Source organism: Longimicrobium sp., from assembly GCA_036387335.1.
GTDB lineage: Bacteria > Gemmatimonadota > Gemmatimonadetes > Longimicrobiales > Longimicrobiaceae > Longimicrobium.
In genome coordinates, this window is the sequence record DASVTZ010000105.1 from 1 (window position 1) to 113807 (window position 113807).

Sequence of the window (113807 nt, forward strand, 5' to 3'; positions counted from 1 at the left end):
CCAGAGATCCCGGTAGCCGAGGACCAGCTCTTCGGCCGGCAGGCCGAGCTCGTTGGTGACCAGCACGTACTTGCCGTCGTGCCGGGCCGCGGCTCGGACGCGGGCGGGGTCGATCCGCAGCTTTCCATCCGCGCCCTTCGCCAGGTAGCGTGCGTAGCCGGGCTTGGTGAGTAGCGATCGGCCGGCGCGCGTGGTTCCGGATGCAGCGCCCTTCCTCCGGTCGGCGAGCGCCGCCCCGAGCCGCTCCAGGATCGTGGTGCGAGTGCGGGCGTCCCGCTCCGCCCGCGCCTCGCTGCGGCAGAGCAGGTAGCGCAGGGTGCGGGCTCCGTCCTCGATCTGCGTATCCTTGACGCCGAGCCCCTCGCGCACCGGGCGGTAGCGGCCGCGCAGCGAGAGCAGGCGCGCCTCCAGCGCGGGATCGGTCCGCAGCGGAAAGCCGAGAAGGTACTTGAGGCGGCGCGATTCGAGGAAGTCGAGGTTCGCCTGGCTCACCATCCCCCGGTCCCCCACGAACAGGAAGTGCCGGGGCCGCAGGCCCAGGAGGTCTCGCGTGACCTCTTCCACCGTGCTCACGTCGATGCGGTTGCCCGGATAGATCCAGTGACGCACCGGGATGCCGTCGCGGTTGATCGCCAGCGCGACCACGATCTGCGGCAGGTCCGGACGCTTCTTCTTCGAGTACCCGTGGCGCCGGAGCCCTCCCTCGGGGTCCGCCTGTTCGAGGTGGAAGCTGACGCTGGTCGTGTCGTAGAAGAGGACCGAGACGTCGGCGCTGAGCAGGTCCGTCACCTGGAAGTACAGGTGCTCCTGCAGCTCGGGCATCCCGGCGTGGAGGAAGTCCATGGCGCGATACAGGTGCTGCACCTCGATCTCGGCGCCGCCGCGGTCGAGCCCTGGAATCCAGGCGCTGGCGCCGGCCCAGCGGGAGCAGGCGAGCTTCGAGGCCGGAGCGAGCGCACGGTGCGCGACGAGGGCGAAGAGCGCCCGCTCCACCGGCTGCGCGAACGCGCGCGCTTCGAGCGCGTGGGTAAAGAACCGGTCCAGCCCCAGCTCCCTCCAGAGCGAATCGAGGAGGTGCGTGCCCCCGAACGTCCACGTGCGGGTCACTTCCAGGCCCGGGGCAGCCGGCGGCGCAGCGGGATCGAGATACCCGCCGAGCTGGTCTACCAGACGCTGGATCTGCTCGAGGTCGAGCTGGTCCGTGCGTCCAAAGGAGTGGAGGATGCGGGTTTGCACACGGCCCTGCGCGTCCCGCTCGCCTTCGACGAGCTGGAGGTAGCGGGTGTCAGGGCCGCGCTTGCGCGGTGAGACGACTTCGCGGAGGTACATGTGCAACAGGATAGATGATATCCTGATGCGGAGTCAAGGTGGATTATAAATCCATGTACAACAAGTTTTCGGCAAATCCAACGATTTCGGGTATAAAAGTCCAGCATTGGCGCCAATTCGGTCTGCCGCGTGTAGCTTTAACTGTCGAACACCTGCTGTACGCATCCCGCGATAAGAGGTAGACTCAAATCTCCCTCTCTCCTCTACCGCACGAGAACCTATGTCCGTGAGTGCCAAGCAGCTGCTCCGCGAGGCGGTGGAGCGGCTCCCGGAGGATGCGACCGTGGAGGATGCCATGGATCGGCTGTACTTCGTCTCGAAAGTCGCTCGCGGGCTGCAGGCCGCCCATCGCGGTGACGTGGTGACGCACGAGGAAGCTCGCCGTATCCTGCTGGAGGACCGGCGGGGCTGAACGAACGCCTGCCTTTACGCAGTAACGGGTGTGCCGGGGGTGGCGGCGAGGAGGCGTTCGGCGTCGGCGGGGGTGAGGGGGCGGGCGAAGAGGAAGCCCTGGCCGAAGCGGCACCCCATCCGCAGCAGCGCGCTCGCCTCCTCCTCCGTCTCCACGCCCTCGGCGACCGTTTCCAGGTGCAGGATCTCCGACAGCGAGAGGAGCGTGCGGATCACCGCCTCCAGCGCGGGGTCGGAGCGCATCTGGTGCACGAAGGAGCGGTCGATCTTGAGCGTGTCCAGCGGAAGCCGGTGGAGGTAGGCCAGCGAGGAGTACCCCGTGCCGAAGTCGTCGATGGCCACGCGCACGCCCGACGCCCGCAGCCGGTGCAGGAGCGGCCCGACGGCGGCCGGGTCGTCCATGATAACGCTCTCGGTGATCTCCAGGTGCAGGCGGTCCGGCGCGAAGCCCGTCTCGCCGAGCAGATCCTGGATTTCCTGCGCGAGGGCGGGACGCAGGAAGTGGCGGGTGGACAGGTTCACCGAGAGCCAGAGCTCCTCCATCCATGGGTGCGAGCCGCGCCACGCCTGCATCTGCCTGCACCCCTCGCGCAGCGCCCACCGCTCCAGCGCCGTCACGATCCCCGTCTGCTCGGCCAGGGGGATGAAGTCGGCGGGAGAGCAGAGGCCCAGGGTCGGGTGCTCCCAGCGCATCAGCGCCTCGAAGCCCACCAGCTCGCGCGTGTCCAGGCGGACAACGGGCTGGTAGTGCAGCCGCAGCTCGCCGCGCCCGGTCGCGTGGCGCAGCTCGCCCTCCATGGCGACCTGGGCCAGCGAGTGGGCGTGCAGCTCGTCGTCGGCCACCTCGAAGCGCGACCGGCCCCGGGCCTTGGCGCGGTACATGGCCGCGTCGGCGTCGCGCAGCGCGTCCTCGGGGCGTGCGAAGCCGGTGGAGCTGACGGCGATCCCCATCGACACCGTGACCACCACCGGCTCCCCGCCTGCGTCGATGGGCGCCACGAGCGCGTGCTGGATGCGCTGCGCCACCAGCGAGGGCTCGTCCACGTCCTCCACCAGCAGCGCGAACTCGTCGCCGCCCAGCCGCGCCACGCTGTCGCCGTGGCGAAGGCACTGCTCCAGCCTGCGCGCCACCACCGTCAGCACCGCGTCGGCCGCAACGTGGCCCACGCGGTCGTTGATGACCTTGAAGCGGTCCAGGTCCAGAAAGATGACGGCGAAGTGGAACGCCGGCTGGCGGTGCGTGCGGGCGATGGCGCGCTCCAGGCGGTCCAGGAAGAGGGCGCGGTTGGGGAGGCCGGTGAGCGAGTCGTGGAGCGCGTCGTGGACGAGCTGCTCCTCGAAGCGCTTCCGCTCGGAGATGTCGGACTGCGATCCCACCATCCGCACGATCGAGCCGTCCGGGCCCACCACGCGCACGCCGCGCACCAGCACCCATCGCCAGCTCCCGTCGCTGTGGGAGATGCGGTGCTCGGACTCGAAGTGCGTGCCGACCGGGCCGCCTGCCGGGAAGAGCTCCGCGTCCACCCGCGCGCGGTCGGCGGGGTGGATGCGGCCGAGCCAGGCTTCGGGGCCCTCCTCGTCATCCGGCGCGCCGGCGATCTCGCGCCAGCGCGGCGAGAGGTAGAGGGTGCCCGCGGCCACGTCCCAGTCCCACAGCCCGTCGTTGGCGCCGAGGGCGGCGAGCGCGTAGCGTTCCTCGCTGGCGGCGATCTCGAGCTCGGCGCGCAGGCGGTTGCGCACCACCACCCAGAACAGCCCCAGGATCGCCACCAGGTAGCTGGCGAAGAGGAGGGGGCTCATCCGCGGCTCGGCTACGCGTGACGCGACCACCGTAACCGCCGCCAGCGTGGCGAGCCCGTAGATCGTCAGCGAGATGGTGCCGCGGAAGAGCATGCTGATGACCGCCACGATCACCATCAACCCGAGCGCGTACTCGGGCGCGAAGTCGTTGAGGTCCATCAGCAGCACGACCCAGCCGGTCACCGTCGCGAACGTCACGTGCATGACGAAGACGAAGCCCGGCCGGCCCGGTACGTACGAGGCGATGTACAGCGCGGCGCACACCGCGGCGACCACGAAGCGGTACGACCACGGGTCGTTCGCCCCCGGCATGGCCACGCGGTACACGCCCCCGAATCCCAGGATGCAGGCGACCGCCAGCAACGCGATCAGCCGGAGGGTGAGCGCTTCTTTTTCAGGAAGACCGGCGGCCACGTGGGACGCCGGACGAACCGGGAGGGCCATGCTTACGGCGGTGAGGGGAGCCGTGGACGGGGCGGTTCAGCCCGGGCGGTCTGGCCGGGGCTGTCCATCCTGCGTGGGAAACAGGTGCAGGACCGGAGGAGGATACCCGCGTTTCCCTACAGTCGCAACCAACTCGTTGTTCCCAACGTTGGACATCCGCGGCGCCGGCGTCCATAATGGCCGGGGCACCGCCGGCGACTTCGGCAGCTTGGCCCGCACGTTACCTCGTCCGAGCTTCCGATACGAACCGCTCGGAATGGAAAAGGAATGGCGCCGCTCTTGATGAATCCCCGCGCGTGACCGTCTACGTCCTGGACCTGCTCGGGGTGGCCGTGTTCGCCATCAGCGGCGCACTCTCGGCCGGGCGAAAGGGCCTGGACCTGCTGGGCGTGCTCGTCATCGCGGTCGTCACGGCCATCGGCGGCGGCACCACGCGCGACCTCCTCCTGGACCGGCACCCCATCTTCTGGATCGCCGATCCCACCTACCTGGTCGTCATCACCGTCGCGGCGCTGCTCACCATCGTCTACGTGCGGCTGTGGCCGGCGCCGCTCAACTCGCTTCTCATCGCGGATGCCCTGGGCCTGGCGCTGTTCTCCATCATGGGCGCCCAGGTGGCGGAGGCCGCGGGGCTGCCGGGGATCATCGTGGTGCTGATGGGGACCATTACCGGGGTGGCGGGCGGCGTGCTCCGCGACGTGCTCAGCGCCGAGGTCCCGCTGATCCTGCGCCGCGACATCTACGCGACGGCCGCCATCGCCGGTGCCACGCTCTACCTGCTGGTGCAGGAGGCGGGGGTCGGCCGGCCCGCCGCGGCGGTGCTGGGGATGTTGGCGGTCGCGGTGCTCCGGCTGCTGGCGATCTTGCGCGGTCTTCGCCTGCCGGTCTTCCGCCTGCCGGAGGAACCGCGATAGCTTTGAGCGCCCGCATGTCTCCTGAGCTCCGCGCGCGGGCCGCGTACGCCGCGGTTGCGATCGCCACCATCGTAGCCGGACTGGCGGTGCACCTCGGCGGCCTCCCCTTGTCGCCCGCCGTGCGCGACGTGGCGGGGGATGCGCTGTGGGCGGCGATGCTCACCTGGTGGATCAGCGCCCTCGTGCCGCGGATGGCGCTCGGCGCGCGGGCCGCGGTTGCCCTGGCCGTGTGCGTCGCGGTGGAGGCGAGCCAGCTGTATCATGCACCCGCGCTGGATGCAGTCCGCGCCACCGGGCTGGGGCACCTGGTGCTGGGGAGCGGCTTCGACCCGCGCGACTTCGCGGCGTATGCGCTCGGGGTGCTCGGGGCGGCCGCACTCGAGCGCGCGTGGCGCGGGCGTACCACCGCGGCCAGATGTCTGACGCGCCATCTCAGGACCACCAGCCACCCGACCATCGCCATGCCAGATCTTCAAACCGCGCTCCAGGCGAATCACGAAGCAGTGCAGGCATTTCTCGCGTCGGCGCGGGCGCTGCCGCCGGACCGGTGGGATCGGCCGCGCGCGGAGGGCAAGTGGTCGCCGGGGCAGATCGTCGAGCATCTCGCGCTGGCGTACGAGACCGGCGGCGAAGTTCTCCATGGCCGCTCGCCAGGCAAGGCCCCGCCACGGTTTCTGCGGCCGCTGATCCGCACGCTGCTGCTAAAACCCGTGCTGTGGCTCGGGCGTTTCCCGACGGCCAGCAAAGCGCCTTCGGTGATGCGGCCAGGTACCTCCCCCGGGCCCGCGCCCGTGCTCCTGGATCGCTTCGAGACCGCTGTGGCGGCGTTTGAAAGCGCCGCGAGAAACCTGCGTAGCCCCACCGTCGACCACCCGGCGTTCGGCCGCCTTCCCGTCGTCGATCTCGTGCGGCTGCAGGAGATCCACACGCGGCATCACCACCTGCAGCTGCCGTACGACGCCGCCTGACCCGCTGCTGCGCACTTGACGCACGCGGGACACCTATGCTAGTTATCGAGCAAGGTGCTGCTTTTCCACCACCATGGTGAAAAACCAGCATCCCCGCCCCCGAGGAGATCCCTCCATGTCCACCCAGCTCCGCTTTCGCATCCTGGCTCGTCTGTGCTGTGTGGCCGTCGCGCTGAGCACGGGGTGCGCGCATGCTCGCGCGAGACCGGTGGGCGACTTCCACCAGCACCTGTTCGGGCCGGGGACGCAGGCGCTCTCGCCTACCCTGGAGCGGGTGACGGCACCGCGGCTGGTCGCGCTGCTCGATTCGGCGGGGATCCGGTACGCGGCCGTGTTCTCCATCGCGTACCAGTTCTCCAACCCGAACCGGCCTCCCGTGGCCGACGAGTACGCGCGGGTGCGTGCCGAGAACGACTGGACGGCGGAGCAGGTGGCGCTCTTTCCGGGGCGCCTCCGCGCCTTCTGCGCGGTGAATCCGCTCAGCGACTACGCACCCGTCGAGATCGAGCGGTGCGCGGCGGATGCGCGGCTGCGGACGGGGCTGAAGCTCCACTTCGGGAACTCGGACGTGCAGCTGGACCTGCCGGAGCAAGTCGAGCGCGTGCGGCGCGTCTTCCGGCTGGCCAACGAGCGGCGGATGGCGATCGTGGTGCACATGCGCCCTTCGGTCACGCGGCAGCGCCCGTACGGCGCGGCGTACGCGGGGACGTTCCTCACCGAGATCCTTCCCGCGGCGCCGGACGTCGTGGTGCAGATCGCGCACCTCGCGGGGGCCGGCCGGCTGGACGATGCACCGGTGGAGGCGGCGCTCGAGGTCTTCGTGCGGGCCGCCGCCGAGCGGGACCCGCGAATGAAGAACGTGTGGTTCGACGTCTCCGGGCTGGGCGGGCTCGGCGAATCGGCGGAGGTGTCGCGGCGCCTCGCGGCGAGCATCCGGCAGCTCGGCGTACAGCGCGTGCTGTTCGGGTCCGATGGAGCCGTGGGCGGCAACTCGCCGCTCGCTACCTGGAACGCCCTCCAGAAGCTGCCGCTCACCGAGAGGGAGTTCGCCACGATCAAGCGGAATGTGCCGCCGTACATGCGATAGCTCCATCGAGGGCCTTGCCACGCACCGCGCCGCGAACGACTCTTCCCCGGACGCGGAAACCGGGGGCACGATGCGAGTGGTGAGGCTGGGCGAGGGCGACCGCGACGTCGCGAGGCGTTTGTTCACGCTGATGGCGGAGGTGTTCGACGAGGGATGCGAGCCGCTGGGCGATGCATACCTCGACCGCCTTCTCGCCCGAGAGGAGTTCTGGGCGGTCGCGGCCTTCGACGACGACGAGCTGGTGGGAGGGCTGACCGCGCACACGCTGCCCATGACGCGGTCGGAATCGGCGGAGATCTTCATCTTCGACATCGCCGTGCATGCGGACCACCAGCGCAGGGGCGTCGGACGGCGGCTGGTGACGATGCTGCGTGAAGACGCCGCGCGCGCGGGTATCGAGACCATCTTCGTACCGGCGGACAACGACGACGAGCACGCGCTCGACTTCTACCACGCGCTTGGAGGAGACCCCGCGCCGGTCACCATCTTCACGTTCTCGTCCACGGACGATTCCCCACACGCCTGACTCCCTCCACGGCATCCATGCAAGCCTCCGCGCCCCAGACCATCGACGAGATCATCGCGGCCCTCAACGCCATTCTGGACAGGGCGTTGCGCGAGGGGGAGCGCATCGGCTACTTCGCCGCGCTGTACGAGCGCGTCACCACCAACGTGCGGCGTGCGCTGGTGGCCGGCAACGTGTTCCAGGACAACGCGCGCATGGAGCGGCTGGACGTGGTGTTCGCGAGCCGCTTCCTCCATGCGTGGGAGCAGCACTGCGCGGGAGCCCAGCCCAGCCGGAGCTGGCAGGTGGCGTTCGGCGCGCTGAACGATCCCACTCCGCTCGTCGTGCAGCACCTGCTCCTGGGGATGAACGCGCACATCAACCTGGACCTGGGGATCGCCGCGGCCACGGTAGCGCCGAACCCCGCCGAGCTGGAAGCGCTGTGGCCCGACTTCAAAAAGATCAACGAGGTGCTCTCCCGCCTGGTGCGCGTCGTGGAGGATGAGCTCGCCGAGATCTCGCCCCGCCTGGCCCGCATCGAGGAGATCGCGCCCTCGCTGGAGGACCGCATCTTCGACTTCGGCATCGACGTGGCGCGCGACTTCGCCTGGGCGCTGGCCAGGGATCTCGCGCAGTCGCCGGCCGACCAGTGGCCACGCGTGATCGCGCAGCGGGACGCGACGGTCGCGGAGCTCGGGGGCGCGCTCTACCCGCTGCACGGCCTGGCCGGCTTCGCGGAGAAGTGGATCCGCGAAGGGGAGTCGAACGACATCCGCTACAACATCCAGGTCGTCGCCGAATGAGCGTATCGGCGGCGGGGCGGCATGGCTGAGTTCGCGGACCACTTCTCTGGCGCCGCCGCCGAGTACGCGCGCTTCCGCCCGCGCTACCCGGCGGCGCTCTTCGCGTACCTGGTCTCGCTGGTGCCGAACCCGGCGCTCACCTGGGATTGCGCCACCGGGAGCGGGCAGGCCGCCGTCGCGCTCGCAGAGCATCTTCCGCGGGTGGTCGCCACCGATGCGAGCGCGGAGCAGATCGCGCACGCGGAGCCGCATCCGCGCGTCGAGTACCGGGTTGCGCCGGCAGAGCGGAGCGGACTGGAAGCGGCTTCGGCGGATCTGGTCACGGTCGCGCAGGCGCTGCACTGGTTCGACCTGCCCGCCTTCTACGCGGAGGCGGCGCGGGTGCTGCGGCCCGGCGGCGTGATCGCGGTCTGGTGCTACGGGCACATGGTGATGCCAGACACGGCGTTACAGCAGACGCTCGACCGCTTCTATTCGGAGACGGTCGGCCCTTACTGGCCCCCGGAGCGCCGGTTGGTCGAGGAAGGATATGGCGGGCTGCACTTCCCCTTCATCGAGATCCCGGCTCCTTCCTTTGCGATGGAGATGCGAACGAGCCTGGACGGACTGCTCGGCTACCTCGGCACATGGTCCGCGACGCAGCGATACGTCCAGGCAACCGGCCGCGATCCGCTCCCGGAGCTGAGGCCCGAGCTGGAGAAGCATTGGGGCGATCCCCAGGCGCAGATCACGGTGCGCTGGCCTCTGTCGTTGCGCGTCGGGCGCACGCGCGGCTGATTAAGGTGCATTCACGCTGAACCTTCTTGTTCCGCTCAGCTCGTCCAGGTACATCGACACCAATGCGAGCAGTCTCACTCGAATCGCTGCACACCCTGCGCGACCGGATCGCGTCGCTCCAGGTGACGCGATGCCGCATGTTCCACGAGCGCGTCCGCATCGAAAACGGAGCCGTTCTGCGGGTGTCGCGCGGCGAGCCGGAGCCGGCCCTGGTGCGCATCGGTCTGTGCAGCCCCGAGGTGCGGGCGCGCAACCTGGCCTGCGGGCACACCATGGCGCGCTACGTCCTGCTCGATGCCGTGCAGGCGCTCCATGCGGCGGGCATGCTGCCGGAAGATGTACGGGCCCGTCTGCAGCGGGAGGTGGAGAGCGTCTCCGATGGCATACACCTGCTCGATCACCAGAAAGGACACGCCGAGCGGCATCTCGCCCTCTCAACCGAGGCGAAGCAGGAGCCGTCTCAAGGAGCCGCGGAGGTCAGGCGCCTGGAAGAGCAGCACGACGCATACGCCGAGCAGATCCGCGCCCTGCGGCGCACGGTGTTGGCGCACCTGGAGGCTGCTCTCGATGGCGGTCGTGTCCCTGAGCTCACGGCTACCCGGTGACTGCAAGGGAGCCGGTCGTCCTCAGCTGGAGCGGCGGGAAGGACAGCGCGCTCGCCCTGGCCCGGCTGCGTGCCGATCCGCGCATCGAGGTGGCCGGGCTGCTCACGACCGTGACGGCGGAGTACGACCGGGTGAGCATCCACGGGGTGCGCCGCACGCTCCTCCACGCGCAGGCCGATGCGCTGGGGCTGCCGCTCCAGGAGGTCACCCTCGCGCCCCAGAGCACCAACGAGGCGTACGATGCCGCACTCGCCAGCGCGTTCGGGGAGCTGCGCGATCGCATGCCCGACGTGAAGCAGCTGGCGTTCGGAGACATCTTCCTGGAGGACGTGCGGCGGTATCGAGAGGAGCGAGTGGAGGCCCTCGGCTTCGGCGCAACCTTCCCGCTCTGGGGCGAGCCGACGAGCGATCTGGCGCGGGAGGTGTTCGCGAGCGGCATCGTGGCGCGGCTGGTCTGCGTGGACACGCAGGTGCTGTCCGCGACGTTCGCGGGGCGCCCGTACGATGCGGTGCTCCTCGCGGAGCTCCCCGCCGATGTGGACCCGTGTGGCGAAAGGGGCGAGTTCCACACCTTTGTGTCCGCGGGGCCGGGGTTCCGGCGGCCGGTGCCCTACACGGTGGGCGAGGTGGTGCTGCGCGACGGGCGGTTCGCGTTCTGCGACCTCGTGCCCAGCAGCCGCAATCAGGGTCCCTGATGATCGCGATTGGGAGCTCGTCGTTGCCCCGTAAGACCGCGCTCTGGCTCGTTCCCCTCCTCCTGCTGGTGCACAACCTGGAGGAGGCTCTGCTCATGCCGCGCTTCCTCCCGCTCGATCCGGCCCGCTTCCCCGCCGCGCTGCGGCCGCTGGTGCCCGAGGTCAGATACGCGCAGTTCCTCCCCGCCCTGGTGATCTTTACGCTGCTCCCCTTCATCGTCGCGGCGCTGGGGAAGCTGGAGGCTCGCGGCGCCCGAAGCGTCTTCATCCTGCTGGTGGTGCAGGCGGTGATGCTGGTGAACGTCGCGTCGCATATCGGTTCCGCATTCCTGCTGGGCGGCTACTCCCCCGGCCTCGTAACCGCGCTCCTGCTCAACCTCCCCTTCTCCATCTACCTGCTCCGCCGGGCGGCCCGGGAGGAGTGGATCAGCCGCCGCGCGCTGCTGAGCCTGCCCCTGGCGGCGGTGCTGGTCCACGGACCGCTCCTGATCGGGCTCTTCGTGCTGAGTGGCTGGCTCGCGAACGCGGGGTGACGGCGGTGCTCGAGTACGCCACTCTTGCGCTTCGTGCCCCCTGCGGCTGAGGTTGGAGGCGTTCGGCGATCGCGGAGCTGGTCGAGTTCCCGGAGAATAGGAATAGCGTGCATATGAGCTTCGCGTACGCCTCGCCCGCGCTGTTCTGGCTTCCAATCATCATCCTCGGATTTCCGCTGATCCTATGGATCGGTTTCGCGAGCACTCTGGCCAGGAGGGACGCCGTGGACCGGCCGAATCGAATCCCGCAGTGGTACGGATACTCCGTCTGCCTGGTGTGCGTCGTCACGCTGCTGTTCGCCAGCATCGCGGTGGTGAACAGCTTCTTCACGCTCGCGAACCCGGTCCAGGGCGAGAACGACTTCGGGCCGTCGCTCTCGTCGTTCGAGGCGTATCGGGCCACCTACCACCAGTCTCCCTTCCTGGACGAGTCCGAGCGGGAGTCGCTGCGAAAGGCGCCGCCGGGCGAGGCCGAGCTGCGCCGGCGCTTCGAGGCGCTCAGGCTCGATCGCACCGAGCGGAACCGCTACCAGGCGCAGCGCTCCCTGGTGACCAGCGGGCTGCTGAGCCTGATCGCGGCCGGGCTCTTTCTGCTGCACTGGCGATGGCTGCGGCGGCTGGATGACGGGTTCGCCCCGCCTCCGGCTTGAACGCCTGACGAGCGCGTCGAGTCCGCCCATGCGCACCGTCGTCGCCGCGATCGTGGCCATGGTGTGGATGGCGCCCGCCGCGGCGCAGACCCCCGCGGCGTCGCAGAACCCGTCGCCGATGGTGGAGGAGACGCGCGCGCACGAACGCCTCGTCCAGCGGGAGATCGCGGGCACCAGGCGCTCGTTCACGGGTCCGGGCGGGAGGCCCGTGGAGCTCCTGGTGCCGGACGGCGCGCGGAGGCGCGAGGCCATCGACGTCGTCATCCACTTTCACGGCGCGGCGTGGCTTCCGCAGCAGGCCGCGGACGGACGCGCGGTGGTGGCGGTCGTGAACCTGGGCGCGGGGTCGGGGATCTACCACCGCACCTACGCCGAGCCGGCCGCCTTCGACTCGCTCCTCGCCGGCATCGCCGCGGAGGTGTCGGCGGTCGGCGGAAGGACGGTGCGGCTGCGGCGCGTGACGCTGTCGGGGTTCTCCGCCGGGCACGGGGCCGTGCGCGCCATCCTGCGCGAGCCCCGCCACTTCGCGCGGGTGGACGCGGTGCTCCTGCTCGATGGCATGCACACGTCGTACGTCCCCGAGGGCACGCCGCTGGCCGCGGGAGGCACGCTGGACACCACCAACCTCGCGGCGTTCGCGGCATTCGCGCGCGCGGCCATGCGCGGCGAGAAGCGGTTCCTCGTCACGCACTCCGAGATCTTTCCCGGCACCTACGCCAGCACCACCGAGACGGCCGACTGGCTGCTGCGCGAGCTGGGCCTGCGCCGCACGCGCCGCCTGCGCTGGGGCCCTCGCGGGATGCAGCAGCTCAGCGAGGCGCGCGCCGGCCGCTTCCAGGTCATCGGCTACGCGGGCAACGCGGCGCCGGACCACGTCGACCACTTCCACGCGATGCCGGAGCTCCTCGCGCGCGTGCTCGGGCGATGACCGGCGCCACGCCGCCCCGCATCCGCCGCCTCACGCTGCTCGTGTTCGTGGGCTACGCCGCGAGCGTTCTGCTCTGGCTGGCCGACCTTTCGGCGGGATTGTATCGGCCCCTGGTGACGTGGTGGGCGCTCTGCGGCTTCCTCGGCATCCTGATCACCGGCTTCCTGATCTTCCTGTGGGTGCTCCGGTCCCCGGGATCGTGGCGCCGGTGGGGGGCCGCGGCGTCCGCGCTGGTGCTGGGGGTACTGATCCTCGAGTTCGTTCCGCCGCCGCTGATCCGCCTGAACGACTCGCGCTTTCTGCGGAGGCGGGACGTCAACGAGTTCGCCACGCAGGTGCACGAGTACGGAAGGATCCGCAAGATGTGGGAGTGGTCGGAGGGTTACACCCATTCCCTCAACGGAACGGTCGTGAGAAGGACGCGCGCCGGGCTCGATTCCATCGGGACCAGGTGGGGGAGCAGTCGGGCACTGCTCGCGGACGTGCTCGCGCGCGACAGCATCGACCCCGCCGTCTACGAGGACTTCCGGCGCAAGCTGCGGCGCTTCCACCTGGAGACGATCTCCATAGAAGGGGATTACGTGCTCTTCGCCCGCACACGCGACTGGGGCCTGGTGCACGCCAGGAAAGGCGCACCGCCGCTCCGGAATGGGATGGAGGTTCCTGGAACGAATGCCGTGGTGGAACGCGCGGAGGGCCAGTGGTATTACTACTCCTGGTGATCGCGTACCGTCCAACTCCAGTGGACTGAGGCACGGAATGCAGCTTCTCGTACTCGTCGGCCTCACGCTGATCCTCTGCGCGATCGCATGGCGCTACCTTCGCCCGGCGCCGGGCCGCGTTGAGGGGTCCACGGCCGCGCCCTCCACCCTCGCCGAGTACCGCAATCACCTGAACGGAGCGACGGGAGCGGAGCCGGACGCGCAATGGACCGACTGCCCTTGCTGCGGATGTCCCACCATCGACGCCGCCTCGCCGGTTGCCGATTGCGCGGTGTGCGACTGGCTGCACGACCCATCCGCCACGCCCCAGGCGATCGAGCGCGCCCGGGAGAACTTCGCGCAGCACGGAACGGTGGACCCGCAGCAGTACACCGAGGAATGGTTCGGCCCTCCCCCCGGCGCGCGCGAGATCGCCGCGCGCCGCGCCGTCGTCGCGGCCTCGGATGCCGCTCGGGCCGGGACGATGGAGCTGCCCGACGCGTGGAGAACGATCCTCGAACATCTCCACATGATGCACGGGGAGGCCGGAAAGCGCATCGACGCACTCGAGCGCAGGTTCGCCGAGGAGTGAGAGCGGCCGAAACCCCATCCACGTACATCCCGATGCCCGCACGCTGGCTCCTCCCCCTCCTCGCCGCCTCCGCCTGCCTGGCGCCCGCCACGCCCGCGCCGGCTCTCGCGCAGTCGAAATGCCGCACCGCGGCCTCGCTTCCGGCGGCGGTGCGGCCGTTCGTCAGGCGGGGGACGTGCGCCATCGAGCTCGAGAGCAAGGATCTCGACCTCGATGGGCGCGGCGACTACCTCCTCGTGCTGGAGCGGCTCCAGGCGGGGCCGGACCCGGACTTCGGGCGCCGCCGCTCGCTCGTGGTGCTGACGGCCTCGCCCGCCGGGAGGCTCAGGGAGGCGGCGCGCAGCGAGAACGCGGTCATGTGCTCGCGGTGCGGCGGCGTGTGGGGCGACCCCTTCGAAGGCGTGACCGCGGAGCCGGGGCGGTTCACGGTGGAGCACTACGGCGGCTCGGCGTGGCGGTGGCGGGTGGACTTCACCTTTGCGTACTCGCGCCGCGACCGCGCCTGGCAGCTCGTGCGCGTGCACCAGCTCAACTACCACACCAGCGACCCGGAAGCGACGACGAAGCGGCGCGAGCTGCGTCCTCCGCGCGACTACGGCAAGATCGACCTGCGCTCCTTCGATCCCGACAGCCTGCTGAAGCGGGAGTGGTGAGGAGTGTTCCGATCGATCCGCACACGCCGACGACAACTTTCCGGGGGGAGACCCGTGCGCTCCATCTTCCGTGCCGCCTGCCTGGCGCTCGCACTGCCGATCGCTTCCTGCGGATACGAGGGCTCCAAGCCCGGGCCCTCCTCGAAACCCCAGCTGAACCTTCCGCGCGACCTCGTCGGCTGCTACGCGCTGTTCGACCGCCGGGGGCGACCCGCGTCGGACAGCCTTTACTTCGCGCCGTCGCACGTGCGGCTCGACTCCGCTGCGCTCGGGAAGGTGGAGCGGGGGAACCCCACCGGCCTCCGATGGGCGCTCACCAAACTCGACGCGAACCTCCGGCCGCTTCATGGCGAGCACGATGTGCCGCCGTCGCTCTACTGGTCGGCGGAGTCGAACCCGGTGAGGGTGCGGATGATGTTCCACACCGGGTTCAGCGGCTCCGAGCTGATCTTCGATGCTCCGCGTACGCGCGACACGCTCCGCGGCCGAGCGTTGGAGTATTGGGATTTTGGCCCGCCGTTCACGACGAAGGCAGGCCGCGTCACCGCTGTCCGCGTACCATGCTCCGATTCCACCTCCGACGAAGCATCGCCCCTGGCACTCGCCCGCGCTCGCGTGAGCCTCGGCCGCTGAGTCTTTCTTTGCGCCTTCGCGCCTTTGCGTGAGACCATCTCCTCCCCGCCGGATCACCTGATGCCTCTCTTCCGGTACTTGTGGTTTTTTTGCGCAGCCGTGATGCTGGCGAACGTCCTGCTGTGGCGGCGGCGTTTGCGCAGGCTCGTGGACGCCGGAACGATGACGAAGCGGGAGCTGGATGGCTTCCTCAAGGGCGCGGCGCTCCTGCTGGTCGGCGCGCCCGTTCTGCTGGGCGTTATCGGGCTGGTGGCGGGATGGTCCGACCCGTTCTGCGCCGGCGCGTTTTCCTTTGATGGCCCCGCACGTGCCGCCAACTCCCTGGTGACCCTCGGAACCTGGGCGGCCGGCCTCTGGTGGGTGTGGATGGGGAACGGCGCGGACGTGCTTGGGCGCGTCGCTCCGGCTCTGAGCAGCCGTCCGAGGTACGACCGGCGCTACTCGCCGCGCCTCGTGAAGCTGGCGACGACCGGCCTGGTACTGTTATGCGGCATCGGCTTCGCGATGGGGTATCGGGACGTGCCCAGGACTGCTGACGGATGCCTGCTGATTGAGCAGCCTCGCCCACCCAGCGGACCGTAGACGCACCCGCGCTTCCGGCCCAACGAGGGACGGCCGCGCCTCGTGCGAGTGGCGGCGATGCCTTATACTTCGCGGCGCTGGCTCCCCTAGCTTCACGCTCGCCGCGGCTCCGAGTAGTCCCTCCCCCACAGGTTGCTGGTGCTGATGAATCGCCTCTCGCCCGTGCGCCCGGTATCGGCGGTTTGCCTGGCCGTGCTCCTGGGTGCATGTCACCTGTCGCCACCGCGATCCACCCCCTCGCGCGCCGGAAAGCCACAGCCGGACGTGCTCGCCGCGTCCTCTCGTCCGCGCTCGGCGCGCGACGTACTTACCGAAGCGGAGATCAGGGCCGCGAACGCCAGCGACGCCTTCGACCTCGTCCAGCGGCTGCGTCCGGCCTGGCTGCGGCAAAAGGGCGATGCATCGCAGATGGATGCGGACGGGTCGCGCGAGATCCGGGTGTGGGTGAACGGGCGCGATGCAGGGGGGCTCGGCGCGCTGCGGGATTACGACTCCAACCAGATCGTATCCATGCGCTGGGTCGACTCCATCAGCGCGCGCGCCACGTATGGCCGGGGGTACGGCCGCGGCGTCATCACCATCGAGACGCGATGAAGCCGTTCCCCACCCCGCGCTCAGCGCCGGCACCGCGATGAACCTGAACCAGGTCACCCTTCCCGCGCTCGACGTGGCGACATCGGCGGCGTTCTACCGGTCGATGGGCTTCCGGCAGATCGTGGCGACGCCCGCCTACGCGCGCTTCGAGTGCAGCGACGGCGGGGCCACCTTTTCGGTTCACGCGGTGAAAGCCGTGCCCGCGGACACCGGCGTCGTCGTCTACTTCGAGCACGAGGAGCTGGACGCCCTGGTGAACGAGCTGAAGGCCAAAGGTATCGAGTTCACGCAGGACCCCACGGACCAGCGCTGGCTCTGGCGCGAGGCGCGGCTCCTCGACCCCGCCGGCAACGTGATCTGCCTCTACTGGGCCGGCGGAAACCGCCGCAACCCGCCCTGGCGCATCGGCGATCCCACCTTCCGGCCCGCCCGGCGGGGCGCGGCGCGGTAGGGTCTTCAGTGGAATCGCGAATGGAGTGCCCGGTGTGCGGGGGCGAAGCGCGTCTGGTGAGTGAGCCCAGGAGGGTGGCCGGCGCGCCGCTCGGCACGGTCGCACAGGATGATTTCTATCGTTGCGAGCAGTGCGGAGAGACGTTCTACACGCCGGGGATGATGGACGCGAGCCTCCGCGCGGAGGCAGACGCCCTCCGCAACGCGAACCAGTTCCTGTCTCCGGCGGAGGTGAAGGAGATCCGGGGGCGGCTCGGCCTTACGCAGCCCGAGTTCGAGCGCCTCCTCGGGGTCGGGAAGAACACGGTCGTCCGGTGGGAGCGCGGCACGGTTGCGCAGGGCGCCGCCGCGGATTCGCTCCTGCGCCTCGTCGCGCGCAGCGTGGATAATGCTCGCTATCTAGCGGAGCTGCACGGGGTTGAGCTGGCGGGTTCCTATTGAGCGCACCCGGTATGTGACTGCTCCGCCTAATCCGCACGGAGCGCCGCCGCGGGGGTGACGGCGAGGGCGCGGCGGGCGGGGAGCAGCATCGCCGCGCCGGCCACGAGGGCGAAGCATGCGATGGCCGCCGCCAGCGCGCGCAGCTCGATCACGGCGCCGACGGGGAGCGAAGTGGCGATCACCCTACCCATGAGCAGGCTCAGCGCGACGCCGGCCACACCGCCGATGGCGGTGAGGCGGATGCCCTGCCGCAGCACCAGACCCACGATGCTGGAGCGTCCGGCTCCGAGCGCCGCGCGGATGCCGATCTCGCGGCTGCGCTGCGCCGTCACGAACGCCACCAGCCCCGACAGCCCGGCGACGGCAAGCACCATCTGCAGCAGCGCGAGGACGCCGGACGCGCGCGCCGCGATGCGCTGCGGCAGGAAGGCGCGGTCCATGTAGCTGCTCATGGTGGTGACCTCCGGGGCCACCATCTGCGCGTTGTAGCGGCGCAGCTCGCGCGCAACGGGGGCGGCCAGCGCGCTCGCCGACCCGCCCGCGCGAAGGTGCAGCACCAGCGAGCCGCCGCCCGCCTGGAGCGGCAGGTAGAGCAGCCCCTCGCCCGGCGACTCCTTCCCCATCTCACCCACGAGCCCCACGACCTCCACGTCGGCGCCGGCGGCATCGACTTGCAGCCGCTTGCCGATGGGGTCGCTTCCGGGCCAGAGCCGCTCCGCCAGTGCCGTGCTGACGATGGCCACGCGCGCGCTTCCGCCCATCTCCCCCTCGCTGAAGTCGCGGCCGCGCACCAGCGGCAGCCCCACTACTTCGAAGAAGCGCGGGCGCACCAGGTTCATGTCCACGGAGCGGCTGCCGCCCGCCTCACGCGTGTCGCGCGGTACGACGCTGGTGGTGGAACGCGAGCCTGAAAGCGGTACCATCATGGCCGCGCTCGCCGCCTCGATGCCGGGAATCCCGTCGAGTTGGGCGATGACGTCGCGGACGAGCGCCGACGCGCGTACCGAGTCGCCCGCCGCCTGCAGCAGCGTGGCGGGCGCCACCAGGACGCCGGAAGCGTCGACGCGCCGGTCCTCCGCCAGACGCCTGAACGCGGAGGCGATCAGCACCGATCCGGCCGTGAACATCAGCGACAGGGCGACCTGCGTCACGACGAGCCCGCCCCGCACCCGCCCTGTCTGGATGCCGAGGCTCCCCGCGTAGCCGCCGTCCTTGAGGTACGACAGCACGTCCGTGCGCGCGCTCTGGATGGCCGGGACGAGCCCGAACACCAGCAGCGCGACCAGCGTCCCTCCCGCGGTGAAGAGCAGCGCGCGGCCGTCAAGCGAGAGGTCCACGTTGGGGAACCCGTCCGGCCGGTAGCGCCCGACGGCCACCGAGGTCGCGTAGGCGAGCGCGATGCCGAGCAGCGCGCCCGGGACCGCCACCACCGCGCCCTCGGTGAGAAGCTGGCGGATCAGCCGACCCCTTCCCGCGCCGAGCGCCAGCCGCGTCGCGATCTCCCGCCGGCGGGCGAGGGCGCGCGCCATGTACAGGCTCGCAAGGTTGGCGCTTGCAACTAATAGGAAACCGAGCCCCAGTGCGGTCACGCCGCCCACCATCATCAGGAGCTGGCCTGGCGCGATCCCGGCTACGCGTGATTCGCGCTCCAGCATCACGGTCACGCGGCGGCCGTGCCCCGCCTCCTCGCGCCAGCTCGCAGGGTCATCCTGGTACAGCCGCGCCGCGACGGTGGCGAGCCTCGCCCGCAGCTCCGCCATCGACGCGCCCTCGCGCAGCCGCCCGACGATCTGGAAGCGCCGGTTGCCGCGCTGGTCCAGCACGGGCTCGCCGGGAAGGAGCATCGGTGCAAAGGCAGCGTCGACCCAGAACTCGTTCGCGAACTCGCGCGTGATCCCCAGGAATTCGCGCGGGGCCACGGCGGCGACGCGGTAGAAGTGGCCGTTGACGCTCACCGTCTTGCCGACCACCGAAGGATCCGCACCGAAGGCGCGCTGCCACACGGTGTAGCCGAGCACGATCGCCGGCTCGTCGGCGCGCGCGCCCGCGGGGAAGCGCCCCAGCGCCGGCTTCACGCGCAACGCGGCGAAGTACCCGGAGCTCACCAGCGCGCCTCGCCGCATCGCCGTGTCGTCGCCGCTGCCGACCGCGGCTGCCACGCCCGACTCGCCCGCGAGCTCCGCGATGCCGCTCGTGCCCGCCGCGAAGTTGAGCAGGTCCGCGTGCGAGCTGCCACCGAGCAGCTCGCCGCCGTAGTCGCTCGTGTACACCGCCACCAGGTCCCGGCCGCCCGGCACGGGGAGCGGCCGGTAGAAGAAGCCATCCACCGCCGAGAAGAGCGACGTCCCCACTCCGATGGCAATCCCCAGCGTCACCACGCAGACCGCCACGAATCCGGGCGTCCGCGCCAGCGAGCGCGCGGCGTAGCGCACGTCGATCAGCGCGTCCTCCACTAAGCGTGTGCCGCGCGCGTCGCGGTGATCCTCGCTGATCCGGTCCACGCCTCCGAAGACGAGCCGCGCCGCCCGCCGCGCCTCGTCGGGCGACATTCCGGCGCGGATGTTCTTCTCCGTCTCCATCTCGAGGTGGAACTGGATCTCTTCGCTGAGGCGCGCCTCCACCTCACCGCGGCGGAAGAGGGCACGGTACCGGCCGCGCAGCAGGGCGAGCAGGGCCTTGGAATGCATGGGGCGCCTCTCAGGTGGTTCGGAGGATCAGCTCGACGGCGCGGGCGTAGCTGCGCCACCCCGCCATCTCCACTTCGAGCTGCTCGTGGCCGAGCGGGGTCAGGCTGTAGTACCGGGCGCGGCGGTTGTTCTCCGTCACCCCCCACTCGCTCGAGATCAGCCCCCGGTCTTCCAGCCGCAGCAGCGCGGGGTACACGGATCCCTGCCCCACGTCGAGGGCGTTGCGCGACATCTCCTGGATGCGCTGCGCGATCCCCCAGCCGTGCATCGGCTGCAGCGCCAGCGTCTTTAGCACCAGGAGATCGAGCGTCCCCTGCAGGATGTCAGCCGAGCTGTTTCGCGGCATCTGGACGGTTTGCGGAGTGTCTTTCCTTCCGAGTGTCGTAAGGAAGTGATACTTCCACTCCTTCCGAATGTCAATAGGAGTAGCCCGACATGCGCACCGTCGCCCCGCGTATTGTGCTTCCGGCTTCGGAGCACCGAAGCTACCTTCCGGGTTGGACCCATGCAGAGGAACTCGATGGCCCAGGCACTCGTCATCAGCGGAGGATCGATCTTCCTGCTGCTGGGCGTGCTGCACGGCATCCTGACGCTCAGAGATCTTAGAAACCCGCGCACGTTCACGCCGCGAGATCCCGAGCTTCGGCGAGCGATGCAGCGGTCGAGCATCGCGATCCATCCCGCGACCAACCTTTGGAAAGCGTGGATGGGGTTCAACTTCAGCCACAGTCTCGGTCTGATGCTGTTCGGCGGCGCCTTCCTGTACGTCGGCGTCTTCGTGCCTGCGGCGTTCGCGGAGTCGCCGCTGCTGCAGGGGTGCGCGGTAGGTGTTTCGGCGATCTACCTGGTGCTGTCGCTCCTGTTCTGGTTCTCCAAGCCGGCTGTTGGTTCGGGGCTCGCCCTGGCCTGCTTCATCCTCGCGGCGATCCAGGCGTACGCCTGACGAGGCGTTCGAGACTACCATCACGAATCTCTGCTCGCCGTGCCGACTATAGTGTCGGAAGCGAGTGTCCGGCATAATGAGTTTCCATCAGCACAGGGCGCCATTCATGAACGAGGTACACAGCCGGAGCGCAGGCAGGATGTCCATCGTGGCCGGAGCACTAGCGCTCCCGCTCCTCATGGTGCTGGCGGCGTGCGACCCCGAGCCGGTATCTCAGCCGGCCTCCCTCCTCTCTGCACCGCTGCCCATCGAGCACGACACGTCGGCCTTCGTGCTGATGGACAGCGACCCGCAGCCGACCAGCACCCCCGCGCCCGATCCAGACGCGAGCGTCGCCTCCGAACCGGAACCGGAGCCGGAGGAAGAAGAAGTCGAGGACAGCAGCCCCTACGCTTATCCCGCATGGAACGGCCACGACCTGGACTGCGCCGACGTAGGGCACAGGGTGAAGGTGACCGGCGACGATCCGCACCGGCTGGATCGGGACGGCGACGGCTGGGGATGCGAGTCGTACTAAGTTCTGTGCAATCTCGAAGGGTCAAGAATGTCACGCGAAGGCGCGAAGACGCGAAGGAAAGACACGGAAATCCTTTCTTTGCGCCTTTGCGGCTTTGCGTGAGACCATTTCCCCCGATGCACGCGAAAAAGGAGGCACGGAGAATCTCTCCGTGCCTCCACCCAAATGCGGATCGAGCGCTTTTCTCAGCGCCTCCGCGTCTCCGCGTGAGCCCCGCCGTTACGCCGACTCCGCCACGGGCATCCCCGCCATCGAAATGTCCACCACCGGCGGCCCGATGCAGCGGCGCACCGCGGCCAGGAAGTCGGACGGGTAGCACGGCTTGGGGATGTAGCCGTCGGTCACCTCGCGCAGGAGCCGCATCTGTGCGGGGGTTACGGCGCTGGCGGTGAAGGCGAGCACGGGGATGGGCGCCGTGCGCGGGTCCATCTTGAGGACGCGCGCCGCATCCCACCCGCCCAGCCGCGGCATCTTGCCGTCCATCACCACCATGTCCGGCAGTGCCTCACGCGCCATCGCCACCCCTTCCTCGCCGTCGCAGGCGCGCAGGACGTGGTAGCCGGCATAGTCCAGCGCGAGCGAGCAGATCTCGCGCACGTCGGGGTTGTCGTCGACGATGAGCACCGTTTTGCGGGCGGCGTAGGAGGACATGCGAGGAAACCGATGGGGGAGGTGTTGGTGCGGAGTGTACTACTCTAAACGTGCGACTCACCTTAGACAAGTGTTTTGTTCGCGGCACCCCCGGCACGTCCCGTGCGCTTGGATTCGGGTTTCGCACACAGTGGCCGGAGGGGTGATGAGGCCCGCAACGACGCCTCACACAGAGACACAGAGGGGTACGAAAAGGAGGAAAGAAAGGATCTCTGTGCCTTGCTGTTCTCGCGACCTCTGCGTACCACCCGCCCTGGAACGAGGAGAGCCTTGCCGCCAGCCGACCCCCTGCCCCACTCACGTTTTCGCGCCGCACTCCGCGTGGCGGCGGGCATACTCGGCTTCTGCGTGCTCGCTGCATTCGGCGCGACCGTGCTCGCCGCGACCCGGGAGCCGAACCGAACCGGCATGGTGGTCGCGTTGGCCGCGATCTTCGCCGCATACGCGTCGCTTCACTGGGGTCTGGTGGCGGTGATGAATCGCCCCGCCACAGATCCGCAGGCGCGGCTGCGCAGGCACCTGCGCGCGTGCCGCGTTACGCTCGGGATCGCGGCTTTCGTGGAGATCTTCCTGCTCTCCGGACTCCCCGTGCCCCGCAGCTTCAGCGACCTGGGCGCACACCTGCCTCACCTCGCCTTGCTTGCCGCGACCGTGGGCGCCGCGGTCCTGCTGCGGCGCTCGCCGCGTGCCGCACATGCCCTCCTCCTGGCTGCATCCGCGTGGTGCTTTTTCGTCGTGGCGCGGCTCGTGTGGGCGCTTGGCCACAGCGAGGTGATCGGTCCCGCGTATGCCGTCGTCTCCCTGTTGATCTTCTCCATGGTTGCGGGGATCTGGTTCGCGCTCTGGGCGTTCCGGCGCGTGCGGCCGCTCCTCGACACCGCCCGCTAGCCGCGGCCACGGTTGCGGGAGTGCGGCGCGGAGCGGACTTTGATGGTGTTCGGCTGCTCCGCCCGGCGCACGCCACGGCCCCTCGCAGGGAGACGCAACGATGTCGTTCGGAAGGGAAGACCACGAGCAGGAGCTGAGCTACGGCTCGTACCTCCGCGTGCAGGAGATGCTGGGGATGCAGCAGCTGCGCTCCGACCCCGCGCAGCACGACGAGCTCCTCTTCATCGTCATCCACCAGGTGTACGAGCTCTGGTTCAAGCAGATCCTGCACGAGATCGACGGCGTGGTGGCGCGGCTGCAGCGCGACGACGTGCTAGGCGCCACGCGGCTCCTGCGGCGCTGCATCGAGATCCAGCGCGTGCTCGTCAGCCAGATCACGGTGCTGGAGACGATGAGCCCCACCGACTTCCTGACGTTCCGCGACCACATCATGCCGGCGAGCGGCTTCCAGTCCGCCCAGTTCCGGGAGATCGAGTTCGTGTCGGGGAGCAAGGACCCGGGGATGCTCGTGCACGCGCGCCCCACGGACGAGGAGCGCGAGCGGCTCCAGGCGCGGCTGGACAACCCGAGCGTGCGCGACGCCTTCTACGAGGTGTGCCGCCGGCGCGGGTTCGACATCCCGGAGCCGGGGGACGACGCTCCGGAGCAGGCGCGGCAGGAGGCGCGCGACCGGCGCGTCACGCAGCTCTCCACCATCTACTGCGACCAGCAGAGCCACTTCGACCTCTTCCTGCTCTGCGAGGCGCTGGTGGAGTACGACGAGATGTTCACGCTCTGGCGACTCCGCCACGTGCAGATGGTGGAGCGCGTGATCGGTTGGAAGCCCGGCACCGGCGGCAGCTCCGGCGCGGCGTATCTGCGCACGACGGTCGAGCGGCGCTTCTTTCCAGACCTGTGGGACCTGCGCACGCATCTTGGAATGCCCGTGGTCTGAACAGCAGGGTCTCACGCGGAGGCGCGGAGACGCGAAGAGAGAAAAACCGTGAGGAGGAGTGTGGCGTACCTGACGCTGGACCACGTGCAGATCGCGATGCCGGCGGGGGAGGAGGACACGGCGCGCGCCTTCTACGGCGGCGTGCTGGGGCTGGAGGAGGTGCCCAAGCCCGAGCCGATGATGGCGAACGGCGGCGCGTGGTTCCGATCCGGCGGCGTGGAGCTGCACCTGGGGGTGGAGGCGGATTTCGAGCCGGCGCGGAAGGCGCATCCCGCGCTGCGCGTGGACGACGTGGACGCGGTGGCGGCGCGATGCGATGCGGCGGGCCATCCGGCGCGGTGGGACGAGCGGTATCCCGGGATGCGGCGCTTCTACGTGCACGACCCGTTCGACAATCGCGTCGAGGTCATGCAGCTCGTCGATCCGCGCGGCGTGCACGCGCCTCCGCAAACCGAGCACACCTTTCGGCTCGAAACCGAGCGCGCCTTCGATGCGCCACCCGCCGCGCTCTACCGCGCGTTCACCGATCGCTTCGACGCCTGGTTCGCCGCGCCGGGGACGGCGAGGATGCGGGCGGAGGAGGGCGAGCCGTTCGTCTTCGAGGTGCACGCCGGCGGCAAGGTCTACCCGCACTACGGCCGCTTCCTGCGCCTGGAGCGCGACCGGCTCGTGGAGCTGACCTGGGTCACCGGCACGGGGGGAACGCGCGGCGTCGAGACGGTGCTGACGATCGGTCTCGCGCCCGAGGGCGCCGGAGCCCGGCTGCGCCTGACCCACGCCGGCTTTCCCGACGAGCCCTCACGCGACGCCCACGCGCAGGCCTGGCCCATGGTGCTGGACCAGCTCGCCGCCCGTCTGGCCGAGACAACGCCATGACCGACCCGCAGCCGCAGGCCAAGAACCCGCTCCACGGCGTCACGCTGGAGCGCATGCTGAACGAACTGGTGGAGCACTTCGGATGGGCGGCGATGGGGGAGCGCATCCGCATCCGCTGCTTCACCGACGATCCCAGCGTGGGCTCCAGCCTAAAGTTCCTGCGCAAGACGCCGTGGGCGCGCGAAAAGGTGGAATCGATGTACCTCTTCATGCTGCGCGACAAGGCACGCCGGGCGCGCGGCTGATTCAACAACAACAAGCCTCACACCGAGACACAGAGCCACAGAGAGAACCGCCAAAGGTTTTCTCTGTGGCTTTCTGTTCCCTCTGTGCCCTCTGTGTGAGGCTGTTCTTCTGTTGTTCTCTCTGCGTCTCCGCGCCTCCGCGTGAGACCCGCTGTTATCGCGTGCCCGCCGTGCGCGGCATCGCCTGCCCGCGCTTGCCGGCCCACCGCTCGTACCAGCTCATCATGTACAGCTGCGTGCGCATCCAATTGGACGGCCGCGAGCTGGTGCCGTGGAACTCGCCCTCGAAGCGCAGCAGCGCCGTCGGCACGCCGCGGGTCTTGAGCGCGGCGTAGTACTCCTCGCTCTGCGACATGGGCGTGCGCAGGTCCAGCTCGCCCGTCATCAGCAGCACCGGCGTCTTCACGTTGCCCACGTACATCAGCGGCGACTGCTTGAGCCACGGCTGCGGGTCTTCCCAGAACGGCTTGTCGAAGAAGTTGGCCGTGAAGAGCGGCACGTCGGTGGCGCCCGCGAAGCTCATCCAGTTGATGACGGGGCAGCGCACGGCCGCCGCGGAGAAGCGGTCGGTGTGCCCCACCGTCCAGCTGGAGAGCACCCCGCCGCCGCTGCACCCGCCCACGAACATCCGCTCCGCGTCCACGTAGCCGCGGGCCAGGACGGTGTCCACGCCCACCATCAGGTCCTCGTAGTCCACGCTGGGATACGCGCGCTCGATGGCGTTGCCGAAGGAGCTGCCGTAGCCCGTGCTCCCCCGCGGATTCGTGTACAGAACCACGTAGCCGTTCGCCGCGAAGTTCTGATACATGGGGCTGAAGCCGACGTCGTACATGGCGTGCGGCCCGCCGTGGATCTCCATGATCAGCGGATACTTCTTCGTCGGGGTGAAGTCGGGCGGCTTCACGATCCACCCCTGCACGCGCGCGCCGCCGGTGGAGGTGTACCACACTTCCTCCACCGCGCCGAGGCGCATGCCGGCCAGCAGGTCCTCGTTGACGCGGGTGAGCTGCACCGGCTCGCCGCCGCGCCGCAGGTCCACGCGCACCACGTCCGGCGGGGATTGGGGAGCGGTGCGCACCGCCGCGCCGATGCCGCCGCGCGAGATGGAGGCGAGCCCCAGCACGTGCGTGCCGCGCGTGAGCTGGCGCGCCGCACCGCCGCGCGCGGAGGCGAAGTGGACGTTGCGCGTGCCGCGGTCGGCGGTGGTGAAGTAGACCCCGCTCCCGTCCGGAGCCCAGGTGATCCCGTTCGGGTCGCGGTCCAACCCGTCGGCCAGGCGCCGCATCCCGCTGCCGTCCGCGTTCATCACGTACAGGTCCTGGGCGCGGTAGCTCTGGCGGTTGTACGCGTGGCCGGAGAAGGCGATCGTCCGTCCGTCCGGCGACACCACCGGCTGCGTCCAGGTGCCGCGCTCCGGGGTCAGACGGCGGATGGTGCCGCCGGCCACGTCCACGGCGTACAGGTTGGCGTCGCGGTAGCTCAGGTCCGCGTCGGGCTCGTTGAGGCCTTCCACGATGACGGTGCGCCCGTCCGGCATCCACGACCAGCTCACCTCGCCGGGGATCTGGTCGAAACGGAAGCCCACGCTCCAGTCGCCCGAGGTGACGGCGCGCGGCGTGCCGCCCTCCGCCGGGACGACGAAGAGGTGCACGAAGCCCGGCTCGGTGAGGCCGCGCCGGTCCGCGCGGTAGTGCAGGCGCTCCACCACCCGCGGCGCGCGCGTCCAGGTGGCGCCGGTGGGGGCGGAGGGCATGCCGATCTTCCAGTCGCCGGGCTTGGCCACGAACTGCGTGAAGCCCAGCGTGCGCCCGTCCGGCGACCAGCGCACGTTCCCCGGCGCCTCGGTACCGCGCGTCACCTGCGTGCCGGCGCCCTCCACGTCCAGGTAGCGCACCCACAGCTGCGGCCCCTTCGGCTCCCCTTCCGCCACGTAGGCGATGCGGGTGCCGTCCGGCGACCAGACGGGGCTGGAGCCCTTGGTGAGGAAGCGGTTGCGCGACCCGTCCGCCTCCACGATCCAGAGGGCGCTCTCCCAGCGGTCGGCCATGCGGTCCACCCAGCGGCGGGTGTACACGATGCGCCTGCCGTCCGGCGAGATCTGCGGGTCGCTGACGGTCTCGTAGTCCAGGTACTTCTCGACGGAGAAGGTGCCGGGCACGGTGCGCGGGGCCTGCGCGGCGGCGGGGGCGGCCAGCGCGGCGGTCCAGAGCACCAGCGCCGCGGCCATACGGGGGCGAAGCATGCGACCTCCTGGGTGGTTTGCGATGGGGGATCGCTGCACCCTACCGCTCCGGCCGTGCCGCTGCAAGACCGCGCGGGTTGCACGAGCGGCGCGGCGCGCCGAAATTCGTCGTCGGACATCCGCGCGCTCCCCGTCCCCTCGACCCGCGCATGAGCTTTCTCGGCTGGCTTCCCTGGTATTGGGCCCTCGCCATGCTGGCGGTGCAGGTGTTCTTCGCCGTGCACGCCGTCCGCCAGGGGAAGACGTGGTGGCTCTTCATCCTCTTCTTCTTTCCCGGGGTGGGCGTCCTGGTGTACTTCTTCGCGGAGTACCTTCCGGACGTGCGCACGGGCGGCCTGCGCTCGGCGGGCAAGCGGCTGGCCCGGCGCCTGAACCCCGCGGCCGAGGTGAAGCGCCTGGAAGACGAGGTGGCGCTCAGCAACACCGTCAACAACCGCCTCGCCCTGGCCGAGGCCTACCTGGAAGCCGGCCGCGCCGGCGACGCGGTGGCCCTGGTGCGCACCTGCCTGAGCGGGATCCACGAAGACGACCCGCGCGTACTGGGCGCCCTGGCGCGCGCCTGCCACGCGGCGGGGCAGATGGACGAGGCGCGCGACGCCATGGAGCGCCTCAAGCGGACGGGCACCATGCTCACCGCCTCCATCCAGCTCCTGGACGCCCGCATCGCCGAGGACGCAGGCGACGTGGAGGGCGCCCTGCGCGCGTACGCCGTCCTTTCCCGCGGCGCCGCCGGCGAGGAGGCCCGCTGCCGCTACGCCCTCCTGCTGAAGCGCGTCGGCCGCGTGGACGAGGCGTACGCCGTCTTCGAGGAGATGCTGCGCCACGCCCGCGTCTCCAGCGGCCACTACCGCCGCGAGGAGAAGAAGTGGCTGGACGTCGCCCGCCGCGAGCTCAAGGAGCGCACGCGGTAGCGCGCCGGGGTGCGACCGCCGCAGCACCGATCTTGCTCCGGCGGGCGCGCTCACCGCGAGAACGGAGCGAAACGTTGGAGACTCACGCCGAAGGGCCGGCCCCCGTCACGCAGCGGCAGATCTGGGTGATCTTCAGCGGGCTGCTGCTGGCCATGCTGCTGGCCGCGCTCGACTCCACCATCGTGGCCACCGCCCTCCCCACCATCGTCGGCGAGCTGGGAGGGCTGGAGCGGCTGGCCTGGGTGGTGACGGCCTACCTGCTGGCGCAGACCATCGTCACCCCGCTGTACGGCAAGCTGGGCGACCTGTACGGCCGCAAGCCCGTGCTGCAGGCGGGGATCGTCATCTTCCTCGCCGGCTCCGTGCTGTGCGGGATGAGCCGGTCGATGGAGCAGTTGATCCTCTTCCGCTTCATCCAGGGGCTGGGCGGCGGCGGGCTGATGGTGACCACCCAGGCCGTGGTGGGCGACATCATCCCTCCGCGCGAGCGGGGGCGCTACCAGGGGATCTTCGGCGCCGTGTTCGGGGTGAGCAGCGTGGCGGGGCCGCTGCTGGGCGGCTTCTTCACCACCCACCTGTCGTGGCGCTGGATCTTTTACATCAACCTGCCGCTGGGCGTGGCCGCCATCGCGGTGCTCGCCGCCACGCTGCCCGCGCGCGGCGCGCGGGTGAGCCGCTCGATCGACTACGCGGGTGCCGGGCTGCTGGCGGTGGTGCTCAGCTCCATCGTCCTGTACACGGACCTCGGCGGCTCGGCGTACGCGTGGGGGTCGCCCACGATGCTCGCGCTGGGCGCCGTGGCCCTGGTGGCGCTGGTGCTCTTTCTGCTGGCCGAGCGGCGCGCCGCGGAGCCCGTGCTCCCCCTCCCCCTGTTCCGCAACCGCGCCTTCTCCACCACCAGCGCGGTGGGGCTGATCGTGGGCTTCGCGCTCTTTGGATCGGTCACCTACATCCCGCTCTTCCTGCAGGTGGTGAAGGGGTCCACGCCCACCGGGTCGGGGCTGCAGATGCTCCCCATGATGGGCGGGATGCTGGTGACGTCCATCGTCTCGGGCCAGGTGATCAGCCGCACGGGGCGCTACAAGATCTTCCCCGTGATGGGGACGGGGGTGATGACGCTGGGGCTCTTTCTCCTCTCCCGCATGAGCACGCACACCAGCCTGGCCGGCGCGTTGGGGATCATGCTGCTGCTGGGGCTGGGGCTCGGGATGGTGATGCAGGTGCTGGTGATCACGGTGCAGAACGCGGTGGACTACCGCGACCTGGGGGTGGCGACCTCGGGTGCGACGCTCTTCCGCCTGATCGGCGGCTCGCTGGGCACGGCGATGCTGGGGGCGATCTTCGCGCAGCGGCTGGCCGCCAACGTGGCGCGATTGGTTCCCGATGCGCCCGGCGGCGGTGCCGGCCTCAGCCCCCAGTCGCTGGCGACCCTCCCCCCGGCGCTGCGCGCGGCCTACGCGGAGGCGTTCACCGCCTCGCTCGGCACCGTCTTCCTGGTGGCGACGGCCATCGCGGCGGTGGGCTTCCTCCTCACCTGGTTCCTTCCGGAGCGGCCGCTGCGTGCCACCGTGGCCGCCGCCGCCGCGGAGCCCGGCCAGGAAGCCGGCGAGGCGTTCGCCATGCCCGCCGACCCCGAATCCGCGCAGCACCTCTTGCGGGGCCTGGCGGTGCTCGCCGACCGCGACGTGCAGCGCAGCTACATCCAGGCTGTGATCGACCGCGCGGGGCTGTCGCTGAGCCCGGCCGCGGCGTGGCTCCTGATCCGCCTGGAAGAAGACGCCGCCCTCGACCCCGTGGAGCTGGGCCGCACCCGCCAGATCCCGCCGGAGCGCATGGCCGCCGCGCTGGACGAGCTGGCGGGCCGCGGCCTGGTGGAGCGGTCGGAGAACGGGAATCCGGTGACGGACGAGGGGTGCGAAGCGGTCAACCGCCTGGTCGCCGCGCGCCGCGCGCACCTCTCCGAGCTGATCTCGGACTGGGAGCCGGAGCGGCACGAGGAGCTGGCCGGCGTTCTCCGCCGCATCGCCGCCGACCTGGTGCCGGAGGCGCGCACCCCGCGATGAGCGAACGGACGCGGGTTTGGCTGTAGGCTTGTACGATGATCGGCATGATGCTAGTGTTCGGAAAATTACGAACACTCCGCAATAACCGAACATGAGTACGGGCGAGAGCGCGCTGGCCAGCCAGATCGAGGCCCTTCTGCGGGAGCGCCTCGACTTGCCGGTTTGGTCAGCGGAAGACGTGAGATGTGACGGCCTGCTCCGCCTGGACGTAGGCGGGAAGCCGCGCGAGCTGTGCCTGGAGGTCCACGGGAGCATCAGCAGTGCCCAACTCGACGCCCTCAGCAACGGAGCCAAGCGTCGGAACCGGCGAGCCCGCCTTCTCGCTGCACCCGTGCTTTCGGTCCGCGTTCGAGCGGAACTGCGGGAGCGCATGATCAACCACGCCGACCTGAGCGGCAACGTCTTCATCCGCGAGCCCGGGTGGTACGTCTGGCTGGATGCGGATCGAGAGCCGCCGCCGCGGCGTCAATGGGAAGCGCGCCCCCTCAACCCGTTCTCGAAAAAGGCATCGCTGGTGCTGCGCGCGCTCCTGGAGGAGCCCGCGCGTGCCTGGGGAATCCGCGAGATCGCCGCGGAGACGAGGCTCTCCATCGGCCACGCCTCGGACGTCGCGCGCGAGCTTGTGCGGCGGGGATACGCGCGCGATGAGGAGGGGAGGATTCTACTCGGGAACGGGATCGCGGCACTCCGCGACTGGCTCGGCGCCTACCACTGGTCGAAGAACCGGTTGAGCTCCTTTGTCGTCCCGTTCGAACACCAGGAACTTAGCCTCGAGCTCAGGAGCGCGATGGACGCGGCGGGAGTCCGCTTCGCGCTGACCATGCTCGCCGGAGCGGACCGGATCGCCCCGCACGTGCAGCACGCGCAAATGCACCTGTACGTGCCGGATGAGCAGGCCGCGCACGCACGCGACGTCGTACAGCGCGCGCTGTACGGGGAGCGGGTCCACACAGGAGGCAACCTCCACGTGATGACGCCCTACTATGGCGACGCCGTCTTCCAGGGCGCGCGCGAGGTGGACGGGATGCCGGTGGTCTCGTCCGTCCAGCTCTTCCTCGACCTCGCCGGCTTCCCCCTGCGCGGCGCCGAGGCGGCCCGGATGCTCGCGTTGGGACCGCTGCGGCAACAGCTTGGCCTGGATGCGCGCCAGATCCAGGAACTGACGCGTACGCTGGAGTAACGCTCGTGCCCACCGGCTCCGAGGTGTTCGCGCGCACGGTGAGGGCGCTGCAGCCCTACGCCGCCGAGGTCGTGTTCATCGGCGGGTGGGTCCACGCGCTTTACCTGGCCGAGGTGAATGCCGGCGAGCAGGCCATCCGCACGGAAGACATTGACCTCACGATTCCGCATCGCCTCCTGGCGGCGGGCCGGCCCGCGCTGCTGGACCTGGTTTTCAACGCGGGCTACGAGATCCAGGAGGTGCTCGGCGGAAACGGAATGGTGGAGATCTTTCAGCCTGGCCCAGGCCAGAGCGTGATCGAGCTGGACATCCTGACCGAATCGGCGAACCCCAAGGACGAAATCGTCATCGAGGGGCAGGCGAACCTCAAGGTGCAGGGCTATCCGGGCCAGCACGTGCTTCTCGACAACGCCCGCTGGATGGAGGTCGGTGCCGAGATCCACGAGATGCTGGATCCGCCGGTACGCATCCGTGTTCCCACGCTTTCGGCGTACCTGCTCGCGAAAGGGCTCTCGTCCCGCACTCGCACGAGGCTGCCGAAACAGGCCAAGGATCTCGTGTACCTCGTCGAGATCGTCAGGAATCCGGCGCTGGGCCGAGCCGCCGTGGAAGGGATGGGTGAGATGGCGTCCAGGTACCCGGATGATTACGCGCGCTGGCGCGGCTACCTGACGGAGTCTTTGGGGAACGCGCCCCTGCTTTCCGAAGTGGCCGAACAACTGATTCTCGGCCACCGTTCCATAGGCGAACCCGCCGCGGTGGTGAGGACCGTCGTGGCGCGTTTGCGTCGTCTGCTGGGCGAGACCCCTGACCCGGATCGATAGCACGTGGCCCGGTGAGCTGATGCTTCGCACATTGCGTGTGGGGTCGACGTCGCGGGCGCGCGATCCGCGGGCGCTCAGGATCACTTCAGCGGCAGGAACAGATCCGTGCTGGCCGCGTGCTCGGGGACGTCGGGGAAGAACGTGACGCGCTGGCAGAAGAGCGGGAAGTCGCGCGCCTCCTCGCCGCTGGCGGGGAGCCAGTCGCGGTAGAGGAAGAGCGCGGCCGGCTCCAGATCGTCTGCCGAGCCCACGACGCGGAGGACCGCGCAGCGCCCGCCGGGGATCGTGCCCGCCTCGACACCGTCGTCGTTCGCTGTGATCGGGCCGGCGGTCGCGGCGCAGAGGTCCAGGCGGTACTCGGCCGGGGGCGTGGTGCGCGGATCGTCGTGGAAGACGTTGAACGTCGCGCTCACCTTCGGTGGCACGCCGGCCGCCCGGCGCCACGAGATGAACCGCTGGATCGTCTCGCCGATGCGCGCGGGGTCGCCCACGTGCCGCATCACCGCGACGGGAGTCTCGGGGACCTCGCGGATGTGCACGTCGGCGGCGGAAAAGTTCGTCATCAGCTTGCTCCTTGCTTGGGAGAGGGGTTCGAGGGCCTCGGTCCAGCGCTCCCAGTCGGGAGAGCCGCGGAAGGCGGAGGGCGCCTGCCCGATTAGGCCGCGAAAGGCCCGGGTGAACGCGTCCGACGCCTCGTAGCCGGCGTCCAGCGCGATCTCGGTGACGCTGGCGTCGTCCCTGAACGCCAGCCGGTACGATGCCCTCTTCATCCGCGCGAGCTGGACGTAACGGTGCACGGTGATGCCGAACGTCACCGCGAACTGCCGGTGGAAGTGGTACTTCGAGAACGACGCGACGCGCGCGAGTGCCGCCAGCCCCAGGTCGCTGTCGAGGTTCTCATCGATGTGGTCCAGCACCCGCCGCATTCGCGCCCGGTAGCTTTCCAGCGCCGCTGTCGTCATCGCGTTCCTCCGTGGTGTTGCGGCGAATGTAGGCGGCTGGCCGGCGCAGCGCTCCACCGATCTTGCTGTTCTTTGCGGCGGGTCGCCCTCGGGTGTCGCGCGGGCGCGGTGCCTCGTAGATTCCGCGCGTCCGTTCCCGCCGACGCCCCACACGCCCTCCCCATGCCGGCCCAAGCCGATGCCCCGCGCGGGCGGCCCCTGCGCGCCCTGCTGCTGTACCTGCTGGCGGTGTTCGTCGGGGGCGCGCTGCTGGCGCCATGGCTATACCACGCGGTGCATGCGCTGGCCGGCGAGCAGGGGACGCTGGCGAAGCTGGCGCGCATGCCCTTCGCCCGCTACGTCAACCGCGCGCTGCTGATCACGGCGCTCGTCGGGCTGCCGTTCTTCATCCGCGCCGCGGGGATACGGCGCTGGGCGGACGTGGGGGTGGCGCCGGGGCTGGTGCGGTGGCGTAGGTTCGCGGCGGGTTTCGGGCTGGGGTTCGCGTCGCTCGCCATCGTCTGCGTGGTGGCGCTGGTTGCGGGCGGGCGGCTGCCGCGCGCGCGCACGCCGGGCGACCTGGCCGCACAGTTCCTCGGCGCGCTGGCGACGGCGCTGGTGGTGGCGGTGGTCGAGGAGCTGCTCTTTCGCGGCGCCTTCTTTGGCGGGTTGAAGCGCGCGGTGGGGTGGAAGCCGGCGCTCGCGGCCAGCAGCGTGCTGTACGGCATCGTCCACTTCATGGCCCGGCCCGCGAACCCGCCCACGGTGGACTGGGTCTCGGGGCTGCGCGTGTTGCCGACCATGCTCGCGGGGATGACGGAGCTGCGGACGCTCGTGCCCGGGTTCCTGAGCCTGGCGCTCGCGGGCGTCATCCTGGGCCTGGCGTACCAGTGGACGGGCGAGCTCTCCGCATCCATCGGCGTCCACGCGGGGTGGATCTTCTGGCTGAAGTACTACGGCTTGGTCACCAAGTCCGCCCCCGGCGCCAACATTTGGTTCTGGGGCACGCGCAAGCTCACCGACGGGTGGCTGGCGTTCGTCGCCATCGTCGTCGTGCTGGCGCTGCTGGGCCTCGCCGCGCGGGCGCGGAGCCGCGGTGGAGCGCGCACCTCAATGATCATGGAGAGAGGATGACGGAGCCGATCCGGGTGGGGCTGATCGGGACCAGCGGCTGGTCCGAGCGGATGTACCTGTCGTCGGTGGCCAGCGAGCCGCGCGCGCGGGTGGTCGCACTCTGCGGGCGAAGGGCGGAGCGGACGCGGGAGGTGGCGGAGCGCTTCGGCGTGGCGCGGTGCTATACGGATTTCCGCGCGATGCTCGCGGATGGAGGGCTCGACGCCGTGATCGTCGCGGCGCCGGATGACGAGCACCACGAGATGGCGCTCGCGGCGATCGACGCGGGGCTGCACGTGCTCTGCGAGAAGCCGCTGGCCCGCAGCGCCGCGCACGCGCACGAGATGTGGACGCGCGCCCGCGATGCCGGCGTGGTGCACATGACGCTCTTCACCTTTCGCTGGCTCCCCGCGCACCGCTTTCTGGGCGAGCTGGTGGCGGCCGGGCGCATCGGCGAGCCGCGCGGCTTCACCTTTCGCTTCGTGCACGGGCTGGGCGTGCGCGAGGACCTGCGCTGGCGCTCGGATCCGGCGCGGTCAGACGGGGTGCTCGCGGACCTGGGCTCGCACCTCTTCGACCTGGTCCACTGGTGGCTGGGGCCGGTCGCCGAGGTCAGCGCGGACCTGCACAGCTTCGGCACGGTGCACACGGCGGGGCGCGCGGTGGCGAACGATTCGGCGGCGGTCTCGCTGCGGCTGGAATCGGGCGCACACGGCACGGTGCACCTGAGCAGCATCGCGCACGTGGACGACGCGATGCCCGGCCAGGAGTTCACCATCTTCGGCAGCGAGGGCACCCTGGAAGGACGCCTGTCGCGCTCCGGCTCCGAGATCCGGCTGATCACGGCGGACGAGGGCTGGCGGCTTCTTCCGGTCCCGGAGCGACTCTTCGGCGGCGCGCCGCTCGACCAGCAGTTGAAGGTGTTCACGAGCGGCAGCGCTGGGCCGCGGGCGTGGATCGACGCGATCATCGAGGGGCGGGCCGTGGCGCCGGACTTCGAGGATGGGTGGCGTGCGCAGCGCGTGATCGACGCCGCGCTGGAGTCCGCGCGCAGCCGGTGCTGGGTCGCGGTCTGATCAACAGACAACCTCACACAGAAAAGAGACACAGAGGAAACAGCAAGAACGGCAAAGGGCGTCCTCTGTTGCCTTGCAGTGCCCTCCGCGTTCTTTGGGAGACGGTTTTCGAGTTGCGTCTTTGGGGTGCTCTCACGACCGAGGTCACGGCGCGGCGCGTTCAGTGCGGATGCGCAAATGCCCGCGAGTGGAGCGTGCGCGCATGACGAGCGAGTACTGATACAGGGGGGGCCGGCGATCGAGACGCGCGGCGCGCTCACACGAATTTCCCGGTGCGGTGAAGCCGTGTGGGGGCGGTCGATTGCGGGCGCAGTCACGCGGCTCAGGCACTCCACCGATCAGCGCGAGCTCGAGCGTATCTGGCGCGCTACCGGTTGGTTGCGGGACGCGCAACTCTTCTCTGCCTCGCTGGCGATCGCCCGCGACCGCTCCGCCAGCACGCCCTCGCGCCTGTACGCGCTCCGGGCTCTCCTGATCGTGGGGCGCCCTGATCTAGCACCGAACGTCGAGGAGATGACCGCTCCCACGGATCGACGCTCTCGAGCACAGGGGGGGTGCCATTTCGCACGACGTATCGGCGAGCCGCCTTACCATGGTGCTCCGATGCCGAGCGATGCTCGGGCCCAGGTGCTCTCAATTGCAAGCAAACTGCAGAACGATCAGCGCGAGCCCGCCGCGGTGAAGGCAGCCGCAATCTGCGTGGCGGAGCAACTCAGGTAGGGCAGTAAACCCCTGAAGGCTGAGCACCGTCCGTGCGGACCCGGTGCTGGGTCTCGATCCGATCGAACGGCGGGTCTCACGCGGAGGCGCGGAGAGAACTGCACCTGCTTGGCTCACACAGAGCCACAGAGCCACAGAGAGAACCGCAAAAGGTTTTCTCTGTGGCTTTCGGCTCCTTCTGTGTACTCCGTGTGAGCTTTTCTGCCGTTCCTATTGACAACGACAGGAGAGGCGCGCACTCTTCCTATCGACAACTACAGGTACTCTCCTCCGGGAACTCCCGCATGGCCCCTCGAAGCCAGACCGACGCGCTACGTGGCTCGCTCGACCTCCTGATCCTCAAGACGCTCTCGCTGGAGCCGATGCACGGCTGGGGAATCAGCCAGCGCGTGCAGCAGATCTCGCGCGGGGTGCTGGAGGTGAACCAGGGCTCGCTCTACCCCGCGCTCCAGCGGCTGGAGAAGGAAGGGGTGATCGCAAGCGGCTGGGGAACCAGCGAGAACAACCGCCGCGCCCGCTACTATGAGATCACCCCCGCAGGCCGCCGCGCCCTCGGCACCGAGCTGGAGAGCTGGAAGCGCTTCGCCGCGGCCCTCGATCTCGTGCTCGAAAGTGCCTAGTGCCTGGTGCCTAGTTCTGAACCGCGGTTACTGAGCACTTGGCACTTAGCACTATCCCTTCCGCAATCATATCCCAATATGAAATCGATCATCGCCCGGCTGCGGCTGCTCCGCCGCAGCGAGGCCGAGGAGCGCATGGAGGACGAGATGCGCTTCCACCTGGAGATGGAGACCGAGAAGCTCATCCGCGAGGGGGTGAGCCCCGCGGAGGCACGGCGCAGGGCGCGGGTGGCGTTCGGCGGGGTGGAGGGGCACAAGGAGGCGATGCGCGACGGGCGCACCTTTGCCTGGATGGGCACCCTGTCGCTCGACGCGCGGCTCGGGCTGCGGCTGCTGGTGCGGCACCGCGGTCTGGCGCTCATCGGCGGCTTCGCCATGGCGACGGCGATCGCGGTGGGTTCGGTGACCTTCGAGGCCCTTTCGCAGGTTCTGCGCGGCACCCTTCCGTTGGACGAGGGCGATCGGGTGGTCGCGGTCCACTGGTTCTCGGACAGCACGGAGAGCGCCGAGCGGCAGGTGCTGCACGACTTCGCGGAGTGGCGCGGCGGGCTGCGCACCGTGCGGGAGCTGGCCGCGTTCCGCACCGTGGAGCACAACCTGATGTCCGTGGCGGGCGACCCGCTCCCCGTGGCGGTGGCTGAGATGACCGCGTCGGGGTTCCGCGTAGCCCGCACGCCGCCGCTGCTGGGGCGCTACCTGGTGCCGGAGGACGAGCGCCCCGGCGCGCCCGCGGTGGTGGTGATCGGCCACGAGGCGTGGCGCACCCGCTTCGCCGCCGACCCGCGCATCGTGGGGCGCACCGTGCGGCTCGGCTCCACGCCGCACGTTGTGGCGGGGGTGATGCCGGAGGGGTTCCGCTTCCCCTACGACCACCAGTACTGGGTGCCGCTGCGCGAGAGCCCGCTGGCGCACGCCCGGCTGGAGGGGCCGTGGCTGTACGTGTTCGGGCGGCTGGCGCCCGGCGCATCCCTCGCCGAAGCACGGGCCGAGCTGGCGACGGTCGGGCGGCGCACGGCGGCGGCGCACCCCGGGATGTACGACCGGCTCCGGCTCACGGCGATCCCCTTCACCTACGACCAAATGGACCTGCAGAGCCCCACGATGCGGCTGGCACTACGCGCGGTGCAACTGCTGGTGGGCGGGCTGCTGGTGGTGGTGGCGGTGAATCTGGCCGTGCTGCTGTACGCCCGCACCGTGTCGCGCCTGGGCGAGATCGCCGTCCGCAGCGCGCTGGGCGCCAGCCGACGCCGCATCCTGGCGCAGCTCTTCATGGAGGCGCTCGCCCACTCGGTGCTGGGCGCGCTGGTGGGGCTGGTGGTGGCGAACGGGGTGCTCCGCATGACGCGGCGCTGGATCGCCGCGGCGGGAGGGGGGAATGGCCTTCCGTTCTGGGTAGACCTGCGCCTGTCGCCCGCCACGGTAGCGTACGCGCTGGCGCTGGCGGCGGTCGCCGCCTTCATCATGGGCGTGCTCCCCGGCCTCAAGGCGACCGGCGACGGGATGCAGGCCAACCTGCGCGAGCTGCGCTCCGGTCCGCGCCTGGGGCCCGTCTGGAGTGGGCTGATCGTGGCGCAGGTGGCGTTCGCCATGGCCGTGCTGCCGCCCGCCGTCTACGCCGTGTGGCAGATCATGCGCATGGAGACGGCCAAGATCGGGTTCGCGCCGGACGAGTTCGTGGTGGGGCAGGTGGAGCTGGGCGAGCCGCCCGCGGGGCTGGACTCGGCCGGGGTGGCGGCGCGCAACGCCTCGCGGCGTACGGCGCTGATGGCGAGGCTGGCGGCGGAGCCCGGGGTCACCGCCGTCGCCCTTGCATCCTTTGTCCCCGGCCTGGACGAGCCCACCCAGGACGTGGAGATCGACGGTGCCGCCGGGCCGCAGCAGGGCGCGAGCGCCATCCGCACAACGCCGGAGCTGTTCGGTACGTACGGCGCGCGCATCGCCGAGGGGCGCGCGCTGGCCGAGGGCGATGCGGACGCCGTGGTCGTCAACCGCACCTTTGTGCGGCGCCACCTGGGGAACCGCGGCGCCGTGGGCCAGCGGCTGCGCTACAGGAAGGCGGATGGGCCGGGCCGCTGGTACGAGATCGTCGGCGTGGTGGAGGACTTCCCCGCGGTGCCGCTCGTGATCACCTCGGCGAACGGGGTGGCCAACGTGTACCACGCCGCCCTGCCGGGCGACGTCCCCGACCCTACCCTCTCGGTGCGCCTGCGCGGCGGGATCCCCGCGGGATTCGTGAGGCGCGTGCAGCGGCTGGGCGTGGAGGTCGATCCCGAGCTGCAGCTGGGCGTGCGCCCGCTGGCGGAGGTATACGCCTCCGTCCGCTCCTTCTCGCGCTTCATGTCCTGGGCGCTCGCGCTGGTCACGGGGAGCGTGCTCCTCCTTTCCGCGGCGGGGATCTACGCGCTGATGTCGTTCACCGTGGTCCAGCGCACCCGCGAGATCGGCATCCGCACCGCGCTGGGGGCACAGCCGCGGCGCATCGTGGCGAGCATCTTTGCGCCGGTGGGGCGCAGGCTGGCCGTGGGCGTGGCGATCGGCGGGGTGCTGGCGGGGGGCATCACCGCCGGCGCGGGCGTAAGCATGGGGCGGGCCGCACCGCTGATGGCTGCCGTCTGCGCCATCATGCTGGGCGTGGGGCTGCTGGCGGTGCTGGGGCCCGCGCGGCGCGGCCTGCGCATCCAGCCCATGGAGGCGCTGCGGGAGGCCTGAAACAACAGCAAAAAGCCTCACACAGAGAACACAGAGGGAACTACAAGCCACAGAGGAAGCCTTGATCTGTTCTCTCTGTGTCTCTGTGTCTCTGTGTGAGCCATGCGGTTGCAGTTCCCTCCGCATCTCCGCGTCTCCGCCTACTTGCGTGCCAGGGGGAAACGTATACATTAGAACAAACGTATACATTGGGATCAGTGTCGACGGGAGCCCCGGGTTCTGGAGAGCGCACATGAGACGGGCAATCGCGTGGGTGGCTGTATCGGTGTCGGCTGCCGCCCTCCTGGCCTGCGGCAAGGACCCGGTCGCGAAGGGCGGTGATCCCAAGCTCGCGCTTTCCCTGGACAGCGTGACCGTCGATCTGGGCACTTCCGCCTCGGTGGCCGCGACGGTGGTCAACACCAGCGGGACGGCACAGTTCGTCTCGCGCGATCCGGGTGTGGCGACCGTGAATGCCAGCGGCGCCATCAGCGGCGTCGCGGTCGGCTCGACGTACGTGGTCGCCACGCTCGCGGGCAACGCGGAGGTGCGTGACTCCGTGCGCGTTCGCGTGCGGGAGCCGATCGACGGCGAGTGGGGGATCAAGGCGAATCTGCTCGAGAACCAGTCGGAGTTCGCCCTCGCCGAAGCGAACGGCAAGCTCTACGTCATGGGCGGTTATCCTCCCTCCCGGGTGACGTCCCGCACGGTGCAGGTCTATGACATCGCGCTCGACCGCTGGCAGCTCGGCCCACAGCTCCCGCAGCCCAACAACCACGGGATGGCGGCGGGCGTCAACGGGAAGATCTACCTGCTCGGCGGCCAGTTCACGGACGACCAGGAGGGCGCCACGGCCGTCAACACGTTGTACGAGCTGGACCCGGCGGTGGGTGCATGGGTGCAGAAGGCCCCGATGCCCACCGCGCGCAGCGGAGGTGTGGCGGTAGTGCTCGGCGGCAAGATCTACGTCGCCGGGGGACGGGTGCCGCGCGGAAACGACTTCGCCGTGTACGACCCGGCGGCGGACCGGTGGGAGGTGCTGCCCAATCTGCCTTCCCAGCGCAACCACATCGCTGGCGCGGCGATCAACGGGCGCATCCACATCGTTGGCGGGCGCCTGGGCAACGGCCTGTCGCCCCTGAAGTCGGATGCGCACGAAGTCTACGACCCGCAGACGCGCACCTGGACGACCGCGGCTCCCATGCTGAGCGGCCGCAGCGGGATCAACAGCGTCATGGCCCGCGGCTGCTTCCACGTCTGGGGCGGCGAGGCGCCGAGCGGCATGACCCCCCAGCACGAGTACTACGATCCCCGCACCAGCCAGTGGACGAGCCTCCGTCCCATGCCTCTGCCCGTGCACGGGGTGGTCGGGTCGGCCTTCGTGAACGGACTGATCTGGGTAACCGGTGGCGGCACCCAGGTGGGCGGCGCCTCCGGCAGTCTGCACAACCAGACCTACCGGCCGATCGTGAGCTGCGAATGACGCCGCGCGACGCGTAGGGAGACCCGCTCATGCCGCGCATGGCTGCACGGGCGGCGGCGATCGCCGTTGCGTGCGGTGCCCTGGCGGCCATCTCCGCACCGGCGGCGGCGCAGCACGAACATCACGGGATTCCGGCCGGCGGCTCCCAGGCGGTGCTGACCGGAACGGCTTCGTGCGCGGAAGGCGCGCCGTCGAGCGGCGCTATCGTACAGCTCTTCCATGGCGACGGCTCCGGCCGTCACCTCATGGCGGCATCGGCGGCCGATGCCGCCGGCCGCTTTTCCCTCCGCGCCCTCCCCGGCACCTACACGCTCGAGATCGGCTACCCGGGGCATGCGCCGCACCGCCAGCAGGTGAGCGTCGCCGGCGCCGCCGTGCGCGTGGGCAACGTGCGCCTCCGCTGCGGACCGCTGGGGCTGGATACGCTGACGGTGAGGGCGGAGCGCGAGGCGGTCCAGCTCCGCAGCGGCGCGACCGTCGTGGATGTGCGCGCGTCCGCCACGGCGGGGGGCAGCATCGCGGACCTCCTGCGCACCGTCCCCGGCGTCGAGCTGGACGCGGACGGGCGCATCGCCATGCGCGGCGGCACGGGGGTGCTGGTGCTGATGAACGGGCGGCGCATCCCGCTGGCCGGCGATGCGCTCGCCGCGTTTCTGCGCCAGATGCCGGCGGCGGCGCTGGACCGCATCGAGGCGGGCACCACGGCGTCCGCGCGGCAGGATGCGGACGGCGCGGCCGGTGTGGTGAACCTCGTCTTCCGCGACGATGCCACGCGGCGCACCGGGATGCGCTCGCTGGCGGGCTCCATGGCGTCGGACGATCACTACGCGGGCTCCGCCGCCGCCGCGGGCCACGTGCGCGGCGTGCTGAGCTGGGATGCGACGTACTCCTTCTCCGGCATGCGGCCGCGCACGGACTCCAGGACGGCGCGCTGGAGCCTCGTGCCCGGCGACCTCCCTCTCCAGACCGACGAGGACAGCCGCGGGCGGGCGAGGCACCGCCTGCACTCCGTCATGGCGGGCGCGGCGCTGACGCCGGCGCCGGGCGCGTCGCTGGCGCTGCGCGGCGCGTACTCCTGGATGGAAGGCGCGTCACGAAACAGCACCGCGTTCGTTTACACCAATGCGGCCGGAGACACGGGAACGAGCGCCACCGGCAGCCTGGTGGAGCACGTGATCCCGTCCGCCGAGCTGAGCGCCGCCGCGAGTGTGGACCGGGGGCGCTTCCGCTTCGCTTCGGAGGCGCGCACCAGCCTGGTGGATGAGGACTTCCGGGGCGACTACGACGACGTGGGCGCGGGCTTCCGCTACAAGTCCACCGCCATGACCTCGCGGCAGCGCGAGCACGTACTGCGCAACGACCTCGCTGTCCACTTTCCGGGGATCGATCTGGAGGTGGGGCAGGAGTCGCGGTTCCGCACCATCAACGCGGAGCACGATGCGACCCACTTCGGCGCGACCGTTTCGCAGGACTACCGCTACCGGACGGAGGTGCACGCCGGCTACCTGGCCGCGCACCGCGTCACCGGCAGCGTGCGCGCGGAGGCGGGGCTGCGCCTGGAGGCGGACCGGACCCGCATCGAGCTGGAGGCCGCCAGCGAACGGACGGACGTGCGCCTATTCCCCAGCATCAGCGGCGAATGGACCGATGCGCGCCGCGGACTCGTGTACCGGCTCGCGTACGGCCGCCGCATCAACCGGCCCGGTCCCGAGATGCTGAATCCGTTCCCCATGGCCGAGAACGACGCGCACGAAGTCGTCGGCAACCCGTCGCTGCGGCCGGAGCTTTCGGACCAGGTGGAGTTCGGCGTGGAGCGGCCCGGCTCGCTGCTGACGCTGCAGCTCACGCCGTTCCTCCGCTGGACGCGCGACCCGATCCGCCCACTCATGGCGGCGACGGAGAGGGGCGGCTCCACGACCACGCTGGCGAACCTGGACCGGACGCGTGCCGGCGGCGCCGACGGCAGCGCGCGTGCGCGGCTGGCGCCCGGCACGGTCGTGACGCTTGCGGGCAGCGTCATCCACGCGGAGACGACGGGCGACGCGTTCGGCAGCAGCGGCGTGTACGCCACGGCGCGGCTCACCGTCGATATGCGGGTGGCCGAGAACACGGCGGTGCAGCTCTACGCGTACCGCCGCAGCGCCCAGGCGATCGAACAGGGCGAGATCCTGCCGGCGTTCACCAGCGAGCTGGCGGTTACGCGGCGGCTCGCCGCCGACCGGGGGCGCGTGACGCTTCGCCTCAACGATCCGTGGCGAGGCGACCGTACCGAGTTCCGGGTCGCCGATACGGGCTTCACGCAGGAGAGCCGCCGGCGCACGGCGCGGCCGCTGCTGTCGCTGTTCGCGTCGTACGCGGTGGGCGGCGCGCCGCGCGACGATGCACCCGCCCGCCCCGAGGGTCCGCCGCGCATCTTTTGACATCAAGTCACAGAGAACTCTTCTGCTTTCCTCTCTGTGGCTCTGTGTGAGGCCATCTGTTCAGCCCACGACCCGGAGGTCGCTCATGCGCCCCGCCCCGCTGCTCCCCGCGCTCATCGCCGCGCTCGTCGCCGCCTGCGATGGAGGCGGACCCGTAGAAACGGCGGGGCCGATCCACGTGATCTCCGTCGATACGCTTCATCCTGGGCAGATCGCCCACGTGCGCGGCACCGGCCTCGCCAGCCTGCGCTCGCTCATGCTGGACGGCGTGGAAGCAAAGGAGCTCGTTGCGCTGTCCGACAGCGTCGCCGAGTTCCGGGTGCCTTCCATGCGCGCCTGCGAGACCGACATGCGCGCCGTGAAGCTGTCCGCGAACGGATCGGCGCCGGTCGGCGGCATCGTACGCGTCCCACCCAGTTTCTCGCTGCGCCCGGCTGAGTCGCGCGTCCTGACCGAGGACGACCTGCGCTGCCTGCGCCTGCCGGCCGCCGACGAGGACTACGTGCTGAGCGCCGCCAACCTCGCGATCCCGACGGCGGAGGTGGAGTCCCCGCGCACGCTGGTTTCCGTCCGCCTCCTGGGCACCGGCGACGCCGCCCCGGCACTCTCATCGTCCGCCGCACCCGGACCGCTCGCGACCTTCTCCGCACCCGGTGCCGGCACGCCGCTGGAGCCCGCGATCCCCGCACTGGCCGCGCCGGTGGGCAGCTACTCGCAGGCGCCGGCGCCATTCGACCCGCGCTACGCCACGGCGGTCATGGGGGACACGCTGCGCTTCGTCGACTGGTTCTCCGGCAAGCCGGGGATCTGCCACCTGCCGGCGGACTCGGTGCCCACCTTCCAGGCCAAGGTCGTCGCCGTCTCGGGCCGCGTCGCCGTCGTCGTCGATCTGCGGCACCCGCTGGCGGCGGGGTTCATCGATCCGGCGAAGAACGGCTGGCTGCGCGACGCGGCGGCGATGGCGGACCGATGGCTGCTGCCGACGATGCGCTCCGTCTTCGACGCCGACTTCCAGCCTCCCGCCGGGGGCGGCGGCCGCTTCTACGTGCTGCTCGGCACGCTGCAGCTCGGCACCGGCTTCGCCTACGACGGGCCGCTGCCGACCGTGAACGTCGCGAGCCAGGCGAGCTGCCCGCGTGCCTCGGAGATGGTCGTCAGCCTGCACAGCGCCGACCGGCTGGCGCTGCCGCAGAACCAGAACGCGAGCTACGCGGCGGGGGTGTTCCTCCACGAGTACGCCCACAACGCCGACCTGATCACCAGCCACCGCGACCGCACGCAGAGCATCCTGAACGAGGGCCTGGCCACGCTCGCCATGGAGACGGCCAGCCGTATCGGCTCGGGGCAGCCGCTCCACGCGCTGCACTCGCGCGCCGGCGGCGACGCACCGTTGCCGTTCGAGGGCGCGGTCGGCCTGTGGGGCACGGAGCCGGCGCTCGGGCCCTGGCAGAGCAACGGCCGCTACGGCGCGAATGCGCGCATGCTCCTCTTCCTGCGCGAGCTGGCGGGCGAGGCCTCGGTCGATCACGGGCGCCGGCCGACGCTGTATCAGCGCCTCATCTACGCGCCGGTCGACTGGCTCAATCGCCCCGCGGTCATCGCCCACATCACCTCGACGCTCGGCATCAGCTACGCCGACCTGACCGACCGGCAGACGCTGGCGAGCGTCACCGCCGGGCTCATCGACCCGGGCGTCGCGCACGACCTGCCGCGCTACACCTCGTGGGACCATTCCGAGCGCGCACGCGTGTCCGGCCCGCTCTCCGTGGGGTTCCCCGGCCGCGCCGGCCGCCGCGCCAACGGCGAGCACACCCTGGCGGCCGCGGACGGCGGCCACGCGGCGCTGTACCTGATGGCGGACGGGCCACGCGGGGTCTCGCTGGAGCTCGTGTCGATGGCGCAGTCGGCGCGCATCGTACGGGTGACCCGGCTGCGCTGAGCGGCCGCATTCCACCCCCAACCACGGGCAACCCATGCGTGAGCGTGCATCCCTCTGCCTGCATCGTCCCACCGGACGCGCACGCGGCGGCGCCAGCGGATCGATCGCGGTTGCGATGGTCAGGATCGCGTTTCTCGCGGCCCTGCTTTCCTGCAGCGGAGAGCCGGCCGCGCCGCACGTCGATCCCCCGGTCACGCCTCCCGCGGAACAGGAGATCCCCATCAGCGGCGCCGCGGTGCCGGGGATGGGGTCGTACGATCAGGTCATCCCCGCACTCATGCGCAAGCACGGCATTCCCGGCGGCGCGGTCGCCGTGGTGCGCGACGGACGGCTGATCTACGCGCGCGGCTTCGGCTACGCGGACGTCGAGAACAAGACGGTGGTGCAGCCCGACGCGCTGTTCCGGATCGCCAGCATGTCCAAGCCGATCACCGCCGCCGCCATCATGAAGCTCGTCGAGGAGGGCAAGCTCAGGCTGGACGACCGCGTGGCGCCCCTCATCGCGCACCTGGCGCCCGCGCCGGCAGCGACCGTCGATCCGCGGTGGGAGCAGATCACCATCCGGCACCTGCTCAACCACAGCGGGGGCTGGGATCGTGGCAAGCCGAACGGCGGATTCGACCCGATCGACCGGCCGCTGATCGCCGCCGCCGCCGTCAACGCTCCCGCCCCGGCGTCCTCTGAGACGCTCGTCCGCTACATGAAGGGAATGCCGCTGGACTTCAACCCCGGCGAGAAGTTCGCCTACTCGAACTTCGGCTACATCATCCTGGGCCGCGTGATCGAGCGCCTGAGCGGCATGCGCTACGAGGAATACGTGCGCGCACGCGTGCTGCAGCCCGTGGGCGCCAACCGCACGCAGCAGGGCAGGTCGCTCATGCGCAACGCGCTCCCGGGCGAGGTGAAGTACTACTGGCCGGGCATGGGGGTGAACGCGCCCGCGGTGCCGTCGGTTTTTCCGGGCGAGGGCACGGTGCCCTTCAACTACGGCGGCTTCCACCTGGAAGCGGGGGATGCGAGCGGCGCGTGGGTGTCGTCCACCATCGATCTCCTGCGCTTCCTGACCGCCGTCGATGGCCGCGCCAGCCGTCCGGACATCCTCAGCACCGCGCTCGTGGCGGAGATGACCGGCAGCGGCGCAATGGTGTGTCCGGATGGCGGATGCTATTACGGCGCCGGCTGGTTCGTCCGCCCGATGCAGGGCGACGCGAACTGGTGGCACGGCGGAACGCTGCCCGGCAACACGAGCATGATGGTGCGCACGTACCACAACTTCGCGTTCGTCGGGCTGTTGAACACCCGCTCGCTGACCGCCAACCTGGAGGCCGAGCTCTATGCCGCGCTGTGGAATGCGCACGAGGGCGCCACGTCGTTCCCCACGCACGACCTGTTTTCGAACTTCCCGTGACGTGAGGCGCGTACGATGAAATCGGCGAAGTCTATCGCCGCCGTTGCGCTGGCGTGCGCCGCGTTCGTGGCGTGCGACGGGAACCCGGTCGAACAGAGTGGCGATCCGCGGCTCACGCTCTCCGCGGACAGCGTGGTGGTGGGCGTATACGAATCGTCTCCGCTGACCGCCACGGTGCGCAACGCCAGCGGGGCGGTACTGTACGTATCGCGCGATCCGGGCGTTGCTACCGTGAACGCCGGCGGGGCCATCAGCGCCGTGGCGGCGGGCTCCACGTACGTCGTCGCCTCGCTCCTCGACCGCCCGGAGGTGCGCGACTCCGTGAGGGTGCGCGTGCACGCCGATTCCTGCACGGGTGCGCGTCCCGCTTTCGGCGTGGCGACCGCGGAGGACCGGAAGCTGTTCAGCTACGACGCCGGTGCACCGCTGAACCTGCAGAAGACGGTCGAAAGCACGACCAACGGCGTGGAGGCCAGCAGCATCTCGTTCAGCGGTCCGGACGGCGTGGTGACAGGAATGCTGTGGGACCCGGTCACGCACACGGGTCCGCGCCCCGGCATGGTGCTGATGCACGGCCTGCCCGGCAACGCGAAAGCCATGGCGGGCATCGCGCAGAACTACGCGAAGTACGGCGCGGTCGTCATCGCCATCGACGCGCCGTGGAATCACCGCACGACGCCGCCCTACCTGACGATCACCGACCAGGACCGGACCGAGCAGATCCAGGTGATCAAGGATCTGCAGCGCGCCGTGGACGTACTGCGCTCGCGCCCCAACGTGGACGCCGGCCGCATCGCGTTCGTGGGCTTCAGCTGGGGCGGCGCGACGGGCGCGCTGTTCGTCGGCATCGAACGGCGCCTCAAGGCGGCGGCGCTGGTGGTGGGGCACGGCGGCCAGGTCTCGCACGCCACGGGTCCGGAAGGCTTCAAGCTCATCTCCGGCTTCCCGTGTGCCCGGCGCGTCGCCTGGATCCGGGCGATGGCGCCCATCGAGCCGATTCGCTTCATCGGGAACGCCAACGTCCCGCTATACCTGCAGAACGGGAAGTTCGACCCGCTGATCCCCTATGCCGATGCGGCGGAGCTGCACGCCGCCGCGCCGCAGCCCAAGACGGTTCTCTGGTACGACGCGGGACACGACCTCAGCCAGCAGGCCCGCGACAACCGGCACGACTGGCTGGTCGAACAGATCGGGATCGACGCTCGCCTGTAATCGCACGCAACCGCCTTTCGAACCCGGAGGACGCCATGCGGATCGTCGCTGCCCTCACCCTGCTGGCCTGCGTCGCGTGCGGCGCCGGCGAGGCCACCACCCCCGACGCGGCCGCCACGCAGGCGGCGGCCGACTCGGCCTTCGTGGCCGCCCTGCGCGCGCACCTCGACGCCGCCACGGCGGCCGGCGAGTTTTCGGGCGCCGTGCTCGTGGCCCGCGACGGGAGCACGCTGTTCGAGGGCGCCTACGGCCTCGCGGACCGGGAGCGGGGCGTGCCGAACACGCCGCTCACGCAGTTCCGCGTCGGCTCGATGAACAAGATGCTGACCGCGGTCGCGACGATGCAGCTGGTGCAGGCCGGCACGCTGCGCCTGGACGTGCCGATCGCCACGTACCTGCCGGACTACCCGAACGCGGAGCTGGCGTCCAAGGTGACGCCGCACCACCTGCTGACCCACACCGGCGGCACGGGCGACATCTTCGGGCCGGAGTTCATGGCCCGCCGGCTGGAGCTCCGCAACCCGGGCGACTACCTGCGGCTCTACGGCGCGCGCGGCCTGCGCTTCGAGCCCGGCGCGCGGTGGGAGTACAGCAACTACGGCTTCATGCTCCTGGGCGCCCTCATGGAGCGGGTGGGCGGCAGGAGCTACGACGAGCAGGTGGCCGCGCGCATCCACGCCCCGGCCGGGATGACGGCCACCGGCGCGGCGCCCGAGGACTCGGTCGTGCCCGGGCGTTCTCTGGGCTACATGCGGCAGGCGTCCGGCGCACTCGTGTCGAACGCGCCGACGCTCCCGTATCGCGGCACGCCGGCAGGGGGCGGCTACTCCACCGTGGGCGACCTGGCGCGCTTCGCCGTCGCCCTGCGCGAGCACCGGCTCCTGGACGCCGCACACACCTCCCAGCTCCTCGCCGGAAAGGTGGACGTCGGCCCAGGGACGCGGTATGCGTACGGATTCTTTGACCGCATGGTGAGCGGCCGTCGCATCCTGGGGCACAGCGGCGGCGCGCCGGGGATGAACGGAGAGCTCGCCTTCGAGCCGAATGGCGGGTACGTGGTCGTGGTCCTGTCGAACTTCGACCCTCCGGCCGCCAGCCAGGTCTCGGCCTTCATCCTCAGCCGCCTGCCGGCCGGCGGCTGACCACCGCTTATCTCACGCAGAGGCGCAGAGACGCAGGGAGAGAACAACAGAGAAAGCCACGCGGAAAACCTTTTGCGGTTCTCTCTGTGGCTCTGTGTCTCTGTGTGAGCCATGCCGTTGCGGTCCTCTCCTGCGTCTCTGCGCCTCTGCGTGAGACTTCCGTCGCATCAGCCGGCGACATTCCCCCGCTGCTGGGCGGCCGAGAACACGCTGTGGAACCCGGCTTCGCCCACCTGTTCCACGATCCTGGCGAGACGATCGGCGCCGTTGAACCAGTTGGTGCGCACCGCCGCCTCCGCCACGTCCGCGCGCCCCGACTCGATCGCCGCGATGATCGCGTCGTGCTCCTCGAACGTCTCCTCGAAGCTCCCCGCGCCGTAGAGCGGACCGCAGAAGTACTCGTACCGGTCGAGGTGCGAGCGCAGCCCGTCCAGGATCAGGCAGAGGCGCGGCCCGGCGAGCCTGGCCCTCAGCAGCCCGTGAAACGCGTGGTGCAGCTCGAACAGCCGGTCCCAGTGAGGCGTGCGCTTCGTGGCCTCGCGCCGGAATGCCGCCTGCGCCTTGGCCAGATCCGCCGCCAGCGCGAGCCGCTCGCCCTCGCCGCAAACGGCCACGTTGCGGACGATGACACCCTCCAGCGCGCCCGCCGCGGTGCCCAGCTCGCGCGCCTCGCCGGCGGTCATGGGAGCCACCGCGAGGCGCATCTTGGCGCCGTCGCTCGCCCCGGTAGGCACGAGCAGCCGCTCCTGCTGCAGGCGCCGCAGCGCTTCGCGGGCGGGCGTGCGGCTGACCCCCAGCTCCTTTGCGACATCCGCCTCGGTGACCCGCGTGCCCGGCAGGAGCCGGCCGCACACGATGAGGGCGCGTACCTCGTCGTAGATCGCGAGCGAGGCGGGTGCGGGAGCCGGGGGCGATGCGTCGGTGCGCCGGGGCATTCGGCTCGGGGAGGGGGTGAGGGATCGCCCGGGAAAATTATCGACCCCGCCCGCGGCCCGCCATACCGCCACACCGAGAGAACAACAGAGAAAAGCAGGCTCCTCGCCATTCCGTAGGGCACCGCACGCCGATGCGCCCGCGCCTCAACCATGCCGAGGCCTAGTTACCTGCTCAGTGCGTGCGATAACGGTGAATGGTCGCAGGACCGAGTTTCGTGTAGACGCGCACCGAGGATCCCCCCAAACCCACCTCTCCACTAATCCACTGCGCACCAGGAGCGGCACTCAAATAACGGTTGTTCATCTCTACGGGAGGGCCGCTTCGCGTGCCGGCTTCCAACTGGGCGGAGTACCGTTCAGGGATGTCGAGGAACATTGGCCCGTTTGCGGTAGCGACGTCCAGGCCCCTGCCCTCCCACGATTGACCATCAAGGATGACGTGCACCGGCCCGACGCCGGTTCGGCCGTGGACGTAACCCCCGACATGGGTGAGCGACAGCGGACCGGAGTTCAGCTCGGCCGAGATGTCACCCTTGACCCCCGTCACTGCAAGGGGCCCTGCGTTGGCGCGTAGCACCAGATCGGAGTTCCTCGGCACGTGAACCACGAACAAAACCCACCACGCAGCCTCCGCCCCGTCCAGATCAGCCCGGATGTCACCACCCGACGCTTGAACGCGGACGCGCTTGAGAATTTCCGTCGAGATCGCCACATCGTCACTACGTGCCTGCAGGCGTGCTTCCACATGCACACTGTCGCGGTCCCAACCGACGACCTCCGCGCCTCCCGCCCCAGTGACGGTTAGACGGGTGGTTCCGTTCGCACGGAACCCGAGTTCGCGGACCTCGCACGCCTCTTCTTGTGTCTTGCAGCGGCCGAGCCATCCAGCGGCGTCGTTCTGCGCGTGCGCCGCTCCAGTGCCCGGTGCGGAAGCCAGCAGCGCGCCAACCGCGATTGTGCGTTTGATCAGATTCATCGTCTTCGCTCTCCAGATTGGTTGTTGAGAACTCCGACCGAGTACGGGTTTGCGGTGGTGAGTCTCTGGGAATTCGCACTGAAGGTGACCGTCCCGTCGGGTCAGCGCGACCAGCAGAGGTAACCCGAGCGGACCGGTGGTGAGTGCCGTCGTGACCCCTTCTGAACTCACATCGAGCGCCGCAGCGGATCGCCGGTCGCGAATGGGTGCCCCGATCACCAACGCCCAACCCTATTTTGATCTAGGGGAGATTACCGCGACTCCCCCAGACGCGCAAGGGGAAGATGCTGGAGCATTTGAAAGAGAGGCCACTCGCAAAGAGAAGGAGGCGTGCAGGCAGGCTTTCATTCATGCCCTGCTGAGACACGAATCGGGACCGCGCCCATAAGCGAACAGGAGTGCCCACGAAGGGATCTTTCGTGGGCACCTCATGTCTATTCGCACGACCTCCAACGCGATTCAGCCCGCTTACACCGCGCTCAACTCCGCGTACCCCCCGCCCGGCGGCACAGCAGTGTCGGTAGGAAAAAGAAAAGCATCACGCAGGGGCCACAGGAAGGAACAGAAAGCCACAGAGCAAACCTTGCGGTTCTCTCTCTGTGGCTCTGTGTCTCTGTGTCTCTGTGTGAGCCCTGCAGGTGCGGTTCTCCCGCGCCTCCGCGTCTCCGCGTGAGCCCTGCTGTTGCCCGCCCTACTCCGCCCGCAACGCCTCGCTGGGCTGCACGCGCAGGGCACGGCGGGTGGGCACCACGCAGGCGAGCATGCAGATGGCCAGCATGACCAGCGCGTTGGCCACGAGCAGCGCAATGTTCCCCATCGTCAGGGCCGCGTCGGGATCCCGGGGCGCGCCGTCGGGACGGTGGCCGACCGCGATGTACGCGGCGGCCGTCACCAGGATGAACCCGACCGTGATGCCGGCGCCCACCTGCGTGAGCGGCTTGCGGAAGATGGCGGCGACGACGCGCGCGCGCGGGGCACCCAGCGCCACGCGCACGCCGATCTCGCGCGTCCGCCGCGCCACCGTGAACGACAGCACCGCGTAGATGCCGGCCAGCGAGAGCAGGAGCACGACCCCGGTCAGCAGGAGCGTGATCTTGAACCACATGCCGAGGATCCAGAGGTTGGCGCTGGTCACCTGGTCCACGGGCTGGAGCTCCGTGAGCCGCAGCATGGGGTCCACCTCAGCGGCGATCTCGCGGATGCGCGGGGCCAGCGACATCGGGTCGCCCGGCACGTGGACGATCATGTTGAGCGGCAGCTCGCGGCCCGGAGCGGCCGGCAGGTACACCCCCGCCGCGCGATCGTCGTCGTACGCGGAATTCATCCCGAGATCCCTGACGACGCCGACGATCTCGTACCACGGGGCGGAGGGTTCGGGGGTCTGCTCGCCGCGCTTCAGGAAGCGCAGGTGCCGGCCCACCGGGCTGCGCCCCCGCAGCATGCGGTCGACGAATCCCTGGTCCACGATCACCACGTGCGCGTCGGGCCCCAGATCGGCGGCGCCGAAGCCGCGGCCAGCCATGACCGGCGCCTTCAGCACGTCGAAGTACGAGGGATCGACGGCCGCGGTGCGCACCACCGGGTTGGCCAGCGGCGGGCCGGCCGCCGCCGAGGGGCCGGAGGGGGCGTCCAGCTCGATCCGCCGCCCGTTGTGGTGGTCGAGCGGCACGGCGTCCACGAAGGTGGCGCCCGCGACGCCGGGCTCCGCCTCCAGGCGCTGGCGCAGCGTCCCCACCGCCGCCGCGAAGCGGGCCATCTGCGCGGCCGTGTCCGCGCCCACCTCGGAGTCCAGCTGCACCCTCAGGTACTCGCCGGACGCGAACCCCGGGTCGAGCGAGCGCACCCGCGCCGCCTCCCGCTGCACCGTGAAGGTGACCGCCGGAAAGGCGACCGTGAGCGCGACCTGCGTGACGATCACCGCCGTCCACACGCCGCCGAACCGCACCCCGCCGCCCCCGCCCGTGCCCTGCTTCAGCCGCGAGCCCAGGCCGCGCGTGATCTTGCGCGCGGGCACCATGCCGGCGATGGCGGCGCCCAGCAGGGTGAGCGCGCAGGCGTAGAGCACGGTGCCGGGCGTCAGGTTCAGGTTGAACCAGAAGGGGAGCGCCCCCAGGTTGCGCTCCAGGAACTCGACGCCCCAGTCGCGGAGCGCGAGCTGCGCCAGGGCCAGCCCCACCACGGCCGCTACGGCGCCCAGCACCAGCGCCTCGGCCACGAGCTGCGCCACGATGCGGCCGCGGGTGGCGCCCAGCGCGCTGCGCACCACCAGCTCGGACTCGCGCCCGGCCGCGCGCGCAAAGAGCAGCAGCGCCACGTTTGAGCAGATGACGACCAGCAGCATCACGGCGAACACGTTGAACGACCCCATGAGGGCCATGTCGTCCATGGATGCGGTGGCCGGGTCCGTGTAGCGCGCGACTCGCGGCTGCAGGTGGCGGTGCGTGTCCGGCCGCTCGGCGGCGGCGCGGCGGCCCATGGCGGCCAGCTCCGTCTGTGCCTGCTGGATGGTGACGCCCGGCGCAAGGCGGCCGAAGACCTGAATGGCCGGCCCCTCGCGCGGCGCGGGGACGATGGCGTCCGGCCTGAACGGCGTCCACAGCTCGTGCGCCACGGGGAAGGCGAAGCCTTCCGGCATCACACCCACCACCGTCGCCTGCGTGTCGCCGAGCCGCACGGTGCGGCCCACGATGCCGGCGTCGCCCGCGAAGCGCGTCCGCCACACCTCGTAGCCAAGCACGGCCACCGGCGCCGCGCCCGGCCGCTCGTCGCCCGGCACCAGCGCGCGGCCCAGGAGCGGCGCCTCAGGGGCGATGCGGAACGCCGACGCGCTGATCTCCGCCCCCCGCAGCGGGCGCCCCGCCTCGCTGCCGGCGATCAGGTTGATGGAGATCTCGCGGTAGGCGCCGAGATCGGCCACCGAGCGCAGGCCGCCGCGCCACGCGAGGAAGTCGCTCAGCGCGCGCGGCTCCTCCTCGTTCGCCGCTGCGTCCCAGTTGCGGATGCGCACGATGCGCTCGGCGTGCGGAAGGGGGAGCGTCGGATTCAGGAACTGGTTGACGAGCACGAACGTGACGGATCCGGCCCAGATGGCGAACGCCATCGCCAGCCCGCCGACGATCGTGAGGCCGGGGTACTTCACCAGCATCCGGAAGCCGAGCTTGAAGTCGAGCGAGAGGCCGCTGAGCCACGCCAGCCCCCGCCCGTCGCGCAGCGCCTCCTTGTGCCCCTCCACCCCGCCGAACGCCACCAGCGCCCGCCGCCGCGCCTCCACCGGCTCCAGCCCCTCCTCGCGGACGAGCCGCTCCGTCTCCATCTCGATGTGGAAGCCGATCTCCTCGTCCATCCGCTCCTCGGCCGCGCGCCGCCCGAACAGCAGGGCGAGGCGCGCGCGGATTCCATCGATCCATCTCATGGGGGTGCTCCAGGGGGGTGTTTGCGGGGGTCGATCAGGAGGTGCGGAGCACGGCTTCGAGGCCGGCGGCGAACTTCCGCCAGCTCTCCAGCTCGGTGCCGAGCGCGCGGCTGCCGGCGGCGGTGAGGTGGTAGTAGCGGGCGCGGCGGTTGTTCTCCGTCACGCCCCACTCGCTCGTGATGAAGCCATCCTTCTCCAGCCGCTGCAGCGCCGGGTAGAGCGACCCCTGGTTCACCTCGAGCACTCCCTGCGTGATCTGCTGCACGCGCTGGCTGATCCCCCACCCGTGCATCGGCGCCAGGGAGAGCGTCTTGAGTACGAGCAGGTCGAGCGAGCCCCGGAGGGCGTCGATGTGCGGGCGTGGAGTCACGGTCGTCTCGGCGGGTGGGTTCCTATAGCCGTCTACAGTAAGGTAGGCGCGTCTCCTATAGGCGTCAAGAGGAATGTGGGGGTGCCGCACAGCCGTGGGGGCGTACAGCACGCCCGTGGGTCGCCCCCCGTGACAAGCGGTGCCGTTGGAGCCAGATTCCAGTTCAGGGTTCGCTATCTATCACCAGTGTTTGATTGCTACGATGCCTCGTTTCTGGATGGTTCGCGCGGGCGAGGGTGGTTATCTGGTTGACGAGTTCGAAAAGGCTAGCCACATAGGAATCGGCTTTGAGGGTGCAGGGGCATTTACCAATTTCAAGACGCAGAACCAAATACGGGCGCTCTTGGCGGAAGTGTACCCAGAAATCGCGCCAAACGCCTTGGCAAACGCTGCCTCGATGGCTTACAAGTTCCGGCACGTAATGAAGAACGGTGATCGTGTGGTTACGTATGATCCCAAGCGCCGGGAATATCTCGTTGGGACTATTGAAGGTGATTACCGGTACGCCACCGACGTGTTACCCGATTACTTCCATGTTCGAAAGGTACACTGGTCCGGCCGCGTAAGCCGCGACTCACTCAGCACTACGTCCAAGAACACACTGGGCAGCACGTTGTCGGTGTTCGAGCCGGGTGAGGAGGTGCTGAAAGCGTGATCGAGGCAGGGATGTCGTAGCGTCGCCGGATGGACTTGGGTTTCTTCAGCCCCGGATCATCGCGCAGGTAAAGCATACTCGTGACCCGGTCAGCCGGGACATCATGCTGGCGTTCGCGGGGGTGCTTCAGGACGGCGATAAGGCACTGTTCGTCAGTACCGGCGGATTTAGCTATGACGCGAAATTCGAATCAGAGCGCGTGCGGACGCCAATCACGCTGGTGGACCTCGATGAGCTCGCGAATCTTGTGGTCGAATACTACGACAAGTTCGACTCACAGGGTCGAAGCCTTCTGCCGCTCGTGCGTATGTACTGGCCTGCATAAGCACGTCGGCCGGATCCAGCGGCTCTCTGCTGCTCCTCTTTACACCCGCCGCCTGCGCGATCCGGCCGGAGAGACGAGAGAAACGGTCGCTTGCACGTCCGCATTAGTCGCCGTGCTGTTGAGTGTGTCAGCGACGGTGGGTGCGAGCGAGTTGGGTAAGTGCGCTGATGAGACGTGCTAAGCCAGAGGTGTGGTGAGGCAAGTAGATTTGCGGAGAGGATACTACCGTGCAAATGCAAACTGACCTTCCACTAGACACTGCCCGATGGCGCTACTGAACTGGTCGCTGGTGAAGGCAAGCCCAACGTTCGCCGCAATTCGAGAGCGTTGGATCGCGATGCTCGCGGACGAGACTTTAAAGGAGGAAGCATACCAGAAGTTTTTGTCCCAGCACGCGGGCTTCTTTTTCTCACATGCGTTAGCAGGGACGGATCAACTCGTTAGCGCTAAGGTCAGACTCGGTAGCGATTTTACTACGGATTTCGTTGTTGCAAAAAGTGAGAGAAGCCTTGGGGTAAACTATACGTTGATCGAGATCGAATCTCCTCATACCTCACCCTACACCGCAGCAGGCGCTCCATCCGCTCGCCTGAACACCGCAGTACAACAGATCCTGAATTGGAAACGCTGGATGGAACGCAACAGAGAAGAGGCTAAGCGGCTATTTCCGTCCAAGCAGTTCATCCGCCACGACGACCCCAACTTCTCGTACATGATTGTAATCGGTAGGCGTGGGAGGGAGAACGAGGCGCTGAGGAATCAGTACGCGAGGGAAGTGGGCATCACCATCAGGAGCTTCGACTACTTTACAGACGCGCTAAGTTCGCGCGCGTTCAACGCGTTTCTGTGGATCTCGCGAGACATCGTCCCGACTGTTTCTGCAGAGGACAACAACGCCTATGCAAATCCGTTTTGGATGGCATACTCGGATCCAGAGTGGAGGAGAATAGCCAGTCAAGGTGAGTACAACGAAAGCCATATGGTTGCGGTTAACCTTGATCTGCTCATGCGCTACCGAAGTTACAACGCAGATGCTCAACGTGATTTCGAGGCATTTTTAGCGACTTTGCCGGCAGACGAGAAGGAGATACCGGAGCACCAATTCGAGTGGCTTGAATTCACCTGATTTGTACTGCTACCATGATAGCCCCTCCGACGTGGTTTGATAAACAGCTCACTCACCTCTCACCGAGAGTATCGGCCGCATGCTCGCGGCGGAGGGGGCGAAGAGGGAGAGCTGGTCGGGGCCTGCGAAGAGGGTGGAGAAGTCCTCGGGGGTGAGGGCGCGGGCGAGGCGCGCGGCGAAGTGGGTGCGGAGGGTGCGGGCGTAGTGCTCCGCGTCGTAGTCGCGCAGGGCGGCACGCGCGGCTTCGTCCTGCGGCAGGACGGCGGCGCCGCCGTTCTGGGTGCGGTACACGTCCACGCGCTCACCCACGCGCCACGTCGTGCGGCCGCTCGCGAGGAGCGCCTCGTAGGCCAGCTCGCGTCTGTTTGAGCGGGTGGCGGCGTACGCGTCGGGCGATTTCGTCAGGCGGATGCGCGATGCGACGTCGGAGGCGGGGAGCTCGCGGCGGCGGAGCGCGCGCACGGTGGCGAGGTACGCCTCCCGGACGCCGGCGAGGTCGCGCGCGAAGAGGCGTTCGAGGGCGCGGCGCAGAAAGGCCTCTCCGAACGCTTCCGAGCGGCTGCTGCGGAAGGCGACGCCGCGGAGCGTCAGCGTGCCGTCGTAGCCCAGCAGCGCGTAGTTCTTGGGCTCGTGCGAGAGCATCGCGGCGTAGCGCCCCTCGAACTCCAGCTGCACCAGCGGAGGGAGGAGCGCCCCCACCTCCGCCACCACGCGCCGCTCGTCCGCCTCGCTCCACCCCTCCGGCACGGCGAAGTAGACGCCGTCCGTGTCCGCCTCCAGAAGCGTGACCCCGCGCGCGGCCAGCTCGCGGCACATAAGCGCCAGGGTGTCGCGGCCGCGGCGCGTAACCTCGTTGGCGGCGTGCACGTCCGCGAAGCGCGTCAGGCCGGGGGCCGCCAGGTAGCCGTACGCGGAGTTGACGACCACCTTCATGGCGGACGAGATGGCTTCCTGGGTGTGGCGCTCGGCCGAATCGGGGGGCGCCGCCCGCGCGCTCGTCTTGGCGGCGAGGCGGTGCTCCACCAGCCGGTCGACCAGCGCCAGCAGCGCCCCCAAGTGATCGCGAGCGGGCCCGATGCGGTACGCGCGCATCAGCGACGGGTACAGGCTGGCCACGTCCGCCTTCACCACGCGCCACGCCACGCCGGTGGCGAAGAGGTGCAGCGCCGCGCCCTGGTGTGGGGTGCCGTCCCCGGGGTGGTGCACGGGGAGCGCCGCGCCCGCGCGCAGATACGCGCGCACCAGGAGCGGATCGATCACCCCCGTGGCGGGGCCCGCGTCGGCGAGGCGCTCGTAACGGCGCGGGGCCATGCGGGCCAGGGCGAACGCGGCGCCGCCCAGCAGCCGGGCCAGGGCCGCGACCTCCTCCACGTCGTCGGACGCGTAGCGCCGCACCCGCTCGGCGTCGCGGCGGTAGACGGCGTACACCTGGCTCCCGGGCACGTACTCCCGCTCCGGCGCCGCCACGCCGAAGTGCCGCGCGACCGCCTTGAGGCCGTGCCCCGGCAGCTCGCGCGCGCTGAAGTCGTAGCGGATCACCGCGTCCATCGTGTCGATCAGCTCGCGCCCGGGGGCCAGGAGCCGCACCCGCCGCCCCTCGTCGCCGCGCGCGGTGCCGCGGCGGGCGGCGCGCTCGCGCAGGCCCACGCCGGCCAGGCGCCCCAGCGGGAGCGGCACCCCCAATCGGCGGGCCCGCTCGGCCACGAACGGCAGGTCGAAGCCGTGCAGGTTGTGGTTCTCGATCACGTCCGGATCGGCCGCGCGCACCGCCGCAACCAGCCGCCGGATCAGCTCCGCCTCGGCATCGTCGCCGCGGCCGTCCGCCTCCAGCACGTGCGTCTCGCCCGCCGGATCGCGCACGGCGACCATGAAGATGCGGTCGCGCGTGGCATCCAGCCCCGTCGTCTCCAGGTCGAACTGCAGACGGTGCAGGTCGTCGAAGGCGAGGCCGCGAAAGTACGTTCGCCCGGTGGCCACCAGGTACTGCTCCTCTGGCGGCAGCGCGAGCACATGGTCGGCGCCCAGCGCGCGCAGGTGCTCCACGGGCCGGTCCAGGCGGCGGGAGGCTCCGTGCAGCACCGCCCTGGCCAGCTCCGCGCCGCTCCGTGCGGATACCAGGACGCGCAGCTCGCCCGGCCCCTCCATCTCGCGGTACCAGACGCGCGCGTCCGGCGTCCCCTCACGCCCGAGCCGCGGGCCGAGGTGGCGCAGGTCGTCCAGCGCGTCGAGAAGAATCCAGGGCCGGAACCGCTCCTCCTCCTGCACCAGCGCACCCGTTTCTTTGACCCGCCGCCACACGAACGCGCGCCCGTTCGCATCCGCCCACACGGAGACGATGCCGGGCGTGGTATCCCAGCCCCACAGCCACTCGTCTTCGCGGGTGGTGCTCATGGCGTTTATCACGAATTCGCGAGCATCCGAATGGCCTCACGCGAAGGCGCAAAGGCGCAAAGAAAGGGCTTTCGTTTCTTTCCTTGGCGTCTCCGCGCCTTTGCGTGACATCCTGTTCCTTGCGTTGAAGGTAAGGCGATGGCGTGCGTTGCGGGAGCGGCCGCGGGGCAGCGCTGTTGACCTGCTTTGTATTGTAGAGTACTTTGATTACAAGCTGTGACTGATCCTCAAGAAACGGAGCGCGCGGTGCGCGATCGTAGCAAGCGACGCTGGCCGGTGATCCTGATCGGAGTCGTAGCCATCCTCGCCGGGTTCCTCGTCGCGCAGTGGAAGGCGAGCTCCGATAAAGGCGGGCAGAAGTACGCGAAGCCGTTCCGGATCGCGGGCAACTTCTACTACGTCGGCGCCAACGACGTGTCGGCGTTTCTGATCGCGGGGCCGCAGGGGCACGTGGTGATCGACGGCGGCTATCCAGGGACGGCGACGATGATCGAGGCGAGCATCAAGGAGCTCGGCTTCGACATCAAGGACGTAAAGGTGCTGCTGAACTCGGAGCCGCACGGTGACCACGCCGGCGGGCTGGCTTCACTGAAGCGGATGTCCGGCGCCGAGCTGTGGGCCAGCGACGCCAGCGCGGACGTCATCGAATCCGGCGGCGACGACCGGGACCTGATCCTGCCGCTGCGGGCGCTGATGTGGAGCGGGCTGATCGGTTACCCGGCCGCGCGCGTCGACCACCGCATCAGGGACGGCGACACGGTCCGCGTGGGCCCGGTCGCGCTCACGGCGCACATCACGGGCGGCCACACGCGCGGCTGCACCACCTGGTCGTTCCCCGTGCGCGACGGCGGGCGCGTGCTGACCGTGGTGAGCGCGTGCAGCCTCAAGGTGCTGGGCGGGATGAAGTACCCGGAGCAGCCGGCCGACCTGGAGCGCAGCTTCCGCGTGCTGCGCGGCCTCCCCGCCGACATCTGGGTAACGTCGCACGGCAGGCTGTGGGGACGGTACCCCAAGTTCGCCGGGCGCGACACGGCAAAGGACCCGGCGGCGCCGTTCATCGACCCCGCTGGCTACCGCGCCTACATCGACTCCGCCCAGGCGCAGGTCCGCCGCGGCGTCACGCACTAGCCGCAGCACTGCCCCCCCATTTTGTCATTCTGAGGGAGCCGCTCCACAGGCCTCGCAGATCGTTCCGATCTCGGGCGGCGGCCGAAGAATCTAGCCGGGGCTGGGCCGGGCACCGTGCATCGCAACCGGGCCCTCGGCACGCACAGTAGATCCCTCGCTCCGCGCCACGGTTCGGAGACGCGGAGAGGACGGTGAAGCGCGTCGCTCATGATGACAAAAAAACTTAACCGAGGTTCATCGTGGCTGATTTCGTGGATCGAGGTTCCATCGTGCGGCGGATCTGGGGGGATGGAGACATGGTGCTCCTCGCCTTCGCGGGCTCCGCGGCCGAGTTCGCGCTCAACCGCGCGATCGACTGGCTGTTCTTCACCGGAAAGCTGCCGAACGACCCCATCAACCGGCTCTTCTCCACCGCGGGCTACGCGCAGGGGATCGTCTTCGCGGACGCGCAGACGGCGGCGCGCACGCTGGACCGCATCGTGGCGGTTCACCAGGCGGTGGAGCGCGAGCGTGGGCAGTCGATCCCGGACTGGGCGCACCGCGATGTGCTCTACATGCTCATCGACTACTCCGAGCGGGCGCACGAGCTGCTCGCGAGGCCGCTGACTGCGGATGAGCGGGAGGAGCTCTTCGACGTGTTCCGCCGCGTGGGCATCGGCCTCCAGATCCCCGATCTCCCCGCGTCGCACGCGGAGTGGCGAGCGGATCGCGACCTCCACCTGCGCCGCGACCTGGTCAGGGGCGAGGGCACCGATGCGCTGTACGCCCAGTACCGCAAGCACCTCGGCCCCTGGCGCTATCATCTCCTGCTGCGGGTGCAGGCGATCCTGGCGCCCGCGCACGTGCGAGGCCTGCTGCGGCTGAAGCGCGCCGAGTGGCTGCGCCCCCTGATCCGCTTCTATCCCCTCCTGGTCCGCGCCGGACTGCGCTCGTTCGTCCAGCGTCTGCTGATGCCGCCTGCCTATCTTCGGGCGATCCGCGCGCTGGACCACGTTCCGGCGAGCCGTCCCGAGCCGCGCAGCCTGAAGCCCCTCCACGCCCCATCCCCGGCCGGCTGACGGCGCCTGCACCCTCGCTTGACTCCCTCCCGCGCCATTCGTACACTTTCCGCCCGAACCCCGGCCGAAGGTGAGATGAACGTCGACCTGAACGAGCTGCGGCGGCTGCGCAGGGCCCGCGACCGGATGGACCGCGAGTACGCGAAGCCGCTCGACGTGCCGGCGCTGGCCCGCACGGCGCTGATGTCCACGGCGCACTTCAGCCGCCGCTTCCGCGAGGCGTACTCCGAGACGCCGTACGGGTACCTGATGACGCGGCGCATCGAGCGGGCGAAGGCGCTGCTCCGCCGAGGCGACCTGAGCGTGACGGCCGTCTGCTTCGAGGTCGGCTGCACGAGCCTCGGCTCCTTCTCCGCCCGCTTCACCGAGCTGGTGGGCGAGACGCCGTCCAGCTACCGCGCTCGCAGCCACGACGAGCTGCGCGCCGTCCCCACTTGCCAGACGATGGTGGTCACCCGCCCGCGCAAGCGCGAGGACGCGGCGAAGTGAGCAGTTTTCGAGAAGCGATCCCCGCCGCACCCGCTTAGCTTCAACGCCATCACCGTTTCAGCAAAGCATCCCCACCAAGCGAGGTGCCATGCCCGTATCACTCAGCGCCGTCCACGTCCTGGTCGACGACCCCGACGCCGCGCTCGTTTTCTACCGCGACACCCTGGGCCTGACGGTGCGCGACGAGGTGGCCCACGGCGGATTCCGCTGGATCACCCTTGCCACCGAGAGCCAGCCAGAGATCAAGATCGTACTCTCGCAGCCGCACGCCGGCCGCTCCAAGCAGGATGGCGACGCCGTCGCGGCGCTGCTGGCCAAGGGTGAGCTGGGCGCGGTCTTCCTGCGCACCGACGACCTGAACGCCACCTTCGCCAGGGTCGCCGCCGCGCCGGGCGTGGAGGTGCTGGAGGAGCCCGCCGACCGCTTCTGGGGCGCCCGCGACGCCGCCGTGCGCGATCCCGCGGGCAACCTGGTGCGCATCGAGCAGGGCTGAGAACCGCATTGCCTCACGCGGAGGCGCGGAGACGCAGAGAGAACAGCACGAGTTTTTCTCTGTGGCTTGTAGTTCCCTCTGTGTTCTCTGTGTGAGGCTTTTCGGGGTTCTTTCTCTGCGCCTCCGCGTCTCCGCGTGAGACTTCCTTTTTTGGATCTACGATGAGCGAGCCCATGCAGCCGCACGCCGCCCGCGGGCAAGCTGGTGCGCATCGAGCAGGGCTGAGAACCGCATTGCCTCACGCGGAGGCGCGGAGACGCAGAGAGAACAGCACGAGTTTTTCTCAGTGGCTTGTAGTTCTCTCTGTGTTCTCTGTGTGAGGCTTTTCGGGGTTCTTTCTCTGCGCCTCCGCGTCTCCGCGTGAGACTTCCTTTTTTTAGGATCTACGATGAGCGAGGCCATGCAGCCGCACGCCGCCGACCGCCACGACCTCATCCGCGTGCACGGCGCGCGCGTGAACAACCTCAAGGACGTCAGCGTCCAGCTGCCGAAGCGCCGCCTGACGGTGTTCACCGGCGTCTCGGGCTCGGGCAAGAGCTCGCTGGTGTTCGGGACTATCGCCGCGGAGTCGCAGCGGATGATCAACGAGACGTACAGCGCCTTCGTGCAGGGCTTCATGCCCACACTCGCGCGCCCGGACGCAGACGTGCTCGACGGGCTGACGACGGCCATCATCATCGACCAGGAGCGGATGGGCGCCAACGCCCGCTCCACGGTGGGCACCGCCACCGACGCCAACGCGTTGCTGCGCATCCTCTTCAGCCGCCTGGGGCAGCCGCACATCGGCTCCCCGCAGGCGTTCTCCTTCAACGTCGCATCCATCAGCGGAACGGGCGCGGTGACGCTCGAGCGCGGCGGTGAGACGGTCAGGGAGCGCCGCAGCTTCAGCATCACCGGCGGCATGTGCCCGCGCTGCGAAGGGCGCGGCGCGGTCAACGACATCGACCTGACCGCGCTGTACGACGACAGCAAGTCGCTCAACGAGGGCGCGCTCACCATCCCCGGCTACACCATGGACGGGTGGTTCGGCCGCATCTTCAGGGGCTGCGGCTTCTTCGACCCCGACAAGCCGATCCGCGACTTCAACAAAAAAGAGCTGCACGCGCTCCTTCACAAAGAGCCCACCAAGATCAAGGTCGACGGCATCAACCTCACCTACGAGGGGCTGATCCCCAAGATCCAGAAGTCGATGCTCTCCAAGGACGTCGACGCGCTGCAGCCGCACATCCGCGCCTTCGTGGAGCGCGCCGTCACCTTCACCACCTGCCCCGACTGCGGCGGCACCCGGCTGTCCGAAGCCGCGCGCTCGTCGAAGATCAAGGGCATCAGCATCGCCGACGCGTGCGCGATGCAGATCAGCGACCTGGCCGAATGGGTGCGCGGGCTGGACGAGCCGTCGGTGGCGCCGCTGCTCACGACGCTGCAGCAGACGCTCGACTCGTTCGTGGAGATCGGACTCGGCTACCTCTCGCTCGACCGCCCGTCCGGCACGCTCTCCGGCGGCGAGGGGCAGCGCGTCAAGATGATCCGCCACCTGGGATCTTCGCTCACCGACGTCACCTACGTCTTCGACGAGCCCACCACCGGCCTGCACCCCCACGACGTGCGGCGCATGAACGACCTGCTGCTGCGCCTGCGCGACAAGGGGAACACCGTGCTCGTGGTGGAGCACGAGCCGGAGACGATCGCCATCGCCGACCACGTCGTCGATCTCGGCCCCGGCGCGGGTTCGGCCGGCGGCGAGGTGGTGTTCGAGGGGAACGTGGAGGGGCTGCGGACGAGCGGCACCCTCACCGGCCGCCACCTGGACGACCGGGCGTCGCTCAAGACCCAGGTGCGCACCCCCACCGGCAAGCTGCCGATCCGCGGCGCCACCCGCCACAACCTCAAGGGCGTGGACGTCGACGTGCCGCTGGGGGTGCTCTGCGTGGTCACGGGCGTGGCGGGCTCGGGAAAGAGCTCGCTGATCCACGGCTCCATCCCCGCGTCGGCCGGCGTGGTGTCGGTCGATCAGACGCCCATCCGCGGCTCGCGGCGCAGCAACCCGGCCACGTACACGGACCTGCTGGAGCCGATCCGCAAGGCGTTCGCAAAGGAGAACGGGGTGAAGCCGGCGCTCTTCAGCCCCAACTCCGAGGGCGCCTGCCCCAACTGCAACGGCGCGGGCGTCATCTTCACCGACCTGGCGATGATGGCCGGCGTCGCCACGGTCTGCGAGGAGTGCGAGGGGAAGCGCTTCCAGGCCGCGGTGCTCGAGTACAAACTCGGTGGCAAGGACATCAGCCAGGTGCTCGCGATGTCCGTGGCCGAGGCGCGGGAGTTCTTTGGCGCCGGCCCCGCGAAGACACCGGCCGCACACGCCATCCTCTCGCGCATGGAGGACGTGGGGCTCGGCTACCTGTCGCTGGGCCAGCCGCTCACCACCCTCTCCGGCGGCGAGCGGCAGCGGCTCAAGCTCGCCACCCACATGGGCGACAAGGGCGGCATCTACGTCCTCGACGAGCCCACCACCGGTCTCCACCTCGCCGACGTCGAGCACCTCCTCGCCCTCCTCGACCGCCTGGTGGGCGCCGGCAAGTCCGTCATCGTCATCGAGCACCACCAGGCCGTCATGGCCCACGCCGACTGGATCATCGACCTGGGCCCCGGCGCCGGCCACGACGGCGGCCGCATCGTCTTCGAAGGCACCCCCGCCGATCTCGTCGCCGCGCGCTCCACCCTTACGGGCGAGCACCTGGCCGCGTACGTGGACGGCTGACCGCCTCAATCCCCTCAGACCCTCGTTCGGAGGAGGTAATCCATGAATGGAAGCAGATTGATCCGGCAGACGCACCGGTGGGTGTCCATCGTCTTCACGGTGACCGTAATCGCCAACTTCGTCGCCCTCGCGCGCGGAGGAGGAGCGACGCCCCCGCCCTGGATCACGTACTCGCCGCTGCTCCCGCTCGCCCTGCTCCTGTTCAGTGGCCTGTACCTGTTCGTGCTGCCCTACGCCAGCCGCCGGGGCACCCGCTAATCCTTAAGCGGAAGAGATCGCTCACCATATGGCCGTCCGGGAGTAGACGAATGCATGTACGGACGTGGCTCGCGCTACTCGTTCTGCTGGGAGGATCTTCGGGATTTCGGATCTCCGGGTCCGGGCAGGAGATCTCGCGACGACTTCGCGCGGCGGCGATCAGCGAGGCGGTTCTTGCACGACGGAGCGAAATACGTGAGGAATTCAAGGTGAATGCCTGCAGCGTATATGCGGCATTGGATCGCCATGCGGATTACGCGAAACTTCTCGACCGCCGAGTCGTGATGATGCTGAGTGGTGAGACCTCGAATGGATGCGCGGCCCCGAGAGCTTATGTTTCGGGATCGGGCCCGTGGTGGGAGGTGCAAGCTATTACGGAGGGAAGTGGTACTGAGATGATTCTTCGAGCTAGATTCGTCGCTCCGTTCGCCAGCGAACGGGATGAGGAATATGTAGTTGAGCGAGGGGATCAGGGGAGCGGGGTTCGGGTGACCATGATCCGTCTATTGCGCACAATCGACAAGATCACTCAACCTCTGGTACCGGGTCGGACAGCTCCGCGGAACTAAGACAGTGACTATCCCGGCAGATGCGTGTCTGCTCGGGAGCAACCCTGTGAGGATGCTTACGAAAGTTTTCTTGCGCGCGAGACGACGGAGCGCCACCAGCCGCGGGGGGTGGCGCGAGCTGCTGCCGGCCATGCCCTCCTTCCAGCAGCGGCGGTGACAGGATCAAGCGCGTGGAGCAGGAGTCCACCTACACGCCGCTCCCGAACCCGCCGGAAGCCGGCACGCTCGTCGTCGCGAGGGCGACAGGGACGGGTGCCGCCGCCGACGATCGAGCCCGGACCGGCCACAGCGAAGCGAACACGCACCACAGGCCGAACAGCGCGATGCCTGCGAAGAGGGGGCCCAGCTCGTCGTGGCCAAGCACACCCACCACGATGGCCGCCGCGCCGTGCGCCGCCACCCCCGCCACGCCCAGCGGCGCGATCCACCCGGATCCGAGGGCTCCCGCGCGCGCCGCGGCCACGATCACCCAGATCATCCCGAGCGCGAAGAGCGGATAGACCAAGGGCGTGAGCAGCATGTGCGTGCTCAGCACCGGTGTGGGGCGCCCGGCCTGGAGATGGTGCGCGTCCACGAAGGCCGCGGCGTGGAATGCGGCCTCCACCACCTGCAGCGCCGCCACTACCACGCCCACCCGCAGCCACGAGGTTCTCTGCCCGAGCGCCAGTAGCCCCGCCACCAGCGCGACGTGCCCGCCCAGCATCAGGAGGTGGGACGATATCCAGCCCGGGTCGGCGAGCATCACGGGCATGCCGCCGCCGCGGGGGTGGGTGAGCGCGCCGGGAACCATCATCAGCCCGGAGATGAGGAAGAGCATCCGCCAGGCGGCGGGGCGGGAGGAGATCGGCATGGAGGGCGCACCCCGGGTTGGATGATTGGAGCACCGGACGCGCCAACGTACCGGGTTCCATCCCACCCGTCTTGTACCAGGCGGACACGTCAGCCGGGCCGCGCTCCAACTCCTGGCGAAGAAGGCCCTTCACGCTCGGCATCCGGCGCGCCTTCCCCCATTACGTGCCCCACCGCCGGCCGCACCGGCTGCGCCCGGTACTCCTGTGGCGTCATTCCCGCGATCGCGCGGAAGTCGTGGCAGAAGTGCGCGTGGTCGTAGTAGCCGGCGGCGTGCGCCACGCGGCCGATGGTGGCGTGCGGCGCGTGCAGGCGGTGCAGCGAGCGTATGAAGCGCGACAGGCGCAGGTACTCGCCCGGGGATACGCCGACCTGCTGGGTGATGAGCCGTCGCAGGTGTCGCGGGGAGATAGCGAGCGCGGACGCCGTCTCGCGGAAGGGGTCGGCGGCGCGGCTCTCTCGCAGACGGGCGCACGCCTGCGCCACGAGCGCCGCGCCACGCGGCGGGCGCAGCCGCGCAAGGAGCCATGCCACCAGCAGCGTGCGCTGGGCATCGAAGATGGCGGTTTCGCGCAGCGCATCGCCCAGGGATCCCAGGCCGGGAATGGCCTCGGCGCCGTGCGCCTCCCGGTTCAGCAGCTCGCCCGCCGGCAGGGGGACCAGCGCCGCCGCCCCTTCCGCGTACAGGCTCACGCCCAGGAGATCCATGGTGCCGGTTGCCCGCACCTGGTACGGCGCCGTGCGCAGCCCGCCTACCCACACGGACCCCTCTTCCGCCGTGGCCGCCCCCACGAGCGGGTCGCCCAGGTTGAAGAGCAGGTCCACGTTCCCCTTGGGCAGGATGGTTTCCCGCGCACAGGGGCGCGCCAGGCGGATCCGGAAGATCGCCTGGATGTAGGGGTGGAGCGGATGGGCCGGCGGAGGCCGGTACTTGTCGACGGGCATGGGCGGATCGCCCTGGCGGAGGACGGACTACGAAATCGGCTTACAGCTTCGCGGCCTGGGTTCCCTGGCTCACGGGACCACTCTAGCAGCGATGGCTTCCGAGAGAAAGGGCCGAACCCCTGCCGGGCTCGGCCAGCACGCCGTCCAGCTGGCTCACCGCCGACCGGCTGGATACTTCACGGTTCACCCATCACCATTCAACGACCTGACGGCTCGCCGTGAGCCGGACGAAGCGCTTGAGCAGCTGATAATTCGCCGCCGACGGCTGGACCGTCGCTCCACATATAATGACATTTGACCGCTATCATCGATTTAGGCCCGGCGTCGGTGACAACCGCGTGCGAATTCTCTTCCAGCGCACTCCACAGACTGCATGACGGCGGGATCCAGGTTGAGCGGGGAATTCAGCGGCCGGTGATCCGAAGTACTTTCGTCAACTAGAAAATCGTCATCGCAGAATTGCAATGCTCGTCTATCTGGACACTGCGCATTTCTCGTATTTAGCGGACACGGCCGACCCAGGCATGGTGCGAGCGTTCTTCCAGGCATGGGATCGGGCAGAGTGCGCACTGGCTTTCTCCGTCCCCCATCTGAAGGAGCTCGCCCAGCTGGGCGACTCGCGCGAGCGCCGGCTGGCGAGCCTGGAGCGATTTTCTGAGATTCGCTTCTCGCCTGAGGTCTCCGTTAAACTGATGCTCGAGGAGATCAAGCACCACTATGACGCGCGTAGCCGAGGCGAGATCGCTCCCGCGCACGCGCTCCGCAACCGCCTTTTCCCCCGCTCTGATCTCCGGGAGATCCGCGCAACCCTTTCCGATCTGGATGAGATTGTCCCCGAGATTCGGACGCTCAACGAGCGCCATGCTGAATTTGTAAACGAGTATTTGAAGATGAGGCCGTTCATCAACGAGTTGAAGCAGATCACCCATGGTAAGCCGTGGCTCGAGGAGCTCTCACCTGAAGTATTGCGGCTGACCAGTGAAGATGTTGAAGCGGCAAGGCCGAAGGTGCAGAATCCGGAACTCGCACCGCTGAAGGCAATCTACGGTCGGGTGAAGCGCGAGCGCGGTCGTGGCGCTCCTCTGCCGAACGGGTTCTACGAGGCGGTGCCGTCGCTTGCCTACTTGCAGCTACTCGATGAGCCCGGCATCGCGCGGAGACAAATCCCTGAGGAGGACCTCGAAATGGCGGCCGCATTCTATAGGCTGGCGATCGAGGAACTCGGGATTCAGCGATGCGAAAGCTCGTTTCTGACAACTCCATGGAGCATCGTTACCGATGAGATGGACCCGTACGCGTGCCCAGGTTGGAACCTCTGGATCGCAATTTTACGAGGGTTGCGAAGCGCCGGGAAAAACGCCGATGCAAGTGATCCGATCGATTGGGAGCATCTTTTCCATCTTCCCTATGTTGACCTAGCGTTCGTGGACAAACGGATCCTCGGTCACCTCCACGACCAGAGCAGGCGGCCCGGCTTCGGGCTGACTCCAGACGCGGTGTCGCACATTCACCGCGCCCCGAACCTGGAGGCCGTGATTCGCGAGATTCAGGCTCATAGCAGAACCTGATGACACACGGTGCAGCGGTCAAACGGGAGTAGACGAAGCAGCACGGCCCTAAGCCGGCGGTCTTCGGCTGCGATTCGCACCGTACCCTGCCCCGCTTGCGACGGTACCTCGGATAACGGGAAACGGCTTTGCCGCGGCCGACAAAGCCCCTACAGCATCGTCCAACCGGCAATCCGATAATCCAGGAGTCACAATGCTCAGACGAATCCGCATCATCCCTCTGCTCGCCATGATCCTGCTCACCAGCGGCGCGCCGCTCGCGACGGCCTGCGGAGGCGGGGACGGGCCCACGAACTCCTCGGGGTGCTGCACGGTGTGCAAGGAGGGGAAGGCGTGCGGCGACTCCTGCATCAGCAAGAGCTCGACATGCACGAAAGGACGCGGCTGCGCCTGTAACGCATAACCAGGTGGGTGTACGAGTGGAGTTGCTCCTTCCGGCGAGCACTTCGCGGGGGCGCTGCACCGTGAAGCAAGCGGCCGGCACATGAGAAGGTGAAAAGGGCCGAACCCCATTCCGGGGCTCGGCCCTTTTTGCATTTCCGGCTTCGATCAGCCGGCGCGCTCCGTCGGGGCGGGTTCCGCCAGCACGCCGTCCAGCTGGCCCATCGCCGACCGGATGCCCTCCTCCATCCCCATCTCCACCAGTTGCTGCATGGCTTCGGGGCTGGGGAAGGTGGTCACGGACGTGAACTGGGATCCCGTGGCGGTCGGCGCGAAGGTGAAGACCATGCGCATGCTCGGCATGGCGTCGTTGGGGGTGCCGTCGTCGTGCGCGAAGCCGTCCTCGACCTCGATGCGGCGCACCGGCTCCACCGCGACGAAGCGCCACCAGCCGCGCGCGGTGGTCCCGTCCGGGCCCGTCATGAAGTACTCGGAGCGGCCGCCGACCTCCATGTCGTGGCGGGTGAAGGTGGCGGGCCACGTCTCCGGGCCCCAGAACCTTTCCAGCTGCCGCGGGTCCGCATACGCCGCCCAGAGCCGCTCCACCGGCACGGGATAGTCGCCGACGATGGTCAGGGTGAGGGCGTTCGCGTCGGAGGAGACGGATGTCACGGGCATGGCTTTTACTCCTGGAGACGGGGTTCAGAGAAAAGGGCGTCGATCTGGCTGAAGCGGGCCTTCCACAACTCCTCCAACTGCGCGAGCAGCTCACGCGCTTGCGCGATCCGCTCCGGGTTGCCGCGGACGATGCGCTCGCGGCCCTGCGTGTGCTTGGTCACCAGCCCCGCTCCTTCCAGGACGGCGACGTGCTTCTGCACCGCCGCGAACGACATCTCGTACCGCGCCGCGAGCGTCGAAATCGACGCCTGCTCCCCCGCCAGCACCCGCGCGACGATGCTGCGCCGCGTCGCATCGGCGAGGGCGTGGAAGAGGCGGTCGATTTCCGCATCGCTGAGGGAAGCATATGCAACCATATGGTTGTAGGGTAAGTTCGAATTGTGGGCGGCGCAAGCGTCTCGTGTGCGGCGCCTGGCGGGACTGGGGCGGCCGGGGTGGTTGTAGATGCCGCCGCGCCGATGCACTTTGTGGGATGGAGACGATGCGGGAGCACCGGGTCCGCGTCCTGTCACGCCTCACCCTCTGAAGCCGAGCCATCTGACGATGTCGAACGACCCGACCGCACACGGACTCTTCACGCGCCGGGAGATGCTGGCCGCGCTGGCATCCGTCGCCGCGCTGCCGCTCGTGTCCGCGTGCGGCGCCGCCCGCACGTCGCAGGCGACCGCGGCGGCCCCGGCGACCGACGCCGACCGGAACGCCATCGCGCTCCTCGACCGCATCGGCAACGACCTCCTGAACCTCTTTCCGGAGTCGGCGACCTCACTGGGGCTCGACGTCGGCGCGCGGGCCGGGCTCCGGTCCCGGCTAGCGGATCGCTCGCCGGCGGGGCAGAGGCGCGTGGCGCAGCAGCTTCGCGCGGACCTGGGCCAGCTCGCGGCCGTCGATGCCAGCCGCCTCTCGCACCCGGTGCGGACCAGCGTGGAAGTCGTGCGCAGCGCCTACACGACGGCGCTCGAGGGCTTCGCGCTCCCCTACGGCGACATCACCGTGGGCGGCTGGCGCAACACGCCCTACGTCGTCATCCAGAACGTCGGCGCGTACCTGGACGTCCCCCGCTTCCTGGACAGCGATCACACCGTCGAGAACGCCGCCGATGCCGAGGCGTACGTCGCGCGGCTTCAGGCGTACGCGCGGCAGCTGGACGGCGAGCTGGAACGCGTGCGGGAGGCGCGCGCGGCCGGCCTCGTTCCGCCCGCCTTCCTGCTGGACAAGGCGCTGACGCAGATGCGCCTCTCCGCACAGGGCGCGCGCGACGGCGGGATGCTCGTGGAGTCGCTGGAGCGGCGGACGCGCAACATCCCCGGCGACTGGGCTGGGCGCGCGCGCCGCATCGCCGCGCAGGAGATCGCGCCGGCGCTGGACCGCCAGATCCGCGAGCTGGAGGCGCAGCGCGCCGTCGCCACGAACGATGCGGGCATCGGCACGCGGCCGCACGGCGCCGAGTTCTACCGCTGGGCCCTCAAGGCGTCGACCACCACCACGATGTCGCCGGACGAGGTACACGAGCTGGGCCGAAGCGAGCTTGCGCGGCTGCACGCGCGCATGGACGCGATCCTCAAGGAGAGCGGCTACACGCAGGGCACCGTGGGCGAGCGGATGAACGCGCTGGCCAGGGATCCGCGCTACAAGTTCGCCGAGGGAGACCCGGGGCGCGCCGAGATCAGGCGCTTCATCGACGACCGCCTCGCCTGGATCCGCGCGCAGATGCCGCGGGCGTTCAACACCGTCGTCAATCCGAACATGGAGGTGAAGCGCCTGCCGCCCGAGGAGGAGCCGGGCGCGCCGGCCGCGTACGGCGGCGCCGGGTCGGTGGACGGCAAGATCCCCGGCCGCTTCTGGATCAACCTCCGCACCACGGACCTGCACAGCAAGTACAGCCTCGCGGATCTGGCCTTCCACGAGGCGATCCCCGGCCACATCTGGCAGGGCGAGTACACGCACGGCATGCCGCTGGTGCGCCAGATGCTGGCGTTCAACGCCTACTCCGAGGGCTGGGCGCTCTACGCCGAGCAGCTCGCCGACGAGCTGGGCGCGTACGACCGCGATCCCGTCGGCCGGCTGGGCTACCTGCAGTCGATCGCCTTCCGCGCCTGCCGCCTGGTCGTGGATACGGGCCTGCACGCCAAGGGGTGGACGCGCGAGCAGGGCGTGCGGTTCTTCGTGGAGGTGAACGGCTCCAACCCGCTGGAGGTGGCCAGCGAGGTGGATCGCTACTGCTCGTGGCCCGGCCAGGCGTGCGGCTACAAGGTGGGCCACAGCGAGATCAACCGGCAGCGCGAGCGGGCGCAGGCCGCGCTCGGCCCGAGGTACGATCTCAAGGCGTTCAACGACACCGTCGTGCTCGGCGGCAACGTGCCACTCGACGTGCTCGCGAGGAACGTGGACGAGTATCTGCGGCGGTAGGCGCCCGTCCTCCTCGCTCCCTTCCTCCCCCGGAACGTGCGCATGGAAAACAAGGTCCTCGCGGGAACCGTGCAGTCCGGCGCCGCCGGCTTCACGCCGCTGGCGGGTGTTCCGGTGACGCTCTACCGGGCCACGGCGGACGCCCCCGTCACCATCGGGCAGGCGGTGACGGACGCGGACGGCGCCTTCGCCATTCCCGTCGCCGATGCGGAGGCGGACACCATCTACTACGCCACGGCCCGGTACCGGCCCACGGCGCTGCTGGTAGCCGTGGTGGGTCCGCGGGTCGAGGGGCCCGTCACCCTCAACGAGATGTCGACGGTGGCGGCGGCGTACAGCATGGCGCAGTTCAGCGATGGAAGCCGCATCGCCGGCAACGCGTTCGGGCTGCGCATCGCGGCGGGGATGAACGGCAACCTCGTCGCGCCGGGGATCGGGATGCAGTCGCCCGTGCTGCTCACCCCGCCCAACGCCAACCAGACCATCGGGCTGCAGACCATCGGCTCGCTGGCCAATATGCTCTTCCAGTGCCTGCGCTACGGCGGCGAGTTCGAGCGGGAGCTGTTCGAGCTCACCACGATCCACGGCCGCGAAGCCCCCACGGACATCTTCCAGGCGGTGCAGAACATCGCCCATCATCCCGCCAACAACGTGGCCGAGCTGTTCGCGCTGTCGCGGAGGGCGATGCAGTACTTCGGGCCGGCGCTGGAGAGCGCGCCCGACGCCTGGACGCTGGCCGTCAAGTTCAACGACACGGGAGACGGGCAGACGCCGTTCGGGGGCCCGGCCAACATCGCGTTCGACCGGAACGGCTACGCCTGGATCGCCAACAACGTCGTCCAGGGCACGCCGAACTCGGGGCACTTCATCGTCGTCCTGCGGCCGGACGGAAGACCCGCGCGGGGCACGGAGGGGAAGCCGGCGTCGCCCGTGTACGGCGGGGGGCTCAAGGGCCCGGGGTGGGGGATCACCATCGCCCCGGACGACCACGTGTGGGTGGGCAACTTCGGCTGGGGCGTCAAGGCGGAGAACCCGCACCACGGCAGCGTGTCGGAGTTCCTGCCGGACGGCACGCCGATCTCGCCCGAGCACGGCTGGCACACGTACGTGAACCGCGTGCAGGCCACGGTGGCGGACCGGCACGGCAACATCTGGATGGCGAGCTACGGCAACGGCCGCGTGGTGGTGTACGTGGGCGGCGACCCCGGCCGCGCGCTCTTCGCCGACAGCGGCAGCTACCCGTTCGGCATCGCGGTCGACGGCGACGACAACGTGTGGGTCACCAACGGCGGCGGGCTGGGATGGCCGGTCGCCGAGCAGGGCACCGTGGCCCGCTTCCGCCTGCGCGATCCCCACACGCTGGAGACGACGCTGGCCCCGCAGCCCGTGGGGAGCGCCACCAAGGTGATCGTGACCGACTCCGAAAACCACGTCTGGGTGGCGTCCAGCGGCGACAGCAAGGTGTATCAGGTGGGCTCCGACGGGTCCGTCCTCGGCGCCTACGACGGCGGCGGCATCGACGGGCCGTGGGGGCTGGCGGTGGATGGCGACGACAACGTCTGGGTGGCCAGCTTCGGGTCAATGGGGGTGACCAGCGAGTTCTCCGGCGCGCTCTCCACGCTCAAGGGTGCCAACCGTGACGCCAGCCCTGCGGGCGTGGATACCGGCACGCCTCTCTCACCCCCGACCGGCTACACGCTCCGCTCCGGCGGCGCCCCGGTCACGCTCCCCAGCGGCGAGCCGCTGTACACCGACGGCAAGGTGTGCTACACCCCCTTCATGCGTGCCACGAGCTGCCAGATCGACCAGGCGGGGAACGTGTGGGTGGTGAACAACTGGAAGCCCGGCTTCGCCACCGACTTCGACCCCAAGAGCGGTGACCCCGGCGGCGACGGCATCGTGATCTTCGTGGGCCTCGCCCCGCCGCCGCAAAGGCCCGCCGCGGGCTGAGCGAGCTCAAACGGAGAGCCGTTGCCGGGGCGGCGGGGCCGGTGCGTGCCGCGTTTTTAGGAGGAGCAGGACTGGTGACCCAGGCAGGCGCAGGGCGGGGAGTGGATCTTGACGGCGACCTGCTTCTGCACTCCCGCGCACGGTGCGGAGGGCACCCTGCTTTGCGTGTGCCAGCGTGTACATCCGTGGTTTGGTTGCCCATTAGAGCCCAGCACGGCTATTATTGCCGAACCCGCCGGCTTACGCGCGGTTCGCGTGTGAGGCAGTCATCATGGCACAAAGCCATCATGGCAGCTGTTGACCAACGATGCTGATACGCGGCCTGAACGCATACGGTGCAAGGTTTGTTGATCGCTTTCGTCCGGAGACTAGTCGATCATGCAACTCCACGACTTCCTCGCCCGTGGGTACTTTCCGAAAGAACTCCCGCCCCCATTCACGACCGTTCCGTTTGCTGATTTCGTCACAGCAACCAATCTGACAATTGATCCTCGCCCCGGGACAACAGCGCGAGGCTTAATTACGCGTGCGTGTGCTCATGACCTAGCACGTCCAGGGAATCTACGTAGAGCACTGCAGATTCCTCATCCATTGAACTATTACCAGCTGTGCGATGTAATTTCGAAAGAGTGGGGGAACATCGATGCGCATTTGAACAAGGCTGCGTTGTCCCTGACAAGGCCAGTCCAGGACCCACTCGCATTTCGCGCAGTGCGAACACAGCGGGAAGGCGGAGAGCTGCCGCACATCCGAGCTCAGAACAGAGCCACTTCAAGAGTGATCTTAAAGGCCGACATTTCGCGCTTTTATCCTTCCATTTACACGCACAGCATACCTTGGGCTCTCGACGGGAAAGCAGCCGCAAAGAAGGTGCGATCTGGCGGACTCGGCAATGACTTAGATCTTTTTCTCCGGAATTCGCAGGATGGGCAAACACTCGGTATTCCCATAGGCCCGGATGCATCGTTAGTTGTAGCAGAAATTATCGGAGCCGCTATTGATTCCGAATTAGAGAAATCTGGTTTGAAGGGCTTCAGATTCATGGACGATTTCGAATTTGTGTTTCCTTCGCGCCAGCAGGCGGAGGCTGCGATTCCACGGATTGAGCACGTATTACGTGAGTACGAGTTGGCCTTGAACTCGTTCAAAACAAGCGTTGAGGATTTGCCCCGCCCCCTCGAGCGTCGGTGGGTTGATACACTGCGCTACTTTGATCCCGCCGAGACTGGTCATATGGACCAGAGCGATGTGTTACGATATTTTGATCTTGCCTTCAGCCTCCGTGAAGCAGAGCCTTCTGAGGCGATTCTGAGTTATGCTATTGCGCGGTTGCGGTCAGTGGTCGTGGATGGCGACGCCTGGGAATTATTCCAGGACCTCATGTTCCAATGCGTGATGGTCGAGCCTGGTTGCTTGCAATCTGTCGTGTCTCTTTTCCATCAAAAGGGTACGCGGGCGGTATCGCCGAAATTTGGGAACGCACTTGAGCAGGTGATTGCATTGCATGCGCCTCTGGGTCATGCATCAGAGGTGGCCTGGGCAGTGTGGGCCGCCATCTGGTTCAAGTTAGAGCTATCTGGAGCTACTGCTCTGATCTTATCCACACAAGCAGATTCGGTCGTGGCACTTCTTGCGCTACATGCGCGCGATGCTGGCTACATCGATGCGGCAGCGGATTTTTCCGACTGGGAGGCGATGATGACTCAGGATAGCCTTTACGATGGGAACTGGCTGCTAGCGTACGAGGCTGAGATCAAGGGCTGGCTGCCTACGCAGGGGCACGTTGATGCAGACCCGAATTTGTCACAACTGAAAGCCGCAGGTGTTTCCTTTTACGACGTGAACGTCGCCACACCCACGATTCGGCCTGTTGCCACAGGTCCTTATGGAGAACCCCTTCCAACTTTCAGCGCTCGAGAGGCTCCGAATGTTGAGGATGATGATGATCTTTCGTTCTGAGCGGGTGCGTTGCATTTGGGGTGCATCGATCGGGTGCGCCTTGTAATCCAGAGCGCTGAGATCGAGCAGCATCCCATTCGCTGGTGTCGGGAACACATGTCGAGATCGAGGCGCACTCTGGGCGCACCAGCGTCGTGCTGCCGCGTGCCGATCATCCTTCCAGGGATGGCTCGCCCCGGTGGGTCGCGTTTCCCATGAAATGATCTTACTTACGCAGCCTCCGGTGCGGTTGTTCGGTGCTTTCAGGGATAGGCCATTCACATCCTCCCCATCGCCCCTATGCCCTCCCCCACACGCGTAACCTTCTTCCCCCGCTGGACCCCCGTCGCGAGTGGTGTAATCGGCCCTGAGGAGCGGCTGCCGTGGGGGCAGACGCTGGTGGTGGGGCTGCAGCACGTGTTCGCCATGTTCGGGGCGACGGTGCTGGTGCCGATTCTCATGGGGTTCGATCCCAACACATCCGTGTTCTTTTCGGGGATCGGGACGCTGCTGTTTTTCGCGGTGGTGGGCGGAAGAGTGCCGAGCTACCTGGGGAGCAGCTTCGCGTTTGTGGCGGTCACGCTCGCGGCGACGGGGTACGCCGGGAAGGGGCCGAATCCCAACATCGGCGTGGCGCTGGGCGGGATCATCGCGGCGGGGGCGCTGTACGCGGTGATCGGGCTGATCGTGATGGCGACGGGGTACCGGTGGATCGAGCGGCTGATGCCTCCCGTCGTCACCGGCTCGGTGGTGGCGGTGATCGGGCTGAACCTGGCGCCGGTCGCGGTGCGCGCCATCAGCGGGAGCGGCTTCGACTCCGCCATCGGGCTGGCGACGGTGCTGGCCACGTGCGCGGTGGCCGTCTACGCGCCCGGGCTGCTGCGCCGCGTGCCGATCCTGCTGGGCGGGGTCATCGGCTACCTGCTGTACCTGGTGCTGGCCAACGGGATGGGGTTGGGGCCCGCGGTCGACTTCGCGGCGCTGCGCGATGCGGCGTGGATCGGGCTGCCCAACTTCTCGCGCCCCGTCTTCCGCTGGGACGTGGCGCTGCTCTTTGCGCCGGCGGCGCTGGTGCTGGTGGCGGAGAACCTGGGGCACGTCAAGGCGGTGGGCGCCATGACGGGGCAGTCGCTGGACCGCTACCTGGGCCGCGCCTTCCTGGGCGATGGGCTGGCGTGCATGCTGGCCGCGTCCGGCGGCGGTACGGGCGTGACGACGTACGCCGAGAACATCGGGGTGATGGCGGTGACGCGCATCTACTCGACGCTCATCTTCCTGGTGGCGGCGATGGCGGCGGTGGTGATGGGGCTGTCGCCCAAGTTCGGGGCGCTGGTGGGGACGATTCCGGGGCCGGTGCTGGGCGGGCTTTCGGTGGTGCTGTTCGGGCTGATCGCGGCGACCGGCGGGCGCATCTGGGTGCAGAACCGGGTGGACTTCTCCAATAGCCGCAACCTGGTGACGGCCGCGGTGACGCTCACCGTGGGCGCGGGCGACCTGGTGCTCAAGCTGGGCGGGTTCTCCGTCGGCGGCATCGGCACCGCGACGTTCGGGGCGATCATCATCTACCAGCTTCTGCGCGAGCCCGCGGAGCGCCACGATGCCCTGGGCACCGCGGACTCCGGCGTGGATCCCGAGACGGTGCGGGCCGCGGCACCGCACTGAGCTCCCGCGGCGTCCGGCTTACTTGATCACGCGGTTGAAGGCGGCGCCATGCGCGGCCGCTTTTGCATGCCGTTCCCGCTCCACCGTGGCGGCGGCTTCGTTCGCGGCCGCGAACAGCTCCTCGAACCGGCGCAGGTCCTCCTCGCGCTGGAAGCGCAGCTCGCGGCCCCCGGCGTACTCCACCCGCGGGTCGATGCGGACCAGGTGGCGGTGAATATCCAGCAGTGCCTCCGCCAGCCGCACCGATCCCTGCACCGGGCGCACGGGCTCGGGCGGGACGATGTCGCGGATCTCGCTGGCGGGGAGCCCCGACTCCCGCGCCAGCGCCGCGATGTGCTCGTCCGTCCACGCCGCCGCGGTCCTGTCGATCTCGGTGATGGCGGCGAGGCGGGCTTCCAGGTGCTTCCCCACTTCGGGGTGGGCGCGCGCGTTCGCCTGGTACTGCCCGGTCTCCCAGGCCGCGATCATCTTCTCGCTCGCCAGGCCGTGCCGCTTCATCACCTCCCGGGTCCAGAGCGTGCCGTCCAACGTTATCCGGCTCAAGACCCAGATCCGCTTCGCCCGGGTGGTGGTGGGGACGGGCCGGCCGGTGCTCTCCGGCGGCGGGGCGCTGCCCGTGGTGTCCTGCCCCCACACGCGCAGGTCGACCAGGTGCTCGATCTCCCGCGCCACCTCGTCCTTTTCCGTGACGGCCCGGTCGGTGTTCGTGGACACGCGGTAGAAGAAGGTCCCGACGACCGCGCACGCGGCTACGAGGAGGGCCCAATCGAGGGCCGTACGCCACCTGGGGCGCTCCGGCGGCGGAGGTGGGCGGGGCGGCAGCGGCCGCTGCACGGGGAGCGGAGGCATGCCGGCTCCACAGGTGGCGCATGCGGTGGAGCCGTCGGGCAGGGCGGCGCCGCACTCGCGGCAGGCGGTCGAGGACATCGCGGGTGGGGCAAGAGGTTGTGATCCGTCAAAGGATCAAGATGTCACGCAAAGGCGCAAAGACGCGAAGGAAAGGCACGACTTTATTTGCGCCTTTGCGTCTTTGCGTGAGACCTTCTTTCCTTCGATGCACACGGATGGCGGCTTCAGGGGCTCTCGCTTGCGAGCAGCGCTTGCAGGCGGTCCAGGTTCTGCTCGTTGGCGGGATCGCAGATGGGGCGAAGCCGTTCAGCGGTCTCGGGGGTCTCGAACTCCTGAACCCAGGTGAGATGCGTGTGGCCATCCTGGGGGGTCAGGGTCACCGTCAGCGTGAACAACGGCTCGACGACGTGCTCGATCACGATGCGGGTGTCGGGCTGGATCTCGCGGAAGACGCTCTCGTTGGGGTAGTCGGCGCCGTTCGGTCCGTGCATCACGAAGACCCACCGCCCGCCGGGCTTGAACTCGAACCGCTCAAAGGTGTTTGTGAAGCCGCTCGGGCCCCACCACCGGGCGAGCTGTTCCGGCTGCTCGAAGGCAGCGAATATCGCTCGCGGGCTGGCCGGCAAAAGGCGCTCGGTGCTGAGGGCGGCGCTCGGGTTGTTCGCTTGGGACATCGGCGGCTCTGCTGGAGGATGGGCGGGTCGCGCTCCGGACGACGGTGCACTAGCCTTGCGCGCGCAGCCGCTCGAAGCAAGGGTTATCGCTGACGGCTGTCCCTTTTCTCACGCTTGTTGGAGGCCACGTGCCGCTCTCCCTCGCCCGGATCCGCACACACACGGCTGCACTGGCCCTCGGGGCCGCGCTCCTTGCGCCGGCGGGTGCACAGGCGCAGTGGCGCACCGCACCGTCCGCGGAATTCGGCGGCACGGCGCGGCATCCGTTCGAAGCTCGCCACACGCTTCCGCTCACGCCGACTGAGAGGGTCGCGCAGGCGGGTCCGCTCTACGGCACCAGCACCGATCTGCAGCTGGTCGCCTTCGGCGCCGCGCTCCTCTACGGCGGGTACCGGCTCAAGGAGGCGGATCACCCGTACCTGGGCGGAACGGTTGGATTCTTTGGCCTGCTCAGCTTCGTTTTCGGCTTCGTAGATCTGATCGATCCACACCGCTACCCCGCCCCGGCTCCGCGCGACACCGCACGAGCCCCCTGACGGGTCGCGCCACCGTTCAGGTCGTCCGTGCCGGATCGGGCCCGCTCCGACAGGAGGCATGGCGGACGATGCGTATCTCCATGCTGTTGGACGAATAGCCGAGCAGCGATCGGGTGCTCTGCTCGATCCAGTAGACGGATTCGGTACCGTTCTCGTCCACCGTCTCCAACCGCCACGCCTGGCAGCGCGCGCCGTCGCCCGCCTGCACCGACTCCGCGCGCGCCACGCGAACGGAGATCACCCCGTCGACTCCCGCCGGGGTCCACGTGGCCAGATCGTACGAGCGGCCCGCCTCCAGCGGCAGCGACGCGAGCACGAGGTCGATGGAGTTCCCGTAGAACAGTGGTTCGCTCAGCGTCTCGTCGATCGTGCGCTCCTCCCTTTCGGGCGGGGTGTGCGTCCCCTTCGCGCGTCCGGGCGGGAAGGCCAGGCGGCTGATTCCGTTCAACCCCCGGCTCTCCACGAAGAGCGGCGCCAGGCCCGGCCGGCGCACGGCGAACGAATCCACGCTGATCTCTCGCGCGCCGAACGACATCCGCTCCACGCGCAGCAGAGCCGTATCGCCGAGCGCGGCGGTGCGGATCACGAGCTCGATCGGGTCGGCCCCGTCCACTTTCATCGTAAAGGTGTCGGTGCGCGCGGCGATGCGCGATGCGTCGAGGAGCGGGCTTCCGGGGCGCACTTCCACTCCCGGCGGGTCCTGCGCGCACGCGGCGAGGGGGAAGAGCACGGATGCCGCGAGCGTGGCGGCCAGGATGAGGCGCATCAGGGTTTCTCGGGCTGGCGGGGATGGGGAGCGGAACGATGGCTGAATTCCGCTCCCCGGACAAGGCCGGGAACCGCAACTGCATGGCTCACACAGAGACACAGAGACACAGAGAGAACCGCGAAGGGCTTCTCTGTGGCTGTTCAGGTCACTCGATCCGCAGCGCCAGCACCGGGTCGATGGTGCTGGCGCGGTGGGCGGGGATCCAGACGGCGACCGACGCGACCACGAACACCAGCGCACCCACCGCGATGCCGAGCAGCGGCGAGCTGGACAGCGGCACGTTCAGCTTCGCGTCGATCAGGCGCGTGGCGAGCAGGCTGAGCGGCAGGCCCAGGAGGAGGCCGAGCGCGCTCAGGGCGAGCCCTTTAGCGAAGAACATCCGCACCACCTGGCGCCGCTGCGCACCGAGCGCCGTGCGGATGCCGATCTCGCGCGTGCGCTGGCCGACGGCGAACGACACGACCGCGTACAGACCGATTGCGGAGAGGAGGAGGGCGAGAACGCCGCCCACCGCCACGGCCCCGCCGGCCCGCATGACGGAGCGCCGCGCCTCTGCTTCGCGCTGCTCCAGCGTCTGGGCACGGTTGATGGACATCTGCGGCGCTTCGGCGGCGACGGCTTCGCGCATGGCGTTCAGCATGGGGAGCGCCGGGCCCGCCGTGCGCGCGACCACCCCCATGTTCATGGACGAATACGGCACGTACACGCGGACTTGGCCGTTGGCCTCGCTCGGGCCCGCGGCCGCTTCGTCCACCACGCCCACCACGACCATCGCGGCGGAGCCCGGGCGGTTCGGCTGGCCGATGACGAGGCGGCGGCCCAGCGGGTCGGCGCCGCCCCACAGCCGCCGTGCCAGGTCGCGGCCGATGATCGCACGATCGTACGACGGTGCGCGCGCCATGCCGTCCGCCGGGTGCGCGTACTCGGGGGCGTCGAAGTCGCGCCCGCGCACCACCGGAATTCCGAACGCGCCGAAGTAGCCCCGTGGCGCGGAGGTCAGGTGCGACTCCATGGCCTCGTAGTTGATGCCGGCGACGCGTTCGGCGGGGTGCACGGAGAGCGGGGCGAGGATGGTGCCCGCCTGCATCGGCATGGCGGCGACGACGCCGGGCATCGCGGCCACGCGCTCGACGGCCGCGGCGATGCGGGACTCGCGCTCCGCACCGGCCACCCTGCCCGACCACGCGTCGAGCTCGATCTCGGCGATCTGGCCGGCCACGCTGGACACCGCGCCGCGGCCAATGTCGGTGAGCATCGTGGCGACCACCGCGCCCAGCCCCACCAGCAGCGGCTGCGTGAGGGTGATCTGCGCCACGACGAGCGCCCGCTGCAGCCGCGATCGTGTCGCCGCGACGGACCACGACGAACTCTTGAGCACCTCGCCCACGGATACGCGCGTGGCGTGCAGCGCCGGCGAGAGGCCGAGCAGCACGCCGGTGACGAGGGCGACCGTGCACGTGGCGGCGGTCACGCGCCAGTCCACCACGAGCTGCACGCCCTCCAGCATCGCGCCGAGCACGCGGATCCCGCCCGCCGTCACCGCGAGCCCGACCGCCGCGGCGCCGAGAGCCAGCAGCACGCTCTCGGTGAGGAGCTGCCGGATCAGCCGCTTGCGGGGCGCACCCAGCGACAACCGCACGCCGATCTCCCGCCGCCGCGCGACGGCCATCCCTACCATGAGCGCGCTGACGTTGGTGCAGGTGATGAGCAGCACGAGCAACGCGAACCCGCCGGCCGCCACCCCCGACACGAGCAGGTCCGCGCGCTGGCTGATCCGGCCGTTGCTGGCGAGCATCGGCACGACGTCGGCGCCGGGCGTCTCGTTGCGCGCGAGCTCCGTCCCCGCGTCCTCGTTCCGCCGCGAGACGGGCGCGCGCCCCGCGATGCCGGCGACCACCGGCGTCGCGTCCCTGGCCGTGACTCCCGCGCGCAGCCGGGCGGCCGCGCCCAGGAACTGGCTGTCGCGGCTCATGAACGCGGCCGGCGTGCGCTTCTGGATCAGGGGATACGCGGCGAGCGGCATCCACATCGTCATCCCGCCGCCGCCGTCCGTGCCGGTGAAGCGCGGCGGCGCGACGCCCACGACCTCCACCGGAAAGCCGTTGACGCGAATCGTGCGGCCGATCACGCTGCGCTCGCCCCCGAATCGCTGCCGCCACATCGCGTGGCTGATCATCGCGGTCGGCGGCGACGTCATGCGCATCACGTCCCTCTCCGCGGGCGGCGCGGCGCCGAGTGCCGGGTGCACGCCCAGGATGCCGAAGTAGTTGGGCGTCGCGTAGATCAGCCGCACGGTGACGGCGTCCGCATCGCCGAGGTTCACGAGGGCGGACTCGCTGGCGTACGCCGCCACGCCGCCGAACAGCTCCGCGCGGCCCGCGTACTCCTGCACCTCCGGCCACGACAGCAGGCGCGGCTGCTCCCCCATCCCCTCCGCGCGCACGGTCCCGCGGATGCGCACCAGCGACGCGTCGCGCGCGATCCCCGGCGCGGGCATCGTGGCGATCGAGTTGAGAAAGGTGAAGAGCACCACGTTGGTGCCGATCCCCAGCGACAGCACGACGACGATGGTGAGGGTGGAGAGCGGCGTGCGGCGGTAGTGGCGGACGGCGTAGCGCAGGTCGGCGGCGAGGCCCTCGATCCAGGGAAGGCCGCGCTGCTCGCGCACGCTCTCCACTGCCTGCGTGAGCCCGCCCGACGCGATCAGCGCCCGCCGCCGCGCCTCGGCCGGGGTCATGCCGCGGCGGACGTTCTCGTCGGTCTCCATCTGTAGGTGCGCCTCCATCTCCGCGCGCAGGTCGTCATCGGCGCCCGTGTGGCCCCGGAAGACGGCGCTCACGCGCGCCAGCGCCCTGCGTATCGCTTTCATGCGGGCTCCCGCTTCAGTGCGAAAAAGGTTGCGATCAGCTCCGCCGTCCGCTGCCATTCGTGGAGCTCGCGCGCCAGCTCCTTGCGGCCCGCGGGCGTGAGCGAGTAGAACTTGGCGCGGCGATTGTTCTCCGACTGGCCCCACTCGGCCGTCACGAAGCCCTCCTGCTCCAGCTTCAGCAGGGCGGGGTAGAGCGTGCCGTAGTTCAGCTCCAGCTGGTGCCTGCTCGTCTCCTCGATCCGCCGCGCCACGCCGTAGCCGTGCAGCGGCCCCAGCACGTCGAGGGTCTTCAGGATCATGAGCGCGAGCGTCCCCGGCTGAACGTCGCGTTTTTCCATCCGTTCTCTCCTATGGGTTGCCCATACGTGAGGGGCGCGATTTCGGTTTCATCTCCCTATGGTTAGCCAATAGGATGATGGAAACGGCGGCCGAGCGCAAGCATCTCGAGGTCAGCGCGCGTCCTGAACGGCTTGCCTCACGCGGAGACGCGGAGACGCGGAAGAGAAAAGCGGAGAAAGCCCCACGCCGGGCCTGGCGTGGGGCTCCTTTTGATGCTCCGCGCGGATGAACCGGAGCTCAGCTTGTCGCGGGCGGGTCGCCGTCGATGATGGCGGCGGCGCGGGCGGCGATGAAGTCCATCTGCCGGCGGCGGGTGTCGGCCCAGCGGGGGAGGCGAAGGATGTTGGCGCCGAACGCCGCGACGCTCGATGCGGCGATGAAGACCGGCACGAACAGGTCCTGCGGCGCTCCGCCCAGGAACGCGGAGCCCAGCCCCAGCGCCCCCGTCACGAATCCGATGCCGGCGACGGCGTTCAGGGAGCGCGCGTCGCCCTTTACCGTGCCCAGCCGGAGCCGGTAGCCGTTCCCCGTCGGCTCCACGCAGGCGTGCAGGTTCCCGTTGGCCCACTCCCGCAGCCCGCCCTGCGATGCCACTCGTCCGCGCGCGCCGAACGTCGCCCTGAGCTCGCCCACGAGCTGCTCCCACTCCGCGTCCCGGGGCGCGCGCGGCAGCGGGACGACGCGGATCACCTCGATGGGCATCCCCAGCGACGTGCGTGCAGGCGCCTCCAGGGCACGCGTCTCGAGAGCCGCCGCCGCGCGGGCCACTTCCCCCGCGTCCAGCCCGGCCTCGCGCCCGATCTGCTGCAGCTCCGCCAGCGTCAGCCCCGGCGCGGCCGTCGGCTGCGGATTCGCCAGCTCCCGGCGCGCCGCCACCGCGAAAATCTCCCGGACTTCATCGTCGTCGTAGGTGCGCTGCGGTGCCATGGTTTTCTCTCGTGCGGCGGTTCGGCGTGACGGCTGCCTGTATGATATACGAAAAAGGCTTCGGCCGCCCGGGTGTACGAGGCCAGGGCCTCCGCGGGTTCACGGTGCGCGAAGGGGCGGCGCCCGATGAGCGCCGCCCCTTTCTCTCGCGGTCCAGCGCGTTCAGCCCGGCAGCGGAACGGCGGGTCGGGCGTTGGTTCCCTCCGCGGTCGTGGGGTCGATGACCTCGAGCACCTCCTGCACGGAGTCCGCGGGGAAGCCGCCCTGCCGCGCGTGCTCCCGGATCATCTCCTCGTTCGGCGCGATGTAGAGGCAGGTGATCTTGTCGCCGGTCACGTAGCTCTGCACCCACTGGATCTGCGGCCCGAGTCCCTGCAGCACGCCGCACGACTTCTGCGCGATCGCGGTGAGATCCTGCGTGGAGAGTTGGCCGGCGCCTGGAATGTTGCGCTCGATCAGGTATTTCGGCATGAGTCCATCGCTCCGGATGTGAGGGTTAGGGGAGCAGGCGGAGCCAGGATTATGCGCGCGCCGTGTCGGCAGAACAAGAGTGGTGTGCGCCGGAAGGTGCCGGGTCCTGCGACGAGTGTTTCCTGCGATCTTGCGGTGTTCCGCGCCGGGCGCGACTCTGTACGTGCTGGCCGTAGCTTCACGGCGCCGAACCTCTACCCGCCGATCCCGCCATGCCGCAACGCCTCCTCCTGAGCGCCCTGCTGGTGCTCGCCACGCTCTGCGCCGGGCCGGCGCGCGCGCAGCAGGACACCGCCGCGCTGGCCGCCGCCTGCGACCGCGGCACCGCGCAGTCGTGCTTCGACCTCGCCAAGCGGCTGCACAGTGGGACGCCACGCGACGCACCCCGTGCCGCCGCCCTGTACCGCCGCGCGTGCGAGCGGGGCAACCTGTGGGGATGCACCAACCTCGGGTCGATGCTGGAGAATGCCGAAGGGGTTGCGGCCGACAGCGCGCAGGCGCTCGCGCTCTACCGGCGGGCGTGCGAGGGCGGCGACTTCCTCGGCTGCGCCAACGCGGGCGGCGCCTTCGAGTACGGTGTGGGCACGGCGCGCGATGCACGGCAGGCGACCGGGTTCTACCGCCGGGCGTGCGAGGGAGGCGAGGCGCGCGGGTGCTACGGGATGGGCGACCTGCTCTGGCGGGGTGAGGGCGTCGCGCAGGACTCCGCGCAGGCGGTGGCGCACTACCGCCGCGCGTGCGAAGGGAACCACCTGCCCGGGTGCCGCAACCTCGGGGTGCTGTACGAGCATGGCAGCGGCGTGCCGCGCGATGTGGCGCAGGCGGTGGCCCTGTACCGCCGCGCCTGCGATGGAGACGAGCCGCACGCCTGCGTCTACCTCGGCTATCTGTACGAGCGCGGCGAGGGCGCTCCCGAGAACCCGGCAGGGGCGGTGGAGCTGTACCGGCGCGGCTGCGAGGGCGGCAGTCCCATGGGATGCAAGTACCTGGGCGACATGTACTGGAACGGCATCGGCGTGGCGGAGGACCACGCGGCGGCCACCCCGTACTTCCGCCGCTCCTGCGACGACCGCTACGCGGAAGGATGCAGGGCGCTCGGCGTATCGTACGAGAACGGCGCGGGCGTACCCAAGGACCTGCCGCGGGCGCTCGCGCTCTTCTCACAGGCGTGCGAGAGCGGCGATGCGGTCGCGTGCCGCTACCAGGGCGACTTCTACGCCGAGGGCACCGGCACCGCGCGCGACGAGCCGCGGGCCAGGGCGCTCTTTCGCAGGGCGTGCGAGGGTGGAGACCAGGAGGCGTGCCCCCTCGCCGCCGGAGCGGGCGCGGCCGCGGAGGGGAACACGGGCGCCGCGCCGCCCGCCGACTCCGTCCTGGCGATCTTTCGCGACCCCGAAGTCGCCGGCTACCGCCTGACCGCCGCGAGCATGGTGAAGTTCATGGCGGCGACGCGCGCCATCGAGGCGCTCTCCGCCGCCGACTCGTCGCTCCGCACCGTGCTGCAGCCCGCCTCCCCCTCCGGCGCCGGCCTCACGCTCGCGCAGATCGTCGCGAAGTTGAGCGGGACGCCGGCCATCCGGGCGGAGATCGCGCGCGTTGGGATGGAGACGCGGGAGTACGCCCTCTTCATGCTCGCCACGCTGCGCGCGATCCCCGGCGCGGTGATGGCGGAGGTGAACGGCGGCGAGACGCGGGTCGCCCCCGGCGTGGAAGCGGACAACGTGCGCTTCCTCCGTGAGCACCGGCAGGAGATGGAGTTCCTGGTGGGAGTCCGGCCCTAGCGCGCGCTAAGCGATGAGCGGCCAAGCGCAAGACGTGCTCATGTACGTGCCCGTCATCGCCGCCGGGCTCTACCTGCTGCGCCGGCTGTGGACGCTGGCGCGGCCGCGGAGGACGGGGGACGAGGTGGCGAAGAAGCGGGAGGCGGAGCTCTACGACGCCGTCCTGCGCCGCGACGTCACCTCCGCGGCCGAGGCGCTGATGAACGGCGCGTCGGCCAACCATGCCCGCGTGGACCGCTGGAACTACGGGGAGTCGAGCGAGCCGGTGCTCCACCTCGCGTGCAAGCAGCACGACCTGGAGATGGTGGAGCTCCTGATCTCGCACGGGGCCAACCCGGACGCGCAGTACGAGAAGCTCGCCAGCGGCTACTTCGAGTACGAACCGTGTCTGCACGCCGCGGCGAGGGGGCCGGTGCCGGATTACGACGCCGGCCTGGGCCGCGTGACGCCGCGGCACCTGGAGATCATGCGCATCCTGCTGGAGAACGGCGCGGACCCGAACGTCCCGTACCGCGACCGTGACGACGCGTACCGCGAGCTCAACCTTCTCGGCAGCGTGCAGGACAATCCGGAGCTGGTGGCGCTGCTGTTGAAGCACGGCGCCCGCGCGTGAGACACCCCCGATCCCAAGCCACCAAGCCCCGCGCCCCATGAGATACCTCTCGACCTCGTCCGGGCGCCTTCGCAAGACGTGGGGAATCCGCGTGGGAATGGTCGCCGCGGGCGCGGTGTGGCTGGCGCTGGTGTCGACGACGCTGCCGATCCAGCAGGGGGACACGGTGGGGCCGTACACGCTGGCGCGACGGTGGGCGCTGGCGGGGTGTCTGCTGGGGCTGGCGATCGGATGGATGGCACGGGGGCGGCGCCGCGTGCGCAACCTCCTCGCGCTGGCGACCGTGACGAGCGGGGTGTTCGCCGCCACGTTCGCGCCCGTCCAGACAGAGGCGCCGATGGAGAACTTCCTCGGCGGCGCATTCGTGGGGCTGACGATGTTCGCGCTTCCCATCCTGCTGGTGCTGTACGGACTGCGCGGTGGCATCGCGCGCAGCGCGGAGGGCGAGCCGGCTCCGCTCCCCGCCGCCGCGCCCGATCCACAGACACCCACACTTGCGGGGCTGCGCGAGGACGAGGAGCGGATCCGCGGCCGGCTGAGGGAGATCGCGGCGCAGCGCCAGCGCCTGGACGCGGCCGATGCGCTGCTCGCGCGTGAGCTGGACGCGGCCACGCGCGCGCCGATCCGCGCCCGGCTGGACCACGCGCGCGGCGTGCTCGGCGAGCAGGAAGCGAGGCACGAGGCCCGTCTCTGGTCCATCGCCCTGGTGCACTGGCAGCATCGCCTGGCGCCGCTGGCCGAAACGCGCGACACCGCCGGCACCGACCCCCGCGCGCGGCTGGACGCGCTCGCCGCCATCGAGCGCGACGGCAGGGCGCTGCTGGACCGCTGGCGCGCGAACGGGGACGCGGCGGCCACGCACGAGGGCGAGCGCTGCATCACCCACATGCGCGACCTGCTGGAGCGGTGCTCGGAGCTTCGCCAGCAGATCGCGGTGGAGCAGGCGATGCTCGCCCTGCGCGGCATCAGCCCCGACGAGGACGAGCGGCGCACCACCGCCCTCTCCACCGAGCCGCTGGAGAGCCTGCGCACGAGCCGGGGCCTCGCCGCCGAGCTGGCCGCGCTGGAGATGGAGCACGCGCGCCTCGCGGAAGACCACGACGAGGCCCGCGACGTGGAACGCTTCCTCCGCGAGCTGGAAGGCAAGGCGGGCGGGCGCCAGGATCGCTGAACGGCGCCTCAGCCCGGCTTCCGCAGCAGCGCCAGCGAAAAGAAACCGCCGAGCCCCGCCGTCTCCCGGTGCTCCACGACGAGGGACGTCTGCGCGACGAGGGGGCCGAGCTGGCGGGTGATGTCGGTGGCCACGATGCGCGCCACCCCGTTCGCGGCGCGGCGCAGCAGGGACGGCTGCGCGCCCTCGGGAACCCACTTGTCCAGCACGGTCGCGCGTCCGCCCGGGCGCAGCACGCGCTCCGCCTCGCGCAGCGCCGCCAGCGGATCGGGTACTACGGCGAGAATCAGGTGCAGGAGGACGGCATCGTACGACGCGTCGGGCAGATCCAGCGCCTGCGCGTCCATCACCCGCGCATCGGCGGGGCGGCCGAGGGCGGCGGCGCGGCGGCGGGTGCGCTCCACCATGACGGGCGTCAGGTCCGTCGCGGTCACGAGCACGCCGGGCGGAAGGTGATCCAGGTCCGCCCCGGTGCCGCACCCGTCCACCAGCACCCGCTCGCCCGCCCGCAGATCCAGCAGCGCCGCCGCCCGCCGCCGATGCGCATCCATCCGCACCACCGCGTCGTAGACGGGCGCGATCAGTGTGTAGCGGATGCGGTTCCAGGCCAGCGCATCCACGAGCTCAGCTCCTCACACACCGCCCCCTCTCTCGATAACGGCGAGGGCGCAGCCCTCTCCTGTTATCGGGAGAGGGGGCAGCGAGGAACGAGCGGGGGTGAGGGCCCCTCACGCCAGCTCCCTGAACAACCGCTCCCGCGCCTCGCCGATCATGGCGCGCACCCGGTCGCGCAGCGCGGGCACGTCCGCCAGCGTCAGCCCCGTCGTCTCCACCGGATCCAGGACGTGGGCGACGGCGCGGGCGCGGTTGATCAGCCAGGTGCCCTTGGGGATGGCGTCGCGCGTGCCCGCCACGGCGATGGGAAGGATGGGGCACCCCAGCTCCACGGCCAGTCGAAAGGCGCCGTCGCGAAAGGGCTGCATCTCGCCGGTAGCGGATCGCGTGCCCTCGGGCATGATCATCACGCTGACGCCCTTGGCCAGCCGGTCGCGGCACTCCTCCAGCGCCGATGCGCGGCTGCGCACGTCGCCACGCCGCACGGCGATGTCGCCGGCCATGCGCATCATCCATCCCATCATGGGGATCTTGAAGATGGCCTCCTTGGAAAGCCACTTCATCTCCCACGGCAGGTGCGAGATCAGGAAGATGTCCGCGAACGACTCGTGGTTCGCCACCGCCACGTAGGGGCGGCGCGGATCCTGGATGCGCACGCCGGTCGTGCGGAACTTCCACAGCGGATTGAGCGCCACCAGCGCCACCGCGGCACGCCGGAACCAGCGGCCCACCGTGTAGCGCCCCGGATCGCCCGGCACGGTGAAGACGTACACGATCCCCAGCAGCGGCACCCACAGGAGCACGATGACCGCGCTGCAGAGCCACACCCAGACCGAAGCAAGACGCTGGATCACGAAAACAGAGAGTCGAAGCGGGAGGTGACGGACCGCGGCCCGGGTCCGCACAGGACGGGCCAGGGCGTGCATACACCCCACCTGTGTCAGAGGTCGCCCGCCTCGCTCGTTCCCACGCCGTTCGTCCCGGATCACAGGAGCCCATCGATGCGCACCCGATTCTTCGCCGCTATGCTGATCGCGCTCGCCGCGTGCGGGGGCGAGGAGGCGCCGCACATTCCGCCCGAGCACGCGCGCGCCTTCGCCATCTGCCAGGGGACGATGCGCGAGCGGTACGAGGACTGGAGAAAGGTCCATCGCAAGGAGATGAGCCCCGCCGAGTTCGCGCGCCGCATACGCTTCGGCGAGCTGGGGAGCGAGGGGACGGCGGTGCGCGCGCTGGGCGGAGGCGTGTACGAGGTGCAGGGCTGGGCGGACCGCCCCAACGGTTCGCGCCAGCGAGAGGGCACCTTTCGCGGCCAGTTCACCTGCACGCTGCGTGAAAGCTGGACCCACGCGGCGCCGATGCAGGTGGTCGGCTGATGACGGGGCAGCGCGCCTACGCCGTCCTACACGCGCAGCCCGCCACGCGAAAAATCAAGCCACAGTGGACAGGCCTTCCTTCCGTGGCTTGCAGTTCCCTCTGTGTTATGCTGTTGCGGTTCGCGCGCAGGCACCGCGGCGGCCGTCGGGGGCCACCGCGGGATCGCGAAATCTGTGGAGCGGGATCGGTCAGGCCGCGCGCGCGCAGGTGGTGCAGGCGCGCGTCTCGGGGAACACCAGCAGGCGCTCGAAGGGGATGGGCCCACCGCACGCGTTGCACGCGCCGTAGGTGCCTTCCTCGATGCGGCGCAGCGCGTCCACCACGTGCGAGAGCTGCGCGCGCTCGCGCTCGGCCAGCGTCTTGGTGAGCCCCTGCGTCTGCAGCGCGTCGATGCGCGACAGGCGCCCCACCGTGTCCTGCTCCAGGTCGCGCGGGCGCGCGCTCTCGCCGCTGATCTTGAGGCTCCGCTCCAGCTTGGTGAGCGTGCGGAGGAGCTCCGTACGGATCGTATCCACCTGCTCCGGGCGGAGCGGGCTCTGCACTGCGGTCATGCGCGTCCTTCGCGTTTCGGGGGGATGAATCAGATACGGGAAACTAATGTAGCAGGGGCGGGTTTGGTCAAGGTGCGCCCGCCGGGTCCAGCCGCGCGGGGGCCACCCGCTCGATGAAGACGTCGAACACGCCGCCGCACACCGCGGGGCTCCACGAGAAGAGGTCCTCGGTGAGGTCGATGCGCAGGAGCCGCGGGGCGCCGGACTCCAGCACCTCGGCGGCGGCCTCGATCACCTGGGCCTCGCCGCACCCGCCGCCCACGGTGCCGGTAAGGCCGCGCTGGGGGTCCACGAGCATCTTGCTTCCCGCGCCGCGCGGCACGGAGCCGCGGCAGTGGACGATGGTCGCCAGCACCACCGCCCGCCCCGCGCGCGCCGCCTCTTCCGCCGCTTCGAACACCGCCAGGTCTTCGGTCATTCCGTCTGCGTGGGTGCGATGGCCAGCCGGTCCGCGATGTCGGCGATCGGCTCGGCGTCGCGCCAGGCCGCTTCCAGGATGGAGAGCTCGCCGGCCAGGGCGCGCCGCTCCTGCTCCTCGTGCAGCGCCATCTCCAGCGCCAGCGATGCGATGGGGTCGAGGCGCCGATCCTCTTTCCCCGGGCGTTTCCCCAGCGACGAGCCGCGGCGCGCCTTTTCGCGGATGTATTCCTCGGGGGAGCTGAGGGCGATGAGGCGCACCGCGTGCGTCAACTCCTCGCGCTTGCCCCCTTTTTCGTTCACCCCCACCAGCGTGCGTTCGAGCGCACGCCGCGCGTGCTGTCCGGTGAGCGCCAGCACTCGTCCGTCGGCGGGCGACGCGACGGCCCTGCGCTTCTTCGGTTTGACGTGGTCGGTTCCAGGAACGTGGAGGACGATGTCGCCCGAACCATCCTCGCCCAGCCACGCTCCATCGACGTGCCAGCGGCGGATGTCGCGCGGCATCCCGTCCGGCGAGGCTTCGGCGGGTACGCGGTGCACCACGCGCCTGCGCTGGTGCGCGTGCCAGGCGTTGATCCCCACGGACATCAGGCCCCCCATCCCCGCCCACGCGAGCCCGCCGAGGACTGCGACCGCCCCCACCGCCAGCGCACCGGACGCGATCAGGTACTTCTTCCGCCGCTGCTCCAGCGTGGCGCCGTATCGCCAGGCGGCCAGCTCGCCCTGGAGCGCGGCGCCCACGCGGATCAGCCGCGTGCCGTCGCGCAGCTTCGCCAGCCCCACGTTCTCCGACTGCACGCGGAGGCGGGTATCGCGAAACGTCCGCTCGGCGTCTTCGATGGCTTCCCAGCGCTCTTCGATGGGCGCCAGGTTCCACCGCGCGCACTTGCCGCACACGGCCCAGAGCCGCCCCTTCGCCGGGTCGAAGGCGAGCGTGCGGCCGATGGGGAACGCCTCCACCGCCTCGTTGGCGCCGAGGTCGGCCGAGCAGTAGATGCAGTGACGGTACATCGGGGTCCTTCGAGGGGTGGCCGGGCGAGTGAACTCGCTGCAACAACGGCACAAAGTCCGCCTTCGCGGACTCCACACAAAGGGCGGCGCGCAATCCCACGCTTTTGTCATCCTGAGAGAGCCGCCTCGCGAATGCCCACGTTGCACCCTACTCCGGCGGCGACCGAAGGATCTAGCCGGAGCCGGGCCGGGGACCGCATCGCACCCTGGGCCCCTCGGAACGCGCAGTAGATCCTTCGCTACGCGCCAGAGATCGGAGACGAGGCGAGTACCGAGTGGCGCGTCGCTCAGGATGACAAGATGAGGGAATGCCGCATTGATCGAGCCGGCTTCAGCCGGCTTCGCGTGGTTAAAGCCGGGGGATTCATCCCCCGGACCCGGCGCCCGCACCAAACCCAGCGCCCGGACCAAACCCCGCCGCCGCACACCCCCATCCATGCGTGCAACCTGCGAAGGCAGGTTTCCCGCGGTTGTTGCAGCGGTTTCAACCGCCGGCCCCTCCCTTCCCCACCCACCGCTCCGCCACCCGCTCCCGGTCCCGAAGCGGCACCCCCGTCCCCCCGCGGCGCACGAGGATCATCTCGGCGGCGATGGAGATGGCGATCTCCTCGGGGGTCTCGGCGTGGACGTCGAGGCCGATGGGGGCGTGGACGGCGGCGAGGCGCTCGTGCGGAATCCCCTCGCGGATGAGCTGCTCCAGCGCGGCGCGCACCCGGCGGCGGCTTCCCACCATCCCGACGTAGGCCGGCGCCTCGGGGCCCAGCAGGAGACCGCGCAGCGCCTCGAAGTCGTACTTGTGGCCGCGCGTCACCAGCACCAGGTGCGTGCCGGCATGGATGGGCACGCCGCGGAACGGGTCCGCGAAGTCGGCGCGCAGCACCTCGGCGGCCTCGGGAAAGCGCTCGCGGGTGGCGAACTCGGGCCGGTCGTCCAGCACCACCACGCGAAAGCCCAGCAGCGCACCCACCCTGCACAGCGGCCGCGCGATGTGCCCCGCGCCCACGATCACCAGCTCCGGACGCGGGCGGTGCGGCTCCAGGTAGACGGTGCAGCGCAGGCCTTCCGCCTCCAGCACCTGCGTCCCCGCGGGCGCAGAAGGGGGGATGCGCGAGCGCGCGGCCTCGACGGCGGCGGCGTCCAGCGCGGCGGAGCCCAGGGTGCCGGCGTGCTCGGCGGCCCACACCACCATCCGCTCCCCCGCGGCGGGGCCACCATCGGACGACTCCAGCACCACCACGCTCACCGCGGGCGGGCCCGCCGCCACGGCCTGGCGCGCGTGGTGGAGCGCGTCGGCCACCTCCAGCCTTCCGCTCACGCGCCCGTCCGCTCGCGCAGGCGGCGCAGGTCGTCCGGCGTGTCCACGTCGTGCGGGAGCGCGGCAACGGGAACCTCGACCCGGTCGTGCGCGTGGGCGTGGACGACGGTGCGGGCGCCGTCCGGCAGATCCGCATCGAGCAGCTCGGGCCACGAGGCGCGCGCGAACAGCACCGGGTGGCCGTGCTTCCCCTCCCGCGCGGGGACGACCACGGGCGCGCGGGTGGCGCGGAACGCATCCACCACCGCGCGCACGGCATCCGCCTCGGGGATGTCCACCGGGAGCACCGCCGCCGCCTCGGCCTCAACCGGGAGCGCGCGCAGGGCGACGCGAAGCGAGTCGAGCTGCTCCGAATCCGCGTCCGGGTTGAGCACGACGCGAGCGCCCAGCGCGGACGCGGCCTCGGCCACCCGCTCGTCGCCGGCCGCGGCGACCACCCACACTGGATCGCAGCCGCCGTCGCGCAGGGCGTGGACGGCGCGCTCCAGAAAGGTTGCCCCGCCCAGGAGGAGGAAGGGCTTGGGCTCCCCCATGCGCCGCGAGCGGCCCGCGGCGAGCACGATCCCGGCGATCATGGGCGGCAGGCGCGGCAAGACCGAAAGAAAGCCCGCCGGGGGGTTGGCCCCGGCGGGAATGGTTGGAACGTCCGTACGAGGACGTTGCTTCGAGTATCGCACCGTAACCGCCGTTTCGTCAAGCGCTATCCGGCGGGGGCCATCCCGGCCTCCAACCCCGCCCCGGCGAGCACCGGCTCTGGGTCGCGGCGGTGCATGGCGGCCACCACCACCGGCGGCGCCACCCCGCCGCGGCGCGAGCGGTCGTGCAGGGCGCGGATCAGCTCGCGCCCGTCTGGCACCGAGACGGGGGTGTCGAGGAGGACGAGGTCCGGCGAGAAGGTGTCCAGCATGCGCATGGCGGCGCGGGGGTGGGCGGCCATCCGCACCTCGACGCCATCGGCGCGCAGCAGGTCGGCGGCGGCGGTGCGGGCGGCGGGGTCTCCATCCACCACCAGCGCCCGCTGCACGCCACGGGCGAGCGCCCGGCGTAGCGCGGCGAGGAGCGGACCGCGGCCCACCGGCTTGTCCACCAGCTCCGCGGCGCCGTCCAGGTCGCGGCGGCTCTCGCCCGCCAGCACGCTCACCACCACCACGGGGATGTGGCGCAGCTCCGCATCGGCCTGCAGCTCGCGCAGCGTGTTCCAGCCGTTCATCCCCGGCATCAGCAGGTCCAGCGTGATGAGGTCGGGGCGAAGCTCGCGGGCCAGCCGCAGCCCCTCCTCGCCCGACGCCGCGGTGACGGTGCGGCACCCCATCTCCTCCGTGTGATGGGCGAGGAGGATGCGCGAGTCGGCCTCGTCGTCGATCACCAGCACCAGCCGCCCCCCGAAGTCGGCGGCGGCCTCGTCCAGGAACGACGCCTCCACCGGCTCAGCGGGGGCGGCGTGCGCCACCGCGACGGCCGGGGCCACCAGCGACGGCGCCAGCTCGGGCTGCGGCGCGTGCGGCGCCAGGATCACGCTGAACACCGAGCCCACCCCCACCTCACTCCTCACCTGGAGCCGGTACCCCATCAGCTCGCAGAGCGAAGCGGAGATGGCAAGCCCCAGCCCTGTGCCCCCGAACCTGCGCGCCGTCCCCACCTCGGCCTGCTCGAAGGGCTGGAAGATCGCCGTCAGCCGGTCGTGCGGAATGCCGACGCCCGTGTCCGCCACGTCGATGCGCACCGCGCGCCCCGCCGCGTCCGTCGTGACCGCCAGCGTCACGCTGCCGCGCTCGGTGAACTTGAGCGCGTTCCCCACCAGGTTGATCAGCACCTGCTTGAGCTTCACCGGGTCCGCCTGCAGCGTGGCGAGACTCGTGGGCACCATGGCGCGCAGCTCGATGGGACGGTCGCGCACCGCGCCCTGCAGCTCGGTCATGATGCACTTCACCGTCTCGTCCAGCGCCACCGGGGCCAGGTCCACCTCCACCTTGCCGGCCTCCACCTTGGAAAGGTCCAGGATGTCGTTGATCAGCCCCAGCAGGTGCACGCCGTTGCTGGCGATGCGGTCCAGGAAGCCGAGCTCCTGGTCGCCCAGCGCGCCTCGCTTGTTCTTGCGCAGCACGTTGGTGAAGCCGATCACGGAGTTGAGCGGCGTGCGCAGCTCGTGGCTCATCTGCGAGAGGAACTCGCTCTTGGCGCGGTTGGCGGCCTCGGCGCTCTCCTTGGCGCGCACCAGCTCCGCCTCCGCCTGCTTGCGCTCGGTGACGTCTGCGATGAAGCCCTCCAGCGCGACCAGCTCCTCGGTGGCCGAGCGCACGCCCAGCCCCTGCTCCCACACCCAGCGCACCTCGCCCGATGCGGTGAGGATGCGGTACTCCAGCTCGAAGGGGCGCCCCTCGGCCAGCGCGGCCTCCACCTGGCGGCGCACGTACTCCGCGTCGCCCGGGTGCACCAGCGATGCGTAGGAGACCGTCCCGCCCGGCACCAGCTCGGCCGGGGTGTAGCCGGTGAGGGCGGTGGCGCCGCCGCTCACGAACTCCATCGGCCACCCCGCGCCCTCGTTCCGGCGGCGGTAGGCCATCCCGGGAAGGTTGCGCATGAGCGTGGCGAGCATGCGCTGGCTCTCGCCGAGCGCTTCCTTGGCGGCGCGGCTGGCGGTGATGTCGCGCGAGTTGACCACCACGCCGCCGACCGCCGGGTGCTCCAGCAGGTTGGTGCCGCGGGCGCCCAGCCACCGCCACGAGCCGTCCTTGTGCAGGAAGCGGAAGGGGACCTCGTGGCTCGTGCCCGGCTGGCTGAGGATCTCTCCGAAGACGGCGAGCACCGCGCCCACGTCTTCGGGGTGGATCAGCTCGAAGGCGTTGCGGCCCCGCAGCTCCTCGCCCTCGTAGCCGAAGAGCTCGTACACGGCCGGGCTCTCGTATCGGAACATCCCCTGGATGTCGAGGATGGTGATGAGGTCGGAAGCCTTCTCGATCAGCGCGCGGAAGTACTCCTCCTTGCGGCGCAGCTCTTCCTGGCCGCGCCGGCGCTCGCTGATGTCGTGAAGGAACGCGGTGAAGATCTGCGACCCGCCCACGCGGATGGGCGTCACCGTCATCTCCACGGGAAAGGTGCTGCCGTCGCGGTGGATGGCCGGCACCTCCACGCGGCGGTTGAGGATCGGCCCCTCGCCCGTCTGGAAGAGGTGCGCCATTCCGCGCCGGTGTGCCTCGCGGTGCTCCGGGGGGACGATCAGCTCGGACACGCAGCGGCCCTTCGCCTCCTCGCGCGTCCACCCGAAGGTGAGCTCTGCGCAGGCGTTCCAGTCCGTCACGCGCCCCTCCGCGTCCATCGCCACGAAGGCGTCGTGCGCGGACTCCACGATGCGGCGGGTGCGCTCCTCGCTCTGGCGCAGCCCTTCCTGTGCGTGCGCGCGCTCGGCCACGCGGCCCATCTGCGTCCCCACGTGGCGCATCACGTCCAGCACCGCGGCGTCCGGCTCGCGGTTGCTTTCCGTAAAGAACTCCAGCACGGCCGCCACCTTGCCGCGCGCCTGCACGGGAAAGGCGAATGCGCCGTGCAGTCCGCACTCCGCGGCGGCGCTGGCCCGCATGAAGCCGGGGTCGCTGGCCACGTCCACCCCCCACGCCGGCTCGCCTGTGGCCAGCGCGCGCCCCGGCAGCCCCTCGCCCGGTGCGAAGCGCGCCGCCTCGGACGCTTCGCGGAACGACGCGTAGCGCTCCGCCTCGTCCAGGTGCCAGATGCGCCCCGACACCAGCCCGCCCGCGACGTCCACGAAGCATGCGTGCCCCACCGGCCACCCCGTGTACGTGCAGACCCGCTCCAGGCACGCCGCGACCGCCTCCTCCACGCTGGCGGCCTGGTTGGCGTCGTCGGCCACGCCGCGCAGCAGCTCCAGCAGCTCGTTGCGGCGGCTGAGGGCCTGCTCGGCGGCGCGCCTCTCCTGCAGGTCGCGCCGCAGCCGGATCTCGGCGGCCACGGAGGCGGCCAGCGCCTCCAGCGTCTCCGCATGCTCGGCGGTCCAGGCGCGGGGGCGCTGGTCCACCACGCACAGCGTGCCCAGCACGTGCCCGTCCTGGGTGCGCAGCGGGGCGCCCAGGTACGCGATCGACTCGTAGTACGACGCCGTCAGCGGGTGCACGCGCGCGTCCTCGATGGCCAGCGTCTCCCCCGCCGCCACGGTGTGCCGGCAGTACGAGGTGCTGACGGGCGACTCGCGGGTGTCGCAGAGAGGGGCGGCCAGCCCCACCTGACTCTTGAAGAACTGCCGCTCCGCGTCAACGAGCGACACCAGCGCGACGGGCGTGTCCAGCAGGCGCGCGGCCAGGCGGGTGAGGCGGTCGAAGGCTTCCTCGGGCGGGGAGTCCAGCAGCCCGGTGGCGCGCAACTCGGCGAGGCGCGCGGGGTCGAGTACCGCGTTCATTTCATGCGACATGGCGCTTGATCGCTCCCAGCAGGAGCTCCTCGTCGATGATGGGCTTGGTGACGTAGTCGTCGAAGCCGGCGTCCAGGAAGCGGTCGCGGTCGCCGCTCATGGCGTGCGCCGTCAATGCGATGACGGGAAGCCCACGCAGCGCCTCGTCCGTGCGCAGGATGCGGAGCACCTCCACGCCATCCAGCCCGGGAAGGGAGATGTCGAGGAGCACCAGGTCCGGCTGCTCGCGCCGGATCCCGTCCAGCGCCTCGGGACCGTCCGGGTACTCGGTCACGCAGTACTCCCCGTCGAGGAGCGCCTGCACGAGCATGCGGTTGTCCGGATTGTCTTCGACCAGGGCGATGTTCTTCATGGCGGGGCTGCGTTTCTGCGGGGAAGTGATTCGTGGCGCTTTTCCCCAAGGCGATCTCCGCGCCATCCCGGACCGTTTCGCTAACCTGTTGCGCGGGTGAGGCTTGCGCGTTGCGGCGCGAGGGAGGCGGGGACGGCGGAGCGTCTACGATCTGTACGGCTGTGGGAGGTCGAGACGCGGAAAACGGCGGTGGGGGGGCGGATGGGGGGCGGGTGTTCAGCTTTCGTACGGCGTCAGGGGGGGGAGAGAGCCGGAGGAGGCCGGCGGTTGAAACCGCTGCAACAACCGCGGGAAGCCTGCCTTCGCAGGCTCCGGGCGGGATCGGTGCGGGGGGCGCGCCGCGGCGGCGGACGCGTGCCGGGGGCTAAAGCCCCCGGCTGGAACTACGCGAAGGCGGCTGAAGCCGGCTCGTGCGGGCGGGACGGATGGGAGCAGCGGTGGTTGGTGAGTACGGAAATTTCCGGTCCGACATTTTCCGTACCCTCGTTGCAACGATTATCGGAAGTGATGACGGACAAGCCCCCTCTCTCGATAACGGCGAGGGCGGAGCCCTCTCCTGTTATCGGGAGAGGGGGCAGCGAGGAACGAGCGGGGGTGAGGGCCCTCACATCCCACCTCCCTCCGCATCGTACAGCCACGCGCGGAACCGCTCCAGCTCGTTCGCCAGGGTGTGCACCAGGGGGACGAGCGACGAGCTCTCGCCGGATTCGGCGCGGTGCTCGGCGTCCTGGCAGAGGCGCTGCACGGTAACGGCGCCGAGCTGGCCGGCGCTGGACTTGAGGGTGTGGGCGACCTTGCGCACCTCCTCCGCGTCGCCGCGCTGGGCGGCGGCGAGGGCGGCGGCGATCTGGGCGGGGGCGCGGGCCAGGAACATCTCCACGATCTGCGTGCGGAGCGCGTCGCCGCCCCAGCGGTGGAGCCGCTCCAGCGCGGCGGGGTCTCCCGGCGATTCCACGCGGAATGGGTCTTCAGTCATAGGTTCCGGCATCCTGGCTTGACAATGCGGGGGCGCGTGACGAACGTGCTCGGCTCCCCGCCGCGTGCGGGAAAATTATCGGGGAAGGTACCGCATGGCGAGACGATGAAGATTCTGGTTGCGGACGACGATCCGCTGATCGTACAGATCCTCCGCGCGGGGCTGCGTGCCCAGGGGTGGGACGTGGTCGTGGCCGCGGACGCCATGCAGGTGTCGATGTTCGCCATGAACGCCGCTCCCGACGCGATCCTGCTGGACATCAACATGCCCGGCGGCACGGGTGTCACGGCCCTCAAGCGCCTCAAGCAGTCGGTGAAGACGGCACACATCCCCGTCGTCGTGCTGAGCGGCACCACCGATCCACAGATCCCCGACACCGTGCGCGAAATGGGCGCCCAGACCTTTCTGCCGAAGCCGGTGGACCTGGACGAGGTGGTGCGGGTGCTGAACGGGCTGCTGGGCACGGGCTGAAGGAAGTGCGTTAGTGCGTTAGTGCGTTAGTGCGGGTGGACGGCGCGTTGCCTCGGTTTGTCATCCCGAGCGACGCGCTTCTCCGTTCTGGCCCGTGCCGCGAACCGCGGCGCGGAGCGAAGGATCTACTGCGCGTACCGAGAACCCGTGGTCACCCGCAGGCCTCCTGCCTCACGGGCTAGATCCTTCGGTCGCCGCGCAAGTATGGTGTGCACGGCGGCGGCGGGTGGGCGGCTCCCTCAGGATGACATGAACGCACGTACGCACTAACGCACTAACGCACTTCCATCCAGCACCCGCCGCACGGCGTGCAGCAGCGTCGACGGGTCGAACGGCTTCTGGAGGAAGGCCATGCCGTCGTCGAGCACGCCGTGGTGGACGATGGCGTCGTCGGTGTAGCCGGAGGTGAAGAGGACGCCGGCTTCAGGACGCAGCGACGCCATGCGCTCGGCGACTTCGCGGCCGCTCATCCCCGGCATCACCACGTCGGTCACCAGCAGGTGGATGGGGCCGGGGTGCGCCTCCGCCACGGTGAGCGCCTCGGCGCCGGCGGCGGCGGCGAGCACGGTGTAGCCGGCGCGGGTGAGTACGCGATGGCCCAGGCGGCGCACGCTCTCCTCGTCCTCCACCAGCAGGATCGTCTCGGTGCCGCCGCGAAGTTCGCCGCCGCGGGCGGGGCCCTGCGGCGCGGGCACGCCGTCCACGCGGGGAAGGTAGACCTTGAAGCTGGTTCCCCGCCCCACCTCGCTGTACACCCACACGTGCCCGCCGCTCTGGTGCACGATCCCGTACACGGTCGCCAGCCCCAGCCCCGTTCCCCGCCCCGGCTCCTTGGTGGTGAAGAACGGGTCGAAGGCGCGCGCCCGCGTCTCGGCGTCCATCCCCTGCCCGGAGTCGCTCACCGCCACCATCACGTACGCCCCCGGCTTCACCGAGGGGTGGCGGCGGGCGTAGTCCTCGTCCAGCCAGACGTTGCGCGTCTCCACCGTCAGCTTGCCGCCACCGGGCATGGCGTCGCGGGCGTTCAGGGCCAGGTTCATCAGCACCTGCTCCATCTGCCCGGGGTCCGCGCGCACGGCGCCCAGCCCGGGGTCGGCGCTGGTGCGGAAGTCGATGTCCTCGCCCAGCAGGCGGCGCAGGAGCCGGTCGGCGCGCGCTACGGTGTCGTTCAGGTCCACCACGCGCATCTGCAGCACCTGGCGGCGGCTGAAGGCGAGGAGCTGCTGTGTCAGCTCGGCGGCGCGCCCGCTCACCGTCTCGATCTCCTCCAGGTCCTCCCGCATCGGGCTCCCCTCCGGGAGGTCGATGAGGAGGAGCTGCGCGTTTCCCTTGATGACGGTGAGCAGGTTGTTGAAGTCGTGCGCCACGCCCCCCGCAAGCCGCCCCACCGTCTCCATCTTCTGCGCCTGCTGCAGGTCGTACTGGCTCTGGCGAAGCGCTTCCTCGGCCCGCCTGCGCTCGGTGGTGTCCTCCATGATCCCGACGGTGAAGCAGGGGGCGCCCGCCGCGTCCCGCACCAGCGACACGTTCAGGTGGGTCCACAGGATGGCGCCGTCGCTGCGGAAGTAGCGCTTCTCCACCTGGTAGTGCGTGCACTCGCCCGCCACCAGGTCGCCGAACAGCTCCCAGTCCGCCGCCACGTCCTCCGGGTGGGTGATCTGGCTGAAGAGCATCTCGTGGAGCTCTTCGGCGGAGTAGCCCAGCATCGACTGGAGGGCGCGGTTGGTGCGCACCAGGCGGCCGTGCAGGTCCACGATGGCCATCCCCACCGCCGCCTCGTCGAAGAGGGCGCGGAGCTGCGATTCGCTGGCGCGCAGCGACTCCTCGGTGCGCAGGCGCTCCGCCCGGTCGCTCCGCGCGTCGAACTCGCTGGAGACCGCCACGGCCAGGTCGCGCAGCATCGCCACTTCGTCGCCGGTCCACTCGCGCGGCCCTGGAGCGGTCACGCAGAGCGAGCCCAGCGTCTCCCCATCCGCGCCGGTGAGGGGGACTCCGGCGTAGGCCACCACGCCGTACTCGGCCACCGCGGGGTTGTGCCTCAGCACGGGATGCTGGCGCGCGTCGGCCACGACCAGCGGCTCGCCGGTCTCCACCACGTACCGGCAGAAGGAGTGCGACAGCGGCGAGTGGCGGCCGGCGGGGTGCGGCCCATCGCCGGCGCACCCCCTGAAGATCTGCCGCGCGCCGTCGATCACCGTCACCATCCCCGCGGGCGCGCGAAGGAGCCGCGCGGCCAGCCGGGCGAAGCGGTCGAACGCCTCGTCACCGCCGGCCGCCTGCTCTGGATCCGGCATGGACTCGTGAAGAGGTGCGGTATCGATCATGCCTCCCAGTGCGGGGAGGTACGGGTTTGCTGTCATCTATTCCTGCGTGGAAAAGCGGTGCTGGTTGAGTCCGCGAGATTCGGCGTCAAGCGTGAGTGTAGTGGTGGTTCAGCACGGATCGGGCCAGGTTGTACAGACCGTATGCACTTGCTCCCCGGTCACCCACCGCCGGTTCCGCAGGGCGCGAAAGGCGCGTCGCACCGCCGGCGGCACCGTCTTGCGGCCCGTGAAACGGAGAGCGCCGGGGGATGGCGTACAAGCCGTTGACACGCTTACTTCTACGGTCTAGCGTTACTCGAGCCCCGCGCACCCGTCACCCGTGCCCCGCCCATGAAGGACCTGCTCACCCTACGCGTAAACGGCGACGTGCACGAGGTGGCCGTCCCCACGCACTGGACGCTCCTGGAAGCGCTGCGCTACGCCGTGGGGCTCACCGGCAGCAAGCAGGGGTGCGACAAGGGCGACTGCGGCGCGTGCACCGTGTGGGTGGACGGCGTGCCGACGCTCTCGTGCATCACCCCCGTCTACGAGGGTGTAGGCCACGAGGTGAGGACGGTGGAGGGCCTCGCCGGCTTCCGCACGCCGCCGGGGACGCCGCACCCGCTGCAGGACGCCTTCGACCTGTGCGGCGCCGCGCAGTGCGGCTTCTGTACGCCGGGGATCCTGATGAGTGCGGCGGCGCTGCTGGAAGAGAACACGGCCCCCACGCGTGACGAGATCCGCGAGGCGCTCTCCGGCAACCTGTGCCGGTGCACCGGCTACACCAAGATCCTGGACGCGGTGGAGATGGCGGCCGGGCGCATGGTCCCCCCCACCCCCGGCGGCGTAGGGGAGGGGAGCACTCCGCGTGCGTAAGGAAGATCGGAACCGTTGGGTGGTCTCGCCGGCGCTCAAGGCCAGGATGACGGAGGTGGCGCGGGGCTTCCGCAAGGCGCCCACCCCCCAGCGAGGCGATCCTCTGGCGGGCGTTGCGGGGAGAGGCGCTGGACGGCGCAAGTTCCGGCGCCAGCAGCCGATCGGTCCGTTCATCGTGGACTTCTACTGCTCCACCGAGCGCCTGATCGTCGAAGTGGACGGCGGCGTGCACGAGACGCAGCGCGAGCGTGATTCCGAGCGCCAGGCGCTGCTGGAGTCCCTGGATCTCCGCTTCGTTCGCCTGCCCGCCGTCATAGTCGAGACCAACCTGCCCGCCGCGCTCCGCGCGATAGGCCGGGCATTCACGAGCAGTTCTCCCCTCCCCCACCCCGCCCCCCTTGTGGGGGAGGGGCCGGGGGAGGGGGGTACGGAGGCCGCATGAGCACTGATCCGCAGGAGTTCGAGAGCGCCCGCGGCGGCGTGCCGCTGGACGAGCCGGAGGTCGCCGAGCGTGGCACCCCGGTGATCGACCACGCCCCCTCGCACGCCGGCGAGCCGGTGGACGACGTGGACGAGGCGGAGGAGAGCGCGCCGCTGAACGTCATCGGGAGCCGGCAGCGCAAGACGGACGGGTTGGAGAAGTCCACCGGCCGCGCGCGCTACACCGACGACCTGGCGTTCCCCGGGATGCTGCACGGCAAGATCCTGCGCTCGCCGCACCCGCACGCCCGCATCGTCAGCATCGACGCGTCGCGGGCGCTGGCGCTCCCGGGCGTGCACGCGGTGGTCACCGGCGACGAGATGCCGATCCCGTTCGGCATCATCGTGTGGACGCCGGACGAGCAGGCGCTCGCCACCGAAAAGGTGCGCTACATCGGCGACGCGGTGGCGGCGGTGGCGGCCGTGGATGAGGACACGGCCAACCGCGCGCTGGGCCTCATCCGTGTGGAGTACGAGGTGCTGGAGGCGATCCTCGATCCCTTCGAGTCCGCGCGCCGCACCGACGTGCAGATCCACGAGGCCAAGAAGGCGGGCCACAACGGCAACATCTCCAAGATCGTAAAGCTGGACTTCGGCGAGGTGGACCGCGGGCTGGCCGAGAGCGACCTGGTGATCGGGGGCGAGTACTTCTTCGAGGGGACCACGCACACCCCCATCGAGCCGCACTGCGCCATCGGGCAGTGGGAGGAGGGCGGCGCGCCGGGCGGGCGGCTGACGGTGTGGTCGTCCACGCAGGTGCCGCACTACCTGCACCGCGAGCTGGCCAAGGTGCTGGAGCTGCATCCCGCCAAGGTGCGCGTGGTGCAGCCGCACGTGGGCGGCGGCTTCGGCGGCAAGAGCGAGCCGTTCGACCTGGAGTTCTGCGTCGCCAAGCTGGCGATGAAGACGGGGCGCCCCGTCAAGATCCTGTACACTCGCGAGGAGGTGTTCCTGGCCCACCGCGGCCGGCACCCCTTCCACATGAAGTACCGGGTGGGCGCCACCGCCGATGGCAAGCTCAAGGCGGTGGACGCGAAGACGCTGCTGGACGGCGGCGCGTACTCGTCGTTCGGGCTGGTGACGACGTACTACAGCGGCCAGCTCCTGGCCGCGCCGTACGAGATCCCGGCGTACCGCTTCGACAGCACGCGCGTCTTCACCAACAAGCCGGCGTGCGGCCCCAAGCGCGGACACGGCAGCGTGCAGCCGCGCTTCGCCTTCGAAGTCACGCTCGACAAGCTGGCCGAGCGGCTGCGCATCGACCCCATCGAGCTGCGCCGCCGCAACTTCATGGGGAGCTTCCGGCGGACCGTGAACGAGCTGCGCGTGACCTCCAACGGCTTCATGGAGTGCCTGGACTCGGTGGAGGCGGCGAGCGGGTGGCGGGAGCGGCGCGGGAAGCTGGGCTTCGGGCGCGGGCTGGGGGTGGCGGGATCGTGCTACATCAGCGGCACCAACTACCCCATCTACCCCAACCGTATGCCGCAGTCCGCCGTGCAGCTCCAGGTGGACCGCTCGGGGCGCGTGGCCGTCTTCAGCGGCGCGTCGGACATCGGGCAGGGCTCCACCTCGCTGGTGGCGTACATCGTCTGCGAGGAGCTGGGCGTGCCGCTGGACCACGTGCGCGTCCTCCCCTCGGACACGGACTTCACGCCGGTCGACCTGGGAAGCTACTCCAGCCGCGTGACCTTCATGCTGGGGAACGCGTGCATCGACGCCGCGCGCAAGCTCAAGGCGCAGGTGCAGGAGGCGGTGGGCGAGGAGTGGGGCGTATCCCCCAAGCGCGTCCTCCTGGCCGGCGGCCGCGCGATGGACGCGCGCGACACGGGGCGCAACATCTCCATCGTCGAGGCGTTCAACCTGGCCGAGGCGAAGCACGGCACCCTCGGATCAGTTGGCTCCTACAACACTCCGCGCGACGTGCACGGCGAGTACCGCGGCGGCACCATCGGCGCGTCGCCGGCCTACTCCTTTACCGCGCACGTGGCGGAGGTGGAGGTGGACGTGGAGACCGGCTTCGTGGACGTGAAGTCGATCTGGATCGCGCACGACTGCGGGCGCGCGCTGAACCCCACCATCGTCGAGGGGCAGATCGAGGGCTCGGCGTACATGGGCTTCGGCGAGGCGCTGATGGAGGAGCACGTCTTCAAGGACGCGGACCATGGGCGCGCGGGGCTGCACAACGCGCCCTCGCTCCTGGACTACCGCGTCCCCACCTCGCTGGACACGCCGGAGATGACGGCGCTGATCGTGGAATCGATCGACCCGGAGGGCCCGTACGGCGCCAAGGAGGCGGGCGAGGGTCCGCTGCACTCCACCATCCCCGCCATCGCCAACGCCATCTACGACGCGGTGGGCGTGCGCATGGACTCGCTTCCCTTCTCGCCCCCCCGCGTCTGGCGCGCCCTGCAGCAGAAGGCCGCACAAGCGCACGAGCCCGAGCGCATCGCCGCAGACTGAGAGCGACTCGATGAAGATCCTGAAGCTGCCTCGCGAAGCTACGGTTGAAGACCTTTACGAGCTCGATCAGAAGGGGGAGCTCGTCAACGGAGAGATCGTTCTGATGACGCCGACGGGATTTCTGCCGCACCGTGCGGCGCTGAACGTCACCTTCCACCTACGGGCGCTCGAGGCGGAGCGCGCCGGCTACGCCATCGGCGACGGTGCGGCGTTCGTGGTGGATCTTCCGAGCCGCAAGTCGTTCAGCCCGGATGCCGCATGGTACACCGGCGAGCCCACCGGCGGCCGATTCATGCAGGGTGCCCCCGAGTTCGCCGTGGAGGTGCGCAGCGAGGGCGACTACGGTCTGCGCGCCGAGCGCGAGCTTATGGCGAAGCGCGCCGACTACTTCGCTGCCGGAACGCAGGTGGTGTGGGACGTGGATGTGCTGCGCGATGAGGTGATTCGCGTGTTCAGGGCGACCGAGCCGGACACGCCCGTGATCTACCATCGCGGCGAGACGGCGGAGGCGGAGCCCGCGGTACCCGGCTGGCGCTTTCTCGTCAATAATCTGTGGCTCTGACGCTGGCCCGGACGTAAACACCCCCTCCCGATCGTGCCGCTTCCCACCACCCCCCAGGACCATGCGAGCACTTGCACGGGTAGCAGCGCTAGCCGCACTCTCCGCCTGCTCGGCCAATGCGCCGGAGCAGGAGGAGGCTGCGCAGGGCTCCCCGCGAGCGGCACAAAGCTCCACCCCGGTAGCGCAGGTTGCGGCGCTTCCAGGCATAGAGGACCGGGCCGGGTGGCGTGCGCTCCTTGGCTGGGGAGAGGACTGCGAGGAGCGCCGCAGCGCGACGGCGGCCGCCGAGATGGGCGCCGGACTCGAGGTGGATACGCTCGGCGAGGGGCGCTACCTCGTACAGGTGCTGTGTTACCCGGGCGCATACCAGCCCGGGAAGCTCGTCTTCGTCCAGGGGCCGGGCCGCTCGTCCGCCCCGCTGCGCCTTCCGGGCGACGGCGAGGAAATCTCCCCCGAAGACTCCATCCCGTACGTGAACGGCATCACCGAGTTCGACCGCGCCACGAGAGAGCTGGAGGTCTTTTCGAAGTCGCGCGGAATCGGTGACTGCGGCAAGCTCGTCCGCTTCGCCTTCCCGCGCGGTGTTCCCACGGTGAAGTGGCAGCGCGGCCAGGGGTGCGGGGACGCGGACCCGCCCATCATGGAGCCGCATGAGTGGCCGCTCATCCCGCCCGGCTCGGGCGCAGCGCCGGGAGCTGGAGGTACGGCGGGTCTTTGAGGATGCGGGGGCATTCCGCGCGGAGTGCAGCACGACTTACGAGCGACCTGGAGCCTTCATGCGCCGCCTTCCGCTCTTTCCGCTGCCGGTGGTGCTCTTTCCAGGCGGGCCGATGCCGCTGCACATCTTTGAGCCGCGGTACAGGCAGATGATGGCGCACTGCGTGGAGGGCGACCGCACGTTCGGGCTGGTGTACCACGATCCGGACCGCGCGGGGCCGTACGTCGTGGAGCCCGGCCACGTGGGATGCACGGCAAAGATCCTCAACTACCAGCCGCTCCCCGATGGGCGCTCGCTGGTGCTCGTTCGCGGCGGAGAGCGGTTCGAGGTGGAGGACGGCATCGAGTCGCCCAACCTGTACTGGGAGTGCGTCGCCGTGCCGTACGCGGACGAGGACGCGGCGGAGTTCGGGCTGATGGAGCACCGGCGCCGCTCCATCGAGCTCTTTTACGATGTGCTGGACCAGGTCGTCCGCCATCCGCGGCCCTTCCCGGAGATCGATGCGGAGGAGGAGACGGCGTTCCAGCTTGCGCAGGCGATCCGCGTGGATCCCGCGTGGCAGCAGCGCCTCTTGGAGCTCCGCTCCGAGCGCGAGCGGCTGGACCATCTCGATCACCTTCTTCGCTCCGTGCTCGAGGCCGGCCCAGATGACGAGGATTGATGCAATGCCGGCATCCTTTGGCCTCACGCGGAGACGCGGAGACGCAGAGAAGAGCGACGGCCTCACACAGAGAACACAGAGGGAACTGAAAGCCACAGAGAAAAACTTTGCTGTTCTTTCTCTGTGCCTCTGTGTCTCTGTGTGGGCCTGCTTTTCTTCGCGTCTCCGCGCCTCCGCGTGAGATGCAGTTTACACCCTTTCCCCCGCGCAGAACCCAATGATCGACTCGCATGACTCGATAGGCCGCCGCGAGATGCTGCGGCGCGCGATGTTGGCGGCGGGGGCGCTGGTGGCCCACCCGCTGTTCGGCTCCGCGACGACGCCCGCGGACGACCGCGCGCGGCTGGCGAGCTGGGTGCGCACCCTGCGCGCGGAGCGGCTCACGACGTCGCGCGTGCCGCTGGGGCGCGCCGTGGCCCGCGTGGGCGAGCTGTCGCTCGGGTCGCCGTACGTGGCCGGGATGCTGGACGCGTACGCCAAGGAGGGCGGAGACCCGCGCAGCGAGCCCCTCACGCTGGACCTGTCGCGCTTCGACTGCGTGCTGCTGGTGGAAGGGTGCCTGGCGGTGGCGCGTGCGGCGCAGGGGCAGGGGCGGTGGAGCGACTTCGCCCGCGAGGTGGAGCGGATGCGCTACCGCGGCGGCGTGAGGAACGGGTACGCCAGCCGCCTGCACTACTTCAGCGAGTGGATACAGGACAACGCCCGCCGCGGCCTGCTGCGCGACCTGGGCGCGGAGCTGGGCGGCTCCCGCGACGAGCGCCCGCTGCGCTTCATGACGGAGCACCGCTCCAGCTACCCCGCCCTGCGCGACGACGCCACCTTTCAGGCCATCGCCGAGCGCGAGCGCGCGCTGGACTCCATGCGCCGCACCGTGATCCCCACCGACCGGATCGCGGCGGTGCAGAACCGCATCCAGACGGGCGACGTGCTCGCCTTCGCCACGCGCATCGCCGGGCTGGACGCGACGCACACGGGGTTCGCGTACCGCGATCGCGCGGGGGTGATGCGCGTGCTGCACGCCCCGCTCTCCGGCGGCGCGGTGGAGGTGAGCCGCCGGACTTTGCCGGAGTACGTGGCCGCCATCCGCAACGCCACCGGGATCATGGTGGCGAGGCCGCTGCGGGGGTAGGGGCGGTCTTTGTGAGGACGGGCAGGGTTCGATTGCGCGGAGGACGGGTTCGACGATGCGGAGGGCACGGGCAGCCACGTGGGGCTGCCCCTACAGGGCTTTGGTGCGGAAGGGCGAGGATCGGGGTGGGGGAGAGGGCGGGCGTGATGAATCACGCCCCTACGAGGGTGTCGTAGGGGCGTGAGGTGGAGCGGGGGTCAGCGGGTGCGGACGGTGAGGCCGACGGTGGTGGCGCCGTCGGGGTCGACGCTGACGCGGGCGGCGGCGGGGGGCTGGAACTCCTGCCACTCCTCCCGCGCCAGCGCCCATCCCAGCGCCCCGCCGATGGCGCCCCCCAGCACCGCCCCGCTCGCCGCGGCGACGGCCGTGGTGCCGGGGATCTCCCAGCGGTCGCCCGATACGGATGTGGCCAGGAGGGGGCCGCTCACCAGCCCCGCGGCGCCCAGCGAGATGGCCCCCATGCGCGCGCCGCGCCACGCGGTGTGCTGGCGGCGCACACCCAGGCTCCGCGCCAGCCCGCGCACGTCGGCGAAGGGGATCGTGCGCTCCACCCCGGTGCCCCGCTGGCGAACCGTGAGGCCCTGCCACTCGTAGGCGGTCAGCACCCCCGTGAAGGGGCCCTCCCCCTGGTCCGGCGTGATTACGCGCACGGTGTCGCCCACTACCAGCGCGCGGACGCGGCTGTGCTGCGCGTGGGCCGCGCCCGGCACGGCGGCCAGGAGGAGAAGGACTGCAAGAAAGCGGTTCGAGATCGTCTTCGTCATCGGGAGAGCGGCGGGTTGAGCGGCGTGCGAGCCCGTATGGTGGCGCACGAAACGAGCCCGGGCAAGGGCAACGGACTCGCCACGTGCTTCCGCGGCGGGTCCGGAGCTCCGCTCCCGATCCGACATTCGCCGTCGGGAGGTCCCTTGCTTCACGCTTGACACAATCTCATCGCGCCTTTATTGTCTCAATCAGACATACCGAAACCTGAAGCGGGGCACATCGCCTCGTCCGGCACAGCGGCCGGGCGGGGCCTTTTTGCGTCGTGCAGGCGGACGGAACAGAGACGGGCCGCCTCCAGGCCCCCCGGCAGAGCGATCCGGGACCGGATGCAGACCCGCCGCGGCGAATGCCCGCGGCGGGTACGGAAACCGTCCGCCACTCGCGCGGCGGACCCGGCCCGGAGGCGAGCATGGCAAAGGCGCACACGCTGGTGGAGGACTTCAACGACAACGCCGTGGACAACACGCGGTGGTGGGTGTTCGGCGACGCAAGGGAGGTGAACCGCAGGCTGGAGCTCTGGATCCCCAGCAGCAAGGCGGACAGCTACGCGGGCTACACCGCCAAAGACGCGTACGACCTCACCGCCTCGCGCATCTGGGTGGAGCTGGTGCGGGCGCCGCGCACGGGGCAGGCGCAGCTGCGGGCGTACGTCAGCGAGGGAAACGAGCTCGCCATCGGGCTTGTCAACGGGCTCCTGCGCTGCGAGCAGCAGACCGGGGGCGCGTACCTGGTCTTCCTCACGGTGCCGTACGACTTCCAGGCGCACCGCTGGCTCCAGATCCGCGAGCAGCACGGCACCGTGTTCTGGGAGGTCTCGCGCGACGGGTGGGAGTGGACGACGCTGTTCAGCAACGCTGCCCCGTTTTCACTCACCGCCATCAAGCCGGGGCTGTTCAGCGGCACGTACCAGGCGGCGCCCGCGCCGGGGCTGGTGGTCTTCGACAACCTGAACGTGCGGGAGACGAGCCTCTCGCGCCGCGTGGACCAGCGCCGCCTCTCCGCGCGCGACGTCCGGCAGCAGGCGGCGGAGCTGGCGGCGCGCCGACCCCACGAAGAGCACTTCAACAACAACGACGAGGTCGACTACCCCGCCACGCCGCTGGTGGGGAACTACTCCAAGAGCCTCAAGCACGACTCGCTCGGCGATCCGGTGGGCTATTCGTACGCGTCGCTGCTGCGCGCGCTGCAGAGCCAGGATCCCGGCGACTTCGAAGAGATCGTGCTGGCCTCTTCCGACGCGCTCAAGCTGACCAACCCGCAGTCGGGGCTGGCGTTCGACGTGGAGGGGCCGGATGCGCAGGAGCTGACCATGGCGCCCGCGCCGCGCTTCGACAGCGAGCAGGCGGCGCACGAGGCGGCGGAGCTGTACTGGATGGCGGCGGCGCGCGACGTCCACTTCGCCTCGTACGGCAGCAACTCCACCATCACCGCCGCCATCGCGTCGATGAACGGTGAATTCCCCTGGTTCGGAGGCACCACGCCCGTGACGGCGCAGAACGTCTTCCGTGGGATCTACCCCGGCGAGCAGACGGGGCCGTACGTCAGCCAGTTCCTGCTCAAGGGCAACACCGACCCGCGCAAGCCGGCCGGGTTCGGGCGCGATGCCACGGACGGCTTCATCTCCTACGGTGCCCGCGTCATCGACCAGCGCCTGGTTCCCGCGCTCGCAGGCAAGAACTGGATGGGAGGGTTCCCCGTCTGGCTGGACGTGCAGAACGGGATGGACCGGCGCGGCATGGACCTGTTCGAGAGCACCCGCGTCTTTATCCGCAACCTGCGCGACGGCGCCACCTTCGTGCACTTCGACCAGGTGCTCGACGCCTACTACAACACGGCGTGGATCCTCATGTCCGAGCCCATGGGCAACCAGCTCAGCTTCCAGTCCGGCGTCACCAGGCGGCCGCAGATCGACGTGGAGTTCGCCAAGAACGCGGGCAACCCGTACGACCCGCCGGGCATGCTGATGGACGCGCGCAAGCAGGCGGGGTTCGGCACATTCGGGCCCATCCACCTGCTGCAGGTGCTGGGTGAGGTGCTGGGCCGCGCGCTGCGGGCGGTGTGGTGGCAGAAGTGGGGGGTGCACCGCCGGCTGCGGCCCGAGGAGTACGGCGGGCGCGTGCACAACCAGATGGTGTTCAACCAGAGCTCGGGTACGCAGGGGCGAGCCTACCCTCTCCACACGAGCATCATCAACTCGCTGCAGGGTGGCGGTCTGGCTCCGTACTACGGCCAGCCGGGGGAGTTCTCCCCCTCCTCGTACCTGCTGCCCCAGGCGTACTCCGAGGGCTCGCCCACGCACCCGGCGTACGGCGCGGGGCACGCCACCGGCTCGGGAGCGCTCGCGACGATGCTCAAGGCGTTCTTCGACGAGACGGCCCCCATCGAGAACCCGCTCGTGGCCAGCACCGACGGCCTGTCGCTGGTGCCGTACACGGGCGCCGACGCGGGGCAGATGACGTTGGGCGGCGAGATGAACAAGCTGGCGGGGAACATCGCCATCTTCCGCAACGCGGCGGGGGTGCACTGGCGCAGCGACTACACGGAGTCGCTCCCCTTCGGCGAGGCCATCGCCATCCGCATGCTCCAGGAGATGTCGCTGGGCTTCAACGAGGACGACGCCTACTTCCAGCTCACCCGGTTCGACGGCCAGACCATCCGCATCTTCGACGGCAAGGTGGTGGCGCTGGTGTAAGGGAAGCGGACGTCGCGCAGGCGCCTGGCAAAGACGGCCCCGCCAGTTGGCGGGGCCGTTTCACCTGAACTTTCGGATTGGCGCGGCACCATAACGGGCGGCCCAATCCTCGATCTTTTTGATCTCCTCCGGGGTGAGGCGCGGCGGCGGCGGAATCGGCGGCTTGGATCCGCCCCGCGGGGGCACCGGCGCCGGAAGCGGCGGCGCGCCTGGCTTACTCTCGCTCATATCGCTCCCATGCGCTTGTTTGTTCGAGCGGTACCATCGGCGGGAGGGTTGAGGTCCCGAGTGAAGTAGTGTTTGCGAGCAACCCACTTGAACCCCTGGTGCCGCGTGACCACCGCGATGTCGATGGGCGGAGCCACCGCCGGTACCCCTTGCTTGAACCTTACATACCCGACCGTTACGTCCGCCAGGTACTCCACGAGATCGATGGCGTCCTGCAAGGGCATGCCGGGATGGGCAAGCTCCGTTCGCGAAACGAGGAGCTGATCCGCCATTTCCGGCGCGATACCCGCC

104 protein-coding genes (1 of these 104 running past the window's edge) are annotated in these 113807 nt (G+C 69.9%); 68 read left to right on the top strand and 36 right to left on the bottom strand.

Annotated elements, in window-relative coordinates; translation table 11 throughout:
• A partial coding sequence (locus tag VF647_09020) for an IS1634 family transposase (GenBank protein HEX8452223.1) occupies positions 1-1329 on the bottom strand: 1329 nt, incomplete at its 3' end.
• A 220-nt stretch (positions 1330-1549) separates the two neighbouring features.
• Between VF647_09020 and VF647_09025 the strand changes: the two genes are divergently transcribed.
• Entirely contained in the window at positions 1550-1741 is a 192-nt protein-coding gene (locus tag VF647_09025; GenBank protein ID HEX8452224.1) for a hypothetical protein, read from the top strand.
• A gap of 14 nt (positions 1742-1755) precedes the next feature.
• On the opposite strand, the gene VF647_09030 is transcribed toward VF647_09025, so the two are convergent.
• The gene (locus VF647_09030; GenBank protein ID HEX8452225.1) at positions 1756-3984 is read right to left on the bottom strand and encodes a GGDEF and EAL domain-containing protein; all 2229 of its coding nucleotides are present in this window, start codon (positions 3982-3984) and stop codon (positions 1756-1758) included.
• A gap of 296 nt (positions 3985-4280) precedes the next feature.
• Here VF647_09030 and VF647_09035 point away from each other — a divergent pair, with 296 nt between their 5' ends.
• The 19 genes from VF647_09035 (at position 4281) to VF647_09125 (ending at position 17095) form a co-directional block, all read left to right on the top strand.
• The gene (locus VF647_09035; GenBank protein HEX8452226.1) at positions 4281-4898 is read left to right on the top strand and encodes a trimeric intracellular cation channel family protein; all 618 of its coding nucleotides are present in this window, start codon (positions 4281-4283) and stop codon (positions 4896-4898) included.
• A gap of 14 nt (positions 4899-4912) precedes the next feature.
• Positions 4913-5866, top strand: coding sequence for a DUF2809 domain-containing protein (locus tag VF647_09040; GenBank protein ID HEX8452227.1), 954 nt, complete (start codon positions 4913-4915; stop codon positions 5864-5866).
• Between the two features lie 115 nt (positions 5867-5981).
• Positions 5982-6953 carry an amidohydrolase family protein gene (locus VF647_09045; GenBank protein HEX8452228.1) on the top strand — a complete coding sequence of 324 codons (972 nt, stop codon included), beginning with the start codon at positions 5982-5984 and terminating at the stop codon, positions 6951-6953.
• Between the two features lie 70 nt (positions 6954-7023).
• Entirely contained in the window at positions 7024-7479 is a 456-nt protein-coding gene (locus VF647_09050; protein HEX8452229.1) for a GNAT family N-acetyltransferase, read from the top strand.
• Between the two features lie 17 nt (positions 7480-7496).
• The gene (locus VF647_09055; protein ID HEX8452230.1) at positions 7497-8261 is read left to right on the top strand and encodes a DUF5995 family protein; all 765 of its coding nucleotides are present in this window, start codon (positions 7497-7499) and stop codon (positions 8259-8261) included.
• A gap of 21 nt (positions 8262-8282) precedes the next feature.
• Entirely contained in the window at positions 8283-9038 is a 756-nt protein-coding gene (locus VF647_09060) for a class I SAM-dependent methyltransferase (GenBank protein HEX8452231.1), read from the top strand.
• A gap of 62 nt (positions 9039-9100) precedes the next feature.
• Positions 9101-9643: a hypothetical protein gene (locus tag VF647_09065; GenBank protein HEX8452232.1), complete on the top strand. Its 543-nt coding sequence runs from the start codon at positions 9101-9103 to the stop codon at positions 9641-9643.
• A complete protein-coding gene (locus VF647_09070; GenBank protein ID HEX8452233.1) occupies positions 9640-10338 on the top strand; it encodes a hypothetical protein in 699 nt (232 codons plus the stop codon). Before VF647_09065 ends, VF647_09070 begins: the two co-directional genes overlap by 4 nt.
• 23 nt (positions 10339-10361) lie before the next feature.
• Complete coding sequence (locus tag VF647_09075; protein ID HEX8452234.1) at positions 10362-10871, top strand: HXXEE domain-containing protein; 510 nt, start codon at positions 10362-10364, stop codon at positions 10869-10871.
• Between the two features lie 113 nt (positions 10872-10984).
• A complete protein-coding gene (locus tag VF647_09080; protein HEX8452235.1) occupies positions 10985-11521 on the top strand; it encodes a hypothetical protein in 537 nt (178 codons plus the stop codon).
• A 28-nt stretch (positions 11522-11549) separates the two neighbouring features.
• Positions 11550-12449 (top strand): hypothetical protein, encoded by a 900-nt coding sequence (locus tag VF647_09085; protein ID HEX8452236.1) that lies wholly within the window; start codon positions 11550-11552, stop codon positions 12447-12449.
• Complete coding sequence (locus VF647_09090) at positions 12446-13171, top strand: hypothetical protein (protein HEX8452237.1); 726 nt, start codon at positions 12446-12448, stop codon at positions 13169-13171. Before VF647_09085 ends, VF647_09090 begins: the two co-directional genes overlap by 4 nt.
• 37 nt (positions 13172-13208) lie before the next feature.
• On the top strand, positions 13209-13742 hold the full coding sequence (locus VF647_09095) for a hypothetical protein (GenBank protein HEX8452238.1): 534 nt from the start codon (positions 13209-13211) through the stop codon (positions 13740-13742).
• 32 nt (positions 13743-13774) lie between these two features.
• Positions 13775-14395 (top strand): hypothetical protein, encoded by a 621-nt coding sequence (locus VF647_09100; protein HEX8452239.1) that lies wholly within the window; start codon positions 13775-13777, stop codon positions 14393-14395.
• Positions 14396-14449: 54 nt separating this feature from the next.
• Positions 14450-15028, top strand: coding sequence for a hypothetical protein (locus tag VF647_09105; GenBank protein ID HEX8452240.1), 579 nt, complete (start codon positions 14450-14452; stop codon positions 15026-15028).
• 162 nt (positions 15029-15190) lie between these two features.
• On the top strand, positions 15191-15610 hold the full coding sequence (locus tag VF647_09110) for a hypothetical protein (protein HEX8452241.1): 420 nt from the start codon (positions 15191-15193) through the stop codon (positions 15608-15610).
• Positions 15611-15754: 144 nt separating this feature from the next.
• The gene (locus VF647_09115; protein ID HEX8452242.1) at positions 15755-16204 is read left to right on the top strand and encodes a hypothetical protein; all 450 of its coding nucleotides are present in this window, start codon (positions 15755-15757) and stop codon (positions 16202-16204) included.
• Between the two features lie 37 nt (positions 16205-16241).
• Positions 16242-16655, top strand: a complete 414-nt coding sequence (locus VF647_09120) for a VOC family protein (protein ID HEX8452243.1) — start codon at positions 16242-16244, stop codon at positions 16653-16655.
• Between the two features lie 20 nt (positions 16656-16675).
• Positions 16676-17095, top strand: coding sequence for a type II TA system antitoxin MqsA family protein (locus VF647_09125; GenBank protein ID HEX8452244.1), 420 nt, complete (start codon positions 16676-16678; stop codon positions 17093-17095).
• A gap of 26 nt (positions 17096-17121) precedes the next feature.
• On the opposite strand, the gene VF647_09130 is transcribed toward VF647_09125, so the two are convergent.
• Both VF647_09130 and VF647_09135 read right to left on the bottom strand, forming a co-directional pair.
• Positions 17122-19782, bottom strand: coding sequence for an ABC transporter permease (locus VF647_09130; protein HEX8452245.1), 2661 nt, complete (start codon positions 19780-19782; stop codon positions 17122-17124).
• 10 nt (positions 19783-19792) lie between these two features.
• Positions 19793-20128 carry a PadR family transcriptional regulator gene (locus VF647_09135; GenBank protein ID HEX8452246.1) on the bottom strand — a complete coding sequence of 112 codons (336 nt, stop codon included), beginning with the start codon at positions 20126-20128 and terminating at the stop codon, positions 19793-19795.
• A 174-nt stretch (positions 20129-20302) separates the two neighbouring features.
• On the opposite strand from VF647_09135, the gene VF647_09140 reads away from it, so the two are divergent.
• Together VF647_09140 and VF647_09145 are read left to right on the top strand one after the other, a co-directional pair.
• Positions 20303-20725: a hypothetical protein gene (locus VF647_09140; GenBank protein ID HEX8452247.1), complete on the top strand. Its 423-nt coding sequence runs from the start codon at positions 20303-20305 to the stop codon at positions 20723-20725.
• Between the two features lie 106 nt (positions 20726-20831).
• Complete coding sequence (locus VF647_09145) at positions 20832-21242, top strand: hypothetical protein (protein HEX8452248.1); 411 nt, start codon at positions 20832-20834, stop codon at positions 21240-21242.
• A 219-nt stretch (positions 21243-21461) separates the two neighbouring features.
• Here VF647_09145 and VF647_09150 read toward each other — a convergent pair whose 3' ends face one another.
• Positions 21462-21893: a response regulator gene (locus VF647_09150; GenBank protein HEX8452249.1), complete on the bottom strand. Its 432-nt coding sequence runs from the start codon at positions 21891-21893 to the stop codon at positions 21462-21464.
• A gap of 270 nt (positions 21894-22163) precedes the next feature.
• Between VF647_09150 and VF647_09155 the strand changes: the two genes are divergently transcribed.
• From VF647_09155 to VF647_09170, 4 genes are all read left to right on the top strand, one after another.
• Positions 22164-22781 (top strand): hypothetical protein, encoded by a 618-nt coding sequence (locus tag VF647_09155; GenBank protein ID HEX8452250.1) that lies wholly within the window; start codon positions 22164-22166, stop codon positions 22779-22781.
• A gap of 100 nt (positions 22782-22881) precedes the next feature.
• Positions 22882-23715, top strand: a complete 834-nt coding sequence (locus VF647_09160; GenBank protein HEX8452251.1) for a tryptophan 2,3-dioxygenase family protein — start codon at positions 22882-22884, stop codon at positions 23713-23715.
• Between the two features lie 60 nt (positions 23716-23775).
• On the top strand, positions 23776-24591 hold the full coding sequence (locus VF647_09165; protein HEX8452252.1) for an SRPBCC domain-containing protein: 816 nt from the start codon (positions 23776-23778) through the stop codon (positions 24589-24591).
• The gene (locus tag VF647_09170; protein ID HEX8452253.1) at positions 24588-24836 is read left to right on the top strand and encodes a VF530 family protein; all 249 of its coding nucleotides are present in this window, start codon (positions 24588-24590) and stop codon (positions 24834-24836) included. Before VF647_09165 ends, VF647_09170 begins: the two co-directional genes overlap by 4 nt.
• 154 nt (positions 24837-24990) lie before the next feature.
• Here the strand turns inward: VF647_09170 and VF647_09175 are convergent, their stop codons facing one another.
• A complete protein-coding gene (locus VF647_09175; GenBank protein ID HEX8452254.1) occupies positions 24991-27078 on the bottom strand; it encodes a S9 family peptidase in 2088 nt (695 codons plus the stop codon).
• A 149-nt stretch (positions 27079-27227) separates the two neighbouring features.
• Here VF647_09175 and VF647_09180 point away from each other — a divergent pair, with 149 nt between their 5' ends.
• The 4 genes from VF647_09180 (at position 27228) to VF647_09195 (ending at position 32056) form a co-directional block, all read left to right on the top strand.
• Positions 27228-27989, top strand: a complete 762-nt coding sequence (locus VF647_09180) for a hypothetical protein (protein ID HEX8452255.1) — start codon at positions 27228-27230, stop codon at positions 27987-27989.
• Between the two features lie 74 nt (positions 27990-28063).
• Positions 28064-30052: an MFS transporter gene (locus VF647_09185; protein HEX8452256.1), complete on the top strand. Its 1989-nt coding sequence runs from the start codon at positions 28064-28066 to the stop codon at positions 30050-30052.
• A 370-nt stretch (positions 30053-30422) separates the two neighbouring features.
• Positions 30423-31232, top strand: a complete 810-nt coding sequence (locus VF647_09190; GenBank protein HEX8452257.1) for a type IV toxin-antitoxin system AbiEi family antitoxin — start codon at positions 30423-30425, stop codon at positions 31230-31232.
• A 5-nt stretch (positions 31233-31237) separates the two neighbouring features.
• Positions 31238-32056 carry a hypothetical protein gene (locus VF647_09195; protein ID HEX8452258.1) on the top strand — a complete coding sequence of 273 codons (819 nt, stop codon included), beginning with the start codon at positions 31238-31240 and terminating at the stop codon, positions 32054-32056.
• An 80-nt stretch (positions 32057-32136) separates the two neighbouring features.
• Here the strand turns inward: VF647_09195 and VF647_09200 are convergent, their stop codons facing one another.
• Positions 32137-33018, bottom strand: coding sequence for an AraC family transcriptional regulator (locus tag VF647_09200; protein ID HEX8452259.1), 882 nt, complete (start codon positions 33016-33018; stop codon positions 32137-32139).
• Positions 33019-33180: 162 nt separating this feature from the next.
• Here VF647_09200 and VF647_09205 point away from each other — a divergent pair, with 162 nt between their 5' ends.
• The 10 genes from VF647_09205 (at position 33181) to VF647_09250 (ending at position 48818) form a co-directional block, all read left to right on the top strand.
• Positions 33181-34131 carry a CPBP family intramembrane glutamic endopeptidase gene (locus tag VF647_09205; protein HEX8452260.1) on the top strand — a complete coding sequence of 317 codons (951 nt, stop codon included), beginning with the start codon at positions 33181-33183 and terminating at the stop codon, positions 34129-34131.
• The gene (locus VF647_09210) at positions 34128-35186 is read left to right on the top strand and encodes a Gfo/Idh/MocA family oxidoreductase (GenBank protein ID HEX8452261.1); all 1059 of its coding nucleotides are present in this window, start codon (positions 34128-34130) and stop codon (positions 35184-35186) included. The genes VF647_09205 and VF647_09210 overlap by 4 nt, the downstream gene beginning before the upstream one ends.
• Positions 35187-36190: 1004 nt before the next feature.
• Positions 36191-36526, top strand: coding sequence for a PadR family transcriptional regulator (locus VF647_09215; protein ID HEX8452262.1), 336 nt, complete (start codon positions 36191-36193; stop codon positions 36524-36526).
• Between the two features lie 78 nt (positions 36527-36604).
• Positions 36605-39235 carry an ABC transporter permease gene (locus tag VF647_09220; GenBank protein HEX8452263.1) on the top strand — a complete coding sequence of 877 codons (2631 nt, stop codon included), beginning with the start codon at positions 36605-36607 and terminating at the stop codon, positions 39233-39235.
• A gap of 232 nt (positions 39236-39467) precedes the next feature.
• A complete protein-coding gene (locus tag VF647_09225; protein HEX8452264.1) occupies positions 39468-40697 on the top strand; it encodes a kelch repeat-containing protein in 1230 nt (409 codons plus the stop codon).
• A gap of 29 nt (positions 40698-40726) precedes the next feature.
• On the top strand, positions 40727-43117 hold the full coding sequence (locus tag VF647_09230) for a TonB-dependent receptor (protein ID HEX8452265.1): 2391 nt from the start codon (positions 40727-40729) through the stop codon (positions 43115-43117).
• A gap of 85 nt (positions 43118-43202) precedes the next feature.
• Positions 43203-45056, top strand: a complete 1854-nt coding sequence (locus VF647_09235) for a hypothetical protein (protein ID HEX8452266.1) — start codon at positions 43203-43205, stop codon at positions 45054-45056.
• Between the two features lie 34 nt (positions 45057-45090).
• Positions 45091-46464 (top strand): serine hydrolase domain-containing protein, encoded by a 1374-nt coding sequence (locus VF647_09240; protein ID HEX8452267.1) that lies wholly within the window; start codon positions 45091-45093, stop codon positions 46462-46464.
• Positions 46465-46479: 15 nt separating this feature from the next.
• Positions 46480-47676: an alpha/beta fold hydrolase gene (locus VF647_09245; GenBank protein HEX8452268.1), complete on the top strand. Its 1197-nt coding sequence runs from the start codon at positions 46480-46482 to the stop codon at positions 47674-47676.
• A gap of 35 nt (positions 47677-47711) precedes the next feature.
• Positions 47712-48818 (top strand): serine hydrolase domain-containing protein, encoded by a 1107-nt coding sequence (locus tag VF647_09250; protein ID HEX8452269.1) that lies wholly within the window; start codon positions 47712-47714, stop codon positions 48816-48818.
• Between the two features lie 167 nt (positions 48819-48985).
• On the opposite strand, the gene VF647_09255 is transcribed toward VF647_09250, so the two are convergent.
• The 4 genes from VF647_09255 to VF647_09270 all read right to left on the bottom strand — a co-directional run bounded on the left by VF647_09255 (position 48986) and on the right by VF647_09270 (position 54511).
• Positions 48986-49753 (bottom strand): GntR family transcriptional regulator, encoded by a 768-nt coding sequence (locus tag VF647_09255; protein ID HEX8452270.1) that lies wholly within the window; start codon positions 49751-49753, stop codon positions 48986-48988.
• A 172-nt stretch (positions 49754-49925) separates the two neighbouring features.
• Positions 49926-50729 carry a hypothetical protein gene (locus VF647_09260; GenBank protein ID HEX8452271.1) on the bottom strand — a complete coding sequence of 268 codons (804 nt, stop codon included), beginning with the start codon at positions 50727-50729 and terminating at the stop codon, positions 49926-49928.
• A 691-nt stretch (positions 50730-51420) separates the two neighbouring features.
• Positions 51421-54141, bottom strand: coding sequence for an ABC transporter permease (locus VF647_09265; GenBank protein HEX8452272.1), 2721 nt, complete (start codon positions 54139-54141; stop codon positions 51421-51423).
• Between the two features lie 34 nt (positions 54142-54175).
• Positions 54176-54511 (bottom strand): PadR family transcriptional regulator, encoded by a 336-nt coding sequence (locus VF647_09270; GenBank protein ID HEX8452273.1) that lies wholly within the window; start codon positions 54509-54511, stop codon positions 54176-54178.
• Positions 54512-54713: 202 nt separating this feature from the next.
• Between VF647_09270 and VF647_09275 the strand changes: the two genes are divergently transcribed.
• The 3 genes from VF647_09275 (at position 54714) to VF647_09285 (ending at position 56617) form a co-directional block, all read left to right on the top strand.
• Positions 54714-55166: a hypothetical protein gene (locus VF647_09275; protein ID HEX8452274.1), complete on the top strand. Its 453-nt coding sequence runs from the start codon at positions 54714-54716 to the stop codon at positions 55164-55166.
• A gap of 55 nt (positions 55167-55221) precedes the next feature.
• Positions 55222-55491 carry a restriction endonuclease gene (locus VF647_09280; protein ID HEX8452275.1) on the top strand — a complete coding sequence of 90 codons (270 nt, stop codon included), beginning with the start codon at positions 55222-55224 and terminating at the stop codon, positions 55489-55491.
• Positions 55492-55780: 289 nt separating this feature from the next.
• The gene (locus VF647_09285; protein HEX8452276.1) at positions 55781-56617 is read left to right on the top strand and encodes a Shedu anti-phage system protein SduA domain-containing protein; all 837 of its coding nucleotides are present in this window, start codon (positions 55781-55783) and stop codon (positions 56615-56617) included.
• Between the two features lie 48 nt (positions 56618-56665).
• On the opposite strand, the gene VF647_09290 is transcribed toward VF647_09285, so the two are convergent.
• Positions 56666-59008 (bottom strand): ribonuclease H-like domain-containing protein, encoded by a 2343-nt coding sequence (locus tag VF647_09290; GenBank protein HEX8452277.1) that lies wholly within the window; start codon positions 59006-59008, stop codon positions 56666-56668.
• A gap of 246 nt (positions 59009-59254) precedes the next feature.
• On the opposite strand from VF647_09290, the gene bla reads away from it, so the two are divergent.
• The 6 genes from bla to VF647_09320 all read left to right on the top strand — a co-directional run bounded on the left by bla (position 59255) and on the right by VF647_09320 (position 65192).
• Positions 59255-60136, top strand: a complete 882-nt coding sequence (gene bla, locus VF647_09295; GenBank protein HEX8452278.1) for a subclass B3 metallo-beta-lactamase — start codon at positions 59255-59257, stop codon at positions 60134-60136.
• A gap of 239 nt (positions 60137-60375) precedes the next feature.
• Positions 60376-61194, top strand: coding sequence for an oxygenase MpaB family protein (locus VF647_09300; GenBank protein ID HEX8452279.1), 819 nt, complete (start codon positions 60376-60378; stop codon positions 61192-61194).
• A gap of 75 nt (positions 61195-61269) precedes the next feature.
• Positions 61270-61683 carry a helix-turn-helix transcriptional regulator gene (locus VF647_09305; GenBank protein ID HEX8452280.1) on the top strand — a complete coding sequence of 138 codons (414 nt, stop codon included), beginning with the start codon at positions 61270-61272 and terminating at the stop codon, positions 61681-61683.
• A gap of 88 nt (positions 61684-61771) precedes the next feature.
• Positions 61772-62176: a VOC family protein gene (locus tag VF647_09310; GenBank protein ID HEX8452281.1), complete on the top strand. Its 405-nt coding sequence runs from the start codon at positions 61772-61774 to the stop codon at positions 62174-62176.
• 388 nt (positions 62177-62564) lie between these two features.
• Positions 62565-64934, top strand: a complete 2370-nt coding sequence (locus VF647_09315) for an excinuclease ABC subunit UvrA (GenBank protein ID HEX8452282.1) — start codon at positions 62565-62567, stop codon at positions 64932-64934.
• A gap of 42 nt (positions 64935-64976) precedes the next feature.
• Entirely contained in the window at positions 64977-65192 is a 216-nt protein-coding gene (locus VF647_09320) for a hypothetical protein (GenBank protein HEX8452283.1), read from the top strand.
• A gap of 756 nt (positions 65193-65948) precedes the next feature.
• On the opposite strand, the gene VF647_09325 is transcribed toward VF647_09320, so the two are convergent.
• Positions 65949-66611, bottom strand: coding sequence for a hypothetical protein (locus VF647_09325; protein HEX8452284.1), 663 nt, complete (start codon positions 66609-66611; stop codon positions 65949-65951).
• A gap of 89 nt (positions 66612-66700) precedes the next feature.
• Positions 66701-67555: an AraC family transcriptional regulator gene (locus tag VF647_09330; GenBank protein HEX8452285.1), complete on the bottom strand. Its 855-nt coding sequence runs from the start codon at positions 67553-67555 to the stop codon at positions 66701-66703.
• A gap of 464 nt (positions 67556-68019) precedes the next feature.
• On the opposite strand from VF647_09330, the gene VF647_09335 reads away from it, so the two are divergent.
• Positions 68020-69123: a hypothetical protein gene (locus VF647_09335; protein HEX8452286.1), complete on the top strand. Its 1104-nt coding sequence runs from the start codon at positions 68020-68022 to the stop codon at positions 69121-69123.
• A 549-nt stretch (positions 69124-69672) separates the two neighbouring features.
• On the opposite strand, the gene VF647_09340 is transcribed toward VF647_09335, so the two are convergent.
• Positions 69673-70182 (bottom strand): SRPBCC domain-containing protein, encoded by a 510-nt coding sequence (locus tag VF647_09340; GenBank protein HEX8452287.1) that lies wholly within the window; start codon positions 70180-70182, stop codon positions 69673-69675.
• Positions 70183-70187: 5 nt separating this feature from the next.
• Positions 70188-70538, bottom strand: a complete 351-nt coding sequence (locus VF647_09345; protein ID HEX8452288.1) for a metalloregulator ArsR/SmtB family transcription factor — start codon at positions 70536-70538, stop codon at positions 70188-70190.
• A gap of 187 nt (positions 70539-70725) precedes the next feature.
• Here VF647_09345 and VF647_09350 point away from each other — a divergent pair, with 187 nt between their 5' ends.
• The 4 genes from VF647_09350 (at position 70726) to VF647_09365 (ending at position 78138) form a co-directional block, all read left to right on the top strand.
• Positions 70726-72588, top strand: a complete 1863-nt coding sequence (locus tag VF647_09350) for a DUF885 domain-containing protein (protein HEX8452289.1) — start codon at positions 70726-70728, stop codon at positions 72586-72588.
• Between the two features lie 42 nt (positions 72589-72630).
• Positions 72631-74538 (top strand): hypothetical protein, encoded by a 1908-nt coding sequence (locus VF647_09355; protein ID HEX8452290.1) that lies wholly within the window; start codon positions 72631-72633, stop codon positions 74536-74538.
• Positions 74539-74916: 378 nt separating this feature from the next.
• Positions 74917-76497, top strand: coding sequence for an RNA-directed DNA polymerase (locus VF647_09360; protein ID HEX8452291.1), 1581 nt, complete (start codon positions 74917-74919; stop codon positions 76495-76497).
• Positions 76498-76776: 279 nt separating this feature from the next.
• The gene (locus VF647_09365; protein ID HEX8452292.1) at positions 76777-78138 is read left to right on the top strand and encodes a solute carrier family 23 protein; all 1362 of its coding nucleotides are present in this window, start codon (positions 76777-76779) and stop codon (positions 78136-78138) included.
• An 18-nt stretch (positions 78139-78156) separates the two neighbouring features.
• On the opposite strand, the gene VF647_09370 is transcribed toward VF647_09365, so the two are convergent.
• Both VF647_09370 and VF647_09375 read right to left on the bottom strand, forming a co-directional pair.
• On the bottom strand, positions 78157-78987 hold the full coding sequence (locus VF647_09370) for a hypothetical protein (GenBank protein ID HEX8452293.1): 831 nt from the start codon (positions 78985-78987) through the stop codon (positions 78157-78159).
• Between the two features lie 224 nt (positions 78988-79211).
• The gene (locus tag VF647_09375; protein HEX8452294.1) at positions 79212-79661 is read right to left on the bottom strand and encodes an SRPBCC family protein; all 450 of its coding nucleotides are present in this window, start codon (positions 79659-79661) and stop codon (positions 79212-79214) included.
• 128 nt (positions 79662-79789) lie between these two features.
• On the opposite strand from VF647_09375, the gene VF647_09380 reads away from it, so the two are divergent.
• Entirely contained in the window at positions 79790-80197 is a 408-nt protein-coding gene (locus VF647_09380) for a hypothetical protein (protein HEX8452295.1), read from the top strand.
• 16 nt (positions 80198-80213) lie between these two features.
• Here VF647_09380 and VF647_09385 read toward each other — a convergent pair whose 3' ends face one another.
• From VF647_09385 to VF647_09405, 5 genes are all read right to left on the bottom strand, one after another.
• Positions 80214-80963: a hypothetical protein gene (locus VF647_09385; protein HEX8452296.1), complete on the bottom strand. Its 750-nt coding sequence runs from the start codon at positions 80961-80963 to the stop codon at positions 80214-80216.
• Positions 80964-81111: 148 nt separating this feature from the next.
• Positions 81112-83835 (bottom strand): ABC transporter permease, encoded by a 2724-nt coding sequence (locus VF647_09390; protein HEX8452297.1) that lies wholly within the window; start codon positions 83833-83835, stop codon positions 81112-81114.
• Positions 83832-84173 carry a PadR family transcriptional regulator gene (locus VF647_09395; protein HEX8452298.1) on the bottom strand — a complete coding sequence of 114 codons (342 nt, stop codon included), beginning with the start codon at positions 84171-84173 and terminating at the stop codon, positions 83832-83834. Before VF647_09395 ends, VF647_09390 begins: the two co-directional genes overlap by 4 nt.
• A 238-nt stretch (positions 84174-84411) precedes the next feature.
• A complete protein-coding gene (locus tag VF647_09400) occupies positions 84412-85101 on the bottom strand; it encodes a hypothetical protein (protein HEX8452299.1) in 690 nt (229 codons plus the stop codon).
• A 162-nt stretch (positions 85102-85263) separates the two neighbouring features.
• Positions 85264-85572, bottom strand: a complete 309-nt coding sequence (locus VF647_09405; protein HEX8452300.1) for a DUF4242 domain-containing protein — start codon at positions 85570-85572, stop codon at positions 85264-85266.
• A gap of 212 nt (positions 85573-85784) precedes the next feature.
• On the opposite strand from VF647_09405, the gene VF647_09410 reads away from it, so the two are divergent.
• Genes VF647_09410 through VF647_09420 form a run of 3 tightly spaced genes read left to right on the top strand, consistent with a single transcriptional unit; the run spans position 85785 to position 89137 of the window.
• The gene (locus VF647_09410; GenBank protein ID HEX8452301.1) at positions 85785-87353 is read left to right on the top strand and encodes an SEL1-like repeat protein; all 1569 of its coding nucleotides are present in this window, start codon (positions 85785-85787) and stop codon (positions 87351-87353) included.
• A 13-nt stretch (positions 87354-87366) separates the two neighbouring features.
• Entirely contained in the window at positions 87367-87966 is a 600-nt protein-coding gene (locus tag VF647_09415) for an ankyrin repeat domain-containing protein (protein HEX8452302.1), read from the top strand.
• A gap of 37 nt (positions 87967-88003) precedes the next feature.
• Complete coding sequence (locus VF647_09420; GenBank protein HEX8452303.1) at positions 88004-89137, top strand: hypothetical protein; 1134 nt, start codon at positions 88004-88006, stop codon at positions 89135-89137.
• Positions 89138-89145: 8 nt separating this feature from the next.
• Here the strand turns inward: VF647_09420 and VF647_09425 are convergent, their stop codons facing one another.
• Positions 89146-89757: a methyltransferase domain-containing protein gene (locus VF647_09425; protein HEX8452304.1), complete on the bottom strand. Its 612-nt coding sequence runs from the start codon at positions 89755-89757 to the stop codon at positions 89146-89148.
• A gap of 108 nt (positions 89758-89865) precedes the next feature.
• A complete protein-coding gene (locus tag VF647_09430) occupies positions 89866-90606 on the bottom strand; it encodes a lysophospholipid acyltransferase family protein (GenBank protein HEX8452305.1) in 741 nt (246 codons plus the stop codon).
• Positions 90607-90753: 147 nt separating this feature from the next.
• Between VF647_09430 and VF647_09435 the strand changes: the two genes are divergently transcribed.
• Positions 90754-91128, top strand: coding sequence for a hypothetical protein (locus tag VF647_09435; GenBank protein HEX8452306.1), 375 nt, complete (start codon positions 90754-90756; stop codon positions 91126-91128).
• Between the two features lie 189 nt (positions 91129-91317).
• Here the strand turns inward: VF647_09435 and VF647_09440 are convergent, their stop codons facing one another.
• From VF647_09440 to VF647_09475, 8 genes are all read right to left on the bottom strand, one after another.
• Positions 91318-91680: a TraR/DksA C4-type zinc finger protein gene (locus tag VF647_09440; GenBank protein ID HEX8452307.1), complete on the bottom strand. Its 363-nt coding sequence runs from the start codon at positions 91678-91680 to the stop codon at positions 91318-91320.
• Positions 91681-91747: 67 nt separating this feature from the next.
• Complete coding sequence (locus tag VF647_09445) at positions 91748-92098, bottom strand: XdhC family protein (GenBank protein ID HEX8452308.1); 351 nt, start codon at positions 92096-92098, stop codon at positions 91748-91750.
• Positions 92095-93108, bottom strand: coding sequence for a hypothetical protein (locus VF647_09450; protein ID HEX8452309.1), 1014 nt, complete (start codon positions 93106-93108; stop codon positions 92095-92097). The genes VF647_09445 and VF647_09450 overlap by 4 nt, the downstream gene beginning before the upstream one ends.
• A 484-nt stretch (positions 93109-93592) precedes the next feature.
• Complete coding sequence (locus VF647_09455; GenBank protein HEX8452310.1) at positions 93593-94423, bottom strand: XdhC family protein; 831 nt, start codon at positions 94421-94423, stop codon at positions 93593-93595.
• A complete protein-coding gene (locus tag VF647_09460; protein ID HEX8452311.1) occupies positions 94420-94998 on the bottom strand; it encodes a nucleotidyltransferase family protein in 579 nt (192 codons plus the stop codon). Before VF647_09460 ends, VF647_09455 begins: the two co-directional genes overlap by 4 nt.
• Positions 94999-95123: 125 nt before the next feature.
• On the bottom strand, positions 95124-98831 hold the full coding sequence (locus tag VF647_09465; protein ID HEX8452312.1) for a PAS domain S-box protein: 3708 nt from the start codon (positions 98829-98831) through the stop codon (positions 95124-95126).
• A gap of 1 nt (position 98832) precedes the next feature.
• A complete protein-coding gene (locus tag VF647_09470) occupies positions 98833-99195 on the bottom strand; it encodes a response regulator (protein ID HEX8452313.1) in 363 nt (120 codons plus the stop codon).
• Positions 99196-99799: 604 nt separating this feature from the next.
• On the bottom strand, positions 99800-100171 hold the full coding sequence (locus tag VF647_09475) for an Hpt domain-containing protein (GenBank protein ID HEX8452314.1): 372 nt from the start codon (positions 100169-100171) through the stop codon (positions 99800-99802).
• 105 nt (positions 100172-100276) lie between these two features.
• Here VF647_09475 and VF647_09480 point away from each other — a divergent pair, with 105 nt between their 5' ends.
• Positions 100277-100642 (top strand): response regulator, encoded by a 366-nt coding sequence (locus VF647_09480; protein ID HEX8452315.1) that lies wholly within the window; start codon positions 100277-100279, stop codon positions 100640-100642.
• A 266-nt stretch (positions 100643-100908) separates the two neighbouring features.
• Here VF647_09480 and VF647_09485 read toward each other — a convergent pair whose 3' ends face one another.
• Positions 100909-102936, bottom strand: a complete 2028-nt coding sequence (locus VF647_09485; protein ID HEX8452316.1) for a PAS domain S-box protein — start codon at positions 102934-102936, stop codon at positions 100909-100911.
• Positions 102937-103296: 360 nt separating this feature from the next.
• Between VF647_09485 and VF647_09490 the strand changes: the two genes are divergently transcribed.
• The 7 genes from VF647_09490 to VF647_09520 all read left to right on the top strand — a co-directional run bounded on the left by VF647_09490 (position 103297) and on the right by VF647_09520 (position 109831).
• On the top strand, positions 103297-103821 hold the full coding sequence (locus VF647_09490) for a (2Fe-2S)-binding protein (GenBank protein HEX8452317.1): 525 nt from the start codon (positions 103297-103299) through the stop codon (positions 103819-103821).
• Entirely contained in the window at positions 103814-104263 is a 450-nt protein-coding gene (locus VF647_09495; GenBank protein ID HEX8452318.1) for an endonuclease domain-containing protein, read from the top strand. Before VF647_09490 ends, VF647_09495 begins: the two co-directional genes overlap by 8 nt.
• The gene (locus tag VF647_09500) at positions 104260-106761 is read left to right on the top strand and encodes a xanthine dehydrogenase family protein molybdopterin-binding subunit (GenBank protein HEX8452319.1); all 2502 of its coding nucleotides are present in this window, start codon (positions 104260-104262) and stop codon (positions 106759-106761) included. The genes VF647_09495 and VF647_09500 overlap by 4 nt, the downstream gene beginning before the upstream one ends.
• A gap of 10 nt (positions 106762-106771) precedes the next feature.
• Positions 106772-107323, top strand: a complete 552-nt coding sequence (locus VF647_09505) for a Uma2 family endonuclease (protein HEX8452320.1) — start codon at positions 106772-106774, stop codon at positions 107321-107323.
• A gap of 61 nt (positions 107324-107384) precedes the next feature.
• Complete coding sequence (locus VF647_09510; protein HEX8452321.1) at positions 107385-108041, top strand: DUF1176 domain-containing protein; 657 nt, start codon at positions 107385-107387, stop codon at positions 108039-108041.
• A gap of 58 nt (positions 108042-108099) precedes the next feature.
• Positions 108100-108702 carry an LON peptidase substrate-binding domain-containing protein gene (locus tag VF647_09515; protein ID HEX8452322.1) on the top strand — a complete coding sequence of 201 codons (603 nt, stop codon included), beginning with the start codon at positions 108100-108102 and terminating at the stop codon, positions 108700-108702.
• Between the two features lie 217 nt (positions 108703-108919).
• Positions 108920-109831, top strand: a complete 912-nt coding sequence (locus VF647_09520; protein HEX8452323.1) for an N-acetylmuramoyl-L-alanine amidase-like domain-containing protein — start codon at positions 108920-108922, stop codon at positions 109829-109831.
• 197 nt (positions 109832-110028) lie between these two features.
• Here the strand turns inward: VF647_09520 and VF647_09525 are convergent, their stop codons facing one another.
• Positions 110029-110595 (bottom strand): hypothetical protein, encoded by a 567-nt coding sequence (locus VF647_09525; GenBank protein ID HEX8452324.1) that lies wholly within the window; start codon positions 110593-110595, stop codon positions 110029-110031.
• Positions 110596-111005: 410 nt separating this feature from the next.
• Here VF647_09525 and VF647_09530 point away from each other — a divergent pair, with 410 nt between their 5' ends.
• Positions 111006-113288, top strand: a complete 2283-nt coding sequence (locus tag VF647_09530; protein ID HEX8452325.1) for a vanadium-dependent haloperoxidase — start codon at positions 111006-111008, stop codon at positions 113286-113288.
• 224 nt (positions 113289-113512) lie between these two features.
• Here VF647_09530 and VF647_09535 read toward each other — a convergent pair whose 3' ends face one another.
• Positions 113513-113807: the end of a hypothetical protein gene (locus VF647_09535; GenBank protein ID HEX8452326.1), read on the bottom strand. The gene runs 647 nt beyond the window's last position; only the last 295 of its 942 coding nucleotides appear in the window; the start codon falls outside the window, past its right edge; it ends in the stop codon at positions 113513-113515.

Bases quoted from the DNA above. Each gene is read 5' to 3' on its own strand.
- VF647_09025 (HEX8452224.1), top strand. From the start codon at position 1,550: ATGTCCGTGAGTGCCAAGCAGCTGCTCCGCGAGGCGGTGGAGCGGCTC.
- VF647_09030 (HEX8452225.1), bottom strand. From the start codon at position 3,984: ATGGCCCTCCCGGTTCGTCCGGCGTCCCACGTGGCCGCCGGTCTTCCT.
- VF647_09040 (HEX8452227.1), top strand. From the start codon at position 4,913: ATGTCTCCTGAGCTCCGCGCGCGGGCCGCGTACGCCGCGGTTGCGATC.
- VF647_09045 (HEX8452228.1), top strand. From the start codon at position 5,982: ATGTCCACCCAGCTCCGCTTTCGCATCCTGGCTCGTCTGTGCTGTGTG.
- VF647_09050 (HEX8452229.1), top strand. From the start codon at position 7,024: ATGCGAGTGGTGAGGCTGGGCGAGGGCGACCGCGACGTCGCGAGGCGT.
- VF647_09055 (HEX8452230.1), top strand. From the start codon at position 7,497: ATGCAAGCCTCCGCGCCCCAGACCATCGACGAGATCATCGCGGCCCTC.
- VF647_09060 (HEX8452231.1), top strand. From the start codon at position 8,283: ATGGCTGAGTTCGCGGACCACTTCTCTGGCGCCGCCGCCGAGTACGCG.
- VF647_09065 (HEX8452232.1), top strand. From the start codon at position 9,101: ATGCGAGCAGTCTCACTCGAATCGCTGCACACCCTGCGCGACCGGATC.
- VF647_09080 (HEX8452235.1), top strand. From the start codon at position 10,985: ATGAGCTTCGCGTACGCCTCGCCCGCGCTGTTCTGGCTTCCAATCATC.
- VF647_09085 (HEX8452236.1), top strand. From the start codon at position 11,550: ATGCGCACCGTCGTCGCCGCGATCGTGGCCATGGTGTGGATGGCGCCC.
- VF647_09090 (HEX8452237.1), top strand. From the start codon at position 12,446: ATGACCGGCGCCACGCCGCCCCGCATCCGCCGCCTCACGCTGCTCGTG.
- VF647_09095 (HEX8452238.1), top strand. From the start codon at position 13,209: ATGCAGCTTCTCGTACTCGTCGGCCTCACGCTGATCCTCTGCGCGATC.
- VF647_09100 (HEX8452239.1), top strand. From the start codon at position 13,775: ATGCCCGCACGCTGGCTCCTCCCCCTCCTCGCCGCCTCCGCCTGCCTG.
- VF647_09110 (HEX8452241.1), top strand. From the start codon at position 15,191: ATGACGAAGCGGGAGCTGGATGGCTTCCTCAAGGGCGCGGCGCTCCTG.
- VF647_09115 (HEX8452242.1), top strand. From the start codon at position 15,755: ATGAATCGCCTCTCGCCCGTGCGCCCGGTATCGGCGGTTTGCCTGGCC.
- VF647_09120 (HEX8452243.1), top strand. From the start codon at position 16,242: ATGAACCTGAACCAGGTCACCCTTCCCGCGCTCGACGTGGCGACATCG.
- VF647_09125 (HEX8452244.1), top strand. From the start codon at position 16,676: ATGGAGTGCCCGGTGTGCGGGGGCGAAGCGCGTCTGGTGAGTGAGCCC.
- VF647_09130 (HEX8452245.1), bottom strand. From the start codon at position 19,782: ATGCATTCCAAGGCCCTGCTCGCCCTGCTGCGCGGCCGGTACCGTGCC.
- VF647_09135 (HEX8452246.1), bottom strand. From the start codon at position 20,128: ATGCCGCGAAACAGCTCGGCTGACATCCTGCAGGGGACGCTCGATCTC.
- VF647_09140 (HEX8452247.1), top strand. From the start codon at position 20,303: ATGGCCCAGGCACTCGTCATCAGCGGAGGATCGATCTTCCTGCTGCTG.
- VF647_09145 (HEX8452248.1), top strand. From the start codon at position 20,832: ATGAACGAGGTACACAGCCGGAGCGCAGGCAGGATGTCCATCGTGGCC.
- VF647_09150 (HEX8452249.1), bottom strand. From the start codon at position 21,893: ATGTCCTCCTACGCCGCCCGCAAAACGGTGCTCATCGTCGACGACAAC.
- VF647_09160 (HEX8452251.1), top strand. From the start codon at position 22,882: ATGTCGTTCGGAAGGGAAGACCACGAGCAGGAGCTGAGCTACGGCTCG.
- VF647_09170 (HEX8452253.1), top strand. From the start codon at position 24,588: ATGACCGACCCGCAGCCGCAGGCCAAGAACCCGCTCCACGGCGTCACG.
- VF647_09175 (HEX8452254.1), bottom strand. From the start codon at position 27,078: ATGCTTCGCCCCCGTATGGCCGCGGCGCTGGTGCTCTGGACCGCCGCG.
- VF647_09180 (HEX8452255.1), top strand. From the start codon at position 27,228: ATGAGCTTTCTCGGCTGGCTTCCCTGGTATTGGGCCCTCGCCATGCTG.
- VF647_09190 (HEX8452257.1), top strand. From the start codon at position 30,423: ATGATCAACCACGCCGACCTGAGCGGCAACGTCTTCATCCGCGAGCCC.
- VF647_09200 (HEX8452259.1), bottom strand. From the start codon at position 33,018: ATGACGACAGCGGCGCTGGAAAGCTACCGGGCGCGAATGCGGCGGGTG.
- VF647_09205 (HEX8452260.1), top strand. From the start codon at position 33,181: ATGCCGGCCCAAGCCGATGCCCCGCGCGGGCGGCCCCTGCGCGCCCTG.
- VF647_09210 (HEX8452261.1), top strand. From the start codon at position 34,128: ATGACGGAGCCGATCCGGGTGGGGCTGATCGGGACCAGCGGCTGGTCC.
- VF647_09215 (HEX8452262.1), top strand. From the start codon at position 36,191: ATGGCCCCTCGAAGCCAGACCGACGCGCTACGTGGCTCGCTCGACCTC.
- VF647_09220 (HEX8452263.1), top strand. From the start codon at position 36,605: ATGAAATCGATCATCGCCCGGCTGCGGCTGCTCCGCCGCAGCGAGGCC.
- VF647_09225 (HEX8452264.1), top strand. From the start codon at position 39,468: ATGAGACGGGCAATCGCGTGGGTGGCTGTATCGGTGTCGGCTGCCGCC.
- VF647_09230 (HEX8452265.1), top strand. From the start codon at position 40,727: ATGCCGCGCATGGCTGCACGGGCGGCGGCGATCGCCGTTGCGTGCGGT.
- VF647_09235 (HEX8452266.1), top strand. From the start codon at position 43,203: ATGCGCCCCGCCCCGCTGCTCCCCGCGCTCATCGCCGCGCTCGTCGCC.
- VF647_09240 (HEX8452267.1), top strand. From the start codon at position 45,091: ATGCGTGAGCGTGCATCCCTCTGCCTGCATCGTCCCACCGGACGCGCA.
- VF647_09245 (HEX8452268.1), top strand. From the start codon at position 46,480: ATGAAATCGGCGAAGTCTATCGCCGCCGTTGCGCTGGCGTGCGCCGCG.
- VF647_09250 (HEX8452269.1), top strand. From the start codon at position 47,712: ATGCGGATCGTCGCTGCCCTCACCCTGCTGGCCTGCGTCGCGTGCGGC.
- VF647_09255 (HEX8452270.1), bottom strand. From the start codon at position 49,753: ATGCCCCGGCGCACCGACGCATCGCCCCCGGCTCCCGCACCCGCCTCG.
- VF647_09260 (HEX8452271.1), bottom strand. From the start codon at position 50,729: ATGAATCTGATCAAACGCACAATCGCGGTTGGCGCGCTGCTGGCTTCC.
- VF647_09265 (HEX8452272.1), bottom strand. From the start codon at position 54,141: ATGAGATGGATCGATGGAATCCGCGCGCGCCTCGCCCTGCTGTTCGGG.
- VF647_09275 (HEX8452274.1), top strand. From the start codon at position 54,714: ATGCCTCGTTTCTGGATGGTTCGCGCGGGCGAGGGTGGTTATCTGGTT.
- VF647_09290 (HEX8452277.1), bottom strand. From the start codon at position 59,008: ATGAGCACCACCCGCGAAGACGAGTGGCTGTGGGGCTGGGATACCACG.
- VF647_09305 (HEX8452280.1), top strand. From the start codon at position 61,270: ATGAACGTCGACCTGAACGAGCTGCGGCGGCTGCGCAGGGCCCGCGAC.
- VF647_09310 (HEX8452281.1), top strand. From the start codon at position 61,772: ATGCCCGTATCACTCAGCGCCGTCCACGTCCTGGTCGACGACCCCGAC.
- VF647_09315 (HEX8452282.1), top strand. From the start codon at position 62,565: ATGAGCGAGGCCATGCAGCCGCACGCCGCCGACCGCCACGACCTCATC.
- VF647_09320 (HEX8452283.1), top strand. From the start codon at position 64,977: ATGAATGGAAGCAGATTGATCCGGCAGACGCACCGGTGGGTGTCCATC.
- VF647_09325 (HEX8452284.1), bottom strand. From the start codon at position 66,611: ATGCCGATCTCCTCCCGCCCCGCCGCCTGGCGGATGCTCTTCCTCATC.
- VF647_09330 (HEX8452285.1), bottom strand. From the start codon at position 67,555: ATGCCCGTCGACAAGTACCGGCCTCCGCCGGCCCATCCGCTCCACCCC.
- VF647_09335 (HEX8452286.1), top strand. From the start codon at position 68,020: ATGCTCGTCTATCTGGACACTGCGCATTTCTCGTATTTAGCGGACACG.
- VF647_09340 (HEX8452287.1), bottom strand. From the start codon at position 70,182: ATGCCCGTGACATCCGTCTCCTCCGACGCGAACGCCCTCACCCTGACC.
- VF647_09345 (HEX8452288.1), bottom strand. From the start codon at position 70,538: ATGGTTGCATATGCTTCCCTCAGCGATGCGGAAATCGACCGCCTCTTC.
- VF647_09350 (HEX8452289.1), top strand. From the start codon at position 70,726: ATGTCGAACGACCCGACCGCACACGGACTCTTCACGCGCCGGGAGATG.
- VF647_09355 (HEX8452290.1), top strand. From the start codon at position 72,631: ATGGAAAACAAGGTCCTCGCGGGAACCGTGCAGTCCGGCGCCGCCGGC.
- VF647_09360 (HEX8452291.1), top strand. From the start codon at position 74,917: ATGCAACTCCACGACTTCCTCGCCCGTGGGTACTTTCCGAAAGAACTC.
- VF647_09365 (HEX8452292.1), top strand. From the start codon at position 76,777: ATGCCCTCCCCCACACGCGTAACCTTCTTCCCCCGCTGGACCCCCGTC.
- VF647_09370 (HEX8452293.1), bottom strand. From the start codon at position 78,987: ATGCCTCCGCTCCCCGTGCAGCGGCCGCTGCCGCCCCGCCCACCTCCG.
- VF647_09375 (HEX8452294.1), bottom strand. From the start codon at position 79,661: ATGTCCCAAGCGAACAACCCGAGCGCCGCCCTCAGCACCGAGCGCCTT.
- VF647_09385 (HEX8452296.1), bottom strand. From the start codon at position 80,963: ATGCGCCTCATCCTGGCCGCCACGCTCGCGGCATCCGTGCTCTTCCCC.
- VF647_09390 (HEX8452297.1), bottom strand. From the start codon at position 83,835: ATGAAAGCGATACGCAGGGCGCTGGCGCGCGTGAGCGCCGTCTTCCGG.
- VF647_09395 (HEX8452298.1), bottom strand. From the start codon at position 84,173: ATGGAAAAACGCGACGTTCAGCCGGGGACGCTCGCGCTCATGATCCTG.
- VF647_09400 (HEX8452299.1), bottom strand. From the start codon at position 85,101: ATGGCACCGCAGCGCACCTACGACGACGATGAAGTCCGGGAGATTTTC.
- VF647_09405 (HEX8452300.1), bottom strand. From the start codon at position 85,572: ATGCCGAAATACCTGATCGAGCGCAACATTCCAGGCGCCGGCCAACTC.
- VF647_09410 (HEX8452301.1), top strand. From the start codon at position 85,785: ATGCCGCAACGCCTCCTCCTGAGCGCCCTGCTGGTGCTCGCCACGCTC.
- VF647_09415 (HEX8452302.1), top strand. From the start codon at position 87,367: ATGAGCGGCCAAGCGCAAGACGTGCTCATGTACGTGCCCGTCATCGCC.
- VF647_09420 (HEX8452303.1), top strand. From the start codon at position 88,004: ATGAGATACCTCTCGACCTCGTCCGGGCGCCTTCGCAAGACGTGGGGA.
- VF647_09435 (HEX8452306.1), top strand. From the start codon at position 90,754: ATGCGCACCCGATTCTTCGCCGCTATGCTGATCGCGCTCGCCGCGTGC.
- VF647_09440 (HEX8452307.1), bottom strand. From the start codon at position 91,680: ATGACCGCAGTGCAGAGCCCGCTCCGCCCGGAGCAGGTGGATACGATC.
- VF647_09445 (HEX8452308.1), bottom strand. From the start codon at position 92,098: ATGACCGAAGACCTGGCGGTGTTCGAAGCGGCGGAAGAGGCGGCGCGC.
- VF647_09450 (HEX8452309.1), bottom strand. From the start codon at position 93,108: ATGTACCGTCACTGCATCTACTGCTCGGCCGACCTCGGCGCCAACGAG.
- VF647_09460 (HEX8452311.1), bottom strand. From the start codon at position 94,998: ATGATCGCCGGGATCGTGCTCGCCGCGGGCCGCTCGCGGCGCATGGGG.
- VF647_09465 (HEX8452312.1), bottom strand. From the start codon at position 98,831: ATGAACGCGGTACTCGACCCCGCGCGCCTCGCCGAGTTGCGCGCCACC.
- VF647_09470 (HEX8452313.1), bottom strand. From the start codon at position 99,195: ATGAAGAACATCGCCCTGGTCGAAGACAATCCGGACAACCGCATGCTC.
- VF647_09475 (HEX8452314.1), bottom strand. From the start codon at position 100,171: ATGACTGAAGACCCATTCCGCGTGGAATCGCCGGGAGACCCCGCCGCG.
- VF647_09480 (HEX8452315.1), top strand. From the start codon at position 100,277: ATGAAGATTCTGGTTGCGGACGACGATCCGCTGATCGTACAGATCCTC.
- VF647_09485 (HEX8452316.1), bottom strand. From the start codon at position 102,936: ATGCCGGATCCAGAGCAGGCGGCCGGCGGTGACGAGGCGTTCGACCGC.
- VF647_09490 (HEX8452317.1), top strand. From the start codon at position 103,297: ATGAAGGACCTGCTCACCCTACGCGTAAACGGCGACGTGCACGAGGTG.
- VF647_09500 (HEX8452319.1), top strand. From the start codon at position 104,260: ATGAGCACTGATCCGCAGGAGTTCGAGAGCGCCCGCGGCGGCGTGCCG.
- VF647_09505 (HEX8452320.1), top strand. From the start codon at position 106,772: ATGAAGATCCTGAAGCTGCCTCGCGAAGCTACGGTTGAAGACCTTTAC.
- VF647_09510 (HEX8452321.1), top strand. From the start codon at position 107,385: ATGCGAGCACTTGCACGGGTAGCAGCGCTAGCCGCACTCTCCGCCTGC.
- VF647_09515 (HEX8452322.1), top strand. From the start codon at position 108,100: ATGCGCCGCCTTCCGCTCTTTCCGCTGCCGGTGGTGCTCTTTCCAGGC.
- VF647_09520 (HEX8452323.1), top strand. From the start codon at position 108,920: ATGATCGACTCGCATGACTCGATAGGCCGCCGCGAGATGCTGCGGCGC.
- VF647_09525 (HEX8452324.1), bottom strand. From the start codon at position 110,595: ATGACGAAGACGATCTCGAACCGCTTTCTTGCAGTCCTTCTCCTCCTG.
- VF647_09530 (HEX8452325.1), top strand. From the start codon at position 111,006: ATGGCAAAGGCGCACACGCTGGTGGAGGACTTCAACGACAACGCCGTG.